Source organism: Spongiimicrobium sp. 3-5 (genome assembly GCF_046557915.1).
In the GTDB taxonomy this organism is placed as follows: domain Bacteria; phylum Bacteroidota; class Bacteroidia; order Flavobacteriales; family Flavobacteriaceae; genus JBHEBG01.
Window position 1 is genome coordinate 1,666,692 of the sequence record NZ_JBHEBG010000001.1, and the last position, 115,343, is coordinate 1,782,034.

The following is a 115,343-nucleotide window of genomic DNA, read 5'->3' on the forward strand; positions in this document are numbered from 1 at the left end:
TTTACCTCGGACAATGGGGTAACCTATTCAGGAGGTACCGATGGTAAGTTTTTTAACAGTTCAGGACCTTTTGGGGAAGCATACGGTAGAGCCAAAGGTTTTGTCTATGAAGGAGGAATCCGTGTGCCTATGATAGCAAGCTGGCCAGGTAAAATAGAGGCAGGGTCTTCAACAGACCTGGTTTCTGCCCACTATGATGTGATGGCTACCATTTACGATTTAACAGCACAGGAAATACCGGATGATACGGATGGTATAAGCTTTCTTCCAACGCTTTTGGGAGATGAAAACAATCAAAAAGCACACGAATTCCTATTTTGGGAATATCCAGAATATGGTGGGCAAATGGCCATCAGAATGGATAATTGGAAGGTGGTGCGGCAGAACCTGAAAAATAAAAAAGAACCTACCCTGGAATTATATGATCTGAGCAAAGATCCGGAAGAATCCAACAATGTAGCCGAAGAACATCCAGAACTTATCCGCAAAGCCGCTGCTATTTTTGCGAAAGAACACCAGAATGCGGAGATAGAACGATTTAGGATCCCTTTGATCGAGAATGGGCTATTGACCGAAAGTAAGTAAGGTTCTAACTACGGAAATTTCTATCAAACCAAAGTTTCATTTAGATAACATGTTGTTGTAACTGAATAACAAGGAATTATCCATGCTTTTGCCAATACAATACTATCAGTTCTTTGTGGGCATTTCGTTTTTCTTTTTTGGTTTTACAATTCCGTTTTGGTAAGTACAGCTGTTGGTATAATATTTGATATCGTGGTTGTAAACCAAACAAATGAAACAATTATTTACAATACTCATTTTTTTTATTTTTTCTTCTTGCATTCCTGTGAGGGTAGCTCCGAGTATTAAGGAAGACAAAGTAATGGTAGGTAAAAAATTTAGGAGAAGCCTCCCAAAAGATTATGTTTTCATTTTTGAAGATCCAAAGGATGCCAATGAATTTTATGACTTTATAAATATTAAGTATGATTTAGCGCATCAAAATGTTGAAAGGAACGTTCCGGTGGTTATTAATGATAAAAACTACTTTTTATCGTTTTATGAAATTGAGATTCCAACAAAAACCGTAAATCTGGTTCCGCTAATGATCGATGCGGTGATAGCATCCGAAGACGGGCCTCCCTTATTTGAAGATCAACATTCCTGGCGTATAGGTAATTGGTATTTAGGTCTTACCGTCGCAGATTCAAATATCAATGATTGTCTTGAGCCAAATTACAAATCTAGGAAAGAAGTATTAAATTATCTCCGAGATCTAAGACAGGAATATTTGGACACCCATAATTATTTTGAAGCACTACTGAAAGGAAAACCATAAATGGTGGTACTAAAAATTGTAAATTTTGCGGACTTTATAAAATATGCTAAACTTTTAGTTAAGCCTTAAAACCCTTATCATTTTTTCATTTTGTTATCTCTAGTTTTTTTTATTCTCTTATAGGTATCATATTAGAAGTATCCACAGGAAAACTATCAAATTTATTGTACAGTTTTAAATATTTTCTAGGGTCAATAGGAACTTCATTTAACGTTTCATGTAAACCTCTAAAGAAGCCTTCTCTTTTTTGTGATGGATTAAATATTAGTATAAGTTTTACCTCTTCATTCGTATCATTTTTAAAACCATGGGGTGTTAGTCTGGGAGCATATACAACGGTTCCTGGTTTAGCATGTACCTCTTTGTTACTGGTTTGGATTGTAAGTACCCCTTGAGTTACAATAAAAGTTTCATCCATAAATCTGTGATAATGTAATTTTGCACCAATGGCCATAGGAGCTAGTACAATTTCATAAACACCCAACTGGTCATTTGAAATTTCGCTCGTAACTTTGAATGTAAGCGAAAGTCCGTTCATTTCAAATGATTCCCCTTCATTTGGATATACAATAGTTGCTTTATCTTCTAATTGGTCGTTGAAATAATCTATCTTCATAATTAATTGATTTTAAGTGTTTTTTTGATTTCTTGCTGTGCCAGGGCTATGTTTTTTTCGAGAATATCTAGATGGGCCGTTGCTTCCAAAGAGAAAATATTTTTGATTTTCATGCCTAAAAAACCACAAATGACTTTTAAATAGGGTTCTTGAAAATCGAGCGGCTCCATTGAAGTTCCCTTATAGCTCTCTCCTTTTGTAGTAATTAAATAAACAGATTCCATATCTAGCAAGCCTTTATAACTACCATCAGTATTTACCTCAAACGTGTGACCAGATCTTGTGATATGATCAAAATATGCTTTTAGCGTGGATGGAACATTGAGATTGTACAATGGACTACTAATAAGCAATTCGTCCACAGATTTTAATTCTGCTATCAATTCATTGGACAATGAAATTGCTTGCTTATTTTCTGCAGTCCAGTTTTCTTCGGGTACATGGAAAGCCTCTACCGTTTTATTCTGTAAATGAGGAATTTGTTGTTTGGTTAAATCTCGATAAATAATGCTACCCGCAGGATTGGCTTTTTTCCAGATTGTTTCAAAAAAATTTGATAGAGCTCTAGAATGCGAACCCTCAGTTCGTAGACTTGCATCTATTCGTAATAATTTTTTCATCTATTGATATTTTAAATTCAATAGTATGACAAAACTGAAAGGAAAAACGTGACAGGGTTATAGGGAAAGCGATTTTAATTTATTGGGATCTATGATAGAAAATATATTTTTTATTTTGTTTCCTTCTAATTCAAATACTTGGCAGTTGATTAGAATCTTAGCCTTATAAAACAGCAATGCCGGCTGATGGTTAATTTTTGATATTTTAACGGATAGCGACTTTTGATGGGTTTTGAATACAAAAAACAGCAAATCTAAAGTTGCTGCTTTTCCAACGGTTAACTCTCTCACTACTTTGATGTTTTTTCCCCCATCCGCATGTAATGAGATTTCTTCGGAAAGCATTTTCTCTAGTTTCGAAACATCTCCATTTTGAATTGCATGGACGTAATTTTTTATGAATGAAGTCGGGGTATTTTGATTAGTATCTATACTGGAATTGCTTATTTTTTTTGTGGCTCGACTTAATAATTTTCTCGAATTTTCGATTGTAGAGTCAATGACCAAAGAAATTTCTTCATGTGAATATTCAAAAGCATTTTTTAGAATGAATACAGCTCTTTCTTTTGCCGTAAGTTTTTCTAAAAGAACAAGCATTGAGTAAGAGATAATTTCTTCTCCATTAATATTACTATCGGCTATTTCTGTAGATATAGGTTCTGGCAACCACATCCTATTCGCAATAATTTTCTGGTTTCGCTTTTTTATATTAATCGATTGGTTGGTGACAGCTTTGATTAAATACCCGGTTTCATTTTTAATATGCCCCTTTTCAATAGAAAGATATTTCATCAAAACATCTTGTATAGCATCTTTTGCATCTTCCGATGAGCCTAAAATATTGTAAGCGTAAGGAAATAATTTGTTATGATAATTTTTCAAGTCTAAACTTTAAGTTCTACACAAGTGACAATTTAAATGGTAAAAATGTGACATTTTGGATTAGAGATAACGATATTACCAAGTGTTTTCATCTATTGTTTAAGCTCAGAGACTAGCTTATGCGCAGAATGCCTATGGTGCTTAGCGTTTGTAGTACCCCGTGTACGTTTATTCTATATGCGATAAGTCTTCTCCCAGATTTCTATTTTGATTTAACCCTTCAACGATAGCCATTTCCTCCTTGGTTAGCATAAAATCGAATATTTCGAAATTCTGAATGATTCTTTTCTGCGTTACCGATTTAGGAATAACTGCAACGCCTCTTTGGACGAGCCATCTCAGAGCTATTTGAACGGCCGATTTTTGATGTACTTTGCCAATATCCACTAATTCCGGGATAGAAAGAACTTCCCCCATCATAATTGGTCGCCAGGCTTCTAACTGAATATTATGGGCATTTGCAAAATGCAGCAGTTCATTTTGACTTAAATGCGGGTGCATTTCTACCTGATTGATTGCAGGAACTACATTGGAATGTTCCATTAGATCTTCCAATTGTGCAATGCTGAAATTACACACTCCAATTGCTTTGGCCTTGCCGCTGGCATAAATGTGTTCCATGGCTCGGTAGGTTTCTTTGTATTTGGCCTTTACGGGCCAGTGAATTAGATATAAGTCTACATAATCTGTTTGTAGCTGTTTTAAACTTTGCTCAAAAGCAAGTAAGGTTTTGTCGTATCCTTGTTCGGTATTCCAAACTTTTGTGGTAAGAAATATTTCTTCCCGCGGAACCTCACTTTCTCTTATCGCCCTTCCAACCCCTTTTTCATTTTGGTAGGCCGAAGCGGTATCTATTTTCCTGTATCCCGACTTAAGTGCTGAGATAACTGCTCCTTCAACTTCACCATCATTTTCGGCAAAAAGAACCCCCAGACCTATGGAAGGCATTTTCAATTCATTGTTGAGCGTAAAAATTGACGCGTTTTTAGATAACATATAAAGTATATTTTGGTAATGGAGTTCAACGGGTTTGTGTATGGCAGGGCACTAAATTACTAAAAGAAAACGAATATAATCCCGGTGGCTATCGAGACGAAAGAATTTTCAGAGTAGGGGAGATCAAGCAATGGATTTTAGGCATTGTTGTAGCGCGTTTTTTTACTAATTATCCGCATAGCCTTGATCCCAAGTCTTTTTGGGGTCATGATTTCTCAAATCACATTGGAAGTCAGCAACTGCTTTAAGGTTCATCAGTACCGAAATCCATCCTGCGTTTACCTCAGAAAAGTCACTTTCCGATACATTTTCATTAATTAAAGTAAGGTCGGTTCCGCCATTTTCAGAGGGCATTAACTTAAATTTTACCAAACTATTGAAATAGTCCAAATGAAATTCTTTGTTAGAAATAGTCTTTATTATCTGACTATCATATGTTTGGCCATTGGGAAATAAAAAGTGAATTATGCGGCCTTCTTCAGTTGCATTTTCAGACCAGAATTTCGTTCTTCCTTCAGAAGTGGAGAGTAAGTCAAAGACCGAATTTGGTTCAGATTTTAGGAATAATTTCCAAGTAATTGTCTTCATTGTATAATTAAGGTTTCAAATGTACTACAAGGGTTAAGCCATGAAAAGTAAGGGAGTAAACCGGCGTTTGCTTTCCGCCACACACATAGCGAAATCTTTTTGTTTTGTTTTTTCTTTTCCCTGTTTAAAGCAAAATCCCAAAGATTTTGCGGACTTCATAAAAATACACAAACCTTTCGTTTTATCATTTAAGTCGCTATTCCTTATATACCGTGTTGTAACCAGTTGTTTTTTGTTAAATTCTATTCTATTCTTTTCCAAGAACATAGGTTTTAAAAACATACTTCCAAGGTGTGAAAATAACAGGAATAATAATCAACATAAATATTTGAACCCAATCTTCTGCCTCACTACCTACAAGTTTTTCATTTTTCCATAATGGATAGGCAACAAATAATAGCCAAAGTCCTTTGTACAAAAACATAAAAAGCATTATTGGTAACATTTTTAATGTATGGAATATTCCCAATCCTGATAAAGTTGTGTAGGCTGCAATGGCACACCAAGCTATAGCAATTTCAGGATTCCACTCTCCTTCATGGGTAATTAATTCAGTCCAAGCATCTTTTGCAGCAAACAGAAACATAAGTAAGAAGAATAGTTTTAGAACATACACTTTTATTGGCCAAATTCCTTTATGTTTATCCGATTGCGCAAAGAGATTTTTTATTAATTCCATATTGCGATTTTGAGTTTTAATTGGGTGCAACGGTTAGGCTATGAAGAGCACGGGAGCAAACGCCAGTTTGCTTTCCGCCACACACATAGCGAAATCTTTTTGTTTTGTTTTTTCTTTTTCTGTCCAAAGCAAAATCCCAAAGATTTTGCGGACTTCATAAAAATACACAAACCTTTCGTTTTATCATTTAAGGCGCTATTCCTTATACACCGTGTTGTAAGCTGTTTTTTTTAATTCGTTTTTTTATAAGTATTATTTGTCCAAGGTGATAATAAGCATGTTCAATCATTGCGTCAATATTTCTGTAATAAGTCCCATATTGTTTATCAACAAAGTCGGCCATTATGTTTTCATCCGTCATATTATCAACAAGACGAATGAATTTTTCCGAGTCGGAGCAAAATTTATTTACCAAATTTTTCCAATCTTGTTCAGATTTTATAGGTGGCGAATCAAAACTAAATTTATCCCGTATGTCCAGTGTGCCACCTTCAAGAACTTTGGCCAATCCGGCTATATAGTAATCAATATGGAAAGTCAAATCAGCTATAGTATTGAAATCATCTATTTTTTGAGTTGCCTGATTCCAATCTAAGTCAATAATTTGTTCCTTAAAATTTGTGCCTAAAACCCATTTTCCTTCGGTGAAAATTTCCTTGAGACGATTGGCTAAATATTTATTTAATTTCATTCTCGAGTACCTGGTTTATTTCAATATCGGAGTTTTAAATTGCCGCTAACGGTCTAACCGTCAGTTACCGATTTTTATGCGTTATTTTCGGCTAAACACAGACTTTAGCAATTCCGCGGGGATTCGGACGTAGTGGAATTTACCATAATTGTAGTTGTACATGTTGTAAGTAGTACTTTCAAGCTTATTTAACGCGTGTATTTTGAATCTTTCAGATTATACATTATTCTGTGAATTTTCCATTTTCCGTCTTCTTTTTTTAGAATATTTGTGAATTCGGAGATAGATTGGGTAGTATCTCGACCAATATTATTTTCTAAAGTGCACCAAGTGAGTTTAGATAACCCTTGGTAGTATGCAATATTTCCAGAGCTTACAATTTCTTCGTTTTCTACTTCGTATTGAATTATTGGATACTTGATGTCCGACTTTGGGAACCAAAATTCACGAACATTACGCTTACTAAAAACAGGTTTACCTGTTTTTCCTGGTTGAAACAAAATAATATCGGCACTCAGTTTATCCAATACTAAGGTTGAATCCCCATTTCTCCATGCCTGTCTATATTCTTGCATCATTTGTTCAATATCTTTAACATCACTTATTTCTTTTTTATTTGTTTTTTCGCAAGAACTAAACATTGGCGATAGTACGATGATAAAAAATGGAAGAAAGGTGTTTAATATTTGTTTTTTCATTTTTTAGGTATTACTTACAACGGTTTCATCTATGAGCGGTTGCGTTGACTGTAACTAAATTACTAAAAGAAAACGAATATAATCCTGATAACTATCGGGACGAAAGGATTTTCAGGGTAGGCGAGAACAAGCAATTACTTATAGCCATTGTTATCTAACGATATCATGCTAGATAGTATACTCTCTTTCACTTTAAAAACAGTACCATGTCTAGTACCTTCCGGGAAATTAACTTTATCTGAAATATTATCCCATTGTTTTAAATCTGAAGAACTAACCGCTCCCATTTTCTTTTCAGTATACATATCAAAATATACAATCCATTTGTCATCGATTTTTATGGCAGTTGGTCCTTCTACCCAATTGGGACTTATAGGCTCGGAAGCTTCAGAGTAGCTGTCTGTGAGAGTCTTACTGGTTGCAATTCGAATATTTTTTTCAATCTTAGGAAGTTTTGTTTCATTTTTTAAAAACATTATATACGTTTCATCCTCCTTTTGTAAAGTAGCATCAATTACGTTAAAACCCTTGTTGTATAACATTTTTGTTTCATTAAAATCAATAAAATCTTTAGTAGTAGTGTAATACATTCTGTGGTTTCTTCCATTTCCATTAGAATCATCTGTTTCGGGAAATCTGCCTGGGATTGTGGTAGCCCAACATATTAAATATAGCTCAGATGCTTCATCATAAAACAATTCTGGTGCCCAACAGTTTACAGCATTTGGCTCATTATGCATAACAGGAATATATTTCTGTTCAGACCAATCAATCAAATTTGTTGAACTGGCATATCCAATTCCTCTTTCATTCCAACTTACTGTCCATACCATGTGGAATTTATTGTCGCCTCCTTTTATAATACATGGGTCTCTCATCAGCTTGTCCTGACCAATTTTTGGCTTTAAGAATGATTTATTGTTATTAAGTGCCTCCCAATTTAGACCATCTTTACTTGAAGCCAAGTGTAAGCCGTCTTCGCCATTTCCTTTAAAATATGAAAATAAATATATTTCAGATTCTTTTTTTGAACAACTTAACGAGGTGAGTAGAAGAAGTATTGATAGTATTTTTCTCATGGGTTTTTTGTATTATTGTTACATAACGGTGGGGCTATGAGTAGTTGTGTGTCTCAGCAACTAAATTGGCAAATACAAACCGAATATAATCCTGATAACTATCGGGACGAAAGGATTTTCAGGGTAGGCGAGAACAAGCAATTACTTATAGCCATTATTAGCACAAGTTATTAATTTTGTTTTGGATTTGTTTGAATTTATACTTATGCTTAACAAATGTGTCCTAGCAGGGCAAAATGTTACCCAACTATCGGCATTATCTGAACATTAACAGTTATATTTTTCGTTATACAAGCATTGAGCTATCATAAATATATCAAGAGCCATTCTATTGATCACAAATCAGCTATGATCACATATATCGTGTTATGTCCTTTTTTGTTAGTTCGATTAGTTAAGTCAAATCCCCTAATTCGAACGCTAGGAAAATAAAATCGAGTTAGATTTCCGTTTTTCAATTCAAACTCAGGTACAGAAATTCCGTTTGTCAGAATTGTGCCTAACGGTTTAACCATGAGCATTATTGCAGCAAACTGGCGTTTGCTTTCCGCGAGCACATCGCGAAATCTTTTTATTTTGTTTTATCTTTTTGTTATGAAGTCGAACCAAAAGATTTTGCGGACATCACAAAAATATACAAACCTTTCGTTTGGGCTCAAAGCCCGTATTGTTTATGGGTTTTGTTGTAAAACGTTTTTATTTCTTTTTAAAATCAAATCCTAAATTGAGTTGTAACATAATTGGCCAGATATTTCCATTTCCATTGGTGTCAAAATAGTATTGAGGTCCAATATCAAATAGTAGATGGAAATTCTTTCCGTATTTTCTTTGGATTCCCCATGTTGGTCCAATTGCGAAATCAAATTCAGAAGTCCGATTCACGTTTTCAGCGACGGAGTTCCCACGAGTTACAAATCTTAATGAAACAAAGTTTCCAGAATTATTTTCAGTAGTTCTATTTTTTCCGTTTCGTTTGTTCAAATTATAGAACCACTTTTCTTGCACATCCAAAAAAGGACTGATTATGTATATAAATCCATTGCCGCCGAAAGTCAAATCAGGGTATCCGCCACCATATCCAATTCCAATTCCAGCAGAGAATGTAGAATAAGCCCCCGTTGGTAGTTCCAATTCAACGCCTGGGTTTAGGAAATTCACTCTCCAGATTTTCTCTGTTGTAATGTTGTTTTTTTCTTGGGCATACGTTAATGTAATTAAAAGTCCAAATAGCACGGTCAGTAGGTTTTTTTTCATTCTATTATATCTTTAATTTTCAAATATTGTCTAGAAGTCAATCAAGAATTATACCGTTTTTTGGAAGGTGTTTTACAACGGTCTCGGCTATGAGTAGTTGCGTGGGTTAGCACTTATTTTTGCAAGTACACACCAAGTAGAATCCCGATAGCTATCGGGACGCTAGGATTTTCAGAAGTAGGCGAGAACAAGCACTTATTTTTACACATTGTTGGCAAACGTTTTTTGTCATTCAACAAAATTCATTTTTAAATGTGCTTAACCCTTTTGATGAACTATTTATATCTTATTTAAAGTTCTATTTGCATATCGGAAGAGACAAAACTGGAATAATGTTATAGCATCATTGAATTGTTTTTTTAGTTTATGAAGTTTTTAAGGCAAAACATCCAATTCTGATTATATTTTAAAACTAATAATAAAAATGTAATAGAAAGTTAAAAGATTCGTTTTAACAAAGTCCAAACAAATCACCATCTTATGAAAAAAGTTCTGCTACTCATTTTATTATGCACCGGTTTTATTAGTCATTCGCAAATCTCATTTGGTCCAAAACATTACGGTAAACCAGGTAAACTTGATAAGGAAATCCTTGAGAATTTTAAAAAAACAACAACCATTTTTGTCTTTTCAAATGTTTATGAAAAAGATATTTATGAAAATATTTTAAAAGACTCCTGGGACGTTACATCATACAAAATTGTGGCCCAACAAGATTTTAATCCATTTGATTATCAAGAGAATTATTCTTTTGCTCAAGTAGGGGGTTTTAAGTCCATTAAAACCACTAAAATGGGTTCAATTGTAACGAGGTTGTATACCTATTTTGACATTTTTTTATATGATTTTGAATCTATAAATAAGAAAGCAGCTAAATTAAACCCAAAGAAGTTGAAGAAAAAGATTGATGATATTTTTACTGAAAACAAAGTTAGAATTGCCCGTTTTAATCTGTTTGCTGATAGCGACTTTGTTAATACAGTAGTCCGCAAATCGATGGACGAAATTTCTAGTTCTCTCTTTAATGATGATATTTTCCACAACTATACTCCTGGAATGCTGAAGAATTACTTTCAAAAGCTAAACCAGTTAATTTCAGATGGGGAAGTTTATTGGATGTATGAGGAAAATGATTACACAAAAGAAATCTTGGAACTTCAATCGAATTTACTTTATATTCCAAACTATTTTAAAATTAAGACAAATGCATTTACGGCAGGGGAAAGTGAATCAGGCGATGATTATGTTAAAAGTCTTTATGACACTTATGTATATGATTATAAGTTCATTGATATGGATAATCTTGATGACAAAATTCTCAAAGAAGAAAAGATTTACTATTTGAGATATGTTAGATTAAATGCTGAAAAATTTATCGAAATTGTGAATTCAAGAACAGGAGAAGTTATTTATCGAAACTACATTACCGGATTATCTTATAACATTAAGCCAAAGCACTTAAAAGAACTTAATAAAACAATTTCAAAGGCAATAAAAAAGAATGGGTAGCAGTTCTAAACCTACTTTTTCTTTCTACAGATAATAACTTATATGTTGTGGAGTGTTTGAAGGAAATGTTTGCCACGTGTTTGTGTATGGTTAGTTGCGTAGGCTAGGACTAAGTTAGCAAATACAAACCGAATAGAATCCCAATAGCTATCTGGACACGAGGACTTTCGTAAGTAGGCTTACACTGGCAATGAATTATACACGTTGTCGGCAAACGTTTTTATTTTTCTATTTCATAAAAGTTCCAAATTTCATCAAACATAGATTCTAATTCTGCCGAAGAAAAGTCTCCATGTTTTTTACCTTTTATTTTGACCAATTTGTTTTTAATTCCGTTAGCTTGTAATTCCTCATGGAATGAAATTGCTTGTTCAATTTCGACATTTACATCTTTATCTCCATGTAGACTTATTATCGGAGGAGTTGTGTTTTGCGAAATATGGTTTATTGGAGAAGTGATTTCTAAATATCGATTTTTATCGCCACTCCATTTATCCATTATCAATTCCGTATAAGATTCATCATTCCAAAATTTTATTGCATTTTCCATCTTAGTAATTCCATACCAATTTATAATTCCATTGATTTTACTTTTTCTCCTATGGACTTTATTCGCACCTAATTCAGGTTCATTTGTCATTCCAGCTAACAAAGCTAAATGCCCTCCAGCCGATTCCCCTGATAAATATATTTGACTGGTATCAAATTTATAAGTTGAGGCATTATCATCGACCCAATTAATTGCGTCAATGCAGTCATTTAAACATCCAATCAAATTTGTTTCTTGTAGCAATCGATATTCAACATTTACAACACACCAGCCTTTTTCAAGATAAGGGAGTAATCCTAAGAATCTTGAAGTTCTATCTCCACTCATCCAACCTCCACCATGGAAATAAATTAGAGTTGGTTTATTGTGTTCTGATATCTTTTCCCAAGGCTCTTTTCCCAATTTTTCTGCAGGATAATAAATGTCTAATTGTAGTTCCAATGAATCTATTTTTTTGTAAGTAACATTTGATGTTATGGAAATACTCTCCATGATTTTATAAATTCTTTCCATTTTATTATTTCCGTTGCACGATATTATCAGCATTATTAAAACTGTAATACAAATTATTCGTTTCATTTTTGTTTTTTTAATTGCCGCCAACGGTTTGCCTAAGGTTCGTTGCTGTGATTCGTCCGAAGGACAATCTAGCCGAACCTAAAGTTAGCTTTTTGCGCGTGATTTCCATTTAGGAAATCCGCAAGCAATGAATTTTAGGCTTTGTTGCAATGCGTTTTTAAGTTTTGAAAATGTCCAGTCCTTTAATCCAAAAGATTTCGCTTTCAAAAAACTTTAGTTTAGTCTTTATTATTCTGTCTGTTTTGTCCCGAGAAGGTTTTGTGACAAATCTTGCTTTAGAACCGCTAAAGTCCAGAGTATGTTTTTCGTCTAAGTCCTTTTCCTTATTCGTAATGAACGAAACGACCTTGCCATCTACATTCCAAGTCCCTTTTCCGTACGTATGTACTATTGGCGGAATCCCATTTTGATTATTGGTATAAGAGTGAAATCCGAATGTTCCGTCCGAATTAAGATTTAATCTGTACTCAATTTGGTGCTTTTCGTTTCCAAGTTCAAGAAAGTATTCCCCAATTATTTTGTCTGACTGAGAAAATGAGGTCAAGGTGCTAACTAGGAATATGGCCGAGAGTATTTTTTTCATTTTGTTAGATTAAATGCATTACAACGGTTTGTGTATGAGTTGTTGCGGTTAAAAGTGCGATTCACTTTCCGCCGTTGCGGAAAGATAATTAACTCGCGTGAATTCCGATGAAGGAATTCCGTAGCAATTAATTATACACGTTGTTGTAGTGCGTTTTTTCTCCAGCTCTTTAATTTTAAATTTAGTTTAAATGCTCCAAGAATTACTCCCGAAAAAACTAATAGTACTGTCAGCTTGTAATATTCTTGGTTTGAAAATGATTCTGTAATAATTATAACTGAAGCCAAAACACAGGCAATAGGTATAAAATAGGACATTACCATAATACCCTTGAAAGCAAGATTTTGTACTGTTGAATTGTCTTTAACCCAATTCAGTTGTTTTAATGGTACAATACTAATCAGATGATAAAACATATGAAAACCAATATTCATAACTAAAACAATTCCAAATTTGTCTTGAACTAATAAGTTATCAATCGGTATTAAAATCAAAATTAGACTTACTGCAATTAGAAAATATGCAATCAGTTTATAAAGATTATGTAGTTTCTTTTCTGTCAAGGTAATTAATTAAGTTTCTTATTTTCTAATTCCGCAAATCTTTGCTTGTCTGTCATTTCTATTTCAGTCAGTTCAAAGCGATTTTTGTCTAAAACATCAAAATCAACTAGGCTTAAATAAAGCTCCACAACATTTTTGTCTATCATTATTTTTCCACCACCAACCCAATGTCTATCAGTTCCGTTTTTCTTTATTCCAGAAACCCAATATTCATCTCCATTTTCTATATCAAAGTAATTTCCTGCAATTCCTTTAGCATTTGAGTTTTTAAGTGCTTTTCCATTAAAATACACAGTCCTTCCAGATTTTGAAAATTCAGCCATTCCAATCCAAGCTGGCCCATTATCTCCAAATCCGCTTTTCAATTCGATGTATTTTAATTCAGGTTTCATTTTTTCTCAAATGCACTACAACGGTTCGGCTATGGCAAGTAGGGCAGGCAAGGAAACTTTTCGTTTCCGTCTGGTCTTCGAGCCAGAGCTTTTTGTTTTGTAATTATTTTTATTTTTTAATTGCCAAATCCAAAAGATTTGGCGGACTCAACAATTACGCCCAAGCCTTTAAATATTTCACTTTATGCCCTATTTGCTATAGGTATTGTTAGCTGTAGTTATTTTCCAGTCCAAGTTTTACCAATAGGTTGCTAAATCCATTCCACTCGCAACTTTCGTCAATTAGTTCCATATTTTCAGAACTGTCCAAAATCGTTAAATTATAAGTGTCCGTAGTTGTACAATATCCAGTCGGAACCTGCCGAAGTTCAATTTCGAATTCTCTGATTAATTTGATTTGGTTAGTAGAAAGTACTATTTCAGTTTTGTCTAGTTTTGCTAAATATTGGTCCTCTTTCCGGATTATTTCCAGACCTAATTCTTCTGAATGAAAACAACCAAACGTGAAAAAGCCGATTTTTAATTTTTCATTCGGTTTTAATTGGTCTATAAATAAGTTATTGTTTGCTAAATCATAATCTATTTTGTCAATGCAAAGTTCAATTTCTTGGGTTTTACTATTAACTTCAAATTCAACGATTTCTAGACGTTCATAAATTGAATTGAACTTTACACTATATTTTCCAAAAGATAAATCTTTCAATTTTACTTCTCCGCTAAATTCGAGCGTATCACTTCGAACCTTCAAATCGTTTTTGAATAATTGAAATGGTAAAACTATAAAATCATTATTGGGATATTTACAATATTTTCCAGTAACAGTTAATTCTCCAGTTTCCAGCTTTTTGTCCGATTGACAACCGAAAATGAAAGTCATAACTAGGAAGGTTACAAAATATCTCATTTGTTTTTTATAATTACAGCTAACGGTCTGGTGTATGATTTCGTTGCGTGTTTAAGCACTAAAGTTAGCAAATATATCACAGATAGAAAGTCTGCGAGGACTTTCGTAAGTAGGCTTACACTGGCAATGAATTATACACGTTGTCGGCAAACGTTTTTATTTTTTAATAACTTAATTCAATTCCGATTCCTAAACTTAATTCATTAAAGTCATTGACTTTATAATATTTTAGAAATCCATAAATTCCTTTGTACTGTTTTTTAATTTCAGCGTGGTATTCGCTCAAGTTTTTATAAATCGTCGTTTTCGCAGATACAGACATTAAAAATGGTTGTCCAATCCAAGTTCCAAGTCCTAATGTTGGTCCAATGGAATTTATATTTTCGTTTTCCGACGTTTTATTAAAGTCAATAGTGCTTAAGCCAACTATCGCACTAAAACGATTAAAATTAAGACTTGTTTCAACTGAATATGCAGTTAATTCTATATTATTATCATACTCCAAGTTTCTCAATGAGGAATTGATGTCAGCGTTAAAATCACAAATGACAAAAAGATGATGAAAATTCAAGTAAGCATTAAGAAACTTATTTTCTTTTAGGTTGGTTTGGTAACTAATTCCAGTTTTAATTGTTGGCCAATTATAATTTGGTGTAAAGGAAAAGTGAATTAATCCACCAACAGGATTATTAACAATTCCGCTATTTAAATAAATTCCAATATGACGTTTGTCAAACCAATCAATATTACAATCTTCTTTTAAGAATACTTCAATTTTTCTTTCTGTTTCTAATTTATATTCTAAAGTTTGAAAACCTAAAAATGAAAATGAAAGTATGTTTAGAGAGTCTGGAACAGAAATTTTGAAATATCCGTCAAAGTCAGTTTGGGTTCCGATTTTTGTTCCTTTAATTACAACATTTACTCCTGGAAGTGGTGATTTGTCACTTTTTACTTTTACAATTCCGCTATACTCTTTTGGTTGACAAAATGTAATTCCGCTTGTAAATAAAAATAGTAGAAGTAATGCTTTTTTCAAAATCGGTCAGTTTAATTTGAGTTCAATTTATATCAGATTTTTATTTTGAAAAAGTCATATTGAGTGAAACTATATTTTGGTTTAGTAAATGTGCTCTCAAATGCATTACAACGGTTTGCCTAAGGTTCGTTGCTGTGATTCGTCCGAAGGACAATCTAGCCGAACCTAAAGTTAGCTTTTTGCGCGTGATTTCCATTTAGGAAATCCGCAAGCAATGAATTTTAGGCTTTGTTAGCCACAGTTATTTTTTCTCCGTTAAGTACTTATTTAGTTCTTTGATGTGCTCGTTTTTATCAAAAAAGTATTTGAGAATATAGTGCACAGCACTCTCTTCATCGATAAATTCTTTTAGAAAATCTCCTGGGCCAGGCTTTGGAGCAAATTCCGAACAATCAACCCGCCATTTACCCGACTCAAAAAGTAGAGCAAGAATTGGTAAATCCGTTTCCGTTATTATTCTATTGCCACTATCATCATATTCCACAAGATTACGTGTCCCATAATTATTCAACCTATTCCCAACTATTCCGATTGGCTTTGAAACTCCGCACACGAACTTACCATTTGAATCAGGAGCTGAACAAGAAAGGTTAAGCCCCTTGGAAAGCAGGATTTTTTTCGATGAGCTTTTTAACATCTAAGATTTTTCATAATTGCGGCTAACGGTTGGGCTAAGCGTAGTGCGGAAGTAAGGAAACTTTTCGTTTCCGTCTGCGCACGAAGCTAAAGCTTATTGCTTTGATTTATTTTTTCTATTCTAAAGCTAAATCCATAAGATTTTGCGACATTATAAATATACACAGACCTTTTGACTAAGCCCTAGAGTCCGCATTACGTTTGGGTTTTGTTGTAAACAGTTTTTTACTCAAAGTAGTTTTTAAGCATAAACTCTGCAGAAGCATATTTCCCTTTTATATTCCTTATTACGTCTAAAGCTTCAGCTTGCTTTTTTTGTTCTAAAGAGTAAGCACCAAAGAGTCCACCAAAAAAATACAGCAAACTTTCTAAAAATCCATCTGCGTTTTCACTTTCCGCATCCAAATCCAGAATTGGTATTTCGTTCACGTATTTTAAGATAAAGTCATCTTTTATATTCGTGGTGAGATAAGTTCTCAATTCATATGAATATTTTGCAAAGTCTTCGATTTCGGTTAAGTCCGCCTGACCTTTAATAAGTCTATCGGCTTGGACTTGAATATCCGTAATCTGTCTCAATATGTTTCTTGGTTCAGTCAAAATTGTTTACAACGTTATCGGCTATGATTTCGTAGCGGGAAATCCGTTAGGATTTTTCAGTCTAGAAATCGGGCCACATAAAAGTAGGTATTTTCAAGATATAAGTAGGGGAACTATGAATTATAGCCTTTGTTGTAGCTAGTTATTCTTTAATCTCTAAATCTTTTCTTTCTATGGCTTGACCTCCAATAACAATTTTTTCTATAGCATCATATGCTTCAATATCCTTTAATGGGTTTTTAGTCATCATAATTATATTAGCTTTTTTCCCAATAGCCAATGAGCCGAGTAAAGAATCTAATTGAAAAGCTTTGGCATTATTTATAGTAGCAGATGAAAGTATTTTATGTAAAGGAACTCCTGCTTCTTTCATTAATTTAAGTTCCCAATACCCATTGTGACCAGGTTGATTACCATACGTTGGGGCAGATGGAGTATCTGAGCCAAATAGAAGTAGACCATTATTATCAGAAAGATATTTTAAAACTAGCATGGCCTGGGCCTGTACATTACCATAAATTGTATGAGTTTCTTCTACAGTTTGTTCACTGAAAATTTCTTTGGCAAACCATTGCGCTTCTTCTGTTTTATACCATTCAAGTAAATTTTCAGGAACTATTTTTTTTAAGGCAGGCTGATTGAGAAATTCATTATCAACTAAAGCTTCCTCTCCTTCAATAACAGTTAATGTGGGCGTATAGCCCATTCGTTTTTGAATTTGTAAATCCAACATTTTTTTTATTTCCAATGGAAGAGAGTCCTTTGGTACATCTTTATACTTTCCCCAATTCCATAGTCCATGTGATAAAATATCTACTCCTATGTCTGTCAAAAACGAATGCGCTTCAAGTGAATTGGCATGAACAGTTAAGACAAGCCCGTTTGAATGTGCTTCGTTAAGCAATTCCTTCATAATACCTCTGGTTGGCACGGGTAAATTAGACAAGCGTCCAAAACCTGGTTCGTAATAAGATTTTACGGCAATAGCTCCAGAATTTTTAATGCGCTTAACAACAGCTTTAGGGGTATGGTTTGCGGGGTCATACTTATCGGGTATATTTTCTGCCTCACTTTCCATATATATGAAATTTGGCTCAGAGTCAAACCGATATTCTTTAGGGGTGAAATTCATTGGGTAGCCATTTGCAACCGCAGCTCCTGAATATCCAATATGATATAAATCGGGTTTTAGTGGTTGCATGTTAAAAGATGCAATTCGTTCTTCTGATATACCTCCAAGGTTAATGAGCGTAGTAAAACCATAGTATAAATAGCTTCTAGGCATTTGATTGTTAAATTCTTTGGCTAGTTCAGGGTACTTTTCCATATGGTGAGGAAGCATTCCTTGTACTCCAGGAATAACATGAACATGACTATCGATTAACCCTGGAATTATGAATTTTCCAGTTCCATCGATCTGTTCAAATGTTCCGCTTATACTTGGCTCATTCTTGTCTATATAAACGATTTTATCTTTTTCGACCACCAAATGACCGATATATGGGGTATAATTTCCATCTTCGGTTGAGATTAAGGTAATGTTCGATATGTGAAGTCCTTGAGTAAGGTTTAATTGTTCTTTATTTTCTTGACAAGAGAATAAAACTAGGGCAAGGAGAATGGTTAAGCCTTTTTTCATTTTTTGAAATTTATTTATTTACATAAATAACACGAATGAAAGAAATTTTTGTTACGGCTATTTGATTTTTTAGATTAGTTGTTAGTTTTTAATTGGCTACAACGGTTTGTGTATGGTTAGTTACGGAAAATCGGTTAGGATTTTCCGACGTTGAGCTAAGTTAATTAATTCAAGTGAATTCCTGCGAAGGAATTCCGCAGTAATTAATTATACACGTTGTTAGGGTTAGTGCTTTTATTTTAATTCATCTTTGGCTTCCTTAATATTTATTCTTGCATTATAACCATGTTTTTCAAGTAGATAAAGTAAATTTCCTCCATTTATTAGAGTAATTGGCTTATCCTTTGCAAATTTGAATGAGTCAGAACCATAATCAGAAGTCGTTACTAATATTCCTTTTGTCGCTCCCTCATTCATTACTGTTCCATATAAGTCTCTAACAGCTGAAACTCCTACTATATTCGTATAACGTTTAGCTTGAATTACTATTTTTCCTCCACGAATTGGGTCAGGGTCGAATGCAATTGCGTCTACACCTCCATCTCTACTTGACTGTGTAACTTTTACTTCTCCACCGTTTATACTAAATTCTTTCTCAAAAATTTCTCTTATTAAGTGTTCAAAGTCTTCCCAGTGCATTGATGCCAAATTTGTGGAAGAGTCTATTCCGATTTCTTGAGATGACACAAACCTTCTGTCATCATTCGCTATTGTGATGATAGGTTTTATAGGCGTTTGGTTACTGATTTTATTTGCAGAAATTCCTTTAAGACTTTTAAAGCACTCTTTAGGGTCAACTTCTGAAAAATTAATTTTACTAAATTCACTCTTATCGCAAACTACAGAAAGAACACATGCTTTATTATAAAGTCCGGTAGCCTTGTTAATAGCATTTGTCCAACCATTGAAAACAATCGTTTTAATGACATTTATCAAGTCATTTTCGAATGAAATACTTATTAAGTCAAGTACAAGTCTATAAATAATATCATTATATAACTTGTCAAGTTCTCTATCTGAAAATTTAATTTCTTTGTATTCGTTTCGTGTTTTTATGTACCGAAATTCTTTTGTTTCAGGAAACTGCTCTATTGTAGGAAGAAGGTATTCTATAATAAGAATTTTATTCTCCTTGTTATAATCAGTAGTTATTGATTTGTGAAAATTTGGGTCATAGATTATTTTTTCAAGTATTTGAAGATGAAATTCAGCAATTGAACTTTCGTTTCTTTCATTATATTTTGCTTTTAACAAATCAACTTTGTCATTTTTTTGTTTCTGTTTTTCCTTGAACTTTTCAAGCTCTAAAGTCCATAGTTTGCCTTTTTGCTTATATTTCTCTTTGAACTCATGTATTTTATTTTTCGTGGAATTTAGATTTGAAGTGTAAATAGATTTTAAGCTCTCATTAAGTTCCTTTTTCTTCTGTTCAATTTCTGTTGACAGTTTGTCTTTATTTTCTGTATTTTGTTTTAGTTCAAAGTATTCAGGTTTATTGATTTCATCGACTAACCTTATTTTTTCTTCGAAACGTTGATTAAGATTTATAACCTTAAATTCACCTTGGTCATAAAATAAATCCCAAATTTCGTTTAGACTTAAAGTCTTTACTTTAAGAATATTTTGAAGTTTTGAAATAGCTCTTATTGGGTCATAAGAATCATTGTAAGTGTTTTGTTTATTTTCTAATGCGATTATATCATTCTCAATTTTCTGAAGTGACTGAAATATTCTCTCTTTTTTGTTCTCAATTCTGCTTTTTTCTTGTTCATATTTTTCATTGAGACCTTTTAAAATTGCATTATGAATATTACGTTTTTTCTGTTTTTTTGAGTCTTGATGTTCTATGAATTTAACAACAGCAAAAATTACAAGAGCAATTCCAACGATTACTCCGATAACAACAATATTATCCATGATAAATTCGAAGACTTTTGCAATGATAAATACTACAAAACCCACTATAATTAGTAGTCCAGTTGCTTTATCATTTCTTCTTGCCATATTCTAATCTTTGAATTGTCGTTTATTTTTCAGCATTAACCCTAACAAATTGGATATAGTTATTAACTATATTTCTCTTATAAGAACTAAGATAATAAATCCTTTATGCCTTTGAACGCTCTATGGACAATAGGGGTTTACGTTTCTCTTGCTTTTACCCAATAAAAAACAAAAAACCCTTGAAAATCAAAAGATTAACAAGGGTTTTTGTACTCGAGATGGGACTTGAACCCATACGGACTAATGTCCATTGGATTTTAAGTCCAACGTGTCTACCAATTCCACCACTCGAGCCTAACTGCCCTAAAATGGCAGCACGTGGATAATTATGAGCGAAAAACGGGATTCGAACCCGCGACCTCCACCTTGGCAAGGTGGCGCTCTACCAACTGAGCTATTTTCGCATCTTTTTTCAATATGTAGAGAACCGTAAGGTCCTCTAAGGAACGTCGCTCTACCTCCCGATAACTATCGGGATGAGCTATTTTCGCATCTTTTTTCAATATGTAGAGAACCGCAAAGTCCTCCAAGGAACGTCGCTCTACCTCCCGATAACTATCGGGATGAGCTATTTTCGCGTAACTGTAAGAACGTTGCATCTTTACCAGATGCGGATGCAAATTTAATACAATTCTAGAAAAGGCAAAGAAAATTTTCACCAAAAGGAACAAAACTTCTACGGTTTGGGAAACCTGGCAACTTTAGGACGATGCCTTCTTCTTTTTACCCAGCAAGCGTTTAATCTCATTTAACTTCATAAGCGCTTCTACAGGGGTTAGCGTATTTATGTCCAAACTGGCGATTTCTTCCTTTATTTGCTCCAATAATGGGTCATCTAGATTAAAAAAGCTCAGCTGCATCTCGTTTTGTGCCGCTTGCAACTTATCGGTGAGCTCCTCGCTAGAATGCGATTTTTCCAACTTTTTAAGAATCTTGTTAGCCTTGTGGATCACCTGTTGCGGCATCCCGGCCATTTTTGCCACATGTATGCCAAAACTATGTTCACTGCCTCCCGGGACCAATTTTCTTAAAAACAGCACATTATCCTTAAGCTCTTTTATGGAAACATTGTAATTTTTAATTCGCTCAAAAGTGGCGGCCATCTCATTAAGCTCATGGTAGTGTGTGGCAAAGAGTGTCTTTGCCCTCGCCGGATGCTCGTGCAGGTATTCGGAAATGGCCCATGCTATCGATATTCCGTCGTAGGTACTGGTACCCCGGCCAATTTCATCCAAGAGTACTAAACTACGCTCCGAAAGGTTGTTGAGTATGGAGGCGGTCTCGTTCATTTCAACCATAAAAGTAGATTCGCCTGCCGATATATTATCGCTTGCCCCAACCCTGGTGAAAATTTTGTCTACATATCCAATTTTGGCTTCGTCTGCGGGCACAAAACTACCCATTTGGGCCAGTAGTACAATGAGGGCCGTTTGCCTTAATATAGCTGATTTACCACTCATATTGGGTCCGGTGATCATAATGATCTGCTGCATCGTACGATCCAAGTGAACGTCATTGGCAATATAGGCTTCGCCAAGGGGCAATTGCTTTTCAATAACCGGATGTCGGCCGTTTTTTATGATTATGTCCGTGGAATCGTTAATCTCCGGTTCAACGTAGTTGTTCTCTTTGGCCAACTGGGTAAACCCACAGAGGCAATCTAGTTGTGCTATCTGATAGGCATTTTGCTGTACAGGGGCAATGTACTCTTGCAACCATACTATAAGCTGCGAAAACAGCTGTTGCTCCAGACTTAGGATACGTTCTTCGGCCCCTAATATTTTTGCTTCGTATTCCTTTAGCTCTTCGGTAATATAGCGTTCTGCGTTTACCAGGGTCTGTTTCCGAATCCATTCCTCGGGAACCTTGTCCTTATGGGTGTTTCGTACTTCTATATAGTAGCCAAATACGTTGTTGGAGGCAATTTTTAAGGAAGTGATACCGGTACGCTCCGTTTCTCTTTCCAACATCTTGTCCAAATAGTCTTTTCCCGAAAAAGCCATTGCCCTCAACTCATCCAATTCGTCCAAGAACCCGTCGGCAATGGTCTTGCCCTTTAATAAATTTACAGGAGCTTCTTCACACAACATCTCTTTGACCTTCGTCCTAAGCATATCGCAAGGGTCCAATTGATCGCCCATTAAGTTTAGGGCTTTATTATTGCATGCACTTATCATTGACTTTATGGGTACAATGGCCTCCAAAGAATTCTTTAGGTAAACTACCTCTCTAGGGTTTATTTTACCCGTGGCCACTTTAGATATTAGTCTTTCTAAATCGCCTATCTGTTTTATGTGGTTCCGAAGCTTATCCAAAATTTCGGCATCGGAAGTGAGGTAAGCTACTATCTGATGTCGGCTCCTTATTTTTTCCACATGCTGTAAAGGAAGGGCCAGCCAACGTTTTAATAACCTCCCACCCATTGGTGAAATGGTCTTGTCAATAACACTTAAGAGCGTTACCGCCTGGGTATTGTGGGAATGGTAAAGTTCTAGATTTCGAATAGTAAATCGATCCATCCAGATGTACTCCTCTTCAGCAATTCGCTTTATCGAGGTAATGTGTTGTAGGCGTTTGTGCTGGGTTTCCAGAAGATAATGCAATACCACACCCGACGCAATAATGCCTTGTTGAAGGTCGGCCACCCCAAAGCCTTTTAAGGTTTTAATTTTGAAATGGTTTGTAAGGGTCTCCTCGGCATAATCTTCCTGAAATACCCAATCTTCCATATAGAAACTATGGAACCTGCTTTTAAAGAGGTCGTCATATTCTTTTTTATGGGCTTTGGAGATCAGAACCTCGTTGGGAGCGAAGTTCTGAAGCAGTTTGTCTATTTGTTCCTCACTACCTTCTGAAACATAGAACTCTCCTGTTGAAATATCTAGGAAAGATACCCCCAAGAGTTTTCTTCCAAAGTGAATGGCACACAAAAAATTATTGTCTTTGGCAGTTAAGATGTCGTCATTAATGGCAACACCGGGTGTAACCAATTCTGTAACACCGCGTTTTACAATGGTCTTGGTCTGCTTGGGATCTTCCAATTGGTCGCAAATGGCCACACGTTGTCCGGCCTTTACAAGTTTCGGAAGATAGGTGTTTAAAGAATGGTGCGGAAACCCAGCTAGTTCTGTTTTTTCGCCCCCATTATTGCGATTGGTAAGGATGATATCCAATATTTTGGCCGCCTTTACCGCATCTTCCCCGAAAGTCTCGTAAAAATCGCCTACGCGGAACAGTAAAAGTGCATCAGGATATTTGGTCTTGATGGTATTGTACTGCCGCATTAAGGGCGTAATCTTTTTTGTCTTTGTTGTGTTTGCCAAAAGCGATTTTATTAACTTATTTTTGCCCTAAAGACATTTAAACGAATGTAACATTTTCCTCTGGGGCACCAAACCATTGTTGATATTTTGGGGATAACTTTCACGGGATTTGGATTTGAAAAAGAAGGCGAAAAATATGCGAAAATTAGAAAATAGGGAATTGGAACGTTTAAATGTAGACGAATTTAAAGGAGCCGAAAAAACGCCTTTAGTCATTGTGCTCGATAATATCCGAAGCCTCAACAATATAGGTTCTGTTTTTAGAACCGCCGATGCATTCCTAATTTCTAAAATATACTTATGTGGTATTACGGCCACTCCTCCGCATAAAGACATTCATAAGACCGCTTTGGGAGCTACCGACAGTGTTACTTGGGAATACCGGAGGGATACCAGAGATCTTTTGGAGGAATTGAAACAACAAGGTTACCACACCCTGGCGGTGGAACAAGTAGAAAATGCAAGAATGCTACAAAACTTTATGCCCGATTCACTTAAAAAGTATGCCCTCGTATTTGGAAATGAAGTAAAAGGTGTTTCTCAGGAAGCCGTTAATAGCTGTGATGAGGTGCTAGAAATACCACAATATGGTACCAAACACTCCTTAAACATATCGGTAAGTGTTGGGGTAGTGGTATGGGATTTATGGGCAAAATTGAATAATTGACCTACTTTTCAACAAGGGTATTTGCTGCGGAAATAAAATAAACCAACGATATTCAACTAGAGATATTAGTTTCTTTTAACCTTACCAACCCACCGCGAAGACCAACAAAAGAAGGGATTTAACAAGGATATTAAATAAAAAAAGCCCAACCTAAGTTGGGCAGGGAATATAGAGTTTGAGTTAGTTAGTTTGTCTTTTACCGTTGTGCAAGAAAACAAATCGATTTGGTTTATGCAAGAAATTTGTGAAATAAGTGTTAAACAAATTCTTGTTGTTTTGTTAAAAAATGGTAGGTCTCTTTTTAGAAAATTCCTTGAAATTCCTTGAAATCAGCGCATTATAATTACCAGAATCGAAGTTTTTTTGCAAATTCCTTGAAGATGGATTAAAAACCGATCTTGGCCGGTTATAAGCACTAATATTCTAGTTTGGCGGCAAAATTCTGAATTTTGGCAAGAATCAATTGATAGTCCTCTTGGTTCTCTACAAAGTCTAGATCGGATACGTCTATCACCAAGTTATTCTGTTCGGGATAACTTTTAATAAAATCAAAATACCCCCTGTTTATTTTTTCCAGGTATTCCGTAGCAATATTCTGCTCATAATCGCGCCCCCTCCTCTTAATATTTTCCAGGAGACGATCTGTGGTTTGATAGAGGTAAACATAGATTTTAGGTTTTTTCACCTCTTTGTACATGAAATTGAAAACTTTTCGGTACAGATCAAACTCTTGTTCTTGTAACGTAATCTTTGCAAAGATGAGCGACTTATAAATATCATAATCACTTACCATAAACTGCTTAAAAAGATCAAATTGAGAGGTATCGTCCGTAAACTGCTGGTAACGATCTGCTAAAAAAGACATCTCTAGCGGAAAGGCATAACGCCCTTGATCTTCATAAAATTTAGGTAAAAACGGGTTGTCGGCAAAACGTTCAAGTACCAATTTAGCTTCAAAATCAGAAGCTATTTTATGGGCTAACGTGGTTTTTCCCGCACCTATATTTCCTTCTATTGCGATAAAATTTAACCCTGAGAAGAGTGCCTTAGGGTTGGGGAAAAAACGATGCTTTGTTTTAACCGGTGCACTTTTGTCCCTACATTCTTGCAGTAGGTTGCGGGTATCCTTAATGAGGATAGGGTGGTAGAACTGCGGAGCTATATCGGCCAAGGGTTTCAGAACAAAACGCCGTAAATGCAATTGGGGGTGTGGTAAGGTCAACGCTGTGGTCTTCAAAATCTCAAAATCATAGTACAAAATGTCGATGTCTATTGTGCGGGCTTCGTAACCTTCAGATTTTCCCCGCAATCTTCCCAGTCCGGTTTCTATCTGCAAAATGCCGTCTAGCAAAGCCATGGGGCTAAGTTGTGTTTCCAGGGAAATGCAGATGTTTAAAAAATCGTCCGACTCAAAACCCCAAGAAGCGGATTCGTATACAGGGGAAATACGGACAATGTCACCTACATTTTCTTCTAGCAAGAACAACGCTTGCTGAAGATTGTTGGGTCTGTCTCCCAAATTACTTCCCAAGGAGAGGTATGAAATTACTTTATTTGCCATAACGTCGGAACAAAATAAACAAAACAAACCGACATTATGTGCCATCATATTGTAATAGATTAAAAATAAATGCTGGTATAATAATTGCAACATTGGTTATCTTTGGAGATTATACTAAATTGTTATTAATGAATTTTCTTAGAAATCTTCTTGCTTCCATTCTTGGGTGTATCATTGCCTTCGGCATACTGTTTATGATGTTCTTTATCTTCGCCAGTCTTGTTGGGAATGCCGAGGACGGCGTAGTAGTAGGAGAAAATACAGTCTTGGAGCTACAGCTTCAACAACCCATAAAGGATTATGTAGGGAATGATGAACTAGACCCTTTCTCAGGGTTTTTTGAAGAATCACAAGGGTTGGATGAAATTTTACATGCCATTGAAATTGCAAAGGACGATGATCGAATAAAGGGGATAAGCATTAACAATAATTTTCTTATTGCCGGACTTTCCCAGGCGCAGGCCCTTAGGAAAGCCTTGAAGGACTTTAAGGAAAATGAAAAGTTTGTATACGCCTTTGGCGATTACTTTACCCAAAAGGACTATTATGTGGCCAGTGTGGCAGATGAAATATACGTTAATCCTGTTGGAGGCCTCGATTTTAAAGGGCTTTCGGCCGAAGTGCTTTTTTATAAAGACCTTCAGGAAAAAACAGGAGTAAAAATTGAGGTCATTCGTCATGGAAAATACAAAAGTGCCGTTGAGCCTTATTTATCCAATGAAATGAGCGAAGCCAATAGAACGCAAATAGGGGAGTTGATCGGTTCTCTTTGGGATTCTATGATCGGGGAAATTTCTGAAGAAAGAAATATTAGCGAGCAAGACCTAAATATAATTGCCGATACTTTAGGAGGTAGGAGCCCTGCCTACGCAAACATTTCCGGGTTGGTAGATGGTGTCCTAAACTATGATGAATACGAGGAAAGACTTAAAGATGCAACGGGTACCGATTTGGAGGAAGATCAAAACTATGTTGCCCTCCAAGACTATATCAAAATTGCCAATAAAAAGAAAATCCATTCCGGTGCGGATAAAATTGCCGTTGTTTTTGCCCAAGGCGAAATACTATACGGAGAGGGCAGTCAAGACATAATTGGGCAAGGTATTATAAACGAAGCGCTTACCACGGCAAGGGAAGATGAGAATGTTAAAGCTGTAGTACTCCGAGTAAACTCTCCTGGCGGTAGTGCATTGACCTCCGATATAATATGGCGTCAAATGGAACTTACCAAGGCAGTGAAACCGGTTGTGGTCTCTATGGGAGACGTGGCGGCATCAGGAGGATATTACATCGCTGTGGGCGCTGATAAGATTTTCGCCGAACCCACTACGGTAACAGGGTCTATTGGCGTTTTTGGCACTGTCCCCAATATGAGTGAACTTGCCGGCAATATCGGTATTAATGCCGAACAGGTGGGCACCAATAAAAATGCTGTTGACTATTCACTTTTTGAGCCTATGAGCGATGAATTTAGGGCCGTAGTACAAGAAGGCATAGAAGAAACATACAGTACGTTTTTGGATAGGGTTTCCGAAGGAAGAAAAATATCGGTAGCAGCGGCGGATAGTTTGGCTCAAGGAAGGGTATGGAGTGGAAGCGATGCCACCCGTTTAGGATTGGTAGATGAACTTGGTGGTCTTAAGGATGCCATTGCCGGGGCGGCCTCATTGGCAGGCTTGGAGTCGTACGGAATAAAGAAGTATCCAAAATACAAGTCGGGTTTTGAACGTTTTATGGAAAGTTTTGCAAGTGCAAGCGTTCAAAGCAAAGAGGTATTTATTGAAAAAGAAATAGGTACAGAGGCTTACGCCATATTAAAACAGATCAAATCCGTGATGCAACAGAAAGGAGTTCAGGTAAGGATGCCTTTTGTGCTCAACATTAAATAGACTATGACCCAAAAGGACAAAAAAGTTGCCTATACCATTTATTTGTATCTAGGAGCCCTTTTTATAACTTCTTTGGTAGTTTCCAACCTAATATTTCAAAAATTCTTCTATTGGAACCCCTTTGGTGATATTACCGTTTTTGGAGCACCCATATTTGAGTTGTCCGTGGGTATTTTACCTTACCCGCTTACATTTTTGATCACCGATCTTATTTCTGAAATTTTCGGTAAACGTAAGGCCAATCAAATTGTTACTGCAGGTATTTTTGCCTCTTTCTTTTCCATGGGCATTCTTCTATTGGCAGACATTGTACCTGCCATACCAGGATCTCCAGTGAATGACGCCATTTTTGGAAAAGTCTTTGCACTGTCCCCGATAGCGGTCCTAGCCTCAATGCTGGCCTATTTGGCCGCTCAATATGTGGATATTGCCCTTTATCATTTCTGGAAAAGGCTTACTAAGGGTAAACATTTATGGCTTAGAAACAATTTTTCTACCTTCCTATCCCAGTTTATAGACACCTTTACCGTGGTTGGCCTGCTTTGTACCTTTAAAGTACTACCATGGAGCATGTTTTACGGTTTGGTAATCAGCGGTTTCCTTTTTAAGGTGCTAATCGCTTTTTTAGATACCCCCTTCCTTTATCTCTTTGTTTACATACTTAGAAAACGCTTTAATCTTGCCATTGGGCAGGAAATAGATTTAGAAGCATAATAAATGTTGTTTTTTTAAGTTCATAAGAAAGAATACATTGAACAATATGAAAAAGAAAATCTTAAAAATTGTAGGTGGTTTTTTACTGCTATTTATTGTAATACTTGTGGCCGCACCTTTTTTTCTCGAAGGAAAGATAGCAGAAATAGTAAAGAACAAGGTAAACAACAATATTAACGGCACTTTGGATTTTGAAGATGCCGATCTAAATCTCTTTAGTAGTTTCCCAAATGCCAAGCTGAGGCTAAATGCCATTTCGCTTATTAATAGTGCCCCATTTGAAGGGGATACCCTTTTTTCTGCGGATCGGATAGATTTAAAAATGGGGTTGACCCAATTGTTTAAAAATGCCTCGGAACCTATCGCTATTACTAGCTTAATAATAGAAAAGGCCAATCTTGCCATTATCGTGGACGAGGCCGAGAACGCCAACTACGACATTGGTAAAGAAAAAGGAGAGACCGATACAGGGGACAGTTCCCAAAGTAGCGGTTTTAGACTGGCATTGGAGTCTTATGAGATTACCGATTCCAAGATTAGGTATAGCGATTTGTCTACAAAGACCCATCTTACCCTGACGGATTTAAACCATATGGGTAATGGGGATTTATCTTTGGACAATTCGGAGTTGGATACAAATACCAACGCGTTTGTTTCATTTCAAATGGATAGTACCAACTACCTAAAAAACCATAAAATACAGCTTGATGCTAAGATAGGCATAGACCTTAAGGAGAGAAAATATTCCTTTTTAGAGAATGAGGCATTGATAAACCAATTGCCGATTGTCTTTACGGGTTATGTAAAAGTGAACGAAGCCGATCAGGAAATAGCTATTGATTTTAAGACCCCTTCCTCGGAATTCAAAAACTTTTTGGCAGTAATACCAGAGGAGTATTCCAAAAACATCGAAAGTGTAAAGACCACCGGGAATTTTGAGGTGCAGGGAGAATTTAAAGGGGTAGTGGATGAAAAGCATATTCCCACATTCAGTATTACTATAAATTCGGATAATGCTTCCTTTAAATATCCAGACCTTCCTAAATCCGTTCAAAATGTTCATATTGATGTGGCCATAAACAATACCTCCGGAATTGCCGAGGATACCTATGTGGATATCAAGAAACTATCGTTCAGTATTGATGAGGACCGGTTTGATATGACATCGAAAATTGTTGATCTTTTAGGTAATACAAAGGTGAATGCACATGTTGGGGCAAAAATGAATTTGGCAAATTTATCCCAAGCCTACCCCATGCCCAGCGATTTGGATTTGAAAGGGATGTTAGATGCGGATGTAACCACTGCTTTTGATATGGCCTCCATAGAACGAAAGCAATATGAGAAAACAAAGACGGCCGGCAACATGGCTCTAAGAGATTTTGAATATAGTTCTGAGGAGATACCCAATCCGGTGAAAATTCAGTCGGCGAAAATGACATTTAATCCCAATACCGTTACGCTTAATGAGTTTAAAGGAGCAACTGGTAAAACCGATTTTGAAAGCACTGGTACTATAAACAACTTACTGGGGTTTCTTTTCAATGAAGAAAAAGTGGAAGGAAACTTCGATTTAAAATCCAATACTTTCGCCCTTAATGATTTTATGGTTGAAGAAACCGATTCCGAGGAAGGTACCACCAGCGAACCCGAAGAAAAAATTAAAATACCATCGTTTTTGGATTGTAACATCAATGCATCTGCCAATACGGTGCTCTATGATAATCTAACACTTAAAGATGTATCCGGTAACTTAAAGATAAAAGATGAAAGCGCCATACTAACAAATATGACATCGTCCTTGTTCGATGGAAAAATGGCCTTTAATGGAGAAGTATCTACCAAGACCGAAGCACCGGTTTTTGCAATGAAGTTAGGGATGAACGGTTTTAAGATCGGGGAAACTTTCAAGGCGTTGGAATTGTTCAACGTTCTGGCCCCTATAGCCAGTGCTTTACAAGGTAAGTTAGATTCTGATATTGAATTGTCCGGTAATTTAAACGATGATTTTACACCCAATCTTGCGACCATCTCAGGTAAAGTATTGGCAGAGTTGTTGGCAACGGATATTAATGCCGATGAGTCCAAAATATTGTCGTCCTTAGGCAATAAGCTCAATTTTATAAATTCGGACAAACTTAATCTGCAAGGTTTAAAGACTGCACTTTCCTTTGAAAATGGAGTGGTAAAGGTAAAGCCATTTACCATCAACTATGATGATATCGCCATTAAGGTTGCGGGTAGCCATACTTTCGATCAAAAGTTAAACTATACGGCCACTTTGGATGTTCCTGCCAAATATTTGGGATCTGAAGTAAATAGCCTTATCGCCAAAATTGATGATTCGGAATTGGAAGGCCTAACAGTTCCCATTACCGCTAATATTGGGGGAGCGTATGGTAGTCCTACGGTGAGCACGGATTTAACATCGGGGGTAAAAAAGGTAACGGCCCAACTGGTGGCTGTACAAAAGCAAAAATTGGTAAATGAAGGCACCGATGCCGCAAAAGACCTTATTGGAGGTATCCTAGGCGGTAATTCTTCGGAAAATGACTCCTTGGAGGCAGCAGAATCCAACAACGGGGTACAAGAAGCTATTGGGGGGTTATTGGGCGGTGGTGCCAAAACCAAGGATACGGCAAATACCGGGCAAGAAACAAGTGGGCAAGAAAAAGATGCTTTAAAAGAAGCTGCTTCCGGAATCCTTGGAGGACTTTTGGGTAAAAAGAAAAACAACGATGATACGGAAAAAGCTAAGGATTCGGTTAACTGATGGTTAGCCCTACATAGTAACCCTCACTGCCCCTTACGTTGAACACCGTATTGTCTTCAAAGATGAGATACTGTCCTTTAATACCTTTTAAAGTTCCCTTAAAATCTGGTGTTTTACCCAAATTGAGGCTGGATACCTTTTGTGGGTATTGCAGTACAGGAAAATCCAAGTGCGTTTCGGTATTGTTTTCAATAAAATAATCCGCTACCTCTTCTGGAATGTAAGCTCTTAGTTTTTGACGCCATTCAGCCAGATTCTCGTCTTTAACATCATTGATGAGCATCTTTCTCCAATTGGTCTTATCCCCTATATGATCTTTCAGGGCTACCTCGGTAATACCGGCTAAATACCTATTGGGAACCTCTACAATTTCAATAGCCTCGTGGGCCCCCTGATCTATCCAACGGGTGGGTATCTGCGTTTTTCGGGTTACCCCTACCTTTATGTTGCTAGAATTGGCCAAATAAACAATATGTGGTTGTAACTGCACTTTCTTTTCATAGGCCAAATCCCGATCTTCCTTATCTAAATGTGCGGTACTCAGTTCGGGCCTCATTATCCAATCTCCGGCAGTAGGAATCTCATAAAAACAGCTTTTACAAAAACCCTGTCGGTATATTGTTCTATCCCGGCCACAGTTAAGGCATTGGAATTTTATGAAATTGATATGCAATTCCTTATTGAGAACTTGGTTCATATTTAAAAAATCGTTCTCAAAAACCAAATAATATTGAATAGGAGTGCCCAATTCGCTTTGCATCTTTTGTAATACACCGGTATACTGCATGATATGTTTTTAAGTGATAATCAATTTGAAAATGATAACTTTAAAGGCTATTTTTAACTGAACAAACTGAACAAGGAAAGCCTGAAATTTTACAGGATAAAGATACCTAAAAATGCCAATACCATTATTTAATTCCATAGCTTCTTGGTTGTTGAAAAAGCGTTATCATCAGATAGAGCTTTTCCTAAAATATCCGGCAGAGGTACAAGAAGAAGTCTTAAATCAGCTTCTTTCCGTTGCAAAGGATACCGAAGTGGGGCGGGCGTATGGTTTTGAATCCATTTCCGATTACAAAACGTTTGCCAATAGGGTGCCCATACGTTCTTATGAAGAGGTGGAACCTATGATTGAGCGTACCCGAAAAGGCGAACAGAACATTTTTTGGCCTACATCCATAAAATGGTTTGCCAAAAGCAGTGGAACAACCAATGCCAAAAGCAAGTTTATTCCGGTTAGTTCGGAGGCCTTGGAGGATTGTCATTACAAATCAGGGAAAGATCTGCTCTGCCTGTACCTAAACAATAACGAAAATTCCCAGCTGTTTACGGGAAAGAGCCTTCGCCTTGGAGGTAGCAAGGAACTTTATGAGGATAATGGTACTTTTTTCGGGGATTTGTCCGCAATACTTATAGATAATATGCCTTTTTGGGCAGAATTGAGCAGTACGCCTAGCAATAGGGTGTCCCTAATGAGTGAGTGGGAGTCCAAAATGAAGGCTGTTATTATGGAAAGTATACAAGAGAACGTTACCAGCTTGGCCGGTGTGCCCTCGTGGATGTTGGTACTTTTGAACAACGTACTGGAAGAAACGGGCAACGATCACTTATTTCAGGTATGGGAGAACCTGGAAGTTTATTTTCATGGCGGGGTAAGTTTTAATCCTTACAAGGACCAGTATAGAAACCTACTGCCTAGAAAGAGTTTTAATTATTATGAGATTTATAATGCTTCGGAAGGGTTCTTTGCCATACAGGATAGAAATAATGCGGATGATCTGTTATTGATGTTGGATTATGGCATTTTCTACGAATTCATTCCTATGGATACCTATGGTACCCTGGAACAGACTACAATACCCATATGGGAAGTTCAGATCAATAAGAACTATGCGATTGTTATAACCACTAATGCCGGACTATGGCGCTATAAAATTGGTGATACGGTAAGATTTACTTCAATAGATCCCTATAGGGTAAAGGTAACGGGGAGGACCAAACACCATATCAACGTTTTCGGCGAGGAATTAATTATTGAGAATGCAGAGGAAGCACTAAAAAGTATTTGCAAAAAGACAGGCGCACAGATTAAGGACTACACTGCAGCTCCTATATTTATGTCCGGTAAAGAGAAGGGGGCCCACGAATGGATCATTGAGTTTAGAAAGGCTCCGGAGGAGATAGATTATTTTACCGAGTTTCTAGATAATGCCCTAAAATCGTTAAATTCTGATTATGAGGCCAAACGCTATAATAATACTACGCTTAAAATGCCCAAAGTTCATGTAGCCAGGGAAAATCTCTTTTATGACTGGCTTAAGTCCAAGGATAAACTTGGAGGGCAGCATAAGATACCCAGATTGTGCAATGAACGCTGCTACGTCGATGAATTACTTCTGATGAACAAATAAATGTTGGTTTTTTACGTTTAATGCTCATATTTATATTCAAATTTTACCAAACCAACATTAAATTAGAATCATTATGGCAGAAAGACTGGTTGTTTTGTCCGACATGTGGGGCGTTAAAAAAGGCTTGTGGATTACTTCCTATTTAGGATACCTTCAACAACATTATGATATTGTGTTTTACGACTGTCAGCAGTTGGCGCATATAGATTTGGCCGTTAATTCCACGGAGAATTTACGGGAGGCATTTTTAAACGGAGGTATGGATACCGCCGTGGCACATTTGCTAATAAAGGAAACAGGGCCCAGTCACTACCTAGCATTCTGCGGAGGAGGTACCATAGTCTGGAAGGCCGCTCTAAAAGGATTACCAATAAAATCCTTATTCGCCATTTCACCGGCAAACCTGTATTCAGAACAGGACAAACCAGATTGCCCGGTTAAAATATTATGCGGGGAAAATCAGGAGGACAGACCTAGTTTAGAATGGTCCAAGGAATTAAAAGTACCTATGGAGATAATGCCCAACTACGGGCGTGAGTTGTATTCTGACGAAAAGATTATTACAAAGGTATGCCAGGATCTACTGGATAGGGTTATTCAAAAACAGGAGGTGCGTTAAGAAACCGCCTTTAGTTTTTTAATGGTTTCGTAAGACAATTTTTCTTCAGCATAAGGTTTGGTAACCTTAAACTCTTTTTCATCGCTACTGGGTAGCTCAAACATAGCGTCGGTAAAGACAGCTTCGCATAGGGAACGTAGGCCCCTTGCACCCAATTTGTATTCAATAGCCTTTTCAACAATATAATCCAATGCCTGTTCCGTTATCTTGAAAGTGATATCGTCCATGGCAAACAATTTTTCATATTGTTTTATAATGGCATTCTTTGGTTCCGTTAGTATGGCCCTAAGGGTTTTCTTATCTAATGGATTCATATGGGTAAGCACCGGCAATCTTCCAATGATTTCTGGAATAAGACCAAATTGTTTTAAGTCTCTGGGGATAATGTATTGCAGCACATTGGTATTGTCTAGGTTATCTTCGGCTTTTGACGCGCTATAACCTACCGCTTGCATATTTAATCGTTTGGTAATAATACGCTCAATACCATCGAAAGCACCACCTGCTATAAATAGTATATTCTCTGTATTTACCTCGATAAACTTTTGATCGGGGTGTTTTCTACCTCCTTTTGGTGGCACGTTTACAACTGTACCCTCCAGTAATTTTAACAAGCCTTGTTGTACACCTTCGCCCGATACGTCCCTAGTAATGGACGGATTATCGCTTTTACGTGCTATTTTATCAATTTCATCAATAAAAACAATACCGCGTTCTGCCTTTTCCAAGTTATAATCAGCTGCCTGAAGCAAACGGGTAAGGATGCTTTCTACGTCTTCTCCTACATAACCAGCTTCGGTAAGTACTGTGGCGTCTACAATTGCCAAAGGAACATTGAGCATGCGTGCAATGGTTTTTGCCATAAGTGTTTTACCCGTACCGGTTTGCCCTACCATTATAATATTGCTCTTCTGTATCTCTATTTCATCTTCTTTGGAGCTAGGCTGCAATAATCTTTTGTAGTGGTTGTATACGGCAACGGACATTACCTTTTTTGTGCGTTCCTGACCAATAATAAAGGTATCTAGAAAACCCTTGATCTCCTTAGGTTTTTTTAGGACCAATTCGGAGGAAAGATCATGGCTTTTAGATTGTTTGGATTCTTCTGCAACAATACCGTGGGCCTGTTCTATACATCGATCGCAAATGTGCGCATCCAATCCGGCAATCAAAAGATTGGTCTCCGGTTTTTTTCTTCCACAAAAGGAACATTCTAAATTTTCCTTGGCCATATGCTTAAATAACTATTCCAGAATAATAACGGAACAAATTGGGTTTTGGTTTATTAAAAAGGTGTAGATGTCCGCTATTTTGCGGTATTTCGTCGAAATTAATCCCTATCCCTTACTAAAATTTCGTCTATCATACCGTATTTCTTAGCTTCTTCGGCCTTCATCCAGTAATCTCTGTCACTATCATCATGTACTTTATCAATAGACTGTCCGGAGTGTTTTGCAATGATCTGGTACAGTTCTTCCTTAAGTTTTAAGATTTCCCGTGCCGTAATTTCAATATCACTTGCTTGGCCTTGAGCCCCGCCCATGGGCTGATGAATCATTACCCTAGAATGCGTTAAACCGCTACGTTTTCCCTTTTCACCGGCACATAACAAGACAGCACTCATAGAAGCCGCCATACCGGTACATATTGTGGCAACGTCTGGCTTTATAAACTGCATGGTATCGTATATACCTAGCCCAGCATAGACACTTCCTCCTGGAGAGTTGATATAAATTTGGATATCCTTGGCAGCATCGGCACTTTCCAAAAATAATAACTGCGCCTGCACAATGTTGGCAACTTGATCGTTTATACCTGTGCCCAAGAAAATTATCCGGTCCATCATTAACCTAGAAAAGACATCCATTGCTATAGCGTTCAATTGTCTTTCCTCAATGATGTTAGGGGTCATATTAGTAGGGTACATACTGCTTAATATCTGATCGTAGTACATACTATTGATCCCTTGGTGTTTTATGGCGTAATTTTTGAATTCTTTTCCGTAATCCATTAGTTTCTATTCAATATTTTTGATAAAAAAAGGTGTCGAAGAATCCCTTCTTCGACACTATAAAGATACTTATTTATTTTCGGAAAATTACCCGTACACTTCCTTAACGAAGTTTTCGTAAGTAACTTCTTTGGTTTTTAAATTGGCTTTCTCTTTGTAGAGTGCAAGCAATTTTTGACTCATAAGCTGCTCGGACAATCGCTTTACTTCATCTTGGTTGCCCAGTACCCTGGCAGCTATATTGTCTAACTCTTCTTCCTGCGGGTTCAACTGTCCGTATTGAGCCATCTGCGATTTAATAAACCCTTTGGCAAATTCTTTAAGTTCGTCAAACTCTATTTGTATATTGTTATCCTGAATGATCTTGCCTTCTATCAATTGATAACGCAATCCCTTCTCGGATTTCTCATACTCTTCCATTGCCTGTTCTTCCGTCAGTGGATTTTCTCCGGTCATTTGGATCCACTTTTTAAGAAAGTCCGAGGGAAGGTCAAATTTTACGGTTTCTATTAATCGCTCGGTGATGTCGTTCAATAGTTTTTGATCTGCCTGCTGTTCAAACTGTTTTTCAGAATCCTCTTTAATTTTAGCGTGCATTTCTTTTTCGGAAGTTATGGTATCCTTTCCAAAAAGTTTGTCGAACAGTTCCTGGTCCAAGACGGCCGCTTCTCGTTCATTGATCTCCTCTATAGCAAAAGAAACCTCTACATTTAGTTTTTCCGACTTCTCCTTGGAAATCCCCAAGGCCCCGGAGAGTAGATAATCTTCCTTAAAAAGCCCTTTGGTCTTTAAAGTTACCACATCGCCTACCTTTTTACCTACCAGGGAGTCCAACGCTTTTTTACTTTTTATTTTGTCCAGTTCAACAGTGGTCTTATTGTCTATTTCCTCGGCTTCATTTTTAAAGGTACCAGTTAATTCGTCTTTTTTTTCGGCTTCCGATTTATTGATCAGTTTCCCGTATTGCTTTTGGATACGTTCTACCTGCTCATCAATCATCTTTTTGTCCGCAACAATACGATAATGGGTTATGGCTTTTTTGGTCTTTAGGGAGACGTCAAAACTAGGCGCAAGTCCCAGTTCAAACTCAAAGGCCAATTCATCGGAATCCCAGTTAAAATCGTCTTGTTGTTTTGGTAAAGGATTTCCAAGGACATCTAATTTTTCCTCGGTTAGGTATTTGTTGAGGTTATCTTGTAAAAGTTTATTTACCTCGTCTACCAGAACAGCTTTGCCGTACTGCTTTTTAATGAGGCCCATAGGTACCTGTCCTTTTCTAAAACCAGGAATATTGGCTTGCTTTCTATAGTCTTTAAGGATGCCTTCTACTTTATCATTATAATCCTCCTTGGTGATGGCAACCTTTACAATGGCGTTCAACTCGTCAATCTGCTCTTTGGTGATATTCATTTGTGTATCTAAATTTTACGTCAATAAAACGGGACGCAAAAATAATACATTTTATGCTGCTTGACAAGTTTTTAAATCACTGAAAGCCAAACGGTGATTTAACTTTTTTTACCCTCTTTGAGCAATGAAAACAATATGGATTGAAGAAAGGACAGCAAAAGGCTAAAAAGAACGGCCCACCAGATGCTTCCAACAGAAAAGCCTGCTATAAAATGGTCTGCCAGCAAAATAATTATAGCATTTATTATCAGGAGAAAAAGCCCGAATGTTATTATGGTTACAGGCAGGGTAAGTATAACAAGTACCGGTTTTACCAAAAAGTTTAAAAGACTCAATACAATGGCTACTATGATTGCCGTACCGTAGGAGTCTACACCTACTCCTGGAAGTATTTTGGCCAGAATTACCACAGCCAGTGCACTAAGCAGTATTCTCAAAATTAGTTTCATGTGGTCGTTTATTTAGATTATACAAAAAAGGCACCGTTTGAATGGTGCCTTAAAAATAACAAATTATTCGCTATTAGTCTATATAGAGGCCTGTGTAATCCAAAGGTTCCACACCGGGTAGGTTTGAGCCGTATTTTGCGTTAATCGCCTCTACAAATAAGTTTGCCAAAAGGGCATATCCTCTAGGAGATGGGTGTACGCCATCTAAGGAGAAGCCTCCCCCTGTTCCAAAAGTGGAGGTCACCGTACTTCCGTCGTTTAGAGGTGCTCCAGTTTCTGCAATTTCGTTTAAGTATGCGTTAGCATCTACAAGGGCCAGATCGTATTGAACGGCCAATGCGGTTATGGTTTGGTTTATTGCTGTAATAGCCGTGGCTATAGCCTGCTGCTCTTCTGGGGTTAAAACCCATTGGTCTGCCAAGGGGATAGCTACCCCGTTGATAGATGTAGGGTTACCAGGATCTGCCAAAGAACCTATAAAAGACCTTGAGGTAAGTACCAGTAAATCGTCTTCGGTGGCTTGCCTCATATTTGTTAAAGCGTCATTGAAACCAGTAAGATCTGTTAGGTCTTCATCTAACAAGACCACTGCATTGGTGTCCCCTGCAGCAAAGGAGATAGTTCTTCTCTGTACTTCCTCTGCGGAAATCTGGTTTATGGCCTGAAGTCCTAGGAGTCCCATATTGTATTGGTCATAGGCTTCATTTAACACTGCGGCCGTAGCGGCATCCAAAGGTACGGGGTTGTGCGGAACCGTGGTGAAAAAAGGAATTGCGGTTACATCAGGGATGTTGGCGATAACACCATCCGCACCAGTAGATTTCAACGCTTGTATAATACCATCCAATGCTCCCGCAAAAACTAAAGAGTTGGTTAAATCGGTACCACCGTACATAGTTGGATCCAAAATCCCCGTAACGTTATGGTCCGCTCCGGCACCACCGGCGGTGGCATAACCCAAAACATCATTGGATCCAATCCAAAGTGTAAAAAAGGTAGGGTTTTGAGCTAGGGCATCGGCCAATACCGTTGTGCCCGGTGAAGAAGCAAATCTTGCAAAGAAAGGATTGGCAAGGCCTGGCAATACACCATCAACATTACCATATCCCGGGGCCACCAAATGATAGCTCCTGGCTCCAGGGACCCCCATATTATTAAAAGGCCCAGAAAGCACATTGGCTATATCGGTTGTTCCTACACCTTCTACCGGAACCGGAGAAGGAGATCCGGATAAGAATGACAAAATAAGTCTATTGGTCCTAACCACTTCCCCCTGTAAAAAAGCGCCTCCAAGGTTATCTGCCATAAACGGAATTTTAAAGTCGCCACCGCCCACCAAGGCAAAATTGGAAGCGAGCATATTGGGGAATGAAGCCGTTTGCCCATCCACGAAGAGCGCATTGTCCGAGAACCCTGCGGTAAGGGAATTACCTACCGCTACATAGTTAGAAAAATTAGCCGAACCAGCTGTATAATCAACTGTTGGAGGAACGGGGTCTGGAATTATGGCCCCTTCGTCATCATCACTGCAAGAAACAAAAACAAGCCCGAAAATTGCGAGCAAAGCCAAAAGCTTTTTCATCTATAAAATTTTGAGTTAGTCTATCTAAAGTTACCGCAAACACGGTAAAATCAAAATTAACCAAAATTATGACACGTGCAATATTCTGGGCAAAAAAATTATGCATGCATAGTAAATTAGGTCAAATTTTAACAATTCAAGAATGTAAGGGACTTCTCTAAAAATTGTTTGGGATTTTCTGCGTGCAACCAGTGTCCGGCATTTTCAATGGTTTCAATGCTGGCTTTTGGGAAATGTCTTTTAATTGCGGGAATGTCGTTTTGCACAACATATTCCGATCGATCTCCCCGTAGGAAAAGGGTAGGACCACCAAAAGTATCCGTTGAACCAATATTCTCGCCAATTTCTTCCATCTTATGGGAAAGTACGGGAAGATTGAACCGAAAACCCAGTTTTTCCTTTTCTATCCAATACAGGTTTTTCAGTAAAAACTGCCTAATTCCTATTTCATTTATGTAACCCGATAGTTGGGTGTTCGCCTCGGATCTGGAACGCAATGGCTCCACGGATATGGCATTGAGGGCGTTTATAATATCTTGATGGTGCGGAGGGTAAAATTTAGGGGCAATGTCCGCCACAATAAGCTTGTCTACCATTTCCGCATTACTACATGCCATTTGCATAGCGGTTTTACCCCCCATGGAATGTCCCAGAAGGTGTACCTTGGACAAACCGTAATGGGCCATATAAAATTCTAAGTCTTGTGCGAGTAGATCGTAGTTAAAATTTTCCGAGTGAAAACTTTTCCCATGGTTCCGTTGGTCTATAAGGTGCGCTTCAAAACCTGCATTGGCAAATTGGGCACCTAAGGTTTTCCAATTGTCCGCCATCCCCAAAAAACCATGTAATACCAGCAACGGTTTTCCTTCTCCGATAATTTTTGAATGCAGAATAGGCATTTAACTAAGTTTGTTTAAGTACATATTTACAACGTTTTCCAATCCCAAATAAATGGATTCACAAATAAGCGCATGGCCAATGGAAACTTCCAATAGATGTGGAACGTTATCTTTAAAGAAGGCGATGTTGTCCAAGGACAGATCATGGCCGGCATTGATACCCATTCCTAAATCATGGGCCAATATGGCGGCTTTGGTAAAAGGTACTATGCCATCCTTGTTACCTTTTTCAAAATCTTTGGCATAACTTTCCGTATACAGCTCAATTCTATCGGTACCAGTAGCAGCGGCTCCTTCAACCATTTTTAAATCTGGGTCAACAAAGATGGATGTCCTTATATTGTGTTGTTTGAAGGTAGCAATGATATCATTTAAATATGTGCTATGCTCAATGGTGTTCCAACCAGCGTTAGACGTAATGGCATCTTCCGCATCCGGAACCAGGGTAACCTGGGCCGGTTTGGCCTCCAATACCAGATCGATGAATTTGGGAACTGGGTTTCCTTCAATATTAAATTCGGTAGTGACCACAGGGGTTAGGTCCCTGACGTCTTGATATCTAATATGCCGTTCATCTGGTCTGGGATGAACGGTAATTCCTTGGGCACCAAATCTCTCGAGATCGCGGGCAGCAGTAAGAAGGTCTGGGACGTTGCCTCCGCGAGCATTTCGCAAGGTGGCCAATTTATTGATGTTTACGCTTAGTTTTGTCATTTTAAAGGCTTTGTTTAAAGCAGCCACAAAAATACAAATAAGGCATGCTTTTTGCGATTTTTAATTAGTATTTTGCACTAGATTTAAAACGTTATGCAGATTTTATCCCACATAATTACAAACTTACCCGTTTTTGGTGTTGAGGATTCCTTAAAAGAAGTGATTCAATTTTTTAAGGATACTACCTATTCGCACATTGCGGTTATGGAAAAAAACCAATTTCTGGGTGTTTTGGGAGAGAACGATTTGGAGAACTTTGAGGATACAAAAAAAATTGAGGATTACCGCTACAGTTTAGAATCGTTCCTTGTTAGGAAAGAAACCTCTTGGTTGGATGTTTTGGAGATGTTTGCCAGAAACGAAGCTAACTTGCTACCCGTCTTGGACGAAAACGATCATGTTTTAGGGTATTACGATCTTACCGATATTGTAGGGGTTTTTATAGACACCCCATTTTTTACGGAACCCGGGGGCATCATTGTACTTTCCAAAGGGGCAAAGGATTATTCTTTTGGAGAAATAGCCCAAATCGTTGAAAGTAACAATACTAAACTGATCGGGGGTTTTATAACCGATTTAAAAAATGATGTGGTTGAGATAACGATAAAAATTGGCACTGTCAATCTAAATGAAATTATCCAGAGTTTTAGACGATACAACTACAATATTGTTTTTGGTAATAATGACGACCAATTTTTGGAAGATCTAAAACAACGTTCCGAATACCTGAACAAATACCTAAATGTCTAAAGAACATGAAAGTTGCCATATTTGGTCAGACGTATAAAAATTCCACGCTAGACTACGTTGTAGAACTTTTGGACGAGTTGGAAAAGGAGTCCGCACAGGTTTATCTTGAAGATGAGTTCCAGGAACTTCTATCAACCTCGAGGAACGATCTTAAATACGACACATTTACAGAAACCGAAGGCCTGGACGATACTTTTGATATGTTCGTTAGTTTTGGTGGGGATGGTACTATTTTAAGGGCCATTACCTATGTAAGGGATCTTGGTATCCCTATTGTTGGGGTCAATACAGGACGTCTTGGGTTTTTATCTACTTTTAAGAAAGAAGATGTGCGTAAGGTGGTGCGAGAATTTGTGCAGGGAGCCTATACCATTGTAGAACGCAGTCTTGTAGAAGTAAGCCAAGAATCCGATGTACCCGAATTTTCGGAACTCAACTTTGCCCTTAACGAGATTACGGTAAGTAGAAAGGACACTACCTCCATGATTACGGTAGAGACCTATTTAAACGATGAATATCTAACCTCATATTGGGCAGACGGTCTTATTGTGGCCACACCTACGGGTTCTACGGGTTATTCCTTAAGCTGTGGTGGTCCGGTAATTACACCCACTGCAAAATCCATGATACTGACGCCCATTGCCCCACATAATCTTAATGCAAGACCACTGGTAATTGCAGATGACACGGTCATTCGCTTAAAAGTTTCGGGAAGAGAGGAAAATCATTTAGTTTCTTTGGACTCTAGAATTGCCACGGTAGAAAATGGTAAGGAAATTATTGTGCAAAAAGCAGGTTTTACGATCAAGATGATAGAATATACCTCGGAGAGCTTCTTAAAAACACTTCGGAACAAATTATTGTGGGGCGAGGACAAGCGCAATTGATAGCAAAATCGAACAATAAATAACTCTAAAAGCTGTTTATCAATGGAGAACAGGAATATAATAATTGATTAGGGTAAATCTCTGAAATTGTTATATTTGCAAACTTTTAGATTTGATGAGGGTATTTGTTGTTGTAATTTTTGTAATGATATTCGCGGAATTAAGAGGTCAGACCTATGAGGTGGGGCTTTTTGCAGGAGGAACCAACAATATTGGCGATGTAGGAAGGACAAATTTCATATTGCCTTCCGGGCCGGCTTTTGGTGGATTGTTTAAATGGAACATAAGCAAACGTTATGCTTGGCGTGCCAGTGTTATTTATGGCAGTTTTAAGGCAGATGATTCTAAATCCGATATAGCTTCAAGGCAACAACGAGGCTTTGTTTTGGATCATAATATTTTAGAAGCTTCGGCCGGATTGGAATTTAATTTTGTAGAATATAATTTACATAAGATAGGCCCGGCGTTTACACCATATCTATATACCGGTTTAACTTATTTTAGGTATGATTTTGCCTATTTTGACGCCGGAGCGTTACAGGAGATAGATGGTGGGCAAAAGGAAGGGTCATTTGCAATACCCATGACGGTAGGATTAAAAGCCCGCTTAAATCAGTTTTTGATTATTGGCGCGGAAGTGGGAGCAAGATATACGTTTACCGATAACCTGGATGCCAGTAACCCGGAAGGGTCCAATTTTGAGCAATTTAGGTTTGGAAATATTTTAAGTGACGATTGGTACGTTTTCTCGGGGGTAACATTAACGTATACTTTTGGTAGAAAACCGTGTTCCGATTGTTTCGAGTAACACTATTATGGACACTATTGGGGATATAGATAAAGGCAAGCTGCCCAAGCACATTGCAATTATAATGGATGGTAATGGCCGTTGGGCAAAGCAGAAAGGCAAACTTCGGGTTTTTGGACACGAACACGGCGTAAAAACCGTTCGGGAAACTGTAGAGAACTGTGCCAACCTAAAATTGCAGTACCTTACCTTATACACTTTTTCCACAGAAAACTGGAACCGACCTAAGTTTGAGGTAGAAACCCTAATGAAACTACTGGTCTCTTCACTTAGAAAAGAACTCAAGACCCTCAACAAGAACAATATCAGATTAAATGCTATTGGCAACATCACTTCCCTGCCCTCAAAAGCATATAAAGAACTCTTAGAGGTGATGGAGAAAACAGCCGGTAACTCCGGTATGACCCTCACATTAGCCTTAAGCTATGGTGCCCGGGAAGAATTGACAAGTGCCGTAAAGCAGATAAGCACCAAAGTTAAAAATAATATAATTTCAGTTGAAAATATTGACGAAACCATTATTAATAACCATCTTTACACGCACGATTTGCCCGATGTAGACTTGCTTATCCGTACTAGCGGGGAGCGAAGAATCAGCAATTTTCTACTTTGGCAGATTGCGTATGCCGAATTATATTTTATTGACGTATTTTGGCCCGATTTTAGTGAGCATCATTTGGTAGAGGCAATTATAAATTACCAAAACAGAGAAAGAAGATTTGGAAAAACTAGCGAACAACTCAACTAGAGATATGGGGAAATTTATATCTCTTGGACTATTACTTACATTTTTACTACTTTTTTTTACAAATAATACCGTTGCGCAGCAAACTTCCTATGAAGAAGGGAAGAAATATATTCTGGGCGGCCTGGAGGTTACAGGCCTTCAGAGCTACAATGAACAAACCGTAAAGACCTATACCGGCCTTAGAGTTGGCCAGCCCATAACAATCCCAGGAGAACAGATAAGTGCAATAATAAAAAAGTTGTGGGGATTAGAGTTGTTTAGCAACATAGACTTTTACATTACCAAGGTAGAAGAAGACAAAGTCTTTTTGGAATTAAGCATTCAGGAACGTGCTACCTTATCCAAGGTTACCGTTTATGGTGTAAAGAAAAGGAAGGTAGCCGATATATTAAAGGATACCGATCTTAAGAAAGGAAAGAAGATTACCGAAAGTCTTATAGCCAACTCCAAAAATTACCTTCAGAACAAATACAAGAAACAAGGTTATCTAAACGCCAAAGTAAATATAGCCGTAGCCAAAGATACTTCTGGGACCAACGCCCAAAATATGGTTATCAACATTAAAAAGGGCGATAAGGTAAAGGTGCGCAATATTGTCTTTGAAGGCAATGAACAATTATCCTCCAAAAAATTACGGAAGTCATTAAAAAACACCAAGAAAAAGAAGTTATTCCGATTTTGGAAAAAATCTAAATACATAGATGCCGACTATAAGGAAGATCTGGGCTCTTTAATAGATAAGTATGCCGAAAATGGATACCGCGATGCCAGGGTGTTATCCGATACCGTTATAGTCGTAAATGAAAATAACATCGATGTTAAGATAAAGGTAGAAGAGGGGAACAAATATTATTTTGGTGATATCAATTTTGTTGGCAATACAGTATATTCCGACCGTCAATTGTCACAGGTCTTGGGAATTAGAAAGGGAGCTACCTATAATGGGGTACTTCTTAGAAAAAGAATAGCCGACGATTCCAAGCCCGATGCCGCCGACATCACCAATCTGTATCAAAACAATGGTTACTTGTTTTCCAGTATAAATCCGGTTGAAGTATCCGCCGAGAACGATACCATAAATTTTGAAATACGGATTATAGAAGGAAAAGAGACCTTTTTAGATCATGTAACCATTGTTGGTAACGACAAGACCAATGACCATGTTATTTTCCGTGAATTACGTACACGTCCCGGACAGAAATATAGTAAGGCAGATATTGTAAGGAGTATTCGCGAATTAGGACAATTGGGCTTTTTTGATGCGGAACAGATAACACCGGACATCCAGAACCCCAACCCTAACGAGGGTACGGTAGATATTGAATACAGTTTAGTAGAATCCGGATCAAGTCAGATAGAGCTCCAAGGTGGTTATGGCGGTGGTGGCTTTATTGGTACTTTAGGGTTGTCATTCAGCAATTTCTCTATCCAAAACTTGTTTAACGGTAAGGCTTACAAGCCTGTGCCTATGGGAGACGGACAAACTTTTGCATTAAGGTTACAGGCCAGTCGTACCTTTAGGGTATATAGTCTAAACTTCTCTGAACCGTGGCTAGGAGGAAAAAAACCGGTACGGTTCAATATGTCATTTTCGAGGACACAACAGTTCCAATTCGATTTTATAAATAGGGAAGTGGACAGAGACAGCCAATTTTCCATTACAGGTATATCCTTGGGCTTGGCCAAGCGGGTGCAATGGCCTGATGATTTCTTTACCATATCCCATTCATTGGGATACCAGCTGTACGATTTTAGAAATTACAACACAGGATTGTTCAACTTTGGTGATGGTAGCTCCAATTCCTTTGCATATACATTGGGAATATCCAGGAATGCTACTTCCGGAGGACGAATATTCCCTAGGGGCGGATCAAATTTTGAGGTCACTGCCAAGTTTACGCCCCCATACTCGCTCTTCAGCAACAAAGATTTTAGATCTATTAGGGAGGAAAGTGAAGAACTACTTGCCGAAGGTCAAAGCCTTCCTGCCGGAGACCCTGGTCTTCCTATTATTACGGAACGTTTGGAAGAATTGGAAGAAGAACGCTTTAAATGGTTAGAATTTTATAAAATAAAATTCAAGGGAGATTGGTATACCACTTTGGTTGGAGATCTTGTGCTGCGAACCAATGCAGAACTTGGATTCCTTGGACACTATAACAACGATATCGGAGATGTTCCCTTTGAGCGCTTCTTTGTTGGTGGTGATGGTCTTGGAAACTTTACCCTGGATGGTAGGGACGTAGTACAGTTAAGAGGATATGAAAACCAATCCTTAACACCTGTAGATCCAATTACCGGACGTCAGGAAGGTGGAGTCGTTTATAATAAATTTTCTTTGGAAATGCGATATCCATTGACTTTAAAGCCATCTGCCTCCATTTACGGGCTTGCTTTTTTAGAAGGAGGAAATGCCTTCAACAATTTTCAGGAATTTAATCCGTTTCAAATAAAACGCTCGGCCGGTTTGGGATTACGAATTTTTATGCCCGCATTTGGCCTTTTGGGGATAGATTTTGGATACGGTTTTGATTCAGATAATATACCGGGTTCTATAGGTCCTAGTGGCTGGCAGACCCATTTTATTATAGGACAACAGTTTTAATCGATCAAGGACTTACCCTACGTTTTGGAAAAGTTAAACCGTTCATTTTAAAATATTTAGTTATTTTGGCACGATATTTTCTATGTAAAAAACGAATTCAAAAATGAGACCGACACAAATACAAAAAAAAGTAGGCGTACAGGGAAATAGTTTTTTTGATCAGAAAGTAAATGTGGCATTGAGTAGCTTTAAAAACAGTCACATGAAAATAAAAGTTCTTTTAATTTTGATAGCTGTGTTGTTTTCGTCCTATGGCATTGCCCAACGTGGAGTAAGAATCGGGTATGTTGATATGGAATACATCCTAGAAAATGTTGAGGAATATAGGGATGCTAGTGCTCAGCTCGAAACCAAGGTCCAGAAATGGAAAGTGGAGATCGAGCAAAAACAAAGTGTAGTAGAGCAAATGAGGAAAGACCTAATGGCCGAGAAAGTATTATTAACGGACGAATTAATAACGGAGCGCGAAGAGGAAATTCAGATTTTGGAAAAAGAAATGTTCGAGTACCAACAAGATCGTTTTGGTCCCCAAGGAGACCTCATAAATCAAAAACGTTTGCTGGTTCAGCCAATCCAAGATCAGGTTTTTAACGAAGTGCAGAAGATCGGGGCCAATAAAAAGTATGATTTTATTTTTGATAAATCTGCGGATGTCGTAATGTTGTATTCTGAAAAAAGACACGATATCAGTGATTTGGTCTTACGAGGAATTGCTAGGACAAGGAAAATAAGCAAACCTAAGAAGAAGAATACCAGAAGCCGTTTGGACGATTTTGAAGGAGAACCGGTCGAAAAAGAAGTAAGCGAAGCACTAAAAGAACGTCAGGACAGGGCCAAACAGGCCGAAGAAGCAAGAACAAAAACTGCTGAAGAAAAAAGAGCAGAACAATTAAAAATAAGGGAAGAACGCAAAAAAGCCTACGAGGAAAGAAGAAGAAAATTGTTGGAAGAAAGAGAGGCACAAAGGAAAGCCAAACAAGAGGCAAGAAAAAAACAGACAACTCAGGAAAAAGATACCATTAACTAAATTGTATAATTCAAAAATTAACACTTAAACATTAATTGAAAATCATGAAACATTTAAAAAAAGTAGCTATAGCCATTTTTGTATTCGTTGTTGCTACAAGTTTTGTAAACGCACAAAGTAAGGTTGCACACATCAACGTAACTGCACTGTTGTCCGAAATGCCGGAGATGAAGGCCGCACAGGGAGAACTTAAAAAACTCCAGGAAACCTATAGAGCGGATATTGAGAGTTCCATGACAGAGCTAAAGAACAAGTACACCCAATATTCCAACGAGGCGACTACAAAATCCGAAGAGGAAAACCAAAAAAGGGCCACAGAACTTCAAGGTTTTGAAAAGAACATTGGAGAAGCACAACAAGCAGCTCAACAAGAATTGCAGAAGAAGCAGGCAGAATTGTTTGCCCCTATATCGGAGAAGGCTAAAATAGCCATTGAAAAAGTAGCCGCAGCACAAGGGTATGATTATGTAATAGATGCCACACAAGGTGGTGGACTTATTGTAGCCAAAGGCAAGGATTTACTGGCCGAGGTAAAAAAAGAACTTGGGTTCTAACATCATTACTCAAAAACATTACTGAAAAACCGCCTTGTTTGGGCGGTTTTTTTATTTTTACCAAACAAGGCAACGGATGGTACAAATAGCTGCTATAAATGAATGATAAACCTATAGGTATTTTTGATTCCGGAGTGGGAGGCACCTCCATATGGAAGGAAATCCACAAATTGATGCCCAATGAGGATACCATCTATTTAGCGGATAGTAAGAATGCCCCATACGGAGAAAAAACAAAAGCCGAGATTCTTGACCTAAGCATCAAAAACACGGAGCTTCTGTTGGGTAAGGGATGTAAGCTCATAGTGGTGGCATGTAATACCGCAACTACTAACGCCATTGCGTATTTAAGAAAAAACTACGACCTACCATTTATCGGTATAGAACCTGCAATAAAACCGGCAGCACTGCAATCCAGTTCAAAAAATATTGGAGTGTTGGCTACAAAAGGAACCTTGGCCAGCGATCTTTTTTATGTAACTTCCAAAAACCATGCATCGGGCATATCCATCATCGTAAAGGAAGGCACTGGTTTGGTTCCCCTCGTAGAATCTGGAAAAGTGGATACCAAAGAAACCGAGGAATTACTGAGAAAGTATCTAAATCCCATGCTGCAGAAGAATATAGACCATTTGGTCTTGGGGTGTACCCACTACCCATATTTAATACCGGTACTTAAAAAAATACTCCCTGATAGCGTAAAAATCATAGATTCAGGTCAAGCCGTTGCTAAACAGACCTTGCACATTTTGGTACAAAACAATTTACGGTTTCAGGAAGATCGAGTGTCTAACCATTCTTTCTATTCCAATTTAGACCCAGCCGTTCTAGCGGGGTTTTTAATGGAAGAGAAAGCTTCTTGTGCAACCTCCTATTTGGATTTTTGAGGTACCCTCTTTTCATAGGTCAGGTAGGTGAAACCATATTTATGCTTTTCGTCCGCAGGATGATGGGTTGTGCTTACGAGTTCCCAGACTTCATCATCAATATCGGGAAAAAAGGTATCCGCTTCTAAAGAGGCGTGTACCCTTGTTAATTCTATTTTATTTGCAAACTCCATACCGGCCTTATAAATTTCCCCTCCGCCAATAATATAGGATGTGGCATCATTTTCTACAAGCTTTAAGGCGTCGGACAGGGAATGTACCACAATACACTGTGGTAAGGGCACTTCATAATCCTTGTTTCTGGTAATAATAATATGTGTTCGGTTTGGTAAGGGTTTGGGAAAGCTTTCAAAGGTCTTCCTGCCCATAATAATCTTATGCCCGGTAGTAAGCGCTTTAAAACGCTTAAAATCATCAGGAAGGTGCCACAATAGGTCATTGTCCTTGCCTAAAGCGTTGTTTTCGGCAACGGCGGCAATAATAGTAATGGTTTGCACTAGTCTTTTTTTTTATTGATGTTGGAAATAGGAAAATCGGTCTCAATTTCTTTTTGTAGTTCCGCTATTCTTTCCCGCTGTTTTTTAACCAATTTTTCGCGTTGTTGCCTTTCCCAATCACTGCCCATAAATCTATGGCTCACAAAAACATTAAAAGCATGTAAAACAAACAAAAAAGCCCAAAAGGTAATTCCCCAAACAAACCAGTCATATTGCTCCCCATACTTTAAGATTTTATTAATCAATATGAGGAATACACTACCGATCAAAAAAAACACAAAATGGGCATAAAGGCGTTTTTTTTGCCTTATCCTAGCTTGGGCAGTTTCTAGCAATTGGTGTTGTTCCGGAGCTATTTCAGTCTCTATTTTAGGTTTGGAGAACATGGATATACCTATCTTTACATACAAATATACAGCAATTCAACCACTCGTTAAGTATGCAAAAATTTGTAAAGGAGTTCCCGGTTCTAGATCAGTACATTTATACAAATACGGCCGCTTCGGGGCTTTTTTATGATAGTTTGCAAGAATGGCGACAAGAACATGATCTAGACTTTCTAATAGGGGGTATTCCTATGAAAAAGAAGTGTGTTGGATTAATTTCCGAGACCAGGACCGCCGTTGGTACGTTCTTTGGATGCAAACGAGAAAATGTAGCTCTGGTTCCAAATTTCACTTTAGGGTTAAATCTGGTTTTGGAAGGCCTGGATAAAAGACATAAGGTGCTATTGCTCACAAACGATTACCCATCGGTAAATTGGCCTTTTGAAAGTAGGGAATTCGAGATTTTCTATGCTGAAATCAATGAACATCTAGAACAGAATATCCAAAGTCAGATAGCGAAGCAACAGATAACCGTGCTTGCACTAAGTTTGGTACAATGGCTAAATGGTATCCAGATAGATTTAGACTTTTTAAAAAACCTCAAAAATGAATACCCAGAACTGATTATAATTGCAGACGGCACCCAATTTTGCGGTACCGCCGAATTCAATTTTGAGAACTCGGGGATCGATGTTTTAGGAGCAAGCGCCTATAAGTGGTTATTGGCGGGTCATGGAAATGGTTTTATGCTTTTTACAGATGCGGTAAAGGAAAAGTTGGAGCCAAAGACTATAGGGCTCAATGCAGCAAATGGTATGGTAAATGGCAAGGAAAGTATCCGTTTTGCGAAACGTTTTGAACCCGGGCACCTAGATACTTTAAGTTTTGGAAGCCTTAAATTCTCACTAGATTGGCTCTCGCAACTTGGCATGAAAAAAATTGGTGACCATAACAAAAAAATGTCCATAAGAACCAAAAAAATATTTTCGGAAATGAACCTTTTGGAAGACAAGGTTATTTTACGAAATACACAGCACAGTACCATATTCAATATCAGAGGCAATGATGCCATATATCAACACTTGGCAAGCAAAGATGTCATTTGTTCACAGCGTGCTGACGGAATTCGGTTTAGTTTTCATTTTTACAATGGCGAAAATGACGTGGATCGCATTGTAGAAATCTTAAAAACAGCGCTATAGGGTTTGCTCAACTCCAAATATTTAACCCACATTTTTGCCAAAGTGAACTTATTGTCTACCGTATTTTATCAAATTGATAAATATGATTTTAATCATTGTACATAAAAGATTTAATACTTTGTTTTACACCAAATTTAAAAACAGATAATCATGTCAGTAGCAAAACAATATTTAAAGACTAAACCGGTATGTAAAGTAACCTTTACAGTGCCTGCAGAAGATGCAAAAAAAGTTGCAGTAGTAGGTGACTTCAACAATTGGAATCCTAAAGGAAGTACTTTGAAAAAGTTAAAAAATGGAACCTTTAAGGGTACTTTTGATCTTCCAAAAGAGAATACTTTTGAGTTTAGGTATTTAGTTGATGGAGCTTACATTAACGAAACAGAAGCAGATCGTTATCAATGGAACGATTATGCTGGTGCCGAAAACGCCGTTTTAGAAGTTTAGGTCTATGGTGTGTTGCCATTGGGGATTACTCCTCAATGGTAACCCCTTTCCAAAAAGCTACCCTACCTTTTAATTGTTTGGCCAGTTCGCTAACTTCTGGATAATACCAAGCGGCATCTGGGTTTTCTTTCCCATCAACGGTGATGGTATAGTAAGACGCCACTCCTTTCCATGGGCATGTGGTATGGGTATCACTTTGTTTGTAATACTCCTTCTTAATACTTTCTGCCGGAAAATAATGGTTGTTTTCCACTACCAATGTTTCATTACTTTCCGCAATTACGGTATCGTTCCAAATAGCTTTCATTCTTCTTTGTTTTTTTTGAACACATAATTTTTATACTGGTTCTCGTCATCACTAAATTCTGTCTCAATCTTCAATCCAGACCTCTCGGCCAACCAAGCAACGGTATCATCATCGTATTTTTGCGAAATTTCCGTGTGGATAGTCTCCCAGGCCTTAAAGGTAACTGTTAACCCTAATTTTTCTATGGTAACGGTTTGGGCCTGCTTAGAGACGAGATAACTTTTGGCGGTTCCCGTTTCCGGATCATATACTTCCCAATGTAAAAAATTGGATACCTTAAAATCTCCTCCCAATTCTGCATTAATGCGCACCAAAATGTTCTTATTAAATGCTGCGGTTATACCTGTTTGGTCGTTGTAGGCATCCAATATGGTCTGCGGGTTTTTTTTCTGATCAAAACCCATGAACAACAAATCTTCCTCTTGCATCAATGCCCTAATCTGACTAAGGAACTCAATTGCCTGGGGATGAAGTAAGTTTCCTATATTGGATCCTAGAAACAAAATTACTTTTTTCACATCCTGAATGGAGTTTACCTCGCTCAACGTTTCGAAGTACGTTCCCTGCAAGGTTTCAACGGTAATTTTGGGAAGCTCCTCTTTTATGGAAGCTTCCAATTCGTCCAATACATTTTGGCTTATATCTATAGGCAGGTATTTTACGCGAATGTTGTTTTCGGAAAAATATTTTAATAGAATTTTTGTTTTTTTGCCATCCCCGGCCCCTAACTCTATTAGATTAAAACCTTCCGTGCCGTTAATGAACAGGCGGGCTATCTCTTCTTTAAAAGCTTCCAAGATATTATATTCACTATTGGTAAGATAATATTCTGGCATATTCATGATATCCTGAAAAAGCTTATCGCCTTTGGCATCATAAAAATATTTGGAAGATAGATGTTTGGGGTAGTTGGTAAGTCCATGATAGACTTCTTCCTCAAATTGCGTATCGAAAACAATCGTTGTTTTTTGTTGCATGCTGCTTAAGTCGTGATTATTTGGCTAACCTTAATCCGGTAAATTGCCATCTTAAATTTGGGTGGAAAAAATTGCGATATGTGTGTCTTGTGTGTTTTGGTGGAGTAGCTACGGATCCACCGCGTAATACTTTTTGGTTTACCATAAATTTACCGTTGTACTCGCCCAACGCCCCTGGCGCTTTTTGATAGTCGGGATAGGGGAGATAGGCACTTTCCGTCCACTCCCAGCGTTTTCCCCAAGGAAAGAAATTCTGCGCTGCTTCCCATTCAAATTCGGTGGGTAACCTGCATTCCTTCCATTGGGCAAAGGCAAAGGCCTCAAAGTAAGATATATGTGTAACTGGCAAATGTTTTTCTACTTGCTGCATCCCCTTTAAGGTATAGTGGTGCCATTTGCCATCGATAAGGTGCCAATAAAAGGGTGCCACAACGGAATTGTTATTTACCCAATCCCAACCTTCGGCATGCCAAAGATCAAATTTTTGATATCCTCTTGCTTCAATGAACTGCAAAAATTCGCCATTGGTGACCAACTTGTTGGAAATCTTATAAGGCTGTAGATATACTTGGTGCTTGCCCAATTCATTGTCGTAACAAAAATCAGTGGTATCATGTCCTATTTCATAGACGCCTTCATCAATGGAAATCCAATCTTGCTCATGTTCTTCTTCAATATGCCCAACAAATTTATCCGAATAAGAAGGGAGTAATGGATTGTTGCCAAGAATGTATTTTATATCTGTTACCAACAGTTCTTGGTGCTGTTTTTCGTGATGAATACCTATTTCCAACAGTTGATATAGCTCTTCGTTTTGATCTTCGGAGAACAAGACCTTTATTTGTTCGGTAACATAGACCCTATAATCATATACCTTTTGTACCGATGGTCTAGAAAGGTTACCACGGTCTGCCCTAACAACTCTTTTTCCAAGAGTTTCGTAATAACTGTTGAAGACAAAGGCAAAATCAGCATCAAAAAGAACATAATCTTTCTTATGGTTTTTCAGAATAAATTCCTCAAAAAACCAAGTACTATGTCCAAGATGCCATTTTGGAGGGGAAACGTCCACAATGGGTTGTACCACGTAGTCTTCAATCTCTAGCGGGGAGCAAATTTCTTCGGTATGCCTTCTGGTTTCCAAAAAGAGATCCAAAAGTGAATCGGTCAATATCATATTCCGCAAAATTTTTAGCTAAAGGTAGGAAAATTTTGTTGTCGATGCACTTGTATTAAAAGCTCAAAAGTGATGTTTTTACAAAGAGTTGATATGCTTTGTTTTATTCCTCGGGGCTACCTTTGGCCTTATTTACAGCTAATTAGCTAGCATCTATACTGCCACGATGCCCTTAATGTGTGGGTGTGGATGATAGTCCGTTAAAGTAAAATCTTCAAATTTAAAATCGAATATATCCTTAACGTCAGGATTCAAGATCATTTTAGGCAAAGGCCTGGGGGCTCTGCTTAATTGCAAAGTTACTTGTTCCATATGGTTGTTGTAGATATGCGCATCACCAAAGGTATGTATAAACTCTCCTGGGGCATAGTCGCAAACTTGTGCCATCATTAAGGTAAATAAGGCATATGAGGCAATATTGAACGGTACACCCAAGAAAATATCCGCACTACGTTGATAGAGCTGACAGGACAATTTTCCGTCGGCGACATAGAACTGAAAAAAGGCGTGGCAAGGAGGAAGGGCCGCTTTTCCTTGTGAAACATTTTCGGCAAAAGATACGGAGGTGTCTGGTAAAACACTGGGATTCCATGCAGATACCAACATGCGCCTGCTGTTGGGGTTGTTTTTTAAGGTATGGACAATTTCTTTTATCTGATCTATCTCCTCACTGTTCCAATTTCGCCATTGATGCCCATAGACCGGTCCTAAGTCTCCATTTTCATCTGCCCATTCGTTCCAGATACGAACACCCTTTTCTTGTAGATATCCTATGTTGGTATCTCCGTTTAAGAACCATAGCAATTCATGAACAATAGATTTTAAATGTAACTTTTTGGTAGTGACCATGGGGAACCCTTCGCTTAGGTCAAAACGCATTTGGTGACCAAAAACGCTGAGCGTACCTGTGCCAGTCCTATCGCCCTTCTGGTTGCCTTCTTTAAGTACAAGTTTTAGTAAATCGTGGTATTGCTTCATAAATAAATCTTCTTCCGAACTTTGGTTTTACTAGGGCATGGAGCCTAACTTGGGTACTTTTGTCAAAAAAAGTCCTAGGAGCTAAAATAAGCAATGATGCTTTAATTTGGGTTTTGCGTGGAGTTATACTTTTCAAAAACTTATTAACGGTAGGGCCTAGGTTTAGCCCAAGATCATTCCGGCAATGGTAGCCGATAGCAACGAAGCTAGGGAACCTCCCAACACAGCTTTCATGCCAAATTCTGACAAGGTTTTTCGTTGCCCGGGCGCCAAAGAACCTATACCACCGATCTGAATGCCTATAGAAGCAAAATTTGCAAAGCCACATAACATATAGGTGGCCATAATTATGGATTTGTTATAGGTAAAATGGCTTGCATTGGCTACATTTTTAAGTTGTGCAAGCTGAATATACCCTATAAATTCGCTTGCGGCCAATTTAATTCCCAATAACTGCCCCATTAACATAATATCTTCTGAAGCAACACCAATAAGCCACATAAGTGGCGCAAACACAATGCCCAAGATAGCTTCTAGTGAAAACTTTTCATAGGACGTATATTCCGCGATCAAACTATTTAAAGAGGAGAAGTCGCCAACCCAGCCCAAAATACCGTTTAGCATAGCGATGAATGCTACGAATACCAGTAGCATTGCGCCTACGTTTACGGCGAGTTTTAGACCTTCGGTTGTACCGTTTGCAATGGCATCTAAGATATTGGCCCCTATTTTTTCCGTAGATACGTTAACTTCGGTATTGATCTCCTCCGTTTGCGGATACAATATTTTAGAGATAACAATGGCTCCTGGGGCTGCCATTACGGAGGCGGCAAGTAAATGTTTGGCAAAGTACAGTCGCAATACCGGATCATCACCACCTAAAAACCCAATATATGCCGCCAATACGGCCCCGGCTACGGTTGCCATACCACCGATCATTACCAATAATATTTCGGACTTGTTCATTTTCTCCAAATACGCCTTTATCAGTAAAGGAGCCTCTGTCTGCCCCAAAAATATGTTTCCGGCGATACTTAAACTTTCGGCTCCTGAAATCCCCAATGATTTGGTGAGTAACCAGGCCAGTGCCTTAACCACTTTCTGAATTGCACCCATATAAAACAATACGGATGTAAGCGCAGAGAAAAATATGATGGTGGGCAGTACCTGAAACGCAAATATGAACCCAAAGGTTTCCATATCTATTACCAATCCTTCAAAGAGGAATTTACTGCCTGCCCTGGTGAAATCGAGGATGCTGACAAAAACTTTCCCAATACCTTCAAACAATGCTTTAATAAAGGGAACTTTAAGGACGCCAATGGCTATCAATAACTGCAGGGACAATCCTATACCAACCGTTTTCCATTTTATGGCCTTTCGGTTGGCACTGAAAATATAGGAAATGAAGATCAGTACCAACATCCCCAACATGCCTCGCCAAATACTGTTTACGGAAAATCCCTGACTTTCTATGATTAAGGGAGCTTCTTGATTGGCGATGTCATTGATGGTGGTAGTATCCGCAATGGTACTTATATTGTTGGAAGGGAGCACTTCTTGTGCCAGTATGGGTAATGAAATTAGGAATAAAACAAGAAAAATCCAACGGCGATAGTTATTCCTCATAAAGTGGTTCTTGGTTAGTTGCGTTTGGAAATCTCATCCCTTAACTTAGCCGCTTTCTCGTAGTCTTCGTTGTTAACGGCTTTTTCCAATTCCTTGTGCAATTCATCTATGGAAAGCTCTTTGTAGGCATCTGAAACCCCTGAATCTATTTCTACGGTTTCCCCTTCTTGTAAAATTTCATCAACAATGATGCTGTCATCTGTTTCTTCCTTGTTTTTGTCTTTTGACGAAAACTTTAAGAAGATACCCGCTTTATCCAAGATTGTTTTGTAGGTAAATATGGGAGCATCGAACCGAAGGGCCAATGCAATGGCATCACTGGTTCTTGCATCTATAATCTCTTCAATCTTATCGCGTTCGCAGATAATGCTCGAATAAAAAACACCATCTACCAATTTATGGATTATGACCTGTTTTACTACCACTTCAAACCGGTCCGCAAAATTCTTAAAAAGATCATGGGTAAGGGGTCTTGGCGGTTTTATTTCCTTTTCGAGGGCTATGGCAATGGACTGTGCTTCAAAGGCACCTATAACGATGGGTAATTTTCTATCGCCCTCAACCTCATTCAAAATAAGGGCATACGCACCATTTTGTGTTTGACTATATGATATACCCTTTATTTTTAACCTTACTAAACTCATATGACTTTATAAACCGCAAAGGGCTGTTTAAATAAAAGGGATGTCCACTTATTTAAACAGCCCTTAGGGGCACAAATTAACAAAAATTAAGCGTTTTGGGCTTTAAATTCCTTTAATTTTTCGGTAAGCTGGGGCAGTACTTCGAAAGCGTCTCCAACAATCCCGTAATCGGCCGCTTTAAAGAAAGGAGCTTCAGGGTCGGTATTTATTACCACTTTTACCTTAGATGCGCTAACGCCCGCCAAATGTTGAATGGCCCCCGATATACCCACAGCTATGTAAAGATTGCTCGCTACAGGTTTTCCCGTTTGGCCAACATGTTCCCCATGTGGACGCCAACCCAAGTCAGATACCGGTTTGGAACATGCGGTTGCCGCCCCAAGAACATCGGCTAGTTCTTCTAACATGCCCCAATTTTCGGGACCTTTGAGGCCTCTTCCACCAGAAACTACAATGTCCGCATCTGCAATGGTGGCCTTACCTACAACTTTATCTATTTCTACTGACTTAACGGCAAAAAGCGCATCGGAAGTAGTAGGGACAAAAGATTCAACTTTTATATCTACTTTATTCGTTATTGCCCCAAATGCGTTGTTGGATACACCAATAAGCTTTGTTTCAGAATTTATTTGTGTATGTGCAAACCCTTTGTTGCTAAATGCCGTACGTTTCACCACAAAAGGGCTAGTACTTTCTGGTGCAGCAACAACATTTGGCACATAACCGGCACCTAGTTCAGCACTCAATAACGAAGCCAAATATTTGGTATCCGTACTTGAACTTACTATTACTATTTTGGCACCTTCTTTCTCTGCGGCCTGCGCAATAACTTTGGCATAGGCCTTGGCGTTGAAAGTTTTTAAGCCATCGTCTGAAATATCCAATACTTTAGATACGCCATACGCCCCAAGGAGCTCATTTTCCCCAGCGTTAAAGGACACTGCGGTTACCGCGACCCCCATTTGTTTGGCAACCTCGTAGGCATAGGAAGAGACCTCCCATGCATTTTTTTTGAATTTCCCGTTATCCGATTCTGTATATACTAATACTGACATAGTCTTATTTTAGATTACTTTGGCTTCGTTATGTAAAAGGTTTATCAACTCATCTATATTGTCCGAGGCAACCAGCTTAACAGCCCCTTTGGGTGCAGGTTTTTCAAACTTGATGTCCTCTGTTGCGTTATCTACGGCAATGGGCTCAACAACGTTTAGTTTTTTCTGTCGGGCCATCATGATACCTCTCATATTGGGGATTCTAAGATCACTTTCTTCTACCAATCCCTTCTGACCTCCAATGATCAAGGGAAGCGAGGTGGCAACTTTTTCCTTACCTCCATCTATTTCTCTATAAGCCGTAGCCTTAGTACCGTCAACTTCCAAATTAATACAGGTGTTTACAAAATTCATGTCCAGCAGCGACGCCATGATACCAGGAACCATGCCACCGTTATAGTCAATGGACTCTCTTCCTGCGATAACCAGGTCATACTCCCCATTTTTTACTACTTCAACCAATTGTTGTGCTACAAAGAAACCGTCCGTAGGTTCTGCGTTAATTCTGATGGCTTCGTCTGCCCCAATTGCGAGTGCCTTTCTTATCGTAGGTTCCGTGCTGGGTGCACCTACTGTTGCAACGTGCACTGTGGCGCCTTGTTTTTCCTTAAACCACATGGCTCTGGTAAGTCCAAACTCGTCATTGGGATTGATAACAAATTGCACCCCGTTACTGTCGAACTTGGTGTCGCCCTCTGTAAAATTTATCTTGGAGGTTGTATCCGGTACATTACTTATGCATACTAATATTTTCATTCGGGTATATTTTTTTTAGTCTTAAAATGACCGCGCTAAGATAGCTAATAATTTTAAGATTTACTATGCATGCATAGTAAATTTTGATACTTTTTTTCCCAAATCGCCCGCAGTAATTGACGGATATTTTCCTATTTTTGCTTGCGTTTTACGGATAAGGACTAATCAATACGCCGGATACTTATGAAAACATTACAATTTAGGCAGGCCATAGCCGAGGCAATGACTGAAGAAATGAGAAGAGATGAATCCATTTATCTTATGGGAGAAGAGGTTGCGGAGTATAATGGGGCTTATAAGGCCTCTAAAGGCATGTTGGACGAATTTGGCCCGGATAGGGTAATTGACACCCCTATTTCCGAACTTGGATTTTCCGGCATTGGTGTGGGATCGGCAATGAACGGCAATAGACCTATCATAGAGTTCATGACCTTTAATTTTGCCTTAGTAGGGATAGATCAGATAATCAACAATGCAGCAAAAATTAGGCAGATGTCCGGTGGGCAGTTTAATTGCCCTATCGTATTTCGCGGGCCTACAGCCTCTGCAGGTCAGTTGGCCGCAACACATTCCCAAGCTTTTGAAAGTTGGTACGCCAACTGCCCGGGTTTAAAAGTAGTGGTACCGTCCAACCCAAACGATGCCAAAGGACTTTTAAAATCCGCCATTCGAGATGATGATCCCGTTATTTTTATGGAGTCTGAACAAATGTATGGAGATAAGGGCGAGGTTCCGGAAGGGGAGTATACCATACCCCTGGGAGTGGCCGAAATAAAAAGGGAAGGTACGGATGTTACCATTGTTTCTTTTGGAAAAATAATTAAAGAAGCCTATACAGCAGCAGATGAGCTTCAAAAGGAAGGCATCAGTTGTGAAATTATAGATCTTCGTACCGTAAAACCTCTAGATTATGAGGCCATTGTTAATTCGGTAAAGAAAACCAACCGACTGGTGGTTTTGGAAGAAGCTTGGCCTTTTGGCAACGTGGCTACCGAGATTACCTACCATATTCAATCCAACGCGTTCGACTATTTGGACGCACCAGTAATAAAAATAAACACCGCAGACACTCCAGCTCCATATTCTCCAGTGCTACTTGCGGAATGGTTGCCAAATCATGAAGACGTTATCAAGGCTGTTAAGAAAGTGTTATATAAATAAGGAAAACCATTTGGTAAAAGTATCTTCGCTTCGTCAAAATAAAATTGACGAAGCTTTTTTAGTAAAAAGGAACACTATTTGATAACAGTATTACCCTAAATCATTTAATCAAACTTTTATGCACCCTCCCACAACGGAGTAAGAGGGTGACGCATTTAACCTATAAATGAAAAAGCTCCTTTTTACTTTCTTTCTAATTACAAGCATATCTGCAATTTCACAGACAAAAGTAAGTGGCATTGTGCAAGACTCCTCCGGAGATCCTATTGCTTTTGCCAACGTCTTGTTCAAAGATTCCTTTGAAGGTACAATTACCAATGAAAATGGGAGGTTCTACCTAGAATCGGATAGCAATTATGAGACTTTGATGGTCTCTTTTATTGGGTACGAATCCAAAGAAATTTCCCTTACCTCCAAGGTGACTTATAAGATGGAAGTTGTTCTTAACGAGGGAAGTGAAAAATTGGATGAGGTAGTGGTTTATGTAGGGAAACAATCAAAAAAGAACAACCCGGCGATAGACATCCTACGAAAGATTTGGGCCAAAAAAAGAGTAAATGGCCTTCGGATGTTTAAACAATACAAGTACGACAAGTACGAAAAGGTAGAGTTTGATCTGAACACCATAGATAGCGCCCTAATAAAAAGTAAGCTTTTTAGGGGGTTGGAATTTATGTTCGATGATTTAGACACTTCACGGATTACAGGCAAGACATATCTGCCAATATTTCTTAATGAAGTAGCCTCAAAGGTATACGGCGATAACCAGTTGGGGGAGGAAAAGGAAGATATACTGGGGAATAAAAATTCGGGTTTCGAAAACAACCAGGCCATTACCGCCTTTATTCAGGACTTGTATTCGGATTATGACGTTTATGACAATTACCTCAAATTTTTTGACAAGAGTTTTACGAGTCCGCTTTCCAAAACAGGAATCGATACGTATAACTATGTGCTTTCAGACAGTACTTTTATAGACAATAAATGGTGTTATAATATTATCTATTACCCGAGACGAAAGAACGAGCTTACGTTTAAAGGCGATTTTTGGGTAAACGATACCACCTACGCCATTAAGAAGATAAATCTTGAGGTTACCAAAAGCGCTAACATTAACTGGGTAAAGGAAATTTATATTGAGCAGGATTTTGAAGTGGTGAATGATTCGGTCTTTCTGTTAAAGCGAGATTATATGCTAAGTGATTTCAGCCTAACAAAAAAAGAGAAATCCAGGGGAATTTACGGTAAAAGAACCACGGTCTACGATAATTACGACTTTAACATTCCAAAACCCAAGGAATTTTATAAAAGTGTTTCAGACCCTTTTGATCCCCTCGTATTTAATAGGGATAGTACCTTTTGGAGCAATAGCAGACTAGAAAGATTGAATAAGGACGAAAAAGGAATCTATCAGCTTTTGGATACTTTAAAAACGGTTCCCAAGTTTAAGACGTACTACAACATTGTGAGTATCCTAAATTCGGGTTATGTAGAAATAGATAAGTGGAATCTGGATCTGGGAGATATTTATAGCACCTTTGGATTTAACGATGCCGAAGGGATTAGATTACGGGCAGGGGCAAGAACCTATTTTGGGCAAAATGATCCATGGCGCTTAGAGGGTTATATGGCCTATGGTTTTGATGACCATAAGTTTAAACATGGTTTTTCAGCAAAATGGTTGGTAGATAGAAAAACAAGGCTTATCCTATCTGGAGGTAACCGAAGGGATGTAGAGCAGTTGGGATTAAGCCTAACGGCCACCAATGATGTTTTGGGAAGGAGTATTGCCTCTTCTTCTGTACTTACTGTAGGTGCCAACGATAGATTGACTAATATTAATCTTACCACCTTTAACGTTGAAATGGAACCCCTTACCAACTTCAGAATTAGGTTTGGGAGTTCTTTCCGAACGCTTAGTTCTGCCCTGCCAGATGCATTTAGCCTGGATTATGTGGATCCTACCACTCCTGGTGGAATAGCCGATGAAGTTAAGCAGTTCGATATAAATACTACTTTAATATATACACCAGGCAAAAGAACTATTGGTTATGGAGTAGAACGCATAAACATTAACGATAATTATAGTACGTTATTACTGAATTATACCAAGGGAATAGATGGCTTTTTAGAAAGCGACTTTGATTATGAAAAGATTCAATTTTCATATAGCCAGCCGTGGCAATTGGGAGGTTTTGGAAGACTTTTTAGTACTGTAGAAGTAGGTAAGACTTTTGGAGCTGTGCCTCTTGGACTCCTAAATGTAATCCCGGGTAACCAAACGTTGTTCTCTATTTACAATACTTTTCCAAACCTAGATTTTTACGAATTTGTAACCGATACTTATGCATCTATACATTTTGAGCACAATTTTAACGGTAGGTTGTTTTCTAGAATTCCGTTGTTAAGAAAATGGAACTTAAGGGAAATAGTCGGATTAAGAGGGGTCTGGGGCGATCTTTCGGACGAGAATATTGCTTTGAACTCCCCTACCAACATTCCCCTTATTGCACCTGCTGATCAAATATATTGGGAATATTCGTTTGGGGTGGGCAACATTTTCAAAATTTTTAGAATCGATTTTAATTTTAGAGGAAATTATCTGGACAATCCCAATGCGAGGCCATTCAGCGTAACAGGATCCTTTGGATTTAGTTTCTGATATAATTTCAAGTATCTTTGCACAACAAAAAAATAGCGTATGGGGTCTGCTGATATTACATCCTTTGATGTTTTGATAGAAATACCAAAAGGAAGTCGAAATAAATACGAATACGATTTTCAACTTAAAAAAATACGATACGACAGGATGATATTTTCATCCATGATGTATCCGGCCGATTATGGCTTTATTCCAGAGACTTTGGCCCTGGACGGGGATCCGTTGGACGTTCTCGTTTTGGTTACGGAACCCACCTTTCCGGGATGTGTCATGGAGGTGAAACCTATAGGGGTTTTCCATATGGCAGACGAAAAGGGTCCGGACGAAAAAGTGATATGTGTGCCCATTTCCGATCCAATTTCTAACCGTGTCAGTGATTTGAACGAATTAAATCCCCATTTAATAAAAGAGATAGAACATTTCTTTAAAGTATATAAAGATTTGGAAAAGAAAAAGGTCGATGTTGGCGGATGGGGAAATGTGGAGGAAGCAAAGGATATCGTGTCCAAATGCATCAAAAGGTTCACAGATAGTGATGTGCCTACCAAAGAGGTAAGCATCAAATAAAAAGTACTTATTTAAATAGTTTGAAGGAGCAATATCATCCATGCGATATTGCTTTTTTTATTCTGATTGATTTCATTACTTTTGCCCCGCTAAATACTTAACAAACAACAAATGGAATCCAATATTATTTTTGTGCCAATAGCATTGGCAATTTTAGGCCTTCTTTTTATGATGATGAAAATGGCTTGGGTAAAAAAACAGGCCCCGGGCAGTGAAAAAATGCAAGGCATCTCCAAAGCTATTAAAGAAGGGGCTTTGGCCTTTCTAAGTGCAGAATATAGATTACTGGCAATTTTTGTGGTAATCGCTTCCTTGGCATTGTTCGGGATTTCAACGATCGTAGAAACTACAAGTTGGATGATTGTGCCTGCATTTATTTCTGGAGCAATTTTATCTGCACTAGCAGGAAATATTGGAATGCGCATAGCCACAGAGGCAAATGCAAGAACAGCAGAGGCGGCAAAAAGCAGCTTACCCCAGGCATTGAAGGTTTCCTTTGGTGGAGGTACGGTTATGGGACTTGGCGTTGCCAGTTTGGCCGTATTGGGTTTAAGTTTGTTCTTTTTTCTGTTTGTTGGTCAGTTTTTAGGTCAGGAAGGATCGTTTTATGATAACATGACTGTTGTATTGGAGACCTTGGCCGGGTTTTCACTTGGTGCGGAATCAATCGCATTGTTCGCACGTGTGGGAGGTGGTATATATACAAAAGCCGCTGATGTTGGAGCCGATTTGGTAGGTAAAGTGGAAGCAGGTATCCCAGAGGATGATCCCAGAAACCCAGCTACTATTGCGGACAATGTTGGCGATAATGTAGGTGACGTGGCCGGGATGGGTGCAGACCTTTTTGGTTCTTATGTAGCAACGGTTTTAGCCTCTATGGTATTGGGCAATTACCTAATTAAGGATATGTCCACAACAACACAATTTACAGATGCATTTAATAATATGGGACCTATCCTATTGCCGGTCGTTATTGCAGGAGTAGGAATCTTGGCTTCCATATTGGGTACTTTTTTAGTGAAGATTTCTAGCAATGATGCCAAGGAATCACAAGTGCAAAAAGCACTGGATCTTGGTAACTGGACAGCTATTGTACTTACATTGATAGCTAGTTACTTTTTGATTGATTGGATGTTGCCCGAAACCATGAATATGAAATTCTTTGGGGAAGGCTATAAAACTATCTCCTCAATGAACGTATTTTGGTCGGCATGTATAGGCCTTGCCGTTGGGGCACTTATCTCAGTGGTAACGGCATATTACACCAGCCTTGGAAAGAAACCCGTTTTGGATATTGTAAAAAATAGTTCAACAGGGGCAGCTACTAATATCATTGCAGGTTTAGCTGTAGGTATGAAATCTACCTTTGCTTCTGTAATCTTGTTTGCAGCCGCAATCTACGGTTCCTATGAACTTGCAGGCTTTTATGGTGTAGCCTTGGCTGCCTCGGCAATGATGGCAACAACTGCCATGCAATTGGCTATTGACGCTTTTGGACCTATTGCGGATAATGCGGGTGGTGTAGCAGAAATGAGCGAATTGGAGCCAGAAGTAAGAGAACGTACCGATATATTGGATTCAGTAGGTAATACAACCGCTGCGGTAGGTAAAGGCTTTGCCATTGCATCCGCGGCCCTAACCGCTTTGGCCCTGTTTGCTGCTTATGTTACGTTTACCGGAATAGATGGTATAAATATCTTTAAGGCCGATGTTTTGGCAATGCTTTTCGTTGGAGGAATGATACCTGTAATATTTTCTGCCTTGGCAATGCAAAGCGTAGGTAAGGCGGCTATGGAAATGGTGCAGGAAGTACGAAGACAGTTTAGGGAAATACCTGGCATTATGGAAGGTACGGGTACACCAGAATATGCTAAATGTGTGGACATTTCCACTAAAGCGGCATTAAAGGAGATGATTTTACCAGGACTTATCACTATCATTACCCCTATCTTCATTGGTCTGTTATTTGGTGCAGAACCGTTAGGGGGTTATATGGCCGGGGTATGTGTGTCGGGTGTAATGTGGGCAATTTTTCAAAATAATGCCGGTGGAGCATGGGACAACGCCAAAAAATCTTTTGAGGCTGGTGTAGAAATTGATGGGGAGATGACCTACAAAGGTTCGGATGCCCATAAGGCAGCAGTTACAGGAGATACGGTAGGAGATCCGTTCAAAGATACATCCGGACCTTCCATGAATATCCTGATCAAGCTAACATGTTTGGTAGGGTTGGTCATTGCGCCAATTTTAGGAAATCATGGCTCGGAAGAGGGGATGGCCGAAAAAACAGAAAAAACCATTTTGGAGGTAAAAACCGAACAAGCTGAAACGGTTGAGCTTGTCAATGCTAAAGAGATTACTAACGAATTGGTTGCCAGCTCGGAGGTTAAGGAAGTGAAAGGAACTGTTGAGTAAAACACTCACTATTTTATAATATAGACAAAGGGGAGCATTCCAAAATGCTCCCCTTTGTTATTTTTACCTTAATCGGTATAGAGTGCCCACAATTCTGGCGCCCTAAAACAATCCATTAATCTCCGCGTCTATTTTGTTGATTACCTGCCCAAGATCCTCGGGCTCGTCCACAAAATTTAAGCTATCCACATCAATGATCAAAAGATTACCTTTTTCGTAGCTATGTACCCAAGCTTCGTAACGTTCGTTCAAACGGCTTAGGTAGTCTATTGAAATTGTATTTTCATAATCTCTTCCCCGCTTATGGATTTGATTCACCAAGTTAGGGATAGAGCTCCTTAAGTATATAAGAAGATCCGGGGGTTGAACCAAACTTTCCATCAACTCGAACAAACTCGAGTAGTTATTAAAATCCCTATTGGTCATTAGCCCCATTGCATGTAGGTTGGGAGCAAATATGTGGGCATCCTCGTAGATGGTCCTATCTTGAATAATATTCTTGCCACTTTCCCTAATCTGTAGAATTTGCCTGTATCTGCTATTTAAGAAATAAATTTGCAGATTAAAGCTCCATCGTTCCATTTGGGTATAAAAATCGTCCAAGTAGGGATTGTCAACAACATCTTCAAAGTGAGCCTCCCATTTATAATGTTTGGAAAGTAGTTTGGTTAATGTGGTTTTTCCTGCTCCTATGTTTCCAGCAACGGCAATGTGCATAAAATACTATTAATTGTTGGTTGGCAATTTAATTTTGGTTGGGCATACAATATACAAGTATCTTATGTAAGAGAAAAAATTTTAGCTTGAAATACGATTAATATTTTTATTTTTTTTGTCCATATTTATTTGCAAATACTTACTTTTGTTCACCAATCGAATTATGAGGGATTTGACTGATTGCAACCTCAAGACCCTGAACTAGTTTCAGGACGAAAATGCTAAAACAGTTCGTCTCAGGATTGTTTCAAAATCCGAGAGCTATTTTCACATGATCTTGCAATCCTACCCTTTTCAAACTAAATAGAATTAGAATGGCATATTTATTTACCTCAGAGTCAGTTAGTGAAGGACATCCAGACAAAATAGCTGACCAAATCAGTGATGCATTGCTAGATAACTTTTTGGCCTTTGACCCAGAAAGTAAAGTTGCTTGCGAAACTTTGGTCACCACAGGACAAGTAGTACTTGCCGGTGAGGTTAAGAGTGGTACCTACTTGGATGTGCAATCTATTAGCCGTGAGGTAATTAACAAAATTGGATATACAAAGGGCGAATATCAGTTCAGCGGAGATTCTTGCGGTGTTATTTCATTGATCCACGAACAATCACAAGACATAAACCAAGGAGTAGATAGGGGGTCCAAAGAAGAACAAGGTGCAGGTGATCAGGGTATGATGTTCGGATATGCCACCAAAGAGACAGAAAATTATATGCCTTTGGCCTTGGATATTTCTCATAAAATACTGCAAGTAATGGCAGATTTAAGACGAGAGAATACTGTCGTTAGTTATTTACGACCCGATGCCAAGGCACAAGTAACCATTGAATATTCGGATACCAACGTGCCACAACGTATAGATACCATTGTGGTTTCTACCCAGCACGATGCTTTTGACAGCGATGATGATAAAATGCTGGCAAAAATTAAACAGGATGTGATCCAAGTTCTAATGCCAAAAGTAATTGCACAGTTTCCACAGCATGTGCAGGATCTTTTCAATGATAAAATTACGTACCATATAAACCCAACTGGGAAGTTTGTAATAGGTGGCCCGCATGGAGATACAGGATTAACAGGTAGAAAAATCATCGTTGATACTTACGGAGGCAAAGGAGCACATGGTGGTGGCGCTTTTAGCGGGAAAGACCCCAGTAAGGTAGATCGTAGCGCTGCCTATGCTGCGAGACATGCGGCTAAGAATTTGGTGGCTGCCGGAGTTGCCGATGAAATTTTGGTACAGGTTAGTTACGCTATTGGGGTGGTAGAACCTACATCTATCTTTGTAGATACCTATGGTACTGCTAAAGTGGGCTTGTCCGATGGAGAGATTGCGGATAAGACCGCGAAACTCTTTGATATGAGACCCTTTGCGATTGAAGATAGACTGAAATTGAGGAACCCAATTTATTATGAATCAGCTGCCTATGGACATATGGGCAAAGAACCCAGAACAGTTGTCAAGGTTTTTGAGTCTCCTTACAATGGCAAGGTGGAAAAAGAGGTAGAACTGTTTACCTGGGAAAAATTGGATGCCTTGGACAAAGTGAAATCCGAGTTTAATTTGTAATTTTTTCAAAAAGATTAGGATATTAAAATTATCCGTACTTATATTTGTAGTTCCAAAGTTCAAACACGTATTGAATAGTTATCAAGAAAGGTGGAGGGAATAGACCCATTGAAGCCTTAGCAACCCTTTGTCCCTAAATACGAAGAAGGTGCTAAATTCTATTCGCTATATGCGAAGAGATAACACCAATTAATTACCTCGGTAGTTTTTTCATTTCTTTTTAACTTTTTGATTTTCACCAATTGCAACGTCCGCAATTGATGGTTTGGCTTTTTAATAATTTAAAAAACTAAAAATCATGAGTGAGCAAAAATTTTCTACCAATGCCCTACACGCCGGACACGATACTACGGTAAACGGCGGAACAAGAGCGGTGCCGATCTATCAAAGCACGGCCTATGTTTTTAACAATTCCGATCATGCGGCTAACCTATTTTCCCTCGCGGAATTTGGAAATATCTATACGCGGATAAATAATCCTACCAACGATATTTTGGAACAGCGCCTTGCCGCTTTGGAAGGCGGAATTGCAGCTATTGTTACCGCATCGGGTACAGCAGCTACCACAACGGCACTTTTGGTGCTTTTAAAGGCTGGTGATCATATAGTAGCTTCTAACAGCTTGTATGGCGGAACATATAATTTGCTTGATGTAACCCTTCCTAGACTAGGTATCACCACAACCTTTGTAGATCCTACGGATGCCAGTAATTTTGGAAAAGCAGTTAAGGAAAATACCAGGGCCATCTTTGTGGAGGCACTAGGAAATCCGAAATTGGACGTTTTAGATCTAAAAGCAATCTCATCCGAGGCAAAAGCCGCCAAGATTCCTTTCATTGTGGATAACACCGTTCCCACACCCGCATTGCTGAACCCAATAGAACATGGGGCCAATATTGTAATCCATTCCTTAACCAAATATATTAACGGAAACGGTACGGCTTTGGGAGGTGCAATAATAGATGCAGGAACCTTTGATTGGGCAAATGGCAATTTTCCAGAGTTTACGGAACCCTCTGCCGGATATCACGGATTGGTATATCATGAAGCTTTAGGAGCGGCCGCTTTCATAGCAAAAGCACGCATAGAAGGGCTGCGCGATTTTGGAGGGGCTTTGAGTCCTTTTAATGCATTTCAGATTATCCAAGGATTGGAAACCTTGGAAGTAAGAATTAAAAAACATAGCGAAAATGCATTGAACCTTGCAAAATGGTTACAAACAAGAGATGAGGTAACATGGGTAAATTATCCCGGGTTGGAAACCAGTAAGTATAACGCCTTGGCCAAGGAATATCTACCAGGAGGGCAAAGCGGACTTGTAACGTTTGGAGTGAAGGGCGGTTTTGAATCTGCCAAGAAAATTGCCGACGAAACCAAATTGTTCTCACTGTTGGCCAATATTGGCGATACTAAATCCCTGATTATACATCCTGCCAGTACAACCCATCAGCAGTTAGACGAAGCGGCACAAGAGTCCACCGGGGTAACCCAAGATTTGATTCGTTTATCTGTAGGATTGGAAAACTTAGACGATTTAAAAGCCGATTTAGAACAGGCGTTTGCGACTATTGGCTAGACCGTTTCATGGATTATTAACTCGTAGCCAAAGACTAATTTATCCCAAGGAGTTTATAGAACACATGCTTTCTAAGAACTTCTTGGGATTCAGAATCAAATTGCACAAAAATGCCCAATAAATTGCACCAGATAGAAATAGGAGACTATACCACAATTAGCGGAGCTACCGGAGATATCTCATTATCTTATCAACTTTTTGGTAAGCCATTGCATACAGCACCCGTAGTTTTGGTAAACCATGCACTTACCGGAAATTCCAATGTTACCGGAGCAGATGGTTGGTGGTCCGCACTAATTGGGGATGGAAAATGTATCGACACTAAAAAATATACGGTACTTGCCTTCAATATTCCCGGGAATGGATACGATGGTTTCGTTATTGAGAACTATAAGGACTATGTTTCGCAAGATATTGCCAAGATTTTTTTATTGGGGCTAAGTGAATTGAAGATCCACAAACTCTACGCGGTTATCGGGGGGTCTTTAGGCGGTGGTATTGCGTGGGAATTGGCCGCTTTGGCCCCCAATTTGATAACCCATCTAATTCCGGTTGCTTCCGATTGGAAATCTACCGATTGGCTGATAGCCAATTGTCAAATTCAAGAACAATTCTTAATCAATTCCAAACAACCGGTACACGACGCCCGTATGCATGCCATGCTTTGTTATCGTACCCCGGAGTCCTTCAAGGAGCGCTTCAAAAGAAGTACCAATGAAGAACTGCAGGTATTCAATGTTGAGAGTTGGCTACTGCATCATGGGGAAAAACTACAAGAACGCTTTCAGCTATCGGCCTATAAATTAATGAATCAATTACTTAAAACTATAGACGTAACCCGAAACGGTGAAGAAGCGTTTATTAACCTACAACAGAGTAATACAAACATCCATATTGTTGGCGTGGATTCGGACCTTTTCTTTACAGCAAAGGAAAATAAGGAGACCTTTAAGAGACTGGCCCAAGCCAATGGTAATGTTACTTATGGGGAAATTCAGTCGCTCCATGGGCACGATGCCTTTTTAATTGAATTTGAGCAAATGCAACGATTGCTAAAAGGGATTTTCCAAAATAACGGAGCTTCCAAAAGGGTAAAAGTTCTAAAATTTGGAGGGAAATCCTTATCCAACGGAGAAGGGATAGACAGTGTATTGAAAATCGTTGAGGCCAAAGTAAAGAATGGAGAAAATATTGCCATAGTATTGTCTGCCAGGGAAAAGGCTACTGATCAGTTAGAAGCCATTCTTGGAAAAGCAGCCGATGGTCTGGACTACAAAAAGGATTTTGAAGATTTTGAAAAGTACCAAAAGCACACTTTTAAAAATGTAAACCTATCCGATGAATTTGCGGAACTGGTAAAACTGTTGGAGGGTGTTGCCTTATTAGGTGATTTTAGTTCTAAAATTAAAGATCAGGTACTCGCGTATGGCGAGCTTATTTCAGCAAAATTAGTTACGAAGCTATTAATAGGAAAAGGAATCAATGCCAAGTTAATTGATGCTAGGGATCTTATTAAAACAGATACTACCTTTGGCGATGCGCAAGTTCTCGAAGCTTTATCCAAAGAAAATATTACACGTGAGTTTTCTAAGTTGGAAGACGATAGCGTACCGGTAATTGCCGGGTTTATAGCCTCAAACATTCATAAGGAGACCACTACCTTGGGAAGAAATGGGAGCAATTATACCGCAGCGTTGTTGGCAAATTTTTTGGATGCCGAAGAGTTTCAGAATTATACCCATGTAGATGGGATATACACTGCCAATCCCGATTTTGTGCCCGATGCACAACGAATCTCCCAACTTTCTTACGTAGAAGCCAATGAATTGGCATCTTTTGGAGCGACCATTTTACATGCAAAGACCATAATTCCACTTATTGAAAAAAACATTCCATTGCGCATTCTTAATACCTTTAATGGTGATGGCGAGGGAACATTGATAAGTGCCAAAACAAGCAAGGACGGTATCAAATCCTTATCGGTTACAGAAAATGTGGCACTCATTAATTTGGAAGGCCGCGGACTTCTGGGAAAAGTAGGGGTAGATGCCCGCATATTTAAAGCACTTAGCCGAAACAATATTAACGTAAGTATTATTTCACAAGGGTCCTCGGAAAGGGGCATAGGATTGGTGGTAGAGGCCGGGAAGGCCTACAAGGGTAAGGAAGCTTTGGAAGCTGAATTTGAGCACGATTTTCAGTCCAGGGACATCAATAACATAAATTTGGTGGAAGAGGTGTCCGTAATCTCAATTGTAGGGCAAGACCTTAGCACCTTTCATAAACCATACAATGCCCTCATAAAAAATAAAGTAGTTCCGTTATTGTTCAACAACACGGTTTCTGGTAAGAACGTTAGTCTGGTGGTAAAAAAAGAGCATTTGCTGAAGGCACTAAATGTAATGCATGGGCAGATATTTGGCGTAGCCAAAAAAATAAATCTCGCCATATTTGGGCATGGCAACGTGGGCGGTACCTTAGTGGATCAGGTACTGAAATCTGCAGAAAGCATATCGGAAAGAAAGGGGATAGACCTAAATGTCTTTGCACTGGCCAATTCTAGAAAGATACTGTTGAACAAGGAAGGGGTTTCTACAAAATGGCGAGCGGACATTAAAGAAAATGGTATTCCGTATTCGCGGAACGATATCTTTGAGTATGCCACCCAACATCACCTAGAAAACCTCATTGCAGTGGACAATACTGCTAGTGAAGATTTTGTTTCCAATTATTTTGATTTTATAGAAAACGGTTTCGATCTGGTATCGTCCAATAAAATTGCGAACACCTTGGGATTTGATTATTACCGATTGTTGCGTGAAGAATTGATCAAAAACCAAAAACAGTATTTGTATGAAACCAACGTAGGTGCAGGCCTACCATTGATAGATACTATTAAATTATTGCATTTATCGGGGGAAAACATAACTCGTATTAAAGGAGTGTTTTCTGGATCTTTGAGCTATATTTTTAACACGTTTTCAGAAGAAGACGTGCCTTTCTCCAAAATCTTGGAGCAGGCCATGGAACAAGGTTTTACCGAACCCGATCCAAGAGAAGATCTCTCCGGAAATGACGTAGGGAGAAAGTTACTGATTTTGGCAAGGGAACTGGATCTAAGCAACGAATTCTCGGACATCCAAATTCAAAATTTAATTCCCATAGGTCTGCAAGAAGGAGATGTTCAACATTTTCTGGCGAATCTGGACGTGTTGGACAGAAAGTTCGAGGAAATAAAACGGCAAAGTCAAAATGGCAATGTACTGCGATATGTGGGGGATCTTTCGGGCGATTTGCAGCAAGAAAAGGGCATTTTGGAAGTAAAATTAATTTCGGTACCCAAGGAAAGTGCTTTAGGTCAGGTAAAAGGATCAGATTCAATAATTGAGATATACACAGAATCCTATGGAGAGCATCCTTTGGTAATACAAGGCGCCGGTGCAGGAGCGGCCGTTACCGCTAGAGGAGTTTTTGGGGATATTTTAAGGATAGCGGAAAAAAGTTAAGATGAGTAAAAAAAACCAGTTTGAAACAGATGCTGTGCGCACGCAATTGGAACGTTCACAATTTTTGGAACATTCTAGTCCCATGTACCTAACATCAAGTTTTGTTTTTGAAGATGCGGAAGATATGCGTGCTTCCTTTGCTGAGGAAAAAGACCGAAATATATATTCTAGATACTCTAACCCCAATTCTTCCGAATTTATAGATAAGGTATGTAAAATGGAAGGCGCCGAGGACGGTTTTGCATTTGCATCGGGTATGGCAGCTGTATTTTCAACATTTGCCGCCCTATTGCAAAATGGTGACCATATCCTTTCTGCACGAAGTATTTTTGGGTCTACCCATAATCTTTTTACACAGTTTTTCCCACAATGGGATATAAGCACCAGTTTTTTTAAGTTCAACGAATTGGATGAGATCGATAAGCTCGTCACCCCACGCACTAAAATTATATATGCCGAATCACCGACCAATCCGGGCGTTGATATTTTGGATATGGAGGCATTGGGCAAAATTGCAAAACGGCACAATCTTTTGCTGGTCATAGACAATTGTTTTGCCTCTCCCTATTTGCAACAGCCAATTAAGTTTGGGGCAGATTTGGTAATACATTCGGGGACTAAGTTAATGGATGGACAAGGACGGGTTTTGGCAGGTATTACGGTCGGCAGAAAGGATCTTATAGATCGGATATACAGATTTGCCAGAATTACGGGGCCTACGCTGTCTCCTTTTAATGCTTGGTTAATATCTAAAAGTTTGGAGACTTTGGCAGTGCGCGTAGATCGGCATTGCGATAATGCATTGAAGCTAGCCACTTTTTTGGAAGACCATGATAAGGTTAACTGGGTGAAATATCCATTTTTAAAGTCGCATCCGCAGTATACATTGGCCAAAAAGCAGATGAGTGCCGGTGGTTGTGTAGTGGCTTTTGAGGTAAAAGGCGGACTAATGGCTGGCCAAAAATTCTTTGATTCCATAAAATTGTTATCCCTTTCTGCCAATTTGGGAGACTCTAGAAGTATAATAACCCATCCAGCGTCTACAACACATAGCAAGTTGTCCTCTGAAGAAAGAGCCATGGTGGGTATCTCCGATGGTACGGTTAGGGTTTCCGTTGGGTTGGAACATATAGATGATATAATAGCGGACATTGCACAGGCTTTAGGGTAAACGAATATTAGAGCATTTTTTTTAGAGTGATCGAAATAAATAATATATTTGCATAAGTACTTATATAAGCAATTATGAAAGATGAGCTAAAAAAGTTGGCCGAATTGGGTCTCGGATCCAGGTTAAACAGGTTAAGCGGTATTGTAATGAAGGAAATACAGTTGGTCTATGACAGGGCAGGGATAGATTTTGATCCCTATCTTTTTCCCATTTTTAAGATAATTACAGACTCCGAAACCGTTACCAACTCGTATATACAGGAGAGCTTGCAATATACACAGCCGGCGATAACACAGGCACTCAATAAACTGACCGATAAGTCCCTGATCAGTTTTAAGACCGATGTTAATGATAAGCGTAAAAAATTGTTTTATCTAACCAAGAAGGGTAGAGAGGCACACAAAAGGATGGTTCCTTTATGGAAGGTGATGGATACACAGGTTAAGGAACTCACAACATTTACTGCGGACAGTCTAACAGCGCACATATCTCATTTAGAAGGTAAGTTACAGGAACAAGCCCTGAGCACTAGGATACTTCAAAATTTTCAACACTAAATTTAAGTAGCATGAAGGATGTTAAAATAATTTCTTTCGAACCAAAATATGCCAAAGATTTTGCACAACTAAATACGGAATGGCTAGAGAAATATTTTGTGGTAGAACCACACGATACCGAACTAATGGAAGCCTGCGAAGAAAACATTATTGACAAAGGAGGGTTTATTTTCTTTGCGCAAGTAGGGGAGTCCATCGCCGGAACATTTTCACTCATTAAATTGGACAATGGGTTCTACGAATTGGGTAAAATGGCAGTTTCGCCAAGTTTTCAGGGGCATAAAATTGGCCAGAAACTTATGCAATTTTGCATAGATTATGCTCGTACGAACGGTTGGGAAAGGTTGGTGCTTTATTCCAATACTATTTTGGAAAATGCAATTTACATCTATCGTAAGTATGGTTTTAAGGAAGTGCCATTGGAAGAAAACCCACCTTATCTTCGCGGAAACATAAAAATGGAACTGATACTTTAGTTTAACAAAGTGGATAAAAGGGGAGAACCATCTAACTTTTGGATCTCTCAAAGCCGTATTCTTGTTGAGCTTTTGAACGATTTTATCTATATTCGTGATATGCTCTCCAAGAAAACAAAATACGGCCTTAAGGCCCTAGCTTTTTTGGCAGTCCAAAAGAAAGAGGAGCCTGTTCAAATTGCTGAAATTGCCAAGCACGAGAATATTTCCCAAAAGTTTTTGGAAAGTATTTTATTAACTCTGCGCAGAACGGGTCTGTTAGGCTCAAAAAAAGGCAAAGGCGGAGGGTATTACCTTATAAAGGACCCCTCCGAAATACCTATGACCACGGTAATACGAGTTTTGGAAGGCCCAATTGCCATGGTGCCCTGCGTTAGCCTAAATTTTTATGAAAAGTGCGATGATTGCCCAGACGAAAATACTTGCGCTGTTAATAAATTAATGCTTCAGGTTAGGGACAGTGCCCTGCAAGTGTACAGGAACAACACCTTGGCAGATATAATTTCAAATTCATAAAATAAATCCAATACCACTAAAAAATCTTTAGAGATAAAGGTTTTTTTTAATTAATCTACTAAAACTATAGGGTAAACATAATATTAATGCTTTTTTAACGTCTACCATAGAGAATTAATGTTATTTTTGTTTTTCCTAGTAAATCTATAGGATAATAATTTAAAAGTAAAATTTTATGATTGCCGATCAATTAGTTCTAAATAAAAGAAACGCAAAAAGCAGTTATGCAACGGATCGTAGAACGGAAAAACCAAAGCGTAGTATTGCCAAATCCATTAGTTGGAGAGTAATAGGTACGTTGGATACCATTTTAATTTCTTGGATTGTCACAGGGACCTTGTCCGTTGCTTTCTCAATAGGTATCGTAGAACTGTTCACAAAAATGGCCCTCTACTTCTTTCACGAAAGATTGTGGAACAACATTGGATGGGGTAAATAGAGTTAAACTAATTGGGAGGAAAAAAACATGGGATTTACAGCGCAACAGATTAGGGATTTAAACATACAATTCAAAGGCATACCTGCCGAAGAAATTATTGCTTGGGCGATCCAAAATGCCAAAAGACCGGTAGTCACAACAAACTTTAGGCCTTATGAGGTGGCAATTCTCCACGCTGTTGCCAACATTAAAGAGGACATCCCCGTAATATGGTGCGATACCGGATATAACACGCCTAACACTTACAAACATGCGGAGGACCTAATCCATAGATTAGGGCTCAATATTAAATTGTACGTACCCAAACAGACCGCTTCCCATAGGGATGCCATAATGGGGATTCCTGGGATAGATGACCCAAATCATAAAAAGTTTACCGAACAAGTAAAGTTGGAACCTTTTAGGAGGGCGTTATCCGAACATACTCCGGATGTTTGGTTTACCAACTTAAGAAAAGGACAAACAGCACTGCGCGATACGCTCGATGTTTTAAGCCTTAGCAAAGATGGGGTACTAAAGGTAAGTCCATTTTATCATTGGAACGATGCGCAATTAGATGTTTACCTTACAGATAGAGGGTTGCCCAATGAACATAAATATTTTGACCCTACAAAAGTCCTAGAGAACAGGGAATGTGGTTTACATACCTAAATAAGTAAAACAATACTTTACGGGCCGGTGCCCTTGAAGTTAAAAAAGATAAAATTTTGAATATACTGGTACCCGAATTGGACACATTGATAAAAGAAGGTAATTCTGCCTCCTTACAGACCAACGCGTTGGAAAGTGAGGCCATTTATATTTTTAGAGAGGTTGTTTCACAATTTGAAAAACCTGTCTTGCTGTTTTCTGGAGGAAAAGACTCCATTACATTGGTAAGACTGGCCCAAAAGGCTTTCTATCCTGCTAAAATTCCTTTTCCGTTGATGCATATAGATACCGGACATAACTTTCCGGAAACTATTGCTTTTAGAGATAGGCTGGTCGAAGAACTGGGAGTAGAACTAATTGTACGAAATGTGCAAGATTCTATAGACCAGGGCAAGGTAGTAGAGGAAACAGGAAAGTATGCAAGCAGAAATGCCTTGCAAACGACAACGCTTTTGGATGCCATAGAGGAGTTTAAGTTTGATGCATGTATCGGGGGTGCCCGTAGGGATGAAGAAAAAGCCAGGGCCAAGGAACGCATATTTTCGGTTAGAGATGATTTTGGCCAATGGGACGAAAAAAACCAGAGACCAGAGCTTTTTGATATGCTCAACGGTAATATAGAAATGGGACAGAATGTTCGTGTGTTTCCAATCAGTAATTGGACCGAATTGGACGTATGGAGTTACATCCAAAAAGAAGATATAGAGATACCATCGATCTACTTTGCCCATAAACGCAATATTTTTGAGCGAGATGGACTAATATGGTCCGCGGAAGACGAAGTGGTCTTTAGGGCCGAGGATGAAATAATTGAAGAAAGAATGGTGCGTTTTAGAACGGTGGGCGATATGTCTTGCACCGCTGCAGTATTATCATACGCGGATACTATAGATAAAGTGGTAGCGGAAATTCGGGAATCCAAAATTTCGGAACGAGGTGCCCGTATAGATGACAAAAGATCGGAAGCTGCCATGGAAAAAAGAAAGCAGCAAGGATATTTTTAAAAGTAACAAGGATTACAAGAAAGAAATACGTTTAGACAATACCAATAAAACAAATGGAAGTACTAAAAATAGCAACAGCAGGAAGTGTGGATGATGGTAAAAGTACCTTGATCGGAAGGTTGCTCTACGATACCAAATCCCTTACGGACGATAAGCTGGAGGCCATAAGGAAAAGTAGCGAAAAATTGGGGTATGATTATTTGGATTTTTCCTTGGCAACGGACGGATTGGTAGCTGAAAGGGAACAGGGCATAACTATTGACGTAGCCCATATCTATTTTTCCACACCCACAAAAAGTTATATCATAGCGGATACTCCAGGACATGTGGAGTACACAAGAAACATGGTAACAGGTGCTTCAACCTCACAAGCGGCCATCATTCTTATAGATGCCAGAAAAGGAGTCATAGAGCAAACATACCGCCATTTTTTCATCAATAATTTACTAAGGGTAAAAAATATTATCGTGGCGGTCAACAAAATGGATCTTGTAGGGTATTCCCAAGATGTCTTCAATACTATTAAACGCGATTTTGAAGGTCTAAACCTTAAAAGTACCTATGCCGAACAACAGCTTAGTTATATTCCCGTAAGTGCACTCAATGGCGATAATGTGGTTGATAAGACCGATGCCATGCCATGGTATGAAGGTGATACCATTTTAGGGCATTTGGAAAACTTGGAAGCCGCTGACGTGTATGATGGAGGACAGGCCCGTTTTCCCATTCAAACTGTAATACGACCCAAAAAGGATGAGTTTCACGATTTTAGGGGTTATGCGGGGAAAATTTACGGAGGAAGTTTAAAAGTAGGCGATAGTGTAACCGTACTTCCGTCTTTAACAAGCTCAAAAATAAAGGAAATTTACTTTTTTGATAAAACCTATGATGAGGCGCAGGCAGGGAGTTCTGTTAGTATTACCCTGGAAGATGATATAAACATAACCAGAGGGGATATGCTCGTGAAGAGCGGGGAATTACCTAAAATAGAAAAGGAAATCAATGCCACGGTCTGCTGGATGGACAATAAGCAATTGTTACCAGGAACAAAATATGTAATTCAGCATAATACCAATAAAGTATTGTCTAAAATTGATGCGGTACAACATGTAATGACCACGGATTTTTCGGGACAAATAGATTCCAATAACAAATTGAATCTAAATGAAATTGGGGAAGTGCGGATAAAACTTAGCAAGCAGATCTACTGCGATGCCTACAAGGACAATAAATATAACGGAGCCTTTATTTTGATAGATACCCAAACCAACGCTACGGCCGGGGTGGGCTTTATCAACTAATCAAAGATAATGTTTAAGAGATATCAGCAAATAAAGAATTAGTTTAAACATTTATCCTACTAAATCCATAGGAATAATAAATAAATAAAATAATGCAAAGCTTTAGAACAGAAATAGAAAATCCGATAGTAGCGCAAGACATCATTGATTTGGAAACCAAAATTCGTCAATTTAAGGACGGAAAGTTGGACGAGGAGAAATTCCGAAGCTTGCGTTTGGCTCGCGGCGTATACGGACAGCGTCAAGAAGGTGTGCAAATGATTCGGATTAAACTTCCCTATGGCAAGGTAACCGCCGATCAGCTTAGGAGGATCTGTGATGTTTCGGACGAATATTCTACAGGTAGATTGCATATCACTACCCGACAAGACATACAAATACACTATGTGGATTTGGATCGTACCCCAGAACTATGGGCGCAATTGGAAAAAGACGATATTACCCTTAGGGAAGCTTGTGGAAACACCGTACGGAACGTAACGGCAAGTGAAACGGCAGGAATAGACCTGGACGAACCTTTTGACGTATCTCCATATGCCCATGCACTGTTCCAGTATTTTCTTAGAAACCCTATCAGTCAGGAAATGGGTCGTAAGTTTAAGGTTTCCTTTTCCGCCAGTGATGCCGATACCGGACTTTCCTATATGCACGACCTTGGTTTTATAGCTAAAATAAACAACGGTATCCGTGGTTTTAAAGTAATGCTAGGCGGCGGATTGGGTTCGCAACCCAGACATGCCGATGAACTGTTTAGTTTCTTGCCTTCCGATAAAATAATTCCGCTTATGGATGCTGTTATCAGAGTTTTCGATAGCTATGGAGAACGTAAGAGCAGGGCAAAGGCCAGAATGAAATTCCTCCTCAAAGATGTAGGCTTGGACGGTTTTAAAAAATTACTCGAAGAGGTCCGAACCGCTGTTCCATATGATTCTTATCCTATTGATGCAGAAGCCTATCCAAAAGTTAAAATTGCAAATACCTCCGTACCGGAGACAATTATAGAAAATCAAGAAAAATTTGAAGCTTGGAAATCTACCAATTTAGTGCCTCAGAAGCAAGAGGGTTATGTAGCTATTGGTATCAAGGTATTGTTAGGCGACTTTTACACCGATAAGGCCAGACAATTGGCCGATTTGATAACCAAGTATGCCGCAGGGGAACTCAGATTGTCATTAAGACAAAACATACTGATTCCTTACGTGAAAGAAGAATTGATACCTTTCTTTTATATCGAACTGGAAAAACTGGGTTTTGTAGAAGCTGGTTATAACAAAGCGTTGGATATTACGGCCTGCCCCGGCACGGATACCTGTAATTTAGGAATTGCAAGCAGTACTGGCATTGCTGAAGAGTTGGAAAGGGTTATAAAGACAGAATACCCAGATTATATAAATAACCCGGATGTGGTAATTAAAATAAGCGGTTGTATGAACGCCTGTGGGCAGCATAACATGGCCAATATAGGATTCCAAGGGATGTCCATAAGAACAAAGGATAAATTGGTCGCCCCGGCGTTACAAGTATTGCTTGGCGGGGGCAACAGGGGCAATGGACAAGGAAGTTTTGCCGATAAGGTTGTAAAAATACCCAGTAAAAGAGGTCCTGAGGCACTAAGATTAATTTTGGATGATTTTGAAGCCAATGGCAAGGGAGCTAAATACGTAGATTACTATGCCCAGCAAGGAGAGCACTACTTCTATGATTTTCTAAAGCCCCTATCCGATATTGAAAATCTATCGCAAGAGGATTTTATTGATTGGGGAAATACCAAAAAATATGAAAAAGCCATAGGAATAGGTGAATGCGCCGGCGTAGTCATTGATTTGATAGCTACACTGCTGTTTGAAAGTGTGGAGAAAATAGAAAACGCTAAAGCTACCTTGGAAAAAGGGAAGTGGGCAGCTAGTATCTATCATTCTTACTCTTCCATGGTAAACTCGGCCAAAGCCCTGCTTACCGCCGAGAATGTAAAGACCAATACGCATGTCGGTATCATAAAGAGTTTTGACGAAAAATTCATAGCAACCGGAAATATAAATATTGATGGGTCTTTTGAAGATTTGGCACTTCAATTAAATAAAAACAGACCTACCGAAGCTTTTGCCAAAGCATATTTGGAAGATGCTGAAAGATTTTTAAAGCAAGTAGAATCCTTTAGGGAATTAGAACTGCAACATGTATAGCGAAGCAAAATTGACAGTGGTCGGGGCAGGCCCCGGAGACATAGAACTAATTACGCTAAAGGCCATAAGAGCCTTGGAAAATGCGGATGTAGTACTTTACGATGCTTTGGTAGATACAGCGCTATTGGCGTATGCACCCGATGCCGAACATATTTATGTTGGAAAACGTAAAGGGTGTTATGCCTACCTACAAGAACAGATCAATGAATTGATTGTTAGCAGGGCCAAAACCCATGGGCATGTTGTGCGTTTAAAAGGAGGAGACCCCTTTGTTTTTGGAAGAGGTGCAGAGGAAATGGAATATGCTGCACAGCATGGCTTAGCAGTATCCATGGTTCCAGGAATATCCTCATCGTTAGCAGTACCGGCCGCGCAGCATATTCCGGTAACCAAAAGGGGATCTGCAGAAAGTTTTTGGGTTATCACAGGTACTACCAAAGCACATAAACTGTCTACTGATGTGCAATTGGCCGCCAAGTCCAATGCCACTGTAGTTATTCTAATGGGTATGGGCAAACTCTCGGAAATAGTGGCACTTTTTAAAGCAGAAGGGAAGTCCAAAACTCCTGTAGCCATTATTCAAAACGGTACTAGGAATGACGAGAAGATAGGTGTTGGCACCATTGCCAATATAAGTGCGGTAGTAGCAAAAGAGCAACTTGCCAATCCGGCCATAGTAATAATCGGCGAAGTGGTGAAGCATAGGGCAACACTTCTCAATGCCGTTCAACAATATGGGCAGGAGCAAACAGAAAATTATAGTAACAATACATTATTAAGAAGTTAAACCAGAATTAAGTAGATAAAGATGATTAAAACAGATATATTGATAATTGGAGCGGGCCCTACCGGTTTGTTTACAGTATTTGAAGCAGGACTTTTAAAATTGAAAACGCATCTTATAGACGCTTTGCCGCAGCCCGGAGGGCAATGTTCAGAGATATATCCTAAAAAACCAATTTACGATATTCCGGCTTTCCCAGAAATACTTGCGGGGGATTTGGTAAATAATCTCATGGAGCAAATTAAGCCTTTTGATCCAGGTTTTACCCTGGGAGAACGTGCACAAACCTTAGATAAATTGGATGATGGTTCTTTTGTTGTAACTACAAATAAAGGAACAAAACACCAAGCTCCAGTAGTGGTCGTCGCCGGAGGTCTGGGTTCTTTCGAGCCACGGAAACCGCCTATTCCCAACATAAACAATTTTGAAGATAAGGGCGTTGCTTATATGGTAAAGGACCCGGAAGTATATCGTAACAAAAAAGTAGTTATTGCCGGCGGTGGGGATTCTGCCTTGGATTGGGCCATTTTTCTGGCGGATATTGCTTCTGAAGTTTCTTTAGTACACCGGCGTAGTGAGTTTAGGGGCGCACTGGATTCTGTTGAGAAAGCAGCGGAATTGGCCAAATTAGGCAAAATTCAATTGTTTGTTGAGGCCGAAGTAAAAGAACTGCATGGGAAAAACAATTTGGAAGCAGTAGTCATAAAACACAATGATCCGGAAAAGGGAGAAACCTACTTAGAAGTAGATAATTTTATTCCTTTGTTTGGTCTGTCACCAAAATTGGGTCCTATAGGGGATTGGGGTTTCGAAATAGAAAAGAATGCCATAAAAGTTAATAACGCCTACGATTATCAGACCAATATTCCCGGTGTATACGCTATTGGTGACGTAAATACTTATCCGGGTAAATTAAAACTTATACTCTCCGGATTTCATGAAGCAGCAGTTATGTGCCAGAGTGCCTATCAAGTAATAAATCCCGGAAAACGGTATGTAATGAAATATACGACCGTAGGGGGTGTAGAAGGGTTCGACGGTACTAAAAAAGAAGCCAAAAAAGAGGTTGTACAAAGCATATTGGTATAATCTTTAGTTTTTTAACTGGTCCGGCCCAGAGGTATGGAACCCTCAGGGTTGGGCCGGTCACTACCCGTATATGAATTAAAAAAGGACTACTTTCCTTGTTTTTAATCATATAGTGGCGTTTCTTTGTACCCAGTTCATAATTAAGAATGAAAGTGTTATCAAGAAAGGTGGAGGGAATAGATCCGTTGAAGCCTTAGCAACCCTTTTTCCCATTCTTTTGGGATTCAGAAGTAGGTGCTACGTTCTATCTGCAATTGCGGAATAGATAACAAAAAAGCAAGACTTCCGTTTATACCTTGTCCTTACTTGATAAATACTAAAAAATAGCAGCGATCTACAATAGGGATTGGCTGCATTTTGGCAATTAACACAGCGCTATCAGATTACATAATGTATGATTTGGGCTGGATGGATTTGATTGCCGATGAGCATATTATCAAAAGTTACAGAATGAAAAATATTCAGGAGATATTAAAAAGCAGGATTTTGGTGTTGGACGGTGCAATGGGTACCATGCTACAACGCTATAAATTTACTGAAAAAGACTTTCGTGGGGAGCGGTTCAAGGACTGGGCACATCCATTGCAGGGTAATAATGATCTTTTGTCACTTACCCAGCCTGTTGCCATCGGTGAAGTTCATCGAAAGTATTTTGAAGCCGGTGCCGATATTGTAGAGACAAACACCTTTTCGGGAACTACAATAGCGATGGCGGATTACCATATGGAAGACTTGGTGTATGAACTAAACTTTGAGTCTGCTCGGATCGCCAAGGAAGTAGCCGATGAGTTTACGGCAAAAGAGCCGAACAAGCCAAGATTCGTGGCCGGAAGTATGGGGCCAACCAACAAAACGGCAAGTATGTCCCCAGATGTGAACGATCCTGGCTTTAGGGCTGTTTCCTTTGAGGAATTGAAGATAGCTTATAAACAACAAGCAGAGGCTTTATTGGATGGGGGAGCAGATCTTCTATTGGTAGAAACAATTTTTGATACGCTCAATGCAAAGGCTGCATTGTTTGCTATTGAGGAAGTAAAGGAGGAACGTAATATACAAATTCCGGTTATGGTAAGCGGAACCATTACGGATGCATCCGGAAGAACTTTGTCTGGGCAGACGGCGGAAGCCTTTTTAATATCCGTATCGCATATACCAATTTTATCAGTAGGGTTTAACTGCGCCTTGGGAGCTAACCAACTGGTACCGCATTTAGAGGTTTTATCGGCAAAAACAGAACACGCGGTTTCGGCACATCCTAACGCAGGATTGCCCAATGCTTTTGGTGAATACGATGAAACCCCAAAGGAAATGGCAGCTCAAATAAGAGAATATTTAGAGAAGGGCCTTGTTAATATTGTTGGTGGATGTTGCGGTACCACACCAGAACATATTAAGGCAATGGCAGATTTAACAAAAGAATTTAAACCCAGACAACTGCAGTCCGAAAAATTATTGGTTTAATTAAAGTATGATTTCTGATCAACGTATTACATGAGTGAGATCCAACCAAAATATTTAAAACTTTCTGGCCTGGAACCCTTGGTGGTTACCCCAGAAAGTAACTTTGTCAATGTTGGGGAACGTACCAATGTTGCTGGTTCCAAGAAGTTTCTTCGATTAATAAAAGAAGAGAAATTTGAAGAAGCTTTGGACATTGCCAGAGATCAAGTAGACGGGGGTGCCCAAATCATCGATATTAACATGGATGATGGTTTAATAGACGGCAAGGAAGCCATGGTAAGATTTTTAAACCTTATTGTTGCAGAACCCGATATTGCCCGTGTTCCCATAATGATAGACAGTTCTAAATGGGATATCATTGAAGCCGGACTACAAGTGGTACAAGGCAAGTGTATTGTAAACTCCATAAGTTTAAAAGAAGGAGAAGCACAGTTTAAGGAACAAGCAAAATTGATAAAACGCTATGGTGCTGCCGTAATTGTAATGGCCTTTGATGAAGTAGGGCAAGCAGATAATTACGAACGCCGAATAGAAATATCCAAGCGATCTTACGACATTCTTGTAAACGAAGTAAATTTTCCGCCAGAAGATATCATTTTTGATCTCAATATCTTCCCTGTGGCGACGGGAATGGATGAGCATAAAAGAAATGCACTAGATTTTATAGAGGCAACTCAATGGGTACGGGAAAACCTACCTCATTGCAGCGTTAGTGGGGGAGTTAGTAATGTATCGTTCAGTTTTAGAGGCAATAACCCTGTTAGGGAAGCTATGCATTCCGTGTTTCTTTACCATGCCATTAAAGCGGGTATGAATATCGGAATTGTAAACCCTACGATGCTAGAGGTCTATGATGATATCCCTAAAGATTTATTGGAATGTGTAGAAGATGTGATTCTTAATAGAAAGGATGATGCCACGGAACGCTTGCTAGATTTTGCAGAAACCGTTGTGGGGAAAGCTAAAGAAAGCAAAGTAGACCTATCTTGGCGAGAGGAACCTCTACAACAAAGAATTACCAGGGCCCTTGTTAAAGGTATAGACCAGTACGTAGTGGAAGATGTAGAAGAAGCGAGATTAAGCGTTGCAAAACCAATCGAGGTCATTGAAGGTCATCTAATGACCGGAATGAACGTTGTTGGGGATCTTTTTGGTAGCGGTAAGATGTTCTTGCCTCAAGTGGTTAAATCTGCCAGGGTAATGAAAAAAGCCGTTGCTTATCTGTTACCCTACATTGAGGAGGAAAAAAGAAACAATCCCCAATCTGGAGACGCCAAGGGTGCGGGAAAGATTCTTATGGCCACTGTAAAAGGAGATGTGCACGATATTGGTAAGAATATTGTAAGTGTGGTTCTTGCCTGTAATAATTACGAAATAGTAGATCTGGGCGTAATGGTTCCCCCAGAGAAAATAATCAATGCTGCCAAAGAAGAACAGGTAGATATCATTGGTTTAAGCGGATTGATAACGCCTTCATTGGATGAAATGGTATTTTTGGCCAAGGAAATGGAACGTCAAAATTTTGTAGTACCTCTATTAATAGGCGGAGCCACTACAAGCAAGGCCCATACCGCTGTTAAAATAGATACCCAATACAGTCAGGCTGTAGTACACGTCAACGACGCCTCTAGAGCGGTTACCGTTGTGGGAGATTTATTGCATAAAGAAACAGCGGACAAATACAAGGAGGATATCAAATTAAATTATGAGGATTTTAGAGATAAATTTTTAAAACGTACCAAGCAGAAAGAATATTTAACCATTGATGAAGCAAGACAAAACCATTTCAAAATAGATTGGAAGACAACACCGATTGTAAAGCCCAATCAATTGGGGATTCAGGTAATTGAAGAAATGGAACTGGAAAAGCTCTTGGATTTTATTGATTGGACGCCCTTTTTTAGAAGTTGGGATTTACATGGAAAATACCCAGCGATCCTTACCGATGAGGTAGTAGGAGCACAGGCGACGGAGCTTTTTGACGATGCAAAAAAAATGCTCAGGACCGTGGTAGATAAAAAACAGTTGAGTGCCAAAGGAATATTTGGACTTTTTAAGGCAAATACCGTCAATGATGATGATATTGAAGTAACCCATGAAGGGGATACGTATACTTTTAGAACCTTAAGGCAACAGTTGAAAAAGAGAGAAGGCGTGGCAAATTTTGCCTTGTCCGATTTTATTGCACCAAAAACCTCCACGGTAGATGATTATATAGGTTGCTTCTGCGTAACTACCGGTTTCGGTACTGCGGAACTTGCAAAGGACTTTGAAGAGAAATTGGATGATTATAGTTCAATAATGATAAAAGCACTTGCAGATCGTTTGGCGGAAGCGTTTGCCGAATATTTGCATAGAGAGGTCCGTACCAAGCATTGGGGATATGCAGGGAATGAGATACTCTCTAATGAAGAATTAATTGGCGAAGCGTACAAAGGTATACGGCCAGCACCGGGCTACCCGGCTTGCCCCGATCACCTAGAAAAACTTACCATTTGGGAACTCTTGGAAGTAAAGAACAAAATAGGCGTAGAATTAACAGAAAGTTTGGCAATGTGGCCCGCAGCAAGCGTAAGCGGATACTATTTTGGCAATATTGAGGCACGATATTTTGGATTGGGTAAGATAAAGGAAGATCAGGTAATAGATTTTGCAAAACGAAAAGGTATTGCCAAAGAGGACGCAGCTAAGTGGCTGGCTCCAAATATTGTGGATTAGAGTCAAAAATGTGCTTACCACTTAAGAATAACAAAGAATTATGAAAGTAACAGACCATATAACCAAGGCCAACGGAAAAACAATGTTCTCTTTTGAGATTATTCCGCCGGTTAAGGGAAGAAATATTCAGGAACTCTATAACAATATAGATCCATTGATGGAATTTAACCCTCCCTTCATTGATGTTACCACCTCTAGGGAAGAGTTTGTCTATATTGATAGGGAAGGCCTGTTAGACAAAAAACTGACCCGCATGCGGCCCGGCACGGTAGGTATATGTGCTTCCATAAAACATAAATACAACGTAGATACCATTCCACATGTGCTCTGCGGAGGCTTTACCAAGGAGGAGACGGAATATCTCTTGGTAGACTGTCATTATTTGGGTATAGACAATGTTATGGCCTTGCGTGGCGATGCCATGAAAGAGGAAAAGTTTTTTAAGCCTACTGCCGGAGGGCATCCCTTTGCTTTGGATTTAGTAAAGCAAATACGCGATCTTAACTGCGGTAAATATCTCCATGAGGTAATAGAGACAGACGATTGTGCCGATTTCTGTATCGGGGTGGCCGGGTATCCGGAAAAACACTTGGAAGCCCCTTCGTTGAAGTCGGACTTAATACGACTTAAAGAAAAGGTAGATGGCGGGGCCGATTATGTTGTTACCCAAATGTTCTTCGACAACAAAAAGTATTTCGAATTTGTTGACGCAGCCAGGGAAATAGGTATTACCGTGCCCATAATTCCTGGAATAAAACCAATAGCGGTAAAACGTCACTTACAAATATTACCTCAAGTGTTTAAAATAGATTTACCTCAAGATCTTATAGATGCAGTGGACAATTGTAAAGATAATAAAGCAGTACGTCAGGTCGGTATAGAATGGGCCATACAACAGTCCGTGGAGTTAAAGAAAGCAGGAGTACCGTTGTTACACTACTATTCCATGGGTAAATCTGATAATGTTAAAGCGATTGCAAAGGCCATCTTCTAACCCTGGGACTAGGAATAACGAGACGTAATAATTTTATAATGCGGGTGATACACGTTGTAAACCAACAACGGAATTTATTTTCTATTTTTACACCCCATGAAATTTAACCTTGTATTAAGTCTTCTATTGCCTATTGCTTTTTGTTTTCCTCAGGAAGAGGTTTCCAAGAAGTCTACTTTAGATGCAAACCATTTTTACGGATCCATTGTACTGCACAACCCAGATATTTCTCATTTAATCACCAAGCACCCTGCAGGGGTCGTTATCGGTTACCATAGAAAGACATACGGCCATAAGGAGTGGGAGCGGAGGTATAATTATCCAGATCTTGGTTACTCCTATGTATATCATGAGACAAATAATGCTACTTTGGGCAAAAATTTTGGTCTTTATGCGCATTATAATTTTTACTTTTTTAAAAGGAACTTACAATTTAGGGTGGGTCAAGGAATTGCATACAACACCAATCCGTACGATAAAGAAGAGAACTTTAGAAACAATGCCTACGGATCTCACCTGCTAAGTTCTACCTATCTAATGCTGAATTATCATAGGGAACGGGTTTTTAAAGAGCTGGGTTTTAAGATAGGTCTATCCGTATTCCATTATTCCAATGCCAATTTTAAGGCTCCCAACACCTCCACCAATACGTTGGCCCTTAATGTGGGACTGATCTATGACCTAAATCCAAAACGAACGATAGATTATGTAATTGATGAAAATGAAGAAGTACAAGAGTATAAAGACCCATTGCAGTTTAATCTGGTATTTAGGAGTGGTGTTAATGAGAGTGATGTAATTGATTTGGGACAATACCCCTTTTATATTTTCTCGGCCTATGCCGATAAACGTTTGGGAAGGTTCAGCGCATTACAAATTGGAACCGATGTCTTTTTCTCCAATTTCCTTAAAGAGCTTATTCGGTTCCAAGCTACGTCTTTTCCAGAGTTGGATGTGTCCGCAGATGATGATTTTAAGCGAGTAGGTTTGTTTATAGGACACGAGTTATTCATAAATAAAATGTCGGCGATTGCACAATTGGGCTACTATATTTATTATCCTTTCGACTTTGAAGGCAGGGTATACAACCGTATTGGTCTAAAACGATATTTTGGAAACAAATGGTTTGGCGCGGTTACGCTAAAATCGCACGGGGCAAAGGCAGAAGCTGTAGAATTTGGAATTGGAATAAGATTATGAAAAAGGGGATATATATATTGCTTTTTATTATGGCTGCGGTGTTCTGCGCATGTAATGGCGATAACGTACCCGATTGTTTTCAGAATTCCGGGGAACTAATACGGGAAGAGGTCTCCATTACCGAGTTTACAAAGATTACCGTATTTGAAAATGTGAAAATGGTACTGCGCACTGGTACGGAACACCTTGTTGAGATAGAGACGGGAGAGTTTTTACGTGATGAGGTAAGCGCAACTGTGGAAGGTGATAGATTAGTTTTACGCGATGAAAACGATTGTAATTATGTGCGCGATTTTGGAACAACAACCATATTTGTTACCGCACCAAATATCACCGAGATTAGAAGTAGTACAGGTTTTCCCATCATCAGTGATGGGGTTTTAACTTATCCGAACCTAAATTTACTATCCGAAAGTTTTATAGATGCTACCGCCGAGACTACCGATGGTGAATTTGACCTAGAACTAGATTCGGAAAATGTTACGTTGGCTACCAACGGTATCGCTTTTTTTAAGCTTAGCGGCATAACGAATAATCTTGGTATAACCATTGCCGCCGGAGACTCAAGAATTGCTGCCGAAACCTTAACTGCACAGAATGTTTCCATTGATCATAGAGGATCTAACGATATACTTATAAACCCACAGCAGTCGCTAAGTGGCGTAGTCCGGGGAACCGGCGATGTTTTAAGCTTTAACCGACCGCCTGCGGTAGATATCGAGATTTTGTTCAACGGACAGCTCATATTTCAGGAGTAAAGGGATATGTGCCCATTTGGATCACATATTTTAATTAGGCTTAGCTTTCTTTTTTCGATTAGATTTCTTAATATTTGATGAATCATCCCTTATGCAATCTATCCTCGGCTACTTTAAAAACCTTTTCCGACCATCCTTGAAAATAAAACCCTTGGAAGGTCTTGGTGGTTTGGAAAAAGCGAATGCCAAACTTCACAATTTGATCGCTACAAATCAAATTCCAGGATTGGCCATTACTGTAAAAAAAGAAGGCTCCACAATTTTTCAAAAAGGATTTGGCTATGCAGATTTGGAGCATAAAAAACGAGTTGATCCCAAAAGTACCATTTTCAGGATTGCAAGTGTATCAAAGCCCATTGCAGCTACCGCCTTGGCCCATATGGTTAAGGATGGACTAATAGATTTAGACGCGTCCTTTTATAATTATGTTCCCTATTATCCAAGAAAGAAATACGATTTCAGTATAAGGCAATTGGCAGGGCATACCGCAGGGATAAGAACATATAGGGGAAAGGAATATGCACTTAACAAACCCTTTTCTATTAAAGAAGGGATTTCCGTTTTTAAGGACGATGACCTGCACTTTGAACCGGGCACCGATTATCTTTATAATAGTTACGGTTGGTCTTTAATTTCATTGGCGATGCAAGAAGCATCCGGTGTTCCTTTTGAAACATATGTAAAAGACAATGTACTTCAACCGTTGAAACTCAATCATACTTTTCCCGAGATTGAAGGGCAGCACGTGAAGAGTAAAGCCAAGTTTTATACCAAAAACCAACTTGGGTTTAAGGAGGCCGTGACAGTAAATAATTTTTATAAGCTGGCGGGAGGAGGTTTTCTATCAACTAGTGATGATATCGCCAATTTTGGACAAGCAATTCTGGAGGATCAATTTAACAACCCCCTTGTTCTCAATCAGTTTTTACAGTCTCAAAATATTAAGGGTATACCCACGTATTACGGTTTAGGTTGGCAGGTAAGCAGCTTACCTTCTCTGGGAGCAAAGTACTATGGGCACATTGGCAATAGCGTGGGAGCCTATTCCAATTTCTTTATATTTCCCAAGGAACGTTTGGTCTGTGCCATTTTAACAAACTGCTCCGATGCCAAGATACAGCAAGAATTGGATAAGGTGCTTGCCTGTATTATTTCGGAACATACAACCAAAAAAGACGGTAATTGATTATCCAAAATTACTGTCTTGTTACCAAGAATTTGGATTAGTTATTATAATAAGCGCTATTTTTAATAACCATGTCAGAAAAGAACAAAATTATACTTCAGGGAATAAAGTTTGATGAAAAATCGTCCTTTCTCAGGGGTCCGGCCAAAGCACCGGCAATTATTAGGAAAGCGCTGTACAGTGATTCTTCCAATATGGCCGCGGAAGATGGGACTATTATTACCAATACCTTGTTCATTGATAAAGGGGATTTTGAGATTGGCGATTATTTTGAAATAGAAACGATTACCAAGACCAACTTGGATTTGGGCGGGAAGATGCTGACTTTAGGAGGTGACCATTCCATTACTTTTCCGCTCATTAAGGCACACCAAGAAGTCTATCCTAAATTGGACATACTGCATATAGACGCCCATTCTGATCTCTATGATAGTTTTAATGGCGATAAATACTCGCATGCTTGCCCTTTTGCCCGTATTATGGAGCAAAATTTGGCTGCCAGATTGGTGCAAGTAGGGATAAGAACGCTAAACACCCATCAGTCTGAACAAGCAGAAAAATATGGCGTGGAAATTCATCAAATGAGGAATTTGGATCTGACTAAAATAAAAAGTTTTAAAAACCCTTTATATATTTCGCTGGATATGGATGCCTTTGATCCGGCCTTTGCCCCTGGGGTTTCTCATATAGAACCCGGAGGGCTATCATCCAGACAGGTCTTGGGGCTAATTCAGAATTTAGATGCGGAGGTTGTTGGTGCCGATATCGTAGAATATAACCCAACACGGGATTTTCAGGAAATAACGGCGTATTTGGCAGCAAAGTCGATGAAGGAAATGGTGTCCAAAATGATGCATTCTTAGGACTGATCAGCTCAACAATAAAATTCAACAAGCCCTAAATAAACGTAGGAAAAATTCCTTACTTTTGGCTGATTATCAATACGGTCTCGTAAGTTATAGTTCTGACCATTCCATTGGCCTATGAAAAACTATTTTATTTTACCGTTTACTATAGTGGCATTTGGGGTATCATCTCAAAATTTGCAGATAGGGGAACCGTATCCAACTGTACAAACAATAACCAATGAAATCTAGTGCAAAGCGTATGAAAGTATTATATAAATTCCTTATTACCCTATTACTTTTAAATGTGGTTCCGTTAACCGCCCAAGAGAAAGAGAAAACTACCAAACCGGTTCCGGAAGCAAAATCGTTTGTAACCAACCATCAGGCAACCTTTTCTGGGAAATCTATACGATATAAAGCCACGGCACGCGAAACTTATTTAAAGGATGCAAGCGGTGAACCTGTAGCTTCTCTTTGGTCTGTGGCCTATACCCAAGAAGGCGTTACAGATCCGACAAAGAGACCTGTGACCTTCGTTTTTAATGGTGGCCCCGGATCTGCTTCGGTTTGGCTCCATATGGGGATGTTTGGGCCTCAAATTGTAAAAGTAAACTCAGATGCGCAAAAAGATGACGGTGCAGCACCTTATCCCTTAGTAGACAACAAAAATGGACTTTTGGATCTCACAGACCTGGTTTTCATTGACCCCATAGGCACAGGTTATAGCAAAGTCATTGGGAAGGGAAAAGTAGAAGATTATTGGGGGTTAAATGAGGATGCCGCTTCCATAGCCAAATTTATGAGACAATGGATTACCGAAAATAAACGTTGGTTCTCCCCAAAATATATTGCGGGCGAAAGTTTTGGGACCACCAGGGCTGCAGCAGTAGCCAATGATTTGGAAGGAGGCGGGCAAAATATGGCCTTAAACGGATTGATCCTTATTTCCCAAGCCTTGGATTACGACGGATCTACCTCCATACACGATAATATTACCTCTTACCTTACGTATTTACCCAGTATGGCAGCTACGGCATGGTACCATAAAAAAGCCGGACAAGGGAAGCAATTGGAGGCATTTGTGGAAGAATGTAGAGGTTTTACCTATGATACTTATGCCCCGGCATTGTACAGAGGATCCTTATTGAGCGCTGCCGATAGAGATGCAATTGCTGAAAAGCTTGCATACTTTATTGGTCTGGACAAGGGATATATCCTAAAATCTAACCTTAGGGTGTTAATGCATCGTTTTCAAAAACAATTATTGGCAGATAAAGGACTTGCAATTGGACGATTGGATGGTAGGTTTATGGGTGACGAAGCGGACGATGTCTCTGAAAGTCCCCATCTGGGCGATGCAGCCTCCTACCAAATAAGTGGTGCTTACACTGCTGCTTTAAATCATTATTACGCATCTGCATTAAAGATAAGTATGGATAGGCCCTACTTAACATCAAATGACGAAATTGGTTCCAAATGGCGGTGGCGGACAGTCGCTGACGGACAATACTGGGAACCTACCCCTGTAAACGTGGCAAGGCAATTAGGGACTTGTATGCGTCGAAATACCGATATGAAGGTATTGGTAGCCAGTGGTTACTACGACCTTATAACACCTTTTTTCGATGCGGAATATACTTTTGCCAGAAATGCCATCGTTGGGGAAAGGGTAACTTTTACCTACTATGAAGCGGGGCATATGATGTACACACACGAACCAGATTTTATAAAGCTATCTAACGATATTCGAAAGTTTTTGTCAGAGTAGTTACGGGTGCGGTTTTTAGAAAAATCTGCACTAATTACTGGGTAAGCTCAGAAAATAAAATTTCTAAATTTTTGTTCTTTCGGGCCAGCTGTAGGGTTTTCAATTTGTTGTCATGGGCAAAGTCAAAAATTACGGGGCGCATATCTTTTTGAGTGTCGAAGGTAATCTCGTAAACAAATCCCCCCATATTTTTTACTGTTGTAACATGCGCTATTTGCTGTAGCAATACTTCTTCTACCCTGTAATCAAACTCTACCTCAATGATCTGGCTTTCTTCGTTGCGAAGATCCGAAAGGCCCTTATCGGCTACTAAAACTCCCTTGTTGATTATCAATACACGGTCACATACAGCTTCTACTTCCTTCATGATATGTGTGGACAGCAATATGGTCTTTTCTTTTCCGATATTCCTTATCAACTTTCTAATTTCCAACAATTGATTAGGATCCAAACCCGTAGTGGGTTCATCCAAAATAAGTACTTCAGGATTGTGCAAAAGCGCTGCAGCTAATCCAACACGTTGTCTGTACCCCTTGGAAAGGGCACTTATTGGCTTATGGGCTTCGGGGGTTAGACCCGTTTGTTCAATTACCTCGTTAATACGGTTCTTATCTACTTTATATACATTGGCATTGAAGGTTAAATACTCCTTAACGTACATGTCCAAGTACAATGGATTGTGCTCTGGTAAATACCCAATACTTTTTTGTACGTTTCTTTTTTCCGATAACACATTGAACGAATTTACAATGGCCTCACCTTCATCTGCCTTGCTATACGAAGTTAGTATCTTCATCATGGTGGATTTGCCTGCGCCATTGGGCCCCAAAAAACCTACAACTTCCCCTTTTTTTATGTCAAAGGAAACGTTGTCCAAAGCCTTTTGAGTACCGAAAACCTTAGTAATTTGTTTTACCGTTATGGACATTGAATCAGATTTTTATCAAAAATAAACAAATAAGAAGTCATTGCAATCAATATATTATTCTTAGCAGAACTACATTTTCAAAAATAAATCCTCAAAGATTCGGTGATAATTCAAAAAATCCAAAAAAATAAACGGAGAAAATTTGATTTTTAAATTTAATAATTACCTTAGCCAAAGTTTTAAAAGAAAATGACAAAGCAATATTTCTGGAACGGTTTTTATTTTTACTTCTTTTTTAAGAGAGGTACGGAACTGTTCTAGCATATTTTAAAAATATATATAGAGTGAAGTTCCGTGAAAACCGGAACTTTTTTTTTGGATAAAATTCTAAAAATAAAGAATAGGAAACAGGAGCTGTATTACAACATGGGTTTAAAAATAGCTATACAAGGAATTCGGGGATCTAACCACCATCAGGTGGTGAAAGAGTATTTCGGGGATACCGTTGAGTTAGCCGAGTGTTTGTCTTTTGACACCTTGGTAGATAAACTTTTGGATAAATCCGTGGATAAAGGTGTTATGGCCATTGAGAATTCCATTGCAGGCTCCATCATTCCAAATTATGCACTGGTTTACCACAATAATCTACATATTATTGGGGAGCATTATCTCAATATTCACCATAACCTAATGGCTTTAAAGGGGCAGACCATTGCCGACATTGAAGAAGTGCGGTCTCACCCTATGGCGCTCTTGCAGTGCAAAGTCTTTTTAAAAAAACATCCACATATAAAGTTGGTGGAAGATGTGGATACCGCGGAGACCGCAAAGAGGATCCATGAACTTAAATTGAAGGGAGTTGCCGCTATAGCACCTGCCGTAGCGGCAGCGCTTTACGGGTTAGATGTTATTGCCCCGGAAATTCAGACCATAAAGAACAATGCCACAAGATTTATCATTGTAAAGACACAAAATAAGGTGTTACCGTTATCGGAAATCAACAAGGCTTCCTTGCGTTTCGTTACGGATCATAAAAGGGGCAGTCTGGCCACCGTGTTGAACGTAATGAGCGATTGCAATTTAAATCTTACCAAAATACAGTCGCTCCCTATCATTGAGACTCCTTGGAAATATGCCTTTTTTGTAGATGTAACCTTTGACCAGTACGATTATTTTGAAAAAGCAAAATCCTTATTGCAAATAATGTCAGAAGATTTTAAGGTGTTGGGGGAATATAAAAATGCAAGACTATGATAATCACCGCAGATAGGTTAAATACCGTACAAGAATACTATTTCTCCAAAAAATTGAGGGAAGTAAGGTCTTTAGTGGATGCAGGCAAGCCTATCATTAATATGGGTATCGGTAGTCCGGATCTGGTGCCTTCACCAAATGTAATAAAGGCAATAAAAGAGGCGGTGACGGACAATGGTGCTCATCAATATCAGAGTTACCAAGGATTGCCGGAGCTTCGCAAGGCCATATCCGAGTTTTATAATAAACAGTTTGATGTGGTATTGTCCCCAGATAGCGAAATACTTCCATTAATGGGCTCTAAGGAAGGCATTATGCACATCAGTATGGCTTTTTTAAATGCGGGTGACGAGGTATTGATACCAAATCCGGGTTACCCCACTTATACATCGGTTACTAATTTGGTCGGTGCGGTACCTAAGCTATACGACCTTCGTCATGAGAATTCATGGTTTCCCGATCTCACTGCGTTACAGACACAAGACTTGTCCAAAGTAAAACTAATGTGGATAAGTTATCCACATATGCCTACCGGTGCTACCGCAAATAAGGGCCAGCTAACGAAGCTTATACAATTTGCAAAGGCCAACGATATCTTATTGGTAAACGATAACCCCTATAGCTTTGTGTTATGCAACAATCCACTGAGTATTTTGGAATTAGCAGGTGCTAAAGAAGTAGCCTTGGAACTTAATTCTTTAAGCAAAACATTTAACATGGCAGGTTGGCGCGTAGGTATGGCTTTAGGTAGCGCAGCACATATAAATGCCATACTGAAGGTAAAAAGCAATATGGATTCTGGAATGTTCTACGGTATACAAAAAGGAGCTGTGGCCGCATTGCAGAGTAGTAACACCTGGTATAAGGAATTGAATGAGGTGTACCAATCTAGAAGAGAACTGATGTTCCGTTTGGCCGACACCTTGGATTGTACGTATGACAAAAATGCGGCCGGGATGTTTGTTTGGGCCAAATTACCATCAGGAGCTCCTTCTTCAGAAGAGTTTATAGACGATGTACTGTCCCAAAAGGATATTTTTATAGCTCCGGGCACCATATTTGGAGACAATGGAGAGGGATATATTAGGTTTTCGCTATGCGTCACCGAGGATAAGATTAAAGAGGCAATAAATAGGTTTTAAAGGATTAAACGGCAATGAATGTATTTGTAATCGGTATCGGACTTATTGGAGGCTCAATGGCCAAGGATATAAAGCAGTTAGATTCAAATGTCCGGATATATGGTATTGATGCCAATGAAGCTCACTTGGATGAGGCACTGGCGTTAGGGCTAATAGATCAAAAATCTACCTATGAGGAACTCTCCACGGCGGATATGGTCATTGTTAGCATACCGGTAGACGTACTTGTAAAAGAGCTGCCCAAAATACTGGACAGAGTTCATGATGATGCTCTTGTTTTGGATGCAGGTTCCACAAAGTCGCTGATTTGCAAAGTAGTTGCCAATCACGGAAAAAGAAGAAATTTTTTAGCTTGTCATCCTATTGCAGGTACAGAATTTTCGGGACCTTCCGCAGCCATACCAGGTTTGTTCGATGGCAAGACCAACATCATCTGTGAAATAGAAAAGACCGCCTTTAAATTACAGGAAAAAGCGTTAGAACTGTTTCGCCAATTGGGAATGAGGATAAGTTATATGAATCCGGAGGCGCATGATAAGCACATTGCCTACGTTTCTCATTTATCACATATAAGTTCTTTTATGTTGGGAAAAACGGTAATTGAAAAAGAAAAGAACGAACGCGATATTTTTGACATGGCGGGAAGTGGTTTTGAGAGTACCGTACGGTTGGCAAAAAGCTCTCCGGCCATGTGGACACCCATTTTTGAACAGAACAAACAAAATGTTGTAGAAACCCTAGAGGAGTATATTCGAAATCTGGAGGTTTTTAAACAAATGCTTTTGGAGGACAACTTTGAAGGCGTTTACAAAGAAATGAGCAACACCAATAAAATAAAAGAAATATTAAAAGGAATACCGCTTAATAAACACTAAGAACAAATTAATAATTACAAAAATTAAAAGAGTGAAAAATTCAAAACAAATGAGGGGTTGGTTAGATGATTTAGGGTTAGACCATCCCTTGGTAATTGCAGGGCCATGCAGTGCGGAAACGGAAGAGCAGGTACTAAAGATAGCACACGAACTTAAGGATACCGATGTTAACTACTACCGAGCTGGTATTTGGAAACCCAGAACCAGACCAGGAAATTTTGAAGGTGTTGGTGCTTTGGGGCTAAAGTGGTTGCAAAAAGTAAAAGAAGAGACCGGATTAAAAACCGCGACAGAAGTAGCCAATAGGGCCCATGTAGACTTGGCATTGGAGCACGACATAGATTTACTTTGGATAGGCGCACGTTCTACAGTAAGCCCTTTTATTGTGCAGGAAATTGCCGATGCCCTTGAGGGAACGGACAAGATTGTGCTGGTAAAAAACCCGGTTAACCCGGATTTACCCTTATGGTTGGGCGCCATTGAAAGACTACATACGGCAAATATCAAAAAACTGGGAGTAATACACAGGGGATTTTCTACCTATGAAAAGAGTAAATACCGAAACATTCCAGAGTGGCAATTGGCCATTGAACTGCAGACCAAATTTCCCGATTTACCTCTTATTAACGACCCTTCCCATATTACAGGTAAAAGAGATATGATCTTTGATGTTTCGCAAACGGCATTGGACCTAAATTTTGATGGACTGATGATAGAAACGCACTATGACCCGGATAATGCTTGGAGCGATGCCGCACAACAAGTTACCCCCCAACGCCTAGTACAGATTATGGAAGATCTTAAAATTAGAAAAGAAACCGATGAGGAAGCCGAATATAATAGCAAACTAAGTAATCTTAGGGCACAAATAGACATTATAGATAACCAGTTGATAGAGACTATGGGGAAAAGAATGAAAGTTTCCGATGGTATAGGGCATCTAAAGAAACAAAAGAACGTAGCAGTGCTGCAGACCAATAGATGGAACGCTATTTTAGGAAAAATGATCTTGGAAGGAGAATCTAGGGGGTTAAGCGAAGAATTTGTTTTACGCATGTTCAAGGCCATTCACCAGGAATCTATAAACCATCAAGAGAAAATACTAAAAGGATAGCTTAATAAAACCCCGGTATACACTGGGGTTTTATTTTATTTTCAACTGTAACAAAATACCTTTTGTGTTATCTTTAATTAAAACAAAAGCACAACGAAAATGAAAAGACTAGCTACTCTTTGTATACTACTGCTGGCCACAAATGTATTCTCCCAACGAATTATTGATAAAAGTGTTGGCGATTTTAATGAAATTAAGGTCTTTGATCTTATTGAAGTTAATCTGATCAAATCCGATGAAAACAAAATTTTGATCAAAGGACGTAATGTGGATGATATTAAGTGGGAAAACAAAAATGGCACCTTAAAACTAAGGATGCAACTCGATAAAAAATTTACCGGAGAGCATACTTTAGTAGAAGTCCACTATATAGATATAGACATTATTGACGGAAATGAAGGCGCCAAAATCGTTTGCAATGAAACGGTAGAAAAAGATCGCATTCAGTTACGCGCTCAGGAAGGAGCCCGTATTAAGATAGGAATGAACGTGGCACATGCCGAGATTAGAGCCGTTAGTGGTGGAATAGTAGAGGCATCGGGTTTGGCCAAAGACCAAATAATTGTGCTTAACACTGGAGGTATTTTTGAAGGTAAGGAGCTAAAGACCCAAGTTTCGAGTATTAAAATATCAGCCGGCGGAGAGGCCGAACTGCATGCTTCGGATAAAGTAGATATTAACGTTACTGCGGGCGGTGACGTCTATGTCTATGGCAACCCCGGAGAGGTAAACAAAAAAACATTTGCAGGCGGAAGAATTTATATGGAAGATTAGTTCATTAGGTACTTCCAAATAAAAAACCCGGCCATTGACCGGGTTTTTTATTTGGTCTAATTTACCTTAAAACTATTTCTTAAAGATATAGCGGGTGATAAAGATGCCTTTTCCATCTCCTTTACCGCCTTCACTTTCCACGGCACTTGTTACAAAGGCAAGTTCCCATCCTTCGGATACCATGGTATTAATTTTTGAAGTAATCAAAGCATCGTTTGCAGCTATGTTCTGAAAACGGATACCACCAATATTATAGAAGTTCAAAAGTTTTGTTTCTTCGAAGTTCTTAACTCGGATTTCACCCCTTTTGGATTTATTTCTTGTATTATCGTCTTCTGTCTGAATACTAGAGTACTCCTTATAATCCTTGTCTTCCAATGCGCTGATTATCCTAGACCTTCCAAGTCCGTTTGGTACAATAGATTCTACACTGGTAATTACCTTAAACTGTTGCGCGCTTACATCAACAGTGGTCATTACGGCAAGCAAAGCGATAAATAATACTTTTTTCATGATTTAATGTTTTGTTGTTGTTAATAGACTATTCAACGAACAAAGATAGTGGTTAGTATAAAAGGATTGTTGTTTCTTTGCAAAGATATCGATACGTAAATGCAAGGAACCGTTTATAAAAGTACAGGAAGCTGGTACACCGTTAAGGTGCCCAATGATGGCTTTTATGAATGTAGAATAAAGGGCAAATTTAGAATTAAAGGTATAAAGAGTACTAATCCTATTGCCGTTGGGGATAAGGTGAAGTTTAAGGTAGAAAGAGTTGGGGATGAGGAAGTGGGGGTAATTACCGATATACTGGATAGACAGAATTATATCATCAGAAAATCTGTCAACCTTTCAAAACAGACTCATATAATTGCCGCCAATCTAGATCAGGTATTCCTAATGATCACATTGAACAACCCTACCACTTTCACCAGTTTTATAGATCGATTTTTGGTTACTTCGGAGGCTTATGAAATACCCGCAATCTTGTTGTTTAACAAGATAGATACCTATAATGCCGAGGAACTTGTAGAAATAAAGTACCTGGCGGCGATATATCGGAAAATAGGCTACCAATGTATTGGTATCTCAGCAAAAACTGGCAAGCATGTGGACAAGGTAAAACAGTTGATGGTAGGCAAAACCAGTATGTTCTCTGGTCATTCGGGTGTAGGTAAATCTACACTGATCAATTTTATCTATCCAAAACTCGATATAAAAACGGCTCAAATATCCCAGCAACATTTTCAAGGGCAGCACACGACTACTTTTGCCGAAATGCACGATCTAGACTTTGATGCAAGAATCATTGATACCCCTGGTATTAAGGGATTTGGTATTGTAGATATGGAAAAAGAGGAAATCGGGGATTATTTCCCCGAATTTTTTAAACTAAAAAATGAATGTAAATTCAACAATTGCCTTCATTTAGATGAACCGCAATGTGCTGTTAAGGATGCCCTGGAAAAGGACGAAGTGGCCTGGAGCCGTTATAGAAGCTATGTGCAAATGGTAACTGGGGAAGAAGAGAATTATCGGGTAGATATTTATAATGAAAAATAAATGAAAGCGGTAGTTCAAAGAGTTTCCAAAGCAAGTGTCACCGTGGCGAGAAATAATGTTTCGAGCATTGAAATGGGACTGTTAATTCTTTTGGGCATTGAAGATGCGGATAGCGACGAGGATTTGGAATGGTTGGTCAGAAAAATTGTAAACCTAAGAATCTTTAATGACGATGATGGAGTTATGAACAAATCACTTTTAGAGGTAGGGGGTGATGCCATTGTTGTTAGTCAATTTACACTTCACGCGAGCACAAAGAAAGGGAACCGCCCTTCCTATATAAAGGCCGCAAAACCAGGCGTTGCGGTTCCCATATACGAAAACTTTGTAAAAAACTTAGAGGTTAAACTTGGTAAAAAGGTAGGAACGGGAATTTTTGGGGCAGATATGAAAGTTGGCTTGGTTAACGATGGGCCAGTTACCATTATCATAGATACAAAGAACAGAGAATAACGAATTTCATCGTTTTTTATACACTTAGGTGTAAGAAATTTACGATGTTTGCTTTACAATTCAATGACCTGACCAAATAATGATACGCCTACAATGCCTAATGATTATTCTTTTTTTGAGTAATCTATCCACTGCCCAGGAGCCTTCCTACAGCTCACTTCTAATTGATAAAAGTCTAAAAGAAAATGCCAATGCCGTTGTTAGATTGGATGAGATGAAAATCCATTTGGTATCTAACAGACATATGACCTATACCGTAAAACAGGCGGTAACCGTACTTAATAAACTTGGTAATCCGTATGCCAGAACTAGGGCATATTACGATAAGGAGAATAAAATTAAAAAGATAGAGGCTTATGTCTACGATGCGTTTGGCAACGAGACAAAACACATAAAAAGAAAAGATTTTCAGGATTTAAGTGCTGCCGATGGATTTTCACTATATACGGATGACAGGTTACTTAATTATAAATACACACCCACACAATACCCCTATACCTTAGTATTTACTTATGAAATGGAATCTACTGATACAGGTGCTTTTCCTTCTTGGTACTTTATGTCTGGCTATCTGTCTAGCGTAGAAAAAAGTGTGTATGAGATAAGCTATGACAAAAAGGAGTTAAAACCCGTGATAAAAGAGCACAACTTTGCCAACTCCACCATTTCAAAAAAGGAATACCCAAACAGAATTAGATATTATGCAGAGAATATAACAGCTATAAAAAGAGAAGACCTTTGTCCGGGATTTAAATCCTTAACACCTCGGTTGTCCGCTCGGTTAAAAAATTTTCATTATAAGGGATATGACGGTAATGTTGATACCTGGGAGGATCTTGGTGCTTGGGTAGATGCTAATCTACTAAAAGGACGGACAGATCTTTCCGAAGCAACGGTATTAATGGCAAAGTCCATGGTAAAGGGTGTTGAGGACGATTTAGAGAAGGCAAAAATTATTTATAAATACGTCCAGGACAATACAAGATATATTAGCGTTCAGATAGGTATAGGCGGGTTTCAACCTATAAGTGCTATCGATGTGGATCGTGTTAAATATGGAGATTGCAAAGGGTTGTCCAATTATACCAAGGCATTATTGGAAGCCATTGGGGTAAGTTCGCACTATGTTGTGGTGCAGGCTGGTGGCGATAAGGTAGATTTTGATGATGACTTTCCGGATTTGATACAAGGAAACCACGTTATCTTGGCTATTCCATACCAAAGCCAATATTATTGGATAGACTGTACGTCTCAAATACATCCTTTTGGTTTTGTAGGAGATTTTACCGACGATAGAAAAGTACTGGTAGTGAAGCCCAATGGCGGAGAAATCGTTAAGACCGTTGCCTATATAGACCAAGAGAACTATCAGCATACCGAAGGTGTCTATAGTTTAACCTCGGAAGGCGATATTTATGGGGAGGTCGCTATTAATTCTACAGGCGTGCAATATGACAATAGATTTTCCTGGGAAGAACTCCCAAAAAATGAAGTAATAAAACGCTATAAAAAGTACTGGCACAACATTAACAATTTGGAGGTACAGGAGTTTCAGTTTCAAAACGATAGGGATACCATAAGGTTTACAGAAAAAGTAAAGCTAAAGGCTGCCAGTTATGGGTCTAAAAGTGGGGAAAGAATGCTGTTTGCTGTAAACGCTTTTAATAAAAATGACAACGTCCCCAATCGATATAGAAATAGGAAATTACCTTTTGAAGTGCAGCGAGGTTTTTTAGATGAGGATGAATTCAATATTACCTTACCCGAAGGTTATACCATAGAAGCCATACCTAACATGGAGGAAATAGAGAATGAATTTGGCGCCTATAGCATGTCGGTGCAACCCAGTGAGGATGGTAAAACCATACATTATAAAAGAAGCCTTTTTGTGAAAAAGGGTTTATATCCTAAGGAAAAATACAAAGCATATAGGGATTTTAGAAAAAAAACTGCCGGAGCGGATAATGCAAAAGTAGTACTGATACAAACATCCAAATAACAAGTAATATTAGATATGAGGACTATTAAGATTCGATTAGTGGGTGTATTGATGTTTTTTACGATTATCAATACGGCCCAAGAAGTTAAATTTGGGAAAGTTACCAAACAAGAATTGGAAGAAACGGTGTACGAACCAGATTCTTCCGCATCTGCAGTGGTACTTTTTAGGAAGTTTAAATTGGATTATAAATATATTCAAGAAGTAGGCTTTCAGATAATTACCAGCGTTCATGAACGAGTAAAAATTTATAATAACGAGGGGTTTTCCTATGCCACGGTAGTAGAAAGGTTATACAAAGACGGAGGGACCAAAGAGTCGTTGAGCAATATAAAAGGGTTTACCTATAACTTGGAGAATGGACAAATTGTAAAGACCAAACTAAAATCGTCCGAAACCTTTACTACTTCTTTATCCAAATATCGTAATGAAGAAAAATTTACCATGCCTGTTGTAAAAGAGGGAAGTGTAATAGAGTACGAATATAAAATTAACTCGCCATTTGCGTATTCTATTGATGAGGTGATTTTACAATACGATATTCCGATAAAGAAACAGGAAGTTACTATTTCCATCCCCGAATATTTTTCATTTAAAACCAATATGAAGGGGTATTTGCAGATTATGCCCGAGTATTCCTCAATCTCTGGGAGAATTACATTAAATAGTAAACAAAGAAGCGGAGATTGGGTTGTCACCTCAAAGTTTGACCAAAACACAATAAATTATACCAAAAAGAAAACCGCATTTAATATGGTCAATGTTCCTGCACTTAAAGAGGAACCCTTTGTAAACCATATGCATAACTACAGGGCAAGCATGAACTATGAACTGCAATATGTGAAATATCCGCAGTCTACGATGAAGAGTTACGCTACAAGTTGGGAGAAGGTTGTGAAAAATATTTACGAAAGCGATGGTTTTGGCAAGCAGTTAGAGACTACTAGATATTTTAAGGACGAGCTTCAAGTTCTTTTGAATGGGTTAACCACTGATGCAGAAAAGGCAGGTGTTATTTTTGCATATGTTCAGAAGCGAATGAATTGGAACGGGTTTAATGGTAAATATGCTTACGAGGGTGTAAAAAAAGCTTTTGAAGAAAAAACGGGCAATGTGGCCGATATTAACCTTATGCTGGTAGCAATGATGCGAGAGGCAGGACTAAAGGCCAATCCGGTCCTAATTAGCACAAGGAGCCATGGCGTGCCCCTGTTTCCCACCCGAGAAGGTTTCAATTATGTAGCGGCCATTGTGGAAATAGATGGTAATGGCGTACTCTTAGACGCTTCCAATAAATATACCAGTCCTAATTTACTCCCCACTAGAGCGCTTAATTGGATGGGTAGGGTAATCCATGAAGATGGTTCTTCGGAAACGGTTCAGGTCCTTCCAAATAAACTTTCGAGAGAGTCCAATATGATCAATGTAAACTTAAAATCGAACGGGGATATCGCGGGTAAATTTAGAAAAAACTACACCGATCATAATGCTTATTACTTTAGAAACAATTACAATGAAGTAGATGAGGATTCTTATTTAGAAAAATTGGAGAACGATCTGAACGGCTTGGAAATTTCCAATTACAAGGTGCTAAATAAAGAACATGTTGGTAAAGCCATAGTGGAGACCTACGATTTTTTCATGGAAAGTCAGTTAGAGGTCATCGGGGACAAAATATATTTTTCCCCACTACTATTTAAGCAAACCAAAGAAAATCCTTTTAAGTTGGAAAAGAGAGATTATCCTATAGACTTTGCCTTTCCATGGCAAGATAAATACATAATAAACATCGTTATCCCGGAAGGGTATAAAGTTACTTCCAAGCCCGAGGACATCAGTATTGGTCTGGAAAACGGTATGGGAAGTTTTAGATATAAAATCGTTGATCAAGGAAGTACGGGACTACAAGTGTTGGCAGAGATAAAAATGAATTCTGCCGTACTCCCGGCTCAAGTATACTCTGGAATCAAAGAATTATATAAAAAAATAGTGGAAAAGGAAGCAGAAAAAGTAGTTTTGTCCAAAATATAGAGGCATGAACATACAAAATGCGCAGGAAGCGGTAGATGAGTGGATCAAAACCCATGGTGTCCGATATTTCAACGAACTTACCAATATGGCCCAGCTAACCGAGGAAGTTGGGGAAGTGGCTCGCATAATAGCCAGAAGGTATGGAGAGCAGAGCGAGAAGGAATCCGATAAAAACAAGGATTTGGGTGAAGAATTGGCCGATGTGTTGTTCGTTGTACTCTGTTTAGCCAATCAAACAGGCGTTGATTTACAAGCGGCATTTGACCAGAAATTGGACCTAAAGGCGAAGAGAGATCACGATAGGCATCACAATAACCAAAAACTTAAATAGTGTTATATTTGTCTTTCTTTTTTAGTCAAATATAAAAGGTTTATCGGTTCGCTAATTCCTTTGCCAAACACTATAAAAATTGAATTTACACCTTTCACCTCCCAAATCCAGCTTAGTAAGATCCAATATTAAAATAACAGGTTCTAAGAGCGAATCAAATCGTCTGCTCTTATTACAAGCGTTATTCCCAAATTTGGATATCCAAAACCTTTCCAATTCTGATGATGCAAGGGTAATGAAGAAGGGGCTAGCCACCTCCACCGGAGAGGTAGATATACACCATGCGGGTACAGCAATGCGTTTTCTTACCGCTTTTTTTGCTTCCCAAGAAGGGAAGGAAGTGACGCTCACCGGTTCTAAACGTATGACCGAACGCCCAATAAAAGTATTGGTGGAAGCACTACAGCGTTTGGGAGCGGAAATTAGGTATGTAAAGGACAAAGGGTATCCGCCCATCCATATTAAGGGACATAAGCTGGAACAAAACGTAGTGAGTTTACCCGCCAATATTAGCAGCCAGTATATTACGGCTTTACTACTGATTGCTCCAAGTTTAGAAAAGGGATTGGAATTGAACTTATTGGGCAAAATTACATCGGTACCCTATATAAAAATGACCCTGGCATTGTTAAAACAAATTGGCATAGCAAATTCATTTGAAGGAAACCAGATCAAGGTCTTTCCAAAAAAGACCGTAGACCCCATAAAGGTAGTAGTAGAATCTGACTGGAGTTCAGCCTCTTATTTCTATGGCATAATGGCGCTTGCAGATGAAGGTTCTGAGATTAGCCTGTCCGCTTATAAACAAAACAGTTTACAGGGCGATAGCGTACTTTCTGAAATATATGAGGATTTTGGAGTGATAACAGACTTTAGGGAAAATACGATTGTACTTAAAAAGGTAGCGGTGGCCAAGCCACCATTGTTGAGTTATGACCTATCCAACGCTCCAGATATTGCACAAACCATCGCGGTAAGTTGTTTTGGTCTGGGTTGGGGATGCCATCTATCAGGTTTACATACTTTAAAGATTAAGGAGACCGATAGATTGGAGGCTCTTAAAGAAGAACTGTCTAAGTTAGGGGCAAACATTACCGTGTCCGATAAGACCCTAACCTTGGGGTCGTCAACAAAGATAAAGGAAAATATACCTATAGATACCTATCACGATCACCGCATGGCTATGGCGTTTGCACCTTTGGCCCTAAAAACACCCATAGTTATCAATGATGCGGAGGTGGTTTCCAAGTCTTATCCCGATTATTGGAAAGACCTAGAATCGCTTCATATCGGTATTACAGAGCTTTAAATTTATTTATTACCCGTTTTACTTGACAACGCCTAGTTCAGGATTGTATATTTGCAGCCGCAAAAATCATTAAACAAGACCATCATTTACCCTGATGGGCACAAAAGTTAGGTTTGCCAAATAGGTAAAGAAAATATTAGATGCCCTCGGATTACAAAAACTAAAATCACCATATGAAATTATCGCACTTCAGTTTTGAACTTCCAAAAGAATTAATGGCAGAATACCCTGCTGAAAATAGGGACGAATCCAAGTTAATGGTTATTCATAGGGAAACCGGAAAGATAGAACACAAAATGTTCAAAGATCTTATAGATTATTTTGATGAGGGTGATGTTATGGTTTTGAACAACACCAAGGTTTTTCCGGCAAGATTGTATGGCAACAAAGAAAAGACAGGCGCAAGGATTGAAGTATTCTTGTTACGCGAACTGAACGAAGAACAACGTTTGTGGGATGTTTTAGTGGATCCGGCGCGTAAAATCAGGATTGGGAATAAACTATATTTCGGGGATGATGAAAACTTGGTTGCAGAGGTAATAGACAATACCACGTCTAGAGGGCGTACGTTACGTTTTCTTTATGACGGATCGTATACCGATTTCAGAAGAAAACTAAGAGAACTAGGAGAAACCCCTTTACCAAAATATATTAAAAGGGATGTAGAACCCGAAGACGAGCAACGCTATCAAACCATTTATGCCAAGCATGAAGGCGCCGTTGCGGCACCTACGGCCGGTTTACATTTTTCTAAACATTTGCTGAAAAAATTGGAAATAAAAGGTGTTGATTTTGCCGAAATAACGCTGCACGTTGGCCTAGGTACCTTTAATCCGGTGGAAGTAGAAGATCTTTCCAAACACAAAATGGACAGTGAAGAACTTATAATCGACGAAAAGGCCACTGAAATTGTAAACAATGCAAAATTACAAAAAAGGAGAATTTGTGCGGTGGGTACAACGGCAATGAGAGGGTTGGAAAGTGCGGTATCTTCGGAACGTACCTTAAACACTTTCGACGGGTGGACAAACAAATTTGTATTTCCTCCATACGACTTTAGTATTGCCAATTGTATGGTTACAAATTTTCACCTTCCAAAATCAACGTTATTGATGATGGTTTCTGCCTTCATAGGGCACGATTTAATGAAAAAAGCGTACAAACAAGCAATCCTGGAAGGATATAAATTCTATTCTTATGGAGATGCCATGCTGATTATCTAATCTGCATGCAAAACAAAGATGCTCCGGCAAGGTCTTTGAATATTTTGGGGAGGCAGATTTTTTAACTATGACCTAGTGGATACAGCCAAAAAAAAAGACATCAGAGCCCTGACCAAGGAGCAATTGAGGGATTTCTTTGAAAGTAAGGGAGATAAGCCTTTTAGAGGGAATCAGGTGTATGAGTGGCTGTGGCAGAAATCTGCCCATTCTTTTGATGCCATGACCAATGTTTCCAAAGAAACAAGGCAGATGTTAACCGATAATTTTGTGATCAACCACATTAAGGTAGATCAGATGCAACGCAGCAAAGATGGTACCATTAAAAATGCCGTTCGCTTACATGATGATCTTGTTGTAGAGTCTGTACTTATTCCTACAAAAACCCGAACAACTGCTTGTGTTTCCAGCCAAGTAGGATGTAGTTTGGATTGCAAATTTTGCGCCACAGCCAGGCTTAAACGCATGCGCAATCTAAATCCGGATGAGATATACGATCAGGTAGTTGCCATAGACAATGAAAGCCGTCTCTATTTTGATAGGCCACTGAGCAATATTGTATTTATGGGCATGGGAGAACCCTTAATGAACTATAACAATGTCTTAAAGGCCATTGACAAGATTACTTCCCCCGAAGGCTTAGGCATGTCGCCGAAGCGAATTACGGTATCCACCTCTGGCGTACCCAAGATGATTAAAAAGATGGCCGATGAGCAGGTGAAATTTAAACTGGCGGTATCGTTACATTCCGCTATAGATGAGGTACGCACCTCCATTATGCCCTTTAACGCTACCTTTTCGTTACATGATCTTAGGGAAGCCTTGGAATATTGGTATCAAATGACAAAAAGCCGGATTACGTATGAATATGTGGTATGGGAAGGCATTAACGATACCCAAGAGGATGTAGATGCCTTGGTTGCTTTTTGTGGTTTTGCTCCTTCTAAGGTAAACTTAATAGAATACAACCCTATAGATGACGATATGTTTAGGCAAGCATCCGGATCGGCTTTGGAAATGTATGTAGCTACTTTAGAAAAGAACGGAATTATTGTAACCGTCCGCCGTTCTAGGGGCAAAGACATAGATGCGGCCTGTGGGCAATTGGCCAATAAGTCTTAGTATGTACCTGGCAAAGCTTCATTGCTCGCATTTTATGTTAAGCTTATCGGATAGCTGTGGGTATGCCCTTAATTTTAACTAATTTTACGATACCAAGCCAAATGGACAATCGTTTGTGAAGATAGCAGCTCAGATTAAGGAACCGATCAATCAGGAGATGGAGCTTTTTGAAAAAAAATTCCACGAATCCATGTCCTCCAAAGTGGCCCTTTTCAATAGAATTACCTATTACATCGTAAACCGGAAAGGAAAACAAATGAGACCTATGTTTGTTTTTCTAACTGCAAAGCTATTGAACGGCGGAGAAGTAAACGAACGTACCTACCGCGGTGCTTCCGTTATAGAACTCATACATACGGCTACACTTGTCCATGATGATGTAGTGGATGAAAGCGATAAAAGACGGGGTTTTTTCTCTATCAATGCATTATGGAAAAATAAAATTGCCGTACTGGTGGGTGATTACCTTTTCTCCAAAGGAGTTTTGTTATCTATTGATCATGAAGATTTTGATCTGTTGAAAATAATTTCTGTAGCGGTACGCGAAATGAGTGAAGGCGAGTTGTTACAGATTGAAAAAGCAAGGCTGCTAGATATCACCGAAGAGGTCTACTATAACATCATTAGACAGAAAACGGCTACCCTAATAGCCTCGTGTTGCAGTATTGGTGCCTGCTCGGTGAAGCCCCAATCTGAGGAAGTGGAAACTTTTAGGAGATTTGGCGAGCTATGCGGTATGGCATTTCAGATAAAGGACGACCTCTTTGATTATGGTGAGGAAAAAATAGGGAAGCCCACAGGCATAGATATCAAAGAACAAAAAATGACCTTACCTTTTATCCATGTTTTAAACAATTGCGATAAAAAAGAAAGAAACTGGCTCATAAATTCCATTAAAAACCATAACAAAAACAAAAAGAGGGTAAAAGAAGTAATAAACTTTGTGAAAGCAAATGGCGGATTGGCCTACGCGGAGATCAAAATGCATGCTTTTAAAGACGAAGCGTTGGGGCTATTAAAACCCTACCCAGATTCTGCTTATAAGAGCGCTCTAGAACTTATGGTGAATTATGTAGTAGACCGAAAGAAATAGGTTGAAACATGTACCAACAGCAATTTTTTTAAAAAAATCCAACACTTCAGGCAACGTTTTTACCATTTTAGACGTCTATCTTTATAGCAGACACTAACTAAGGTGAAAATTATTTCTTTTTATAATAGCGATAGTACACTTATTAAAAGAGCAGCTAAGTCCGACAGGCAGGCTCAGCAAGCCATTTATGATAAATATGCTCCTAGAATGTTGAGTGTATGCAGACAATACATCCAAGATTTACAGTTTGCGGAAGACGTTATGATCGGTGGATTTGTAAAAGTATTTTCCCACTTAAGCAACTTTGAGAATAGGGGCAGCTTTGAAGGGTGGATACGGAAAATTATGGTACGGGAATCTATCTCCTATTTAAGGAAAAAACAATTTGTGGTCTTTGATGAGGAAATTTATGAAAATAACGCCAGCACCTCTTTTTCAATTAACGAAGAGTTTGATGTAGAATCAATACAGCGGCTTATAGATAAGTTGCCCGAAGGGTATAAAATGGTTTTTGTGCTTTATGCGGTAGAAGGTTATAAGCATACCGAAATAGCCGAAATGCTGAAAATTTCCGAAAGCACCTCAAAAACACAGCTTTTTAAAGCTCGAAAAATGTTACAGGACAAATTAAAGAAAGAAAATATTTTAAGTTATGGCACCCGTTAAGTTTGAACAACAGATAAAGGAAAAGTTTGATGAAAGGACGATAAAACCTTCAGATAAGGCTTGGAGTTCCATTTCTGATACTTTGGACACTCACCAAAAACCGAAGAAGAACAGTATTCTGTGGTATAGCGTGGCTGCAAGTTTCATAGGTCTTTTAAGCATATCCATATGGTATTTGGGAAACGGGGAAAAGGAATTGGATAGTGACCAGGTTGTTAAGGTACCTCAAACAGAGCACATTAAAGAGGCACCAGAGCCCATTTTAGGGACCAATAAGAAAAACCCGGTGGAAAAAGAGCAAATCAAAGCAGTAATGGCGCCTACTTCCATTAAAGAGGAATTAACGGAAATACAAACAATTTCAGCACCCAATGAGCAACAAAGGTTAAGTAAACAAATCCTTCAGGGTTCCAAAAACGTGGAACCCTTGGAGGAACAGGTGGCGGAAAACAAAGAAAAATCATTGGGGGAGGATACGGAAAAAATCATCGACTCTAAAATTGCCGAAGTTGTGGCCCAGGTAAATCTTTTGGAAAAATCGAATACCGAAGTCACCGATGCCGAAGTAGATTCCATATTAAGAAGAGCGCAAAAAGATATTTTAACCAATAAGCTTTTTCGCAAAGATCAAACGGTAGATCATGTGGCACTGTTGGCAGAAGCGGAGGACGAATTGGACCAGTCCTTTAGAGATCAAATTTTTGAATCTCTCAAAAGCGGTTTCATCAAGGTTAGAACCGCGGTGGCTGATCGCAATAATTAAACGGACGTAGGTTAATTAGGTAATCAACAATATTCATCAATCAATAATCAATCCCTGAGCTATCTCCCCATATTTGGTCATGTACCAGTATAGGGGAGGTATGGAGGGGTAAAATCAAAAATCATGCGAATCATTAGTTTTTATTTAGCGGTGCTAATATTTTCTTTAGTCACCCAAAATTTAGTTGCACAGAACAAATACAAAGAAAAAATTGAAGCCCTGCAAGAGCAGCGCGATAGGATTACCGATCAGGAAAAGGAAGCCCTTAAGTTAGAAATAGAGGATATTAATAAGCGAGCAGAAAGGGGGCAAATTAGTATGGAGGAAGCGAAGACCCTTAAAGAGGCAGCCGCTAAAAAAAGAGCTTTGAACATCGAGAACAGGATTTCAATCATAGACAACAAGATTGCACTTTTAGAAAGAAACGAAGGGGAGCTTTTAGAAAGTACAAAGGATCGCCCCGACTTTGACGATGGGGTAGGAGTGAGTATTAATTTTGGTGATGAACCATGGCGAATTTTTGAAAGGAAAAAGCCCAAATACGATCGTAAGACCTATTCCGACTTTGTTTTTGCCATTGGTTTAAACAATGCCATAACAGAAGGACAGTCATTGGAAGATTCGCCTTATAAGATTGGCGGTAGTAGGTTCTTTGAGATGGGATGGGCTTGGCGAACACGGATTTTTCGTAATTCCAATTTTTTCAGATTAAATTATGGTTTTTCCTTTCAGTTCAACGGTTTAAAACCCGAAGGGAATCAAATATTCGTTACCAACGGCGATCAGACCGAACTGGAAGAATTTGAATTCGACCTTAAAAAATCCAAACTCCGTATGGACAATTTGGTATTTCCCATTCATATTGAGTTTGGACCGTCCAAAATTAGGGAGACTGAGAACAGTATTCGGTATTCCCTCCATAATCAATTTAGGATGGGTATTGGTGGTTATGGCGGATTTAACCTGGGTACCCGTCAAAAACTAAAATATACCAGAAATGGTGAAAGCGTAAAGGACAAATTAAAAAGAGGGTACAATACAAGCAATTTTGTTTACGGATTAAGTGCCTATGCAGGTATAGAAGGAGTTTTGCTTTATGCAAAATACGATTTAAGCCCTTTGTTTCAGGACGCTATAACCGATCAGCATAATATCTCATTGGGATTGCGATTTGATCTTTAAAAATTAAGGTTTAATAACAAAGCCGAGGAATAACCTCGGCTTTTCATCAAAACAAAACCTCCACAACATTAAATTGCGACAATACCTTGAGTGTTGGTGTCGGGAAGATTTCCAGACTCCTCGCCCACATGTTCTAACGACTGACCGTTGATTCTGTAGATTCCTATGGTACCGTCCAACCCGTATAGCTGATATAAATAAGCCCCATCATCTGTAATCCACATATCTATCCACCCTTCCGTATTTGCAAAAGCATCCGGTCCATTGTCAGCACCTCCAGTTCCGTTACCTAAGGCAGCGGTTTGATCTATTAAAGCAACGATACCATTGTTAAAGTTATAGGAAGCCAAACCCGCTTCTATGGCATTGGAGACAAAGAAGGTACTTCCGTCCGCGGTAAAATCTAACCAACAAGCTGTTCTGCCAGTGTTTCCTTCCCCAGAACGTACATCTAAACTTATTGGGGTAAGGGTACCATCTGCTTGGATTTGCCATGTGGATACCGAACCGTCTTGCAAGGCAGGAAATGCAGGTGGGGTGCCGTCTGGCTGAAATTCCCTGGCCTCTGTAACTACC

The 115,343-nt window shown here is 38.9% G+C and carries 106 protein-coding genes, 2 tRNA genes and 2 riboswitches (2 of these 110 cut by a window edge); of the genes, 62 read left to right on the forward strand and 46 right to left on the reverse strand.

What is annotated here, in order from left to right:
• A protein-coding gene (locus ACEQ81_RS07055; protein WP_411030148.1) for an arylsulfatase crosses the window boundary here: on the forward strand, window positions 1–585 show its final stretch. The gene continues 1,002 nt to the left of window position 1, outside the view; only the last 585 of its 1,587 coding nucleotides appear in the window; the start codon falls outside the window, past its left edge; its stop codon occupies window positions 583–585.
• A gap of 211 nt (window positions 586–796) precedes the next feature.
• Window positions 797–1,342, forward strand: coding sequence for a hypothetical protein (locus tag ACEQ81_RS07060; RefSeq protein ID WP_411030149.1), 546 nt, complete (start codon window positions 797–799; stop codon window positions 1,340–1,342).
• 109 nt (window positions 1,343–1,451) lie between these two features.
• Here ACEQ81_RS07060 and ACEQ81_RS07065 read toward each other — a convergent pair whose 3' ends face one another.
• The 10 genes from ACEQ81_RS07065 to ACEQ81_RS07110 all read right to left on the reverse strand — a co-directional run bounded on the left by ACEQ81_RS07065 (window position 1,452) and on the right by ACEQ81_RS07110 (window position 9,445).
• The gene (locus tag ACEQ81_RS07065; RefSeq protein WP_411030150.1) at window positions 1,452–1,958 is read right to left on the reverse strand and encodes a cupin domain-containing protein; all 507 of its coding nucleotides are present in this window, start codon (window positions 1,956–1,958) and stop codon (window positions 1,452–1,454) included.
• Window positions 1,959–1,960: 2 nt separating this feature from the next.
• Complete coding sequence (locus ACEQ81_RS07070) at window positions 1,961–2,578, reverse strand: FMN-dependent NADH-azoreductase (RefSeq protein ID WP_411030151.1); 618 nt, start codon at window positions 2,576–2,578, stop codon at window positions 1,961–1,963.
• A 57-nt stretch (window positions 2,579–2,635) separates the two neighbouring features.
• Entirely contained in the window at window positions 2,636–3,460 is an 825-nt protein-coding gene (locus ACEQ81_RS07075; protein WP_411030152.1) for a sigma factor-like helix-turn-helix DNA-binding protein, read from the reverse strand.
• A 168-nt stretch (window positions 3,461–3,628) separates the two neighbouring features.
• The gene (locus ACEQ81_RS07080) at window positions 3,629–4,456 is read right to left on the reverse strand and encodes an aldo/keto reductase (protein ID WP_411030153.1); all 828 of its coding nucleotides are present in this window, start codon (window positions 4,454–4,456) and stop codon (window positions 3,629–3,631) included.
• A 165-nt stretch (window positions 4,457–4,621) separates the two neighbouring features.
• Window positions 4,622–5,044, reverse strand: coding sequence for an SRPBCC domain-containing protein (locus ACEQ81_RS07085; protein WP_411030154.1), 423 nt, complete (start codon window positions 5,042–5,044; stop codon window positions 4,622–4,624).
• Between the two features lie 247 nt (window positions 5,045–5,291).
• Window positions 5,292–5,723, reverse strand: a complete 432-nt coding sequence (locus ACEQ81_RS07090) for a hypothetical protein (RefSeq protein WP_411030155.1) — start codon at window positions 5,721–5,723, stop codon at window positions 5,292–5,294.
• A 202-nt stretch (window positions 5,724–5,925) separates the two neighbouring features.
• Complete coding sequence (locus ACEQ81_RS07095) at window positions 5,926–6,414, reverse strand: DUF1572 domain-containing protein (protein WP_411030156.1); 489 nt, start codon at window positions 6,412–6,414, stop codon at window positions 5,926–5,928.
• Between the two features lie 188 nt (window positions 6,415–6,602).
• A complete protein-coding gene (locus tag ACEQ81_RS07100; RefSeq protein ID WP_411030157.1) occupies window positions 6,603–7,112 on the reverse strand; it encodes a YybH family protein in 510 nt (169 codons plus the stop codon).
• Between the two features lie 134 nt (window positions 7,113–7,246).
• Window positions 7,247–8,191: a glycoside hydrolase family 43 protein gene (locus ACEQ81_RS07105; RefSeq protein ID WP_411030158.1), complete on the reverse strand. Its 945-nt coding sequence runs from the start codon at window positions 8,189–8,191 to the stop codon at window positions 7,247–7,249.
• 696 nt (window positions 8,192–8,887) lie between these two features.
• Window positions 8,888–9,445, reverse strand: coding sequence for a hypothetical protein (locus ACEQ81_RS07110; RefSeq protein ID WP_411030159.1), 558 nt, complete (start codon window positions 9,443–9,445; stop codon window positions 8,888–8,890).
• Window positions 9,446–9,925: 480 nt separating this feature from the next.
• Between ACEQ81_RS07110 and ACEQ81_RS07115 the strand changes: the two genes are divergently transcribed.
• Window positions 9,926–10,954 carry a hypothetical protein gene (locus tag ACEQ81_RS07115; RefSeq protein ID WP_411030160.1) on the forward strand — a complete coding sequence of 343 codons (1,029 nt, stop codon included), beginning with the start codon at window positions 9,926–9,928 and terminating at the stop codon, window positions 10,952–10,954.
• A 220-nt stretch (window positions 10,955–11,174) separates the two neighbouring features.
• Here the strand turns inward: ACEQ81_RS07115 and ACEQ81_RS07120 are convergent, their stop codons facing one another.
• The 13 genes from ACEQ81_RS07120 to mutS form a co-directional block, all read right to left on the reverse strand.
• Window positions 11,175–12,083 carry an alpha/beta hydrolase fold domain-containing protein gene (locus tag ACEQ81_RS07120; protein ID WP_411030161.1) on the reverse strand — a complete coding sequence of 303 codons (909 nt, stop codon included), beginning with the start codon at window positions 12,081–12,083 and terminating at the stop codon, window positions 11,175–11,177.
• A gap of 157 nt (window positions 12,084–12,240) precedes the next feature.
• Window positions 12,241–12,666: a hypothetical protein gene (locus tag ACEQ81_RS07125; protein WP_411030162.1), complete on the reverse strand. Its 426-nt coding sequence runs from the start codon at window positions 12,664–12,666 to the stop codon at window positions 12,241–12,243.
• A 131-nt stretch (window positions 12,667–12,797) separates the two neighbouring features.
• A complete protein-coding gene (locus ACEQ81_RS07130) occupies window positions 12,798–13,229 on the reverse strand; it encodes a hypothetical protein (RefSeq protein WP_411030163.1) in 432 nt (143 codons plus the stop codon).
• A gap of 5 nt (window positions 13,230–13,234) precedes the next feature.
• Window positions 13,235–13,621, reverse strand: coding sequence for a mannose-1-phosphate guanylyltransferase (locus tag ACEQ81_RS07135; RefSeq protein ID WP_411030164.1), 387 nt, complete (start codon window positions 13,619–13,621; stop codon window positions 13,235–13,237).
• Window positions 13,622–13,829: 208 nt separating this feature from the next.
• The gene (locus ACEQ81_RS07140) at window positions 13,830–14,525 is read right to left on the reverse strand and encodes a hypothetical protein (RefSeq protein ID WP_411030165.1); all 696 of its coding nucleotides are present in this window, start codon (window positions 14,523–14,525) and stop codon (window positions 13,830–13,832) included.
• A 163-nt stretch (window positions 14,526–14,688) separates the two neighbouring features.
• A complete protein-coding gene (locus ACEQ81_RS07145; RefSeq protein WP_411030166.1) occupies window positions 14,689–15,564 on the reverse strand; it encodes a carboxypeptidase-like regulatory domain-containing protein in 876 nt (291 codons plus the stop codon).
• Between the two features lie 241 nt (window positions 15,565–15,805).
• On the reverse strand, window positions 15,806–16,201 hold the full coding sequence (locus ACEQ81_RS07150; protein ID WP_411030167.1) for a hypothetical protein: 396 nt from the start codon (window positions 16,199–16,201) through the stop codon (window positions 15,806–15,808).
• A gap of 224 nt (window positions 16,202–16,425) precedes the next feature.
• On the reverse strand, window positions 16,426–16,779 hold the full coding sequence (locus tag ACEQ81_RS07155) for a hypothetical protein (protein WP_411030168.1): 354 nt from the start codon (window positions 16,777–16,779) through the stop codon (window positions 16,426–16,428).
• A gap of 163 nt (window positions 16,780–16,942) precedes the next feature.
• Entirely contained in the window at window positions 16,943–18,439 is a 1,497-nt protein-coding gene (locus tag ACEQ81_RS07160) for an amidohydrolase family protein (protein ID WP_411030169.1), read from the reverse strand.
• Between the two features lie 234 nt (window positions 18,440–18,673).
• A complete protein-coding gene (locus ACEQ81_RS07165) occupies window positions 18,674–20,443 on the reverse strand; it encodes a restriction endonuclease (RefSeq protein ID WP_411030170.1) in 1,770 nt (589 codons plus the stop codon).
• A 210-nt stretch (window positions 20,444–20,653) separates the two neighbouring features.
• Window positions 20,654–20,737: transfer RNA gene (locus ACEQ81_RS07170), tRNA-Leu, on the reverse strand.
• A 37-nt stretch (window positions 20,738–20,774) separates the two neighbouring features.
• Window positions 20,775–20,847: transfer RNA gene (locus ACEQ81_RS07175), tRNA-Gly, on the reverse strand.
• Window positions 20,848–21,144: 297 nt separating this feature from the next.
• The gene (mutS, locus tag ACEQ81_RS07180; protein WP_411030378.1) at window positions 21,145–23,727 is read right to left on the reverse strand and encodes a DNA mismatch repair protein MutS; all 2,583 of its coding nucleotides are present in this window, start codon (window positions 23,725–23,727) and stop codon (window positions 21,145–21,147) included.
• 175 nt (window positions 23,728–23,902) lie between these two features.
• Between mutS and ACEQ81_RS07185 the strand changes: the two genes are divergently transcribed.
• Window positions 23,903–24,433 carry an RNA methyltransferase gene (locus tag ACEQ81_RS07185; RefSeq protein ID WP_411030171.1) on the forward strand — a complete coding sequence of 177 codons (531 nt, stop codon included), beginning with the start codon at window positions 23,903–23,905 and terminating at the stop codon, window positions 24,431–24,433.
• Window positions 24,434–24,848: 415 nt separating this feature from the next.
• Here ACEQ81_RS07185 and folK read toward each other — a convergent pair whose 3' ends face one another.
• Window positions 24,849–25,994: a 2-amino-4-hydroxy-6-hydroxymethyldihydropteridine diphosphokinase gene (gene folK, locus ACEQ81_RS07190; RefSeq protein WP_411030172.1), complete on the reverse strand. Its 1,146-nt coding sequence runs from the start codon at window positions 25,992–25,994 to the stop codon at window positions 24,849–24,851.
• 128 nt (window positions 25,995–26,122) lie between these two features.
• Between folK and sppA the strand changes: the two genes are divergently transcribed.
• Genes sppA through ACEQ81_RS07205 form a run of 3 tightly spaced genes read left to right on the forward strand, consistent with a single transcriptional unit; the run spans window position 26,123 to window position 31,370 of the window.
• Complete coding sequence (sppA, locus tag ACEQ81_RS07195) at window positions 26,123–27,883, forward strand: signal peptide peptidase SppA (RefSeq protein ID WP_411030173.1); 1,761 nt, start codon at window positions 26,123–26,125, stop codon at window positions 27,881–27,883.
• Window positions 27,884–27,886: 3 nt separating this feature from the next.
• A complete protein-coding gene (locus tag ACEQ81_RS07200) occupies window positions 27,887–28,597 on the forward strand; it encodes a queuosine precursor transporter (protein ID WP_411030174.1) in 711 nt (236 codons plus the stop codon).
• Between the two features lie 46 nt (window positions 28,598–28,643).
• Window positions 28,644–31,370 (forward strand): AsmA-like C-terminal region-containing protein, encoded by a 2,727-nt coding sequence (locus ACEQ81_RS07205; RefSeq protein ID WP_411030175.1) that lies wholly within the window; start codon window positions 28,644–28,646, stop codon window positions 31,368–31,370.
• On the opposite strand, the gene ACEQ81_RS07210 is transcribed toward ACEQ81_RS07205, so the two are convergent.
• Window positions 31,363–32,157: a DUF2797 domain-containing protein gene (locus ACEQ81_RS07210; RefSeq protein ID WP_411030176.1), complete on the reverse strand. Its 795-nt coding sequence runs from the start codon at window positions 32,155–32,157 to the stop codon at window positions 31,363–31,365. The two genes, ACEQ81_RS07205 and ACEQ81_RS07210, sit on opposite strands and share 8 nt — an antisense overlap.
• 112 nt (window positions 32,158–32,269) lie before the next feature.
• Between ACEQ81_RS07210 and ACEQ81_RS07215 the strand changes: the two genes are divergently transcribed.
• Both ACEQ81_RS07215 and ACEQ81_RS07220 read left to right on the forward strand, forming a co-directional pair.
• The gene (locus tag ACEQ81_RS07215; RefSeq protein ID WP_411030177.1) at window positions 32,270–33,784 is read left to right on the forward strand and encodes a GH3 auxin-responsive promoter family protein; all 1,515 of its coding nucleotides are present in this window, start codon (window positions 32,270–32,272) and stop codon (window positions 33,782–33,784) included.
• Between the two features lie 73 nt (window positions 33,785–33,857).
• On the forward strand, window positions 33,858–34,403 hold the full coding sequence (locus tag ACEQ81_RS07220) for a hypothetical protein (protein ID WP_411030178.1): 546 nt from the start codon (window positions 33,858–33,860) through the stop codon (window positions 34,401–34,403).
• Here the strand turns inward: ACEQ81_RS07220 and clpX are convergent.
• The 7 genes from clpX to ACEQ81_RS07255 form a co-directional block, all read right to left on the reverse strand.
• A complete protein-coding gene (gene clpX / locus ACEQ81_RS07225) occupies window positions 34,400–35,635 on the reverse strand; it encodes an ATP-dependent Clp protease ATP-binding subunit ClpX (RefSeq protein ID WP_411030179.1) in 1,236 nt (411 codons plus the stop codon). The genes ACEQ81_RS07220 and clpX overlap by 4 nt on opposite strands.
• A gap of 98 nt (window positions 35,636–35,733) precedes the next feature.
• Window positions 35,734–36,414 (reverse strand): ATP-dependent Clp endopeptidase proteolytic subunit ClpP, encoded by a 681-nt coding sequence (clpP, locus tag ACEQ81_RS07230; RefSeq protein WP_411030180.1) that lies wholly within the window; start codon window positions 36,412–36,414, stop codon window positions 35,734–35,736.
• 87 nt (window positions 36,415–36,501) lie between these two features.
• Window positions 36,502–37,824 (reverse strand): trigger factor, encoded by a 1,323-nt coding sequence (tig, locus tag ACEQ81_RS07235; RefSeq protein ID WP_411030181.1) that lies wholly within the window; start codon window positions 37,822–37,824, stop codon window positions 36,502–36,504.
• 98 nt (window positions 37,825–37,922) lie between these two features.
• Window positions 37,923–38,273 carry a phage holin family protein gene (locus tag ACEQ81_RS07240; protein WP_411030182.1) on the reverse strand — a complete coding sequence of 117 codons (351 nt, stop codon included), beginning with the start codon at window positions 38,271–38,273 and terminating at the stop codon, window positions 37,923–37,925.
• A 73-nt stretch (window positions 38,274–38,346) separates the two neighbouring features.
• Complete coding sequence (locus ACEQ81_RS07245) at window positions 38,347–39,855, reverse strand: G-D-S-L family lipolytic protein (RefSeq protein ID WP_411030183.1); 1,509 nt, start codon at window positions 39,853–39,855, stop codon at window positions 38,347–38,349.
• Between the two features lie 128 nt (window positions 39,856–39,983).
• A complete protein-coding gene (locus ACEQ81_RS07250) occupies window positions 39,984–40,754 on the reverse strand; it encodes an alpha/beta fold hydrolase (protein ID WP_411030184.1) in 771 nt (256 codons plus the stop codon).
• Window positions 40,755–41,468, reverse strand: coding sequence for a pyridoxine 5'-phosphate synthase (locus ACEQ81_RS07255; RefSeq protein ID WP_411030185.1), 714 nt, complete (start codon window positions 41,466–41,468; stop codon window positions 40,755–40,757). It lies immediately after the preceding gene.
• A 93-nt stretch (window positions 41,469–41,561) separates the two neighbouring features.
• On the opposite strand from ACEQ81_RS07255, the gene ACEQ81_RS07260 reads away from it, so the two are divergent.
• The 8 genes from ACEQ81_RS07260 (at window position 41,562) to murI (ending at window position 49,734) form a co-directional block, all read left to right on the forward strand.
• Window positions 41,562–42,218, forward strand: coding sequence for a CBS domain-containing protein (locus ACEQ81_RS07260; RefSeq protein ID WP_411030186.1), 657 nt, complete (start codon window positions 41,562–41,564; stop codon window positions 42,216–42,218).
• A 5-nt stretch (window positions 42,219–42,223) separates the two neighbouring features.
• Entirely contained in the window at window positions 42,224–43,105 is an 882-nt protein-coding gene (locus tag ACEQ81_RS07265; RefSeq protein WP_411030187.1) for an NAD kinase, read from the forward strand.
• 115 nt (window positions 43,106–43,220) lie between these two features.
• A complete protein-coding gene (locus tag ACEQ81_RS07270) occupies window positions 43,221–43,913 on the forward strand; it encodes a DUF6089 family protein (RefSeq protein WP_411030188.1) in 693 nt (230 codons plus the stop codon).
• A 7-nt stretch (window positions 43,914–43,920) separates the two neighbouring features.
• Window positions 43,921–44,661 (forward strand): isoprenyl transferase, encoded by a 741-nt coding sequence (locus ACEQ81_RS07275; protein WP_411030189.1) that lies wholly within the window; start codon window positions 43,921–43,923, stop codon window positions 44,659–44,661.
• A 4-nt stretch (window positions 44,662–44,665) separates the two neighbouring features.
• Entirely contained in the window at window positions 44,666–47,266 is a 2,601-nt protein-coding gene (locus tag ACEQ81_RS07280; protein WP_411030190.1) for an outer membrane protein assembly factor, read from the forward strand.
• A gap of 202 nt (window positions 47,267–47,468) precedes the next feature.
• The gene (locus ACEQ81_RS07285; protein ID WP_411030379.1) at window positions 47,469–48,293 is read left to right on the forward strand and encodes an OmpH family outer membrane protein; all 825 of its coding nucleotides are present in this window, start codon (window positions 47,469–47,471) and stop codon (window positions 48,291–48,293) included.
• A 44-nt stretch (window positions 48,294–48,337) separates the two neighbouring features.
• Entirely contained in the window at window positions 48,338–48,847 is a 510-nt protein-coding gene (locus ACEQ81_RS07290) for an OmpH family outer membrane protein (protein ID WP_411030191.1), read from the forward strand.
• A gap of 98 nt (window positions 48,848–48,945) precedes the next feature.
• The gene (gene murI, locus ACEQ81_RS07295) at window positions 48,946–49,734 is read left to right on the forward strand and encodes a glutamate racemase (RefSeq protein WP_411030192.1); all 789 of its coding nucleotides are present in this window, start codon (window positions 48,946–48,948) and stop codon (window positions 49,732–49,734) included.
• On the opposite strand, the gene ACEQ81_RS07300 is transcribed toward murI, so the two are convergent.
• Complete coding sequence (locus ACEQ81_RS07300; protein ID WP_411030193.1) at window positions 49,719–50,231, reverse strand: dihydrofolate reductase; 513 nt, start codon at window positions 50,229–50,231, stop codon at window positions 49,719–49,721. The two genes, murI and ACEQ81_RS07300, sit on opposite strands and share 16 nt — an antisense overlap.
• Window positions 50,231–50,617, reverse strand: coding sequence for a 2TM domain-containing protein (locus tag ACEQ81_RS07305; protein WP_411030194.1), 387 nt, complete (start codon window positions 50,615–50,617; stop codon window positions 50,231–50,233). Before ACEQ81_RS07305 ends, ACEQ81_RS07300 begins: the two co-directional genes overlap by 1 nt.
• A gap of 53 nt (window positions 50,618–50,670) precedes the next feature.
• Between ACEQ81_RS07305 and ACEQ81_RS07310 the strand changes: the two genes are divergently transcribed.
• The gene (locus ACEQ81_RS07310) at window positions 50,671–51,759 is read left to right on the forward strand and encodes an aminotransferase class V-fold PLP-dependent enzyme (protein WP_411030195.1); all 1,089 of its coding nucleotides are present in this window, start codon (window positions 50,671–50,673) and stop codon (window positions 51,757–51,759) included.
• 150 nt (window positions 51,760–51,909) lie between these two features.
• Window positions 51,910–52,206, forward strand: a complete 297-nt coding sequence (locus ACEQ81_RS07315) for an isoamylase early set domain-containing protein (protein ID WP_411030196.1) — start codon at window positions 51,910–51,912, stop codon at window positions 52,204–52,206.
• A 25-nt stretch (window positions 52,207–52,231) separates the two neighbouring features.
• Here ACEQ81_RS07315 and ACEQ81_RS07320 read toward each other — a convergent pair whose 3' ends face one another.
• From ACEQ81_RS07320 to ACEQ81_RS07355, 8 genes are all read right to left on the reverse strand, one after another.
• On the reverse strand, window positions 52,232–52,513 hold the full coding sequence (locus ACEQ81_RS07320) for a DUF427 domain-containing protein (RefSeq protein WP_411030197.1): 282 nt from the start codon (window positions 52,511–52,513) through the stop codon (window positions 52,232–52,234).
• Window positions 52,510–53,490 carry an L-histidine N(alpha)-methyltransferase gene (gene egtD / locus ACEQ81_RS07325; RefSeq protein WP_411030198.1) on the reverse strand — a complete coding sequence of 327 codons (981 nt, stop codon included), beginning with the start codon at window positions 53,488–53,490 and terminating at the stop codon, window positions 52,510–52,512. The genes ACEQ81_RS07320 and egtD overlap by 4 nt, the downstream gene beginning before the upstream one ends.
• 16 nt (window positions 53,491–53,506) lie before the next feature.
• Window positions 53,507–54,667, reverse strand: a complete 1,161-nt coding sequence (gene egtB, locus ACEQ81_RS07330) for an ergothioneine biosynthesis protein EgtB (RefSeq protein WP_411030199.1) — start codon at window positions 54,665–54,667, stop codon at window positions 53,507–53,509.
• 153 nt (window positions 54,668–54,820) lie between these two features.
• Window positions 54,821–55,645, reverse strand: coding sequence for a thymidylate synthase (locus ACEQ81_RS07335; protein WP_411030200.1), 825 nt, complete (start codon window positions 55,643–55,645; stop codon window positions 54,821–54,823).
• 162 nt (window positions 55,646–55,807) lie between these two features.
• On the reverse strand, window positions 55,808–57,274 hold the full coding sequence (locus ACEQ81_RS07340; RefSeq protein WP_411030201.1) for a NupC/NupG family nucleoside CNT transporter: 1,467 nt from the start codon (window positions 57,272–57,274) through the stop codon (window positions 55,808–55,810).
• Between the two features lie 14 nt (window positions 57,275–57,288).
• Complete coding sequence (locus tag ACEQ81_RS07345) at window positions 57,289–57,918, reverse strand: bifunctional nuclease domain-containing protein (RefSeq protein WP_411030202.1); 630 nt, start codon at window positions 57,916–57,918, stop codon at window positions 57,289–57,291.
• A gap of 86 nt (window positions 57,919–58,004) precedes the next feature.
• On the reverse strand, window positions 58,005–58,973 hold the full coding sequence (locus tag ACEQ81_RS07350; RefSeq protein ID WP_411030203.1) for an electron transfer flavoprotein subunit alpha/FixB family protein: 969 nt from the start codon (window positions 58,971–58,973) through the stop codon (window positions 58,005–58,007).
• 9 nt (window positions 58,974–58,982) lie between these two features.
• A complete protein-coding gene (locus tag ACEQ81_RS07355) occupies window positions 58,983–59,729 on the reverse strand; it encodes an electron transfer flavoprotein subunit beta/FixA family protein (RefSeq protein WP_411030204.1) in 747 nt (248 codons plus the stop codon).
• Window positions 59,730–59,912: 183 nt separating this feature from the next.
• On the opposite strand from ACEQ81_RS07355, the gene ACEQ81_RS07360 reads away from it, so the two are divergent.
• From ACEQ81_RS07360 to ACEQ81_RS07375, 4 genes are all read left to right on the forward strand, one after another.
• Complete coding sequence (locus tag ACEQ81_RS07360; RefSeq protein WP_411030205.1) at window positions 59,913–60,890, forward strand: pyruvate dehydrogenase complex E1 component subunit beta; 978 nt, start codon at window positions 59,913–59,915, stop codon at window positions 60,888–60,890.
• A 166-nt stretch (window positions 60,891–61,056) separates the two neighbouring features.
• A complete protein-coding gene (locus ACEQ81_RS07365; protein WP_411030206.1) occupies window positions 61,057–63,552 on the forward strand; it encodes a DUF5686 family protein in 2,496 nt (831 codons plus the stop codon).
• A 39-nt stretch (window positions 63,553–63,591) separates the two neighbouring features.
• Complete coding sequence (locus tag ACEQ81_RS07370) at window positions 63,592–64,119, forward strand: inorganic diphosphatase (protein ID WP_411030207.1); 528 nt, start codon at window positions 63,592–63,594, stop codon at window positions 64,117–64,119.
• A 111-nt stretch (window positions 64,120–64,230) separates the two neighbouring features.
• Window positions 64,231–66,534 (forward strand): sodium-translocating pyrophosphatase, encoded by a 2,304-nt coding sequence (locus tag ACEQ81_RS07375; RefSeq protein ID WP_411030208.1) that lies wholly within the window; start codon window positions 64,231–64,233, stop codon window positions 66,532–66,534.
• Window positions 66,535–66,636: 102 nt separating this feature from the next.
• On the opposite strand, the gene ACEQ81_RS07380 is transcribed toward ACEQ81_RS07375, so the two are convergent.
• On the reverse strand, window positions 66,637–67,251 hold the full coding sequence (locus ACEQ81_RS07380) for a deoxynucleoside kinase (protein WP_411030209.1): 615 nt from the start codon (window positions 67,249–67,251) through the stop codon (window positions 66,637–66,639).
• A gap of 314 nt (window positions 67,252–67,565) precedes the next feature.
• Between ACEQ81_RS07380 and metK the strand changes: the two genes are divergently transcribed.
• The 22 genes from metK to ACEQ81_RS07490 all read left to right on the forward strand — a co-directional run bounded on the left by metK (window position 67,566) and on the right by ACEQ81_RS07490 (window position 95,008).
• Window positions 67,566–68,822 (forward strand): methionine adenosyltransferase, encoded by a 1,257-nt coding sequence (gene metK / locus ACEQ81_RS07385; RefSeq protein WP_411030210.1) that lies wholly within the window; start codon window positions 67,566–67,568, stop codon window positions 68,820–68,822.
• Window positions 68,823–68,897: 75 nt separating this feature from the next.
• Window positions 68,898–69,008, forward strand: a riboswitch (SAM riboswitch).
• Window positions 69,009–69,120: 112 nt separating this feature from the next.
• Complete coding sequence (locus ACEQ81_RS07390) at window positions 69,121–70,398, forward strand: O-acetylhomoserine aminocarboxypropyltransferase/cysteine synthase family protein (RefSeq protein ID WP_411030211.1); 1,278 nt, start codon at window positions 69,121–69,123, stop codon at window positions 70,396–70,398.
• 110 nt (window positions 70,399–70,508) lie between these two features.
• On the forward strand, window positions 70,509–73,904 hold the full coding sequence (gene thrA, locus ACEQ81_RS07395; protein ID WP_411030212.1) for a bifunctional aspartate kinase/homoserine dehydrogenase I: 3,396 nt from the start codon (window positions 70,509–70,511) through the stop codon (window positions 73,902–73,904).
• A 1-nt stretch (window position 73,905) separates the two neighbouring features.
• Complete coding sequence (locus ACEQ81_RS07400) at window positions 73,906–75,075, forward strand: trans-sulfuration enzyme family protein (RefSeq protein WP_411030213.1); 1,170 nt, start codon at window positions 73,906–73,908, stop codon at window positions 75,073–75,075.
• A 74-nt stretch (window positions 75,076–75,149) separates the two neighbouring features.
• Window positions 75,150–75,632, forward strand: a complete 483-nt coding sequence (locus tag ACEQ81_RS07405) for a MarR family winged helix-turn-helix transcriptional regulator (protein WP_411030214.1) — start codon at window positions 75,150–75,152, stop codon at window positions 75,630–75,632.
• Window positions 75,633–75,643: 11 nt separating this feature from the next.
• Window positions 75,644–76,108, forward strand: coding sequence for a GNAT family N-acetyltransferase (locus ACEQ81_RS07410; protein WP_411030215.1), 465 nt, complete (start codon window positions 75,644–75,646; stop codon window positions 76,106–76,108).
• A gap of 99 nt (window positions 76,109–76,207) precedes the next feature.
• Window positions 76,208–76,624, forward strand: coding sequence for an RrF2 family transcriptional regulator (locus ACEQ81_RS07415; RefSeq protein WP_411030380.1), 417 nt, complete (start codon window positions 76,208–76,210; stop codon window positions 76,622–76,624).
• Between the two features lie 175 nt (window positions 76,625–76,799).
• A complete protein-coding gene (locus ACEQ81_RS07420; protein WP_411030216.1) occupies window positions 76,800–77,063 on the forward strand; it encodes a DUF2061 domain-containing protein in 264 nt (87 codons plus the stop codon).
• Window positions 77,064–77,090: 27 nt separating this feature from the next.
• The gene (locus ACEQ81_RS07425) at window positions 77,091–77,714 is read left to right on the forward strand and encodes a phosphoadenosine phosphosulfate reductase family protein (protein WP_411030217.1); all 624 of its coding nucleotides are present in this window, start codon (window positions 77,091–77,093) and stop codon (window positions 77,712–77,714) included.
• A 65-nt stretch (window positions 77,715–77,779) separates the two neighbouring features.
• Window positions 77,780–78,718 (forward strand): sulfate adenylyltransferase subunit CysD, encoded by a 939-nt coding sequence (gene cysD, locus ACEQ81_RS07430; protein ID WP_411030381.1) that lies wholly within the window; start codon window positions 77,780–77,782, stop codon window positions 78,716–78,718.
• A gap of 53 nt (window positions 78,719–78,771) precedes the next feature.
• Entirely contained in the window at window positions 78,772–80,019 is a 1,248-nt protein-coding gene (locus ACEQ81_RS07435; RefSeq protein ID WP_411030218.1) for a sulfate adenylyltransferase subunit 1, read from the forward strand.
• A 92-nt stretch (window positions 80,020–80,111) separates the two neighbouring features.
• The gene (locus tag ACEQ81_RS07440; RefSeq protein WP_411030219.1) at window positions 80,112–82,202 is read left to right on the forward strand and encodes a HEPN domain-containing protein; all 2,091 of its coding nucleotides are present in this window, start codon (window positions 80,112–80,114) and stop codon (window positions 82,200–82,202) included.
• Window positions 82,195–82,989 (forward strand): uroporphyrinogen-III C-methyltransferase, encoded by a 795-nt coding sequence (gene cobA, locus ACEQ81_RS07445; RefSeq protein WP_411030220.1) that lies wholly within the window; start codon window positions 82,195–82,197, stop codon window positions 82,987–82,989. Before ACEQ81_RS07440 ends, cobA begins: the two co-directional genes overlap by 8 nt.
• Before the next feature lie 21 nt (window positions 82,990–83,010).
• Complete coding sequence (locus ACEQ81_RS07450) at window positions 83,011–84,075, forward strand: NAD(P)/FAD-dependent oxidoreductase (protein WP_411030221.1); 1,065 nt, start codon at window positions 83,011–83,013, stop codon at window positions 84,073–84,075.
• A gap of 152 nt (window positions 84,076–84,227) precedes the next feature.
• Window positions 84,228–84,347, forward strand: a riboswitch (SAM riboswitch).
• Window positions 84,348–84,525: 178 nt separating this feature from the next.
• Window positions 84,526–85,536, forward strand: coding sequence for a homocysteine S-methyltransferase family protein (locus tag ACEQ81_RS07455; RefSeq protein WP_411030222.1), 1,011 nt, complete (start codon window positions 84,526–84,528; stop codon window positions 85,534–85,536).
• A 30-nt stretch (window positions 85,537–85,566) separates the two neighbouring features.
• Window positions 85,567–88,254 (forward strand): methionine synthase, encoded by a 2,688-nt coding sequence (gene metH, locus ACEQ81_RS07460; RefSeq protein ID WP_411030223.1) that lies wholly within the window; start codon window positions 85,567–85,569, stop codon window positions 88,252–88,254.
• 40 nt (window positions 88,255–88,294) lie between these two features.
• Window positions 88,295–89,248, forward strand: a complete 954-nt coding sequence (gene metF, locus ACEQ81_RS07465) for a methylenetetrahydrofolate reductase [NAD(P)H] (protein ID WP_411030224.1) — start codon at window positions 88,295–88,297, stop codon at window positions 89,246–89,248.
• A gap of 96 nt (window positions 89,249–89,344) precedes the next feature.
• Window positions 89,345–90,448: an acyloxyacyl hydrolase gene (locus ACEQ81_RS07470; protein ID WP_411030225.1), complete on the forward strand. Its 1,104-nt coding sequence runs from the start codon at window positions 89,345–89,347 to the stop codon at window positions 90,446–90,448.
• Window positions 90,445–91,206, forward strand: coding sequence for a head GIN domain-containing protein (locus ACEQ81_RS07475; protein ID WP_411030226.1), 762 nt, complete (start codon window positions 90,445–90,447; stop codon window positions 91,204–91,206). Before ACEQ81_RS07470 ends, ACEQ81_RS07475 begins: the two co-directional genes overlap by 4 nt.
• 136 nt (window positions 91,207–91,342) lie before the next feature.
• Window positions 91,343–92,392: a serine hydrolase domain-containing protein gene (locus tag ACEQ81_RS07480; RefSeq protein WP_411030227.1), complete on the forward strand. Its 1,050-nt coding sequence runs from the start codon at window positions 91,343–91,345 to the stop codon at window positions 92,390–92,392.
• Between the two features lie 71 nt (window positions 92,393–92,463).
• Window positions 92,464–93,255, forward strand: a complete 792-nt coding sequence (gene speB / locus ACEQ81_RS07485) for an agmatinase (RefSeq protein WP_411030228.1) — start codon at window positions 92,464–92,466, stop codon at window positions 93,253–93,255.
• Between the two features lie 223 nt (window positions 93,256–93,478).
• Window positions 93,479–95,008, forward strand: coding sequence for a S10 family peptidase (locus ACEQ81_RS07490; protein WP_411030229.1), 1,530 nt, complete (start codon window positions 93,479–93,481; stop codon window positions 95,006–95,008).
• A gap of 34 nt (window positions 95,009–95,042) precedes the next feature.
• Here ACEQ81_RS07490 and gldA read toward each other — a convergent pair whose 3' ends face one another.
• On the reverse strand, window positions 95,043–95,936 hold the full coding sequence (gldA, locus tag ACEQ81_RS07495; RefSeq protein ID WP_411030230.1) for a gliding motility-associated ABC transporter ATP-binding subunit GldA: 894 nt from the start codon (window positions 95,934–95,936) through the stop codon (window positions 95,043–95,045).
• A 366-nt stretch (window positions 95,937–96,302) separates the two neighbouring features.
• Here gldA and ACEQ81_RS07500 point away from each other — a divergent pair, with 366 nt between their 5' ends.
• The 5 genes from ACEQ81_RS07500 (at window position 96,303) to ACEQ81_RS07520 (ending at window position 101,035) form a co-directional block, all read left to right on the forward strand.
• Window positions 96,303–97,130 (forward strand): prephenate dehydratase, encoded by an 828-nt coding sequence (locus tag ACEQ81_RS07500; protein ID WP_411030382.1) that lies wholly within the window; start codon window positions 96,303–96,305, stop codon window positions 97,128–97,130.
• Window positions 97,127–98,272, forward strand: coding sequence for a pyridoxal phosphate-dependent aminotransferase (locus ACEQ81_RS07505; RefSeq protein WP_411030231.1), 1,146 nt, complete (start codon window positions 97,127–97,129; stop codon window positions 98,270–98,272). Before ACEQ81_RS07500 ends, ACEQ81_RS07505 begins: the two co-directional genes overlap by 4 nt.
• Window positions 98,273–98,286: 14 nt before the next feature.
• Window positions 98,287–99,147 (forward strand): prephenate dehydrogenase, encoded by an 861-nt coding sequence (locus tag ACEQ81_RS07510; protein WP_411030232.1) that lies wholly within the window; start codon window positions 98,287–98,289, stop codon window positions 99,145–99,147.
• A 31-nt stretch (window positions 99,148–99,178) separates the two neighbouring features.
• Window positions 99,179–100,261 (forward strand): chorismate mutase, encoded by a 1,083-nt coding sequence (locus ACEQ81_RS07515; RefSeq protein ID WP_411030233.1) that lies wholly within the window; start codon window positions 99,179–99,181, stop codon window positions 100,259–100,261.
• Window positions 100,262–100,360: 99 nt separating this feature from the next.
• Window positions 100,361–101,035 carry a head GIN domain-containing protein gene (locus tag ACEQ81_RS07520; protein ID WP_411030234.1) on the forward strand — a complete coding sequence of 225 codons (675 nt, stop codon included), beginning with the start codon at window positions 100,361–100,363 and terminating at the stop codon, window positions 101,033–101,035.
• A gap of 72 nt (window positions 101,036–101,107) precedes the next feature.
• On the opposite strand, the gene ACEQ81_RS07525 is transcribed toward ACEQ81_RS07520, so the two are convergent.
• Window positions 101,108–101,548 (reverse strand): hypothetical protein, encoded by a 441-nt coding sequence (locus tag ACEQ81_RS07525; RefSeq protein WP_411030235.1) that lies wholly within the window; start codon window positions 101,546–101,548, stop codon window positions 101,108–101,110.
• Between the two features lie 99 nt (window positions 101,549–101,647).
• On the opposite strand from ACEQ81_RS07525, the gene rsgA reads away from it, so the two are divergent.
• From rsgA to ACEQ81_RS07585, 12 genes are all read left to right on the forward strand, one after another.
• Window positions 101,648–102,598, forward strand: a complete 951-nt coding sequence (gene rsgA / locus ACEQ81_RS07530; protein ID WP_411030236.1) for a ribosome small subunit-dependent GTPase A — start codon at window positions 101,648–101,650, stop codon at window positions 102,596–102,598.
• Window positions 102,599–103,051, forward strand: a complete 453-nt coding sequence (gene dtd, locus ACEQ81_RS07535; RefSeq protein ID WP_411030237.1) for a D-aminoacyl-tRNA deacylase — start codon at window positions 102,599–102,601, stop codon at window positions 103,049–103,051. It begins immediately after the preceding gene.
• A gap of 100 nt (window positions 103,052–103,151) precedes the next feature.
• Complete coding sequence (locus ACEQ81_RS07540; RefSeq protein WP_411030238.1) at window positions 103,152–105,050, forward strand: DUF3857 domain-containing protein; 1,899 nt, start codon at window positions 103,152–103,154, stop codon at window positions 105,048–105,050.
• Window positions 105,051–105,065: 15 nt separating this feature from the next.
• On the forward strand, window positions 105,066–107,081 hold the full coding sequence (locus ACEQ81_RS07545) for a DUF3857 domain-containing protein (RefSeq protein WP_411030239.1): 2,016 nt from the start codon (window positions 105,066–105,068) through the stop codon (window positions 107,079–107,081).
• 4 nt (window positions 107,082–107,085) lie between these two features.
• Window positions 107,086–107,412, forward strand: a complete 327-nt coding sequence (locus ACEQ81_RS07550; RefSeq protein ID WP_411030240.1) for a nucleotide pyrophosphohydrolase — start codon at window positions 107,086–107,088, stop codon at window positions 107,410–107,412.
• A gap of 79 nt (window positions 107,413–107,491) precedes the next feature.
• Entirely contained in the window at window positions 107,492–108,721 is a 1,230-nt protein-coding gene (locus ACEQ81_RS07555; RefSeq protein WP_411030241.1) for a 3-phosphoshikimate 1-carboxyvinyltransferase, read from the forward strand.
• Between the two features lie 173 nt (window positions 108,722–108,894).
• On the forward strand, window positions 108,895–109,944 hold the full coding sequence (gene queA / locus ACEQ81_RS07560; RefSeq protein ID WP_411030242.1) for a tRNA preQ1(34) S-adenosylmethionine ribosyltransferase-isomerase QueA: 1,050 nt from the start codon (window positions 108,895–108,897) through the stop codon (window positions 109,942–109,944).
• Window positions 109,945–110,019: 75 nt separating this feature from the next.
• Entirely contained in the window at window positions 110,020–111,063 is a 1,044-nt protein-coding gene (rlmN, locus tag ACEQ81_RS07565; protein ID WP_411030243.1) for a 23S rRNA (adenine(2503)-C(2))-methyltransferase RlmN, read from the forward strand.
• Window positions 111,064–111,178: 115 nt separating this feature from the next.
• A complete protein-coding gene (locus tag ACEQ81_RS07570) occupies window positions 111,179–112,156 on the forward strand; it encodes a polyprenyl synthetase family protein (RefSeq protein ID WP_411030244.1) in 978 nt (325 codons plus the stop codon).
• A 102-nt stretch (window positions 112,157–112,258) separates the two neighbouring features.
• The gene (locus tag ACEQ81_RS07575; protein ID WP_411030245.1) at window positions 112,259–112,822 is read left to right on the forward strand and encodes an RNA polymerase sigma factor; all 564 of its coding nucleotides are present in this window, start codon (window positions 112,259–112,261) and stop codon (window positions 112,820–112,822) included.
• Window positions 112,809–113,585 carry a hypothetical protein gene (locus tag ACEQ81_RS07580; RefSeq protein WP_411030246.1) on the forward strand — a complete coding sequence of 259 codons (777 nt, stop codon included), beginning with the start codon at window positions 112,809–112,811 and terminating at the stop codon, window positions 113,583–113,585. The genes ACEQ81_RS07575 and ACEQ81_RS07580 overlap by 14 nt, the downstream gene beginning before the upstream one ends.
• A gap of 123 nt (window positions 113,586–113,708) precedes the next feature.
• On the forward strand, window positions 113,709–114,767 hold the full coding sequence (locus tag ACEQ81_RS07585) for a hypothetical protein (protein ID WP_411030247.1): 1,059 nt from the start codon (window positions 113,709–113,711) through the stop codon (window positions 114,765–114,767).
• Between the two features lie 68 nt (window positions 114,768–114,835).
• On the opposite strand, the gene ACEQ81_RS07590 is transcribed toward ACEQ81_RS07585, so the two are convergent.
• Window positions 114,836–115,343, reverse strand: partial view of a hypothetical protein gene (locus tag ACEQ81_RS07590; protein WP_411030248.1) — the 3' portion only. 905 nt of this gene lie beyond the right edge of the window; only the last 508 of its 1,413 coding nucleotides appear in the window; its start codon lies off the right edge, out of view; its stop codon occupies window positions 114,836–114,838.

What these genes read in the sequence shown, in the direction of transcription:
- ACEQ81_RS07060 (WP_411030149.1), top strand. Translation starts at nt 797, where the DNA reads ATGAAACAATTATTTACAATACTCATTTTTTTTATTTTTTCTTCTTGC.
- ACEQ81_RS07065 (WP_411030150.1), bottom strand. Translation starts at nt 1,958, where the DNA reads ATGAAGATAGATTATTTCAACGACCAATTAGAAGATAAAGCAACTATT.
- ACEQ81_RS07070 (WP_411030151.1), bottom strand. Translation starts at nt 2,578, where the DNA reads ATGAAAAAATTATTACGAATAGATGCAAGTCTACGAACTGAGGGTTCG.
- ACEQ81_RS07080 (WP_411030153.1), bottom strand. Translation starts at nt 4,456, where the DNA reads ATGTTATCTAAAAACGCGTCAATTTTTACGCTCAACAATGAATTGAAA.
- ACEQ81_RS07085 (WP_411030154.1), bottom strand. Translation starts at nt 5,044, where the DNA reads ATGAAGACAATTACTTGGAAATTATTCCTAAAATCTGAACCAAATTCG.
- ACEQ81_RS07090 (WP_411030155.1), bottom strand. Translation starts at nt 5,723, where the DNA reads ATGGAATTAATAAAAAATCTCTTTGCGCAATCGGATAAACATAAAGGA.
- ACEQ81_RS07095 (WP_411030156.1), bottom strand. Translation starts at nt 6,414, where the DNA reads ATGAAATTAAATAAATATTTAGCCAATCGTCTCAAGGAAATTTTCACC.
- ACEQ81_RS07100 (WP_411030157.1), bottom strand. Translation starts at nt 7,112, where the DNA reads ATGAAAAAACAAATATTAAACACCTTTCTTCCATTTTTTATCATCGTA.
- ACEQ81_RS07105 (WP_411030158.1), bottom strand. Translation starts at nt 8,191, where the DNA reads ATGAGAAAAATACTATCAATACTTCTTCTACTCACCTCGTTAAGTTGT.
- ACEQ81_RS07110 (WP_411030159.1), bottom strand. Translation starts at nt 9,445, where the DNA reads ATGAAAAAAAACCTACTGACCGTGCTATTTGGACTTTTAATTACATTA.
- ACEQ81_RS07115 (WP_411030160.1), top strand. Translation starts at nt 9,926, where the DNA reads ATGAAAAAAGTTCTGCTACTCATTTTATTATGCACCGGTTTTATTAGT.
- ACEQ81_RS07120 (WP_411030161.1), bottom strand. Translation starts at nt 12,083, where the DNA reads ATGAAACGAATAATTTGTATTACAGTTTTAATAATGCTGATAATATCG.
- ACEQ81_RS07125 (WP_411030162.1), bottom strand. Translation starts at nt 12,666, where the DNA reads ATGAAAAAAATACTCTCGGCCATATTCCTAGTTAGCACCTTGACCTCA.
- ACEQ81_RS07135 (WP_411030164.1), bottom strand. Translation starts at nt 13,621, where the DNA reads ATGAAACCTGAATTAAAATACATCGAATTGAAAAGCGGATTTGGAGAT.
- ACEQ81_RS07140 (WP_411030165.1), bottom strand. Translation starts at nt 14,525, where the DNA reads ATGAGATATTTTGTAACCTTCCTAGTTATGACTTTCATTTTCGGTTGT.
- ACEQ81_RS07150 (WP_411030167.1), bottom strand. Translation starts at nt 16,201, where the DNA reads ATGTTAAAAAGCTCATCGAAAAAAATCCTGCTTTCCAAGGGGCTTAAC.
- ACEQ81_RS07160 (WP_411030169.1), bottom strand. Translation starts at nt 18,439, where the DNA reads ATGAAAAAAGGCTTAACCATTCTCCTTGCCCTAGTTTTATTCTCTTGT.
- ACEQ81_RS07165 (WP_411030170.1), bottom strand. Translation starts at nt 20,443, where the DNA reads ATGGCAAGAAGAAATGATAAAGCAACTGGACTACTAATTATAGTGGGT.
- mutS (WP_411030378.1), bottom strand. Translation starts at nt 23,727, where the DNA reads ATGCGGCAGTACAATACCATCAAGACCAAATATCCTGATGCACTTTTA.
- ACEQ81_RS07185 (WP_411030171.1), top strand. Translation starts at nt 23,903, where the DNA reads ATGCGAAAATTAGAAAATAGGGAATTGGAACGTTTAAATGTAGACGAA.
- folK (WP_411030172.1), bottom strand. Translation starts at nt 25,994, where the DNA reads ATGGCAAATAAAGTAATTTCATACCTCTCCTTGGGAAGTAATTTGGGA.
- sppA (WP_411030173.1), top strand. Translation starts at nt 26,123, where the DNA reads ATGAATTTTCTTAGAAATCTTCTTGCTTCCATTCTTGGGTGTATCATT.
- ACEQ81_RS07200 (WP_411030174.1), top strand. Translation starts at nt 27,887, where the DNA reads ATGACCCAAAAGGACAAAAAAGTTGCCTATACCATTTATTTGTATCTA.
- ACEQ81_RS07205 (WP_411030175.1), top strand. Translation starts at nt 28,644, where the DNA reads ATGAAAAAGAAAATCTTAAAAATTGTAGGTGGTTTTTTACTGCTATTT.
- ACEQ81_RS07210 (WP_411030176.1), bottom strand. Translation starts at nt 32,157, where the DNA reads ATGCAGTATACCGGTGTATTACAAAAGATGCAAAGCGAATTGGGCACT.
- ACEQ81_RS07215 (WP_411030177.1), top strand. Translation starts at nt 32,270, where the DNA reads ATGCCAATACCATTATTTAATTCCATAGCTTCTTGGTTGTTGAAAAAG.
- ACEQ81_RS07220 (WP_411030178.1), top strand. Translation starts at nt 33,858, where the DNA reads ATGGCAGAAAGACTGGTTGTTTTGTCCGACATGTGGGGCGTTAAAAAA.
- clpX (WP_411030179.1), bottom strand. Translation starts at nt 35,635, where the DNA reads ATGGCCAAGGAAAATTTAGAATGTTCCTTTTGTGGAAGAAAAAAACCG.
- clpP (WP_411030180.1), bottom strand. Translation starts at nt 36,414, where the DNA reads ATGGATTACGGAAAAGAATTCAAAAATTACGCCATAAAACACCAAGGG.
- tig (WP_411030181.1), bottom strand. Translation starts at nt 37,824, where the DNA reads ATGAATATCACCAAAGAGCAGATTGACGAGTTGAACGCCATTGTAAAG.
- ACEQ81_RS07240 (WP_411030182.1), bottom strand. Translation starts at nt 38,273, where the DNA reads ATGAAACTAATTTTGAGAATACTGCTTAGTGCACTGGCTGTGGTAATT.
- ACEQ81_RS07245 (WP_411030183.1), bottom strand. Translation starts at nt 39,855, where the DNA reads ATGAAAAAGCTTTTGGCTTTGCTCGCAATTTTCGGGCTTGTTTTTGTT.
- ACEQ81_RS07250 (WP_411030184.1), bottom strand. Translation starts at nt 40,754, where the DNA reads ATGCCTATTCTGCATTCAAAAATTATCGGAGAAGGAAAACCGTTGCTG.
- ACEQ81_RS07255 (WP_411030185.1), bottom strand. Translation starts at nt 41,468, where the DNA reads ATGACAAAACTAAGCGTAAACATCAATAAATTGGCCACCTTGCGAAAT.
- ACEQ81_RS07260 (WP_411030186.1), top strand. Translation starts at nt 41,562, where the DNA reads ATGCAGATTTTATCCCACATAATTACAAACTTACCCGTTTTTGGTGTT.
- ACEQ81_RS07265 (WP_411030187.1), top strand. Translation starts at nt 42,224, where the DNA reads ATGAAAGTTGCCATATTTGGTCAGACGTATAAAAATTCCACGCTAGAC.
- ACEQ81_RS07270 (WP_411030188.1), top strand. Translation starts at nt 43,221, where the DNA reads ATGAGGGTATTTGTTGTTGTAATTTTTGTAATGATATTCGCGGAATTA.
- ACEQ81_RS07275 (WP_411030189.1), top strand. Translation starts at nt 43,921, where the DNA reads ATGGACACTATTGGGGATATAGATAAAGGCAAGCTGCCCAAGCACATT.
- ACEQ81_RS07280 (WP_411030190.1), top strand. Translation starts at nt 44,666, where the DNA reads ATGGGGAAATTTATATCTCTTGGACTATTACTTACATTTTTACTACTT.
- ACEQ81_RS07285 (WP_411030379.1), top strand. Translation starts at nt 47,469, where the DNA reads ATGAAAATAAAAGTTCTTTTAATTTTGATAGCTGTGTTGTTTTCGTCC.
- ACEQ81_RS07290 (WP_411030191.1), top strand. Translation starts at nt 48,338, where the DNA reads ATGAAACATTTAAAAAAAGTAGCTATAGCCATTTTTGTATTCGTTGTT.
- murI (WP_411030192.1), top strand. Translation starts at nt 48,946, where the DNA reads ATGAATGATAAACCTATAGGTATTTTTGATTCCGGAGTGGGAGGCACC.
- ACEQ81_RS07305 (WP_411030194.1), bottom strand. Translation starts at nt 50,617, where the DNA reads ATGTTCTCCAAACCTAAAATAGAGACTGAAATAGCTCCGGAACAACAC.
- ACEQ81_RS07310 (WP_411030195.1), top strand. Translation starts at nt 50,671, where the DNA reads ATGCAAAAATTTGTAAAGGAGTTCCCGGTTCTAGATCAGTACATTTAT.
- ACEQ81_RS07315 (WP_411030196.1), top strand. Translation starts at nt 51,910, where the DNA reads ATGTCAGTAGCAAAACAATATTTAAAGACTAAACCGGTATGTAAAGTA.
- ACEQ81_RS07320 (WP_411030197.1), bottom strand. Translation starts at nt 52,513, where the DNA reads ATGAAAGCTATTTGGAACGATACCGTAATTGCGGAAAGTAATGAAACA.
- egtD (WP_411030198.1), bottom strand. Translation starts at nt 53,490, where the DNA reads ATGCAACAAAAAACAACGATTGTTTTCGATACGCAATTTGAGGAAGAA.
- egtB (WP_411030199.1), bottom strand. Translation starts at nt 54,667, where the DNA reads ATGATATTGACCGATTCACTTTTGGATCTCTTTTTGGAAACCAGAAGG.
- ACEQ81_RS07335 (WP_411030200.1), bottom strand. Translation starts at nt 55,645, where the DNA reads ATGAAGCAATACCACGATTTACTAAAACTTGTACTTAAAGAAGGCAAC.
- ACEQ81_RS07340 (WP_411030201.1), bottom strand. Translation starts at nt 57,274, where the DNA reads ATGAGGAATAACTATCGCCGTTGGATTTTTCTTGTTTTATTCCTAATT.
- ACEQ81_RS07345 (WP_411030202.1), bottom strand. Translation starts at nt 57,918, where the DNA reads ATGAGTTTAGTAAGGTTAAAAATAAAGGGTATATCATATAGTCAAACA.
- ACEQ81_RS07350 (WP_411030203.1), bottom strand. Translation starts at nt 58,973, where the DNA reads ATGTCAGTATTAGTATATACAGAATCGGATAACGGGAAATTCAAAAAA.
- ACEQ81_RS07355 (WP_411030204.1), bottom strand. Translation starts at nt 59,729, where the DNA reads ATGAAAATATTAGTATGCATAAGTAATGTACCGGATACAACCTCCAAG.
- ACEQ81_RS07360 (WP_411030205.1), top strand. Translation starts at nt 59,913, where the DNA reads ATGAAAACATTACAATTTAGGCAGGCCATAGCCGAGGCAATGACTGAA.
- ACEQ81_RS07365 (WP_411030206.1), top strand. Translation starts at nt 61,057, where the DNA reads ATGAAAAAGCTCCTTTTTACTTTCTTTCTAATTACAAGCATATCTGCA.
- ACEQ81_RS07370 (WP_411030207.1), top strand. Translation starts at nt 63,592, where the DNA reads ATGGGGTCTGCTGATATTACATCCTTTGATGTTTTGATAGAAATACCA.
- ACEQ81_RS07375 (WP_411030208.1), top strand. Translation starts at nt 64,231, where the DNA reads ATGGAATCCAATATTATTTTTGTGCCAATAGCATTGGCAATTTTAGGC.
- ACEQ81_RS07380 (WP_411030209.1), bottom strand. Translation starts at nt 67,251, where the DNA reads ATGCACATTGCCGTTGCTGGAAACATAGGAGCAGGAAAAACCACATTA.
- metK (WP_411030210.1), top strand. Translation starts at nt 67,566, where the DNA reads ATGGCATATTTATTTACCTCAGAGTCAGTTAGTGAAGGACATCCAGAC.
- ACEQ81_RS07390 (WP_411030211.1), top strand. Translation starts at nt 69,121, where the DNA reads ATGAGTGAGCAAAAATTTTCTACCAATGCCCTACACGCCGGACACGAT.
- thrA (WP_411030212.1), top strand. Translation starts at nt 70,509, where the DNA reads ATGCCCAATAAATTGCACCAGATAGAAATAGGAGACTATACCACAATT.
- ACEQ81_RS07400 (WP_411030213.1), top strand. Translation starts at nt 73,906, where the DNA reads ATGAGTAAAAAAAACCAGTTTGAAACAGATGCTGTGCGCACGCAATTG.
- ACEQ81_RS07405 (WP_411030214.1), top strand. Translation starts at nt 75,150, where the DNA reads ATGAAAGATGAGCTAAAAAAGTTGGCCGAATTGGGTCTCGGATCCAGG.
- ACEQ81_RS07410 (WP_411030215.1), top strand. Translation starts at nt 75,644, where the DNA reads ATGAAGGATGTTAAAATAATTTCTTTCGAACCAAAATATGCCAAAGAT.
- ACEQ81_RS07415 (WP_411030380.1), top strand. Translation starts at nt 76,208, where the DNA reads ATGCTCTCCAAGAAAACAAAATACGGCCTTAAGGCCCTAGCTTTTTTG.
- ACEQ81_RS07420 (WP_411030216.1), top strand. Translation starts at nt 76,800, where the DNA reads ATGATTGCCGATCAATTAGTTCTAAATAAAAGAAACGCAAAAAGCAGT.
- ACEQ81_RS07425 (WP_411030217.1), top strand. Translation starts at nt 77,091, where the DNA reads ATGGGATTTACAGCGCAACAGATTAGGGATTTAAACATACAATTCAAA.
- ACEQ81_RS07435 (WP_411030218.1), top strand. Translation starts at nt 78,772, where the DNA reads ATGGAAGTACTAAAAATAGCAACAGCAGGAAGTGTGGATGATGGTAAA.
- ACEQ81_RS07440 (WP_411030219.1), top strand. Translation starts at nt 80,112, where the DNA reads ATGCAAAGCTTTAGAACAGAAATAGAAAATCCGATAGTAGCGCAAGAC.
- cobA (WP_411030220.1), top strand. Translation starts at nt 82,195, where the DNA reads ATGTATAGCGAAGCAAAATTGACAGTGGTCGGGGCAGGCCCCGGAGAC.
- ACEQ81_RS07450 (WP_411030221.1), top strand. Translation starts at nt 83,011, where the DNA reads ATGATTAAAACAGATATATTGATAATTGGAGCGGGCCCTACCGGTTTG.
- ACEQ81_RS07455 (WP_411030222.1), top strand. Translation starts at nt 84,526, where the DNA reads ATGAAAAATATTCAGGAGATATTAAAAAGCAGGATTTTGGTGTTGGAC.
- metH (WP_411030223.1), top strand. Translation starts at nt 85,567, where the DNA reads ATGAGTGAGATCCAACCAAAATATTTAAAACTTTCTGGCCTGGAACCC.
- metF (WP_411030224.1), top strand. Translation starts at nt 88,295, where the DNA reads ATGAAAGTAACAGACCATATAACCAAGGCCAACGGAAAAACAATGTTC.
- ACEQ81_RS07470 (WP_411030225.1), top strand. Translation starts at nt 89,345, where the DNA reads ATGAAATTTAACCTTGTATTAAGTCTTCTATTGCCTATTGCTTTTTGT.
- ACEQ81_RS07475 (WP_411030226.1), top strand. Translation starts at nt 90,445, where the DNA reads ATGAAAAAGGGGATATATATATTGCTTTTTATTATGGCTGCGGTGTTC.
- speB (WP_411030228.1), top strand. Translation starts at nt 92,464, where the DNA reads ATGTCAGAAAAGAACAAAATTATACTTCAGGGAATAAAGTTTGATGAA.
- ACEQ81_RS07490 (WP_411030229.1), top strand. Translation starts at nt 93,479, where the DNA reads ATGAAATCTAGTGCAAAGCGTATGAAAGTATTATATAAATTCCTTATT.
- gldA (WP_411030230.1), bottom strand. Translation starts at nt 95,936, where the DNA reads ATGTCCATAACGGTAAAACAAATTACTAAGGTTTTCGGTACTCAAAAG.
- ACEQ81_RS07500 (WP_411030382.1), top strand. Translation starts at nt 96,303, where the DNA reads ATGGGTTTAAAAATAGCTATACAAGGAATTCGGGGATCTAACCACCAT.
- ACEQ81_RS07505 (WP_411030231.1), top strand. Translation starts at nt 97,127, where the DNA reads ATGATAATCACCGCAGATAGGTTAAATACCGTACAAGAATACTATTTC.
- ACEQ81_RS07510 (WP_411030232.1), top strand. Translation starts at nt 98,287, where the DNA reads ATGAATGTATTTGTAATCGGTATCGGACTTATTGGAGGCTCAATGGCC.
- ACEQ81_RS07520 (WP_411030234.1), top strand. Translation starts at nt 100,361, where the DNA reads ATGAAAAGACTAGCTACTCTTTGTATACTACTGCTGGCCACAAATGTA.
- ACEQ81_RS07525 (WP_411030235.1), bottom strand. Translation starts at nt 101,548, where the DNA reads ATGAAAAAAGTATTATTTATCGCTTTGCTTGCCGTAATGACCACTGTT.
- rsgA (WP_411030236.1), top strand. Translation starts at nt 101,648, where the DNA reads ATGCAAGGAACCGTTTATAAAAGTACAGGAAGCTGGTACACCGTTAAG.
- dtd (WP_411030237.1), top strand. Translation starts at nt 102,599, where the DNA reads ATGAAAGCGGTAGTTCAAAGAGTTTCCAAAGCAAGTGTCACCGTGGCG.
- ACEQ81_RS07540 (WP_411030238.1), top strand. Translation starts at nt 103,152, where the DNA reads ATGATTATTCTTTTTTTGAGTAATCTATCCACTGCCCAGGAGCCTTCC.
- ACEQ81_RS07545 (WP_411030239.1), top strand. Translation starts at nt 105,066, where the DNA reads ATGAGGACTATTAAGATTCGATTAGTGGGTGTATTGATGTTTTTTACG.
- ACEQ81_RS07550 (WP_411030240.1), top strand. Translation starts at nt 107,086, where the DNA reads ATGAACATACAAAATGCGCAGGAAGCGGTAGATGAGTGGATCAAAACC.
- queA (WP_411030242.1), top strand. Translation starts at nt 108,895, where the DNA reads ATGAAATTATCGCACTTCAGTTTTGAACTTCCAAAAGAATTAATGGCA.
- ACEQ81_RS07580 (WP_411030246.1), top strand. Translation starts at nt 112,809, where the DNA reads ATGGCACCCGTTAAGTTTGAACAACAGATAAAGGAAAAGTTTGATGAA.
- ACEQ81_RS07585 (WP_411030247.1), top strand. Translation starts at nt 113,709, where the DNA reads ATGCGAATCATTAGTTTTTATTTAGCGGTGCTAATATTTTCTTTAGTC.